Below are 115,343 nucleotides of genomic sequence, written 5' to 3' on the forward strand. Positions count from 1 at the left end.
GGCCTGGTTGACCTTGTTTTCCAGCATCCAGTCGCGGGCGAACTTGCCGGACTGAATGTCGGTGAGCACGCGCTTCATCTCGGCCTTGGTCTCCGAGGTGACGATGCGCGGGCCGGTGACGTATTCGCCGTATTCCGCGGTGTTGGAGATCGAGTAGTTCATGTTGGCGATGCCGCCTTCATAGATCAGGTCGACGATCAGCTTCAGTTCGTGCAGGCACTCGAAGTAAGCCATTTCCGGTGCGTAACCGGCTTCCACCAGCGTCTCGAAGCCCGCGCGGATCAGCTCGACGGTGCCGCCGCAGAGCACGGCCTGCTCGCCGAACAGATCGGTTTCGCACTCTTCCTTGAACGAGGTCTCGATGATGCCGGCGCGGCCGCCGCCCACTGCCGAAGCGTAGCTGAGGCCGAGGTCATGGGCATTGCCCGAGACGTCCTTGTGAACCGCGATCAGGCAGGGCACGCCGCCGCCGCGCTGATATTCCGAACGCACGGTGTGGCCGGGGCCCTTCGGCGCGATCATCAGCACGTCGAGATCTTCGCGCGGGTCGAGCAGGTTGAAGTGCACGTTGAGGCCGTGTGCGAAGACGAGCGCTGCGCCCTTCTTCATGTTGTCGTGCATGTGGTCGCGATAGATGTCGCCCTGCAATTCGTCGGGGGTGAGCATCATCATCAGGTCGGCCCACTTGGCAGCCTCGGCGACTTCCATCACCTTGAAGCCGGCGGCTTCCGCCTTCTTCGCGGTGGCCGAGCCCTTGCGGAGCGCGATCACGACGTCCTTGACGCCGCTGTCCTTGAGGTTCAGCGCATGGGCATGGCCCTGGCTGCCGTAGCCGACGATGCAGACCTTCTTGCCCTTGATCAGGTTCAGGTCGGCGTCGCGATCGTAATAAACTCGCATGGGGTCGTTCCTCTCTTCGGCAACTTTATTTCAAGCGCCCGGTCGAATGGTCACTGCCGGCTGGCAAATGACCGTGAATTGCCGCCGGTTTCTAGGGCGACGGATGCCGCGAGACAAGCCCGCGACGGTGATTTTGCTGGCGAATTTGTGCTCATATCTCGGCCAGCACGGGATACAGCGAAGCGAGCAATAAAATTGCCATCGTGACATTGAAGATGCGGACGGCACGCGGCGATTTGACCAGCGATTGCAGCGCGGTGCCGGACAGCGCCCAAGCGATGGTGGAGAGCGAACCCATCACGAAGGACAGCATGACCTGCACGACCACGTTCCAGGGATAGATAGCGACAGCCGCATAGGCCGTGATGGTGCCGATGGCCATGACCCAGCCCTTGACGTTGACCCACTGAAACAACGCCGCGCCAAGGAAGGTCATGGGCTTGCGCCGCTCAACCTCGCCCGGGTCGGGCGGGCCCGACAGGCCAATGGCGACGGCGAGATAGACCAGATAGGCCGCGCCGGCATATTTCAGGATCGTCTGCAGCATCGGGATTGACGTGAAGACCGCCCCGAGCCCGAGGCCGGTGACGGCGATCATGAAGGCAAAGCCGAAGGTCACGCCGGCCATATGCGGGATCGTGCGGCGGAAGCCGAAATTCAGACCGGAGGCGAGCAACATGATGTTGTTCGGCCCCGGCGTGAAGAACATCACCACGGCAAAGACGAGGAAAGCCCAGAGCAGATGCGGCGACAGTTCCATCACGCCACCTCGACCATCGCGGGTGGGCGCTTCGACAGCAGCATCACCGCGATCCCCAGCACGACGACGATCATCCCCGCGAACCGCAGTGATCCAAACTGTTCGCCGAACGTGACGCTCGACGCCGCCGCACCAATGAACGGCACCAGCAGCGCGAACGGCACAACCTGCGCCGCGGAATAGTCGCGCAGCAGCCGGCCCCAGATCCAGTAACCCAGTGTGGTGCCCACCACCGCGAGGAACAGCACGCAGGCGAAAGCCTTCAGCGAGGCATGCGTCAGCGATTGCCACGTCGTGCTCGCGCCATCGACACTGAACAGCACCACCAGCAACGGCAGCAGCGCGACAAGACTGATCCAGGCGAACAGGTCGAGCATCGGCACGCCCTGCGCGCGCCGCAGCAGCAGATTGGAGAATGCAAAGCTCACCGGCGCGATCATCAGCACCATGAAGGGGAACACGCTGAAGTCATAGCCGACCGTGAAGCAGATCATCAGCAGCCCGCCCATGGCGATGGCGATACCCGCGACTTGCTGCCGGGTCGGTAACTCCCGCAGGAACAGCGCGGCGGCCCCTACCGTGAACAGCGCCTGACTCTGCACGATCACCGAGGTCAACCCCGCCGGCACGCCATGCGCCATGCCATAGGTCTGCGCCAGGAATTGCGCCACCAGCAGCCAGCTTGTGGCGACGATCAGCAGCCATGACAGCTTCGGCTTCGGCAGGAACAGGCACGGCAGCGCCGTGATGCCGAAGCGCAGCGTGGTGAGCAGCGTCGACGACATTTCGTCGACCGCCATCCGGGTCAGCACGAAGCCGACGCCCCAGATCACGGCCACTGCGACGGCCAACGCGATGTCGAGAGGTTTCATGACTGCGATGCGCGGAGGCTACATCCCCTCCGGTCCGCGGCTGATGGCGGCGACGCCGGTGCGCGAGATCTCGACGAGGCCAAGCGGCCGCATCAGGTCGATGAACTGGTTGATCTTGCCGGTATTGCCGGTGATCTCGAACACAAAGCTCTCGATGGTGGCGTCGATGACGCGCGCGCGGAACGCTTCGGCGAGCCGCAGCGCCTCGACGCGATGCTCGCCGGTGCCGCGCAGCTTGACCATCGCGAGTTCGCGCTCGATGGAGCGGCCGGTCAGCGTCATGTCGACGACGCGATGCACCGGGATCATGCGATCGAGCTGATGCTTGATCTGCGTGATCACCATCGGCGTGCCCGTGGTAACGATGGTGATGCGCGAGACGTGCTTGTGGCTCTCGGTCTCGGACACCGTGAGACTTTCGATGTTGTAGCCGCGGCCCGAAAAAAGCCCGATGACGCGCGCGAGCACGCCGGGCTCATTGGCGACGAGCACCGTCAGCGTATGCGTCTCGTTGGGATCGTGACGCTCTTCCATGAAATAGGCGGAGGCAGGCTGTTCCATTGTCGTTTCCTGTCGAAGTCCCGTTTGGCTTTCGCCACGATGTTACATCCCTCATGGTGAGGAGCGCGGCTTCGCGCGTCTCGAACCATGAGCTTGGACACTCATCCTTCGAGACGCCGCACAAGAGTGCGGCTCCTCAGGATGAGGGCCTGTGTTATCTGCATCACACCAACGCCTTGCCGCCGGCGAAGGCCGCGGCGGTGGCTTCGTCATTCGCTTCGAGCGGCAACAGCATTTCGTTATGCGCCTTGCCGGACGGGATCATCGGGAAGCAATTCTCCAGCGCCGCGACGCGGCAGTCGAACAGCACCGGCTTCTTCACCTTGATCATTTCCTGCAGTGCGCCGTCGAGATCGCCGGGCTTGCTGCACTGGAAGCCGACGCCGCCATAGGCCTCAGCAAGCTTGACGAAATCGGGCAGCGCTTCCGAGTAGGAATGGGACAGCCGGTTGCCATGCAGCAGCTGCTGCCACTGGCGCACCATGCCCATATACTGGTTGTTGAGGATGAAGATCTTGATCGGCAATTCGTGCTGAACCGCCGCCGACATTTCCTGCATCGTCATCTGCACCGACGCGTCGCCGCCGATATCGATGACCAGCGAATCCGGATGCGCAACCTGCACGCCCAGCGCCGCCGGCAGGCCGTAGCCCATGGTGCCCAGACCACCCGACGTCATCCAGCGATGCGGCTCCTCGAAGCCGAAGAACTGCGCCGCCCACATCTGATGCTGGCCGACTTCGGTGGTGATGTAGGTGTCGTGGCCGCGCGTCGCCTCGAACAGCCGCTGGATCGCGAACTGCGGCAGGATCACATCGTCGTTCTTCTTGTAGGCCAGCGAATTGCGCGCGCGCCAGGTGGCGATGGTCTTCCACCAATCCTTGGTGTCCGGCTTCTTCGCCTCGGATTTGAACACCTGCAGGATGTCGCCCAGCACGTTGCCGCAATCGCCGATGATTGGGATATCGACGCGGATGTTCTTGTTGATCGACGACGGATCGATGTCGATGTGGATCTTCTTCGAGTTCGGCGAGAACGCGTCCGTACGTCCGGTGATGCGGTCGTCGAAGCGCGCGCCGACGCACAGCATGACGTCACAGTCATGCATCGCCATGTTCGCTTCGTAAGTGCCGTGCATGCCCAGCATGCCCAGCCAGTTCGGGCCGGATGCCGGATAGGCGCCGAGGCCCATCAGCGTCGAGGTGATCGGGAAACCAGTGACCTCGACCAGCTCGCGCAGCAGCTTCGAGGCAGCGAGACCCGAATTGATGACGCCGCCGCCGGAATAGATGATCGGCTTCTTGGCACCCGCCAGCAACGACACCGCCTTGCGGATCGCATTGGCATCACCCTTCACGCGCGGCGAATAGGAGATGTGAACGTCCGACTTGCGCGGCGGATGATAGGTGCCGGTGGCGAACTGCACATCCTTCGGCACGTCGACGACGACCGGACCCGGACGGCCGGTGGTCGCAACGTAGAAGGCTTCATGCAGCACCTTGGCGAGATCGTTGACGTCGCGGACCAGCCAGTTGTGCTTGGTGCAGGGCCGCGTGATGCCGACGGTGTCGCATTCCTGGAACGCGTCGTTACCAATGAGATGCGTCGGGACCTGTCCGGTGATGCAGACCAGCGGGATCGAATCCATCAGCGCGTCGGCCAGCGGCGTCACCATATTGGTGGCGCCCGGGCCGGACGTCACCAACACGACGCCCGGCAGGCCGGTCGAGCGCGCATAGCCTTCGGCGGCATGGCCGGCGCCCTGCTCGTGGCGGACCAGAATGTGCTCGACCTCGGACTGCTGGTAGATCTCGTCATAGATCGGCAGCACTGCACCGCCGGGATAGCCGAAGATGTGCTTGACGCCATGATCCGCAAGCGCGCGCACGATCATCGCTGCGCCGGTCATCTGATTGGGATCGTGAGGCTTGCTGTCACTCATGGTTCGCTCCGGATGCGCTCTGCGGCGCGGCTTGGTCTGGATGGTCGCTGGGTTCGGAAAGCTTGAAGTTCAGACAATAAAAAAGGGCCCGTTCAGGACCCTGTGCACACCGCTCGGTTCGTGGGTAGCCGTCAGCTACCCCCGGCGGTGCGCCAGGGTACCACGATAATAAGGAGATTTGTAACTTTGTTGCGCACAGGATCAATCCAACTTTTCAAAACTTGCGCGGAACATAGCCAGCAAACAGGGGATGTCAAGGGAAGTTGCTGTGATCGCGCTGATTTTGGAGCCTAGCCGGGTCTTTGGCGTTCGGCGAGCGGAAAATCGGGCGGGCAGATATGCGGCGGCAGAAAAACGGCACGCCCCGCATTTCCCGGCGAAGGGGCAAACACGTTGACGGCAGCCACGACTCGCCCTGAAGATGCACCATGATCATTGCGCATCCTCGACTTCAATGGATCAAGTCCAAGAAGCCCAATAAAGCTGCTCTTGTCCTTTGCGGCCTCTATTCGGCGCTTGCTGTACCGCTGCTGGCGCTGGCTGTATTCGAGCGCGACATCAAAAGCGCCGTCGTCTTGCAGCAGGTTGCGCTGATCCCGTTCACGATGATCGCAACCATTCCACGCATCTACCAATTCATCGTCGATAGGACATGGCTCAACAATATGTATGTCGGGTTCGCCATCAGCCTGTCGATCGTGTACGTGGCCGCATACATCGTGTGCTGGTCTCTAATCTTCGTCGTTAGCTTCGTCGCTGTCCGTCGGCGTGCGTAGGTTAGTTATGCGACGCCGCGCGAGACCCAGGCTCGGCCGGGGGCGGATTACGCCTTCAAGCTAGTCGGCCCTACACGCTATGCCCGCCTCCTCCACCGTCATCCACGCGAACTCCGGCAGTTGATGCCGAAACCACGTGAACTGCCGCTTGGCGTAGTGCCGCGTATCCGCCTGCCCGATCTCCGCGGCCTCCTCGCGCGAGATCTCGCCGCGGATATGCCGGATCAGGGCCGGCACGCCATGAGCCTTCATCGCCGGCAGCAGCGGATCGAGACCGCGCGCAGCCAGTGCCGCGACTTCGTCCAGCGCGCCCTCGTCCAGCATTCGCCCGAACCGCGCATCGATCCGCGCATAGAGCTCGTCGCGCTCCGGCGCCAGAAACAGCGCGGTGACGCCCTCCGGTGGCAGCAGCGGCGGCAGGCCCTCGCTGTGCCAGTCGGTCAGCGAACGTCCCGTCGCCTCCACGACTTCCAGCGCGCGGGCGATGCGCGTGCGGTCGCGCAGATTGAGCCGCGCGGCGGAGACCGGATCAACCAAAGCGAGCTGCGCATGCAGCGCCTCCGGCCCATCCCTTTCCAGCCGCGCGCGGACATCGTCGCGCACCTCGGCGGCGACGGGCGGTACGGCCGAGAGCCCGCGCGTCAGCGCCTTGAAGTATAGTCCGGAGCCGCCGATGAAGATCGGCAGTTTGCCTTGCGTCCGCACCTCGGCAAGCACCCGCGCCGCCTCCTCGACCCAGGCGCCGGCGGAGAAATTCACCGCGGCATCGACCGTGCCATAGAGCCGGTGCGGCGCCTGCACTTCTTCCTCGACCGTCGGCCGCGCCGTCAGCACGCGCAGGTCGCGATAGACCTGCATGCTGTCGGTATTGATGACCACGCCGTCCCGCGCGCGCGCCACGGCCAGCGCCAGCGCCGACTTGCCGCTGGCGGTCGGCCCTGCGATAAGCAGCGCTCTGTTGTCCGGACTGGAACTCACGTCATGTCTCTCGTTGCGACCCTGATCTGCAACCCCGCCAATCCCGCTCTCGATAGCACGGTGGTCGACGGTCTGCGCGCACTTCTGCCGGGCGACACCGAGGCGCACTGGCTGAGCGACGGCGTCGCCGCAGATATCCTGTTTGCCAGCGACCACAACATCCTCGCGCTCGGCGACCGCCTCCGCGCAGCCCGCGGCGACATGCCGATCGACGTTGTCGTGCAGCCTGTCAGCGACCGGCGCAAGAAGCTTTTTCTCGCCGACATGGATTCCACCATGATCGGCCAGGAATGTATCGACGAGCTCGCTGACTTCGCCGGCCTCAAGGCTCATGTGGCTGCGATTACCGAACGGGCCATGCGCGGCGAGATCGAATTCGAGCCGGCACTGCGCGAACGCGTGGCGCTGCTGAAAGACCTGAAAGTCGGCGTGGTCGATGAGGTGCTGGCCTCGCGCATCACGCTGACGCCGGGCGGCCGCGAGCTGGTGCAGACCATGCGCGCCAATGGCGCCTATACCTGCCTCGTCTCCGGCGGCTTCACGCTGTTCACAGCCAAGGTCGCCGAACTCGTCGGCTTCCAGGAAAACCGCGCCAACGTGTTGCATGTCGCTGATGGCAAGCTGACAGGCACCGTCGCCGAGCCCATCCTCGGCAAGGCCGCGAAACTCGCAACGCTGGTCGAGCTGCGCGAGTCCTTCGATCTCGACAATCTCGACACCATGGCCGTCGGCGACGGCGCCAACGATCTGGCGATGATCCAGGATGCAGGCCTCGGCGTCGCCTATCACGCCAAGCCGGCCGTGGCTGCATCGGCAGCAGCCCGGATCGACCACGGCGATCTCACCGCGCTACTGTATGCGCAGGGCTACAAGCGCAGCACGTTTGTGACCGCGTAGGCACGGCCAAAGTCTAAACGTAAATTGAACCACTGCGGCAGCCGCAGCGTCAAACGACCGGTCTTCAGTTACGAAAGCACCGGTCATCATGCCGCCGTTGGATTTATCGGGTCTCGTTCCGCTCTTCGCTTTGATTTGGATTCTCGTGCCCCTAATGGAATGCGTGCGGACGTTCCTGGCCGACAGGCCCCTTTCCGCACGCCAACTTCTCCATACCGGCTGGCGAAGCATCTATGCGGGCGCATGGCTGACGATGTTTCTCGTTCTCCAGCAAGCTTACAGGCAGCAGGCAATATCGCTTCGCACGCTGGTTCTGCTGCTACTTGCGACATTCGCGGTGCTGCTGACCGCCGACTGGTTGATCAAACAGCGCTATCCCGAGAAGGAACCGGTCACTGAGCCGCCCGCCTAAAAATAAGATTCCCGGAGTGTTCATCCCATGACGAGATTCCCCGCCACTCCAGTTGGAATGGCGGGGAATCTCGACGTGTTCTGGTGGCTTCAGCCGCAAACTCTAATTGTCGTCGCCCGACTTGATCGGGCGCCCCAGTAAACGCAGGCCATCGTGACGAAGCGCAACGCCGGCGTTTACTGGGCTCCCCGCTTTCGTGAGGGCAACAGGCCGACGCCAAACATTTTTTCCTATCTTCCGTTGACACCATCCCCATAAGGTTTATATTCCCCCTCGTCCTGCCCCACCGAGAGGGGCGATCGCGATCGTCACGTTCGCGGGGTGGGATGCGGTGGACGCCGGAGATGCGGCGTCACGCGGTTCAGGGGGGACGTCTGTCTTCGGGCAGGACGGATCTGCGCCAGCACTGCCACTGGCAAGGACACGGCCGACCTTGAGATGGAAAGACGCCCTGGACAGTGTGACGGACGACCAACTCGAAACGCGTTCGGCTTACTCGCTTGAGGCTACCCTGTCCCTCCGCCCTGGGACATTAATTTTGGTGATGGGACCGTTCGCCATGGCAGATGTGCAAGCAACCGAAAAAACACCGCAGGCGGAACGTCGGGCAATCGCTCGGCGCCTCCGAAAGTCCTGATGCACACAAAATTGCGGAAGACCGCATCGCATCAGGCCCAAGGGTGCAACGGGCACCCGGCGTTCCGCACGCCCTCTCACAAGAGGGTGGGAATGCAAGAGACGACGGCGCCCCCGCGCCGCAAACAATGGGGGCGATGACGCATGTCTGAAGGGTCGTGGCTGTTTGACAGTTGAATCTGTGAATGACGCGCAGGCGTTTGTGGCATCCCTCCCCCGCGCGAAGCGAAGCTTCGCTAGGCGGGGAGGGTCGGCCGAACGAGGCGATGCGCAGCATCGACGAAGTGGAGGCCGGGGTGGGGGTGCCACGAGCGACGCCCTCACGTGGGGCGCCCCACCCGTCACGTTTGTTCGCTTCGCTCTCAAACGCGCCACCCTCCCCGCTGCGCGCGGCTTCGCCGCGCTTGAGGGAGGGAGAAGAAAGCGCCCCTACTGCACGCTCAGCGCAACGAAGCGCAGCTCGCCTTCGGCATTCGACACCAGCAGCAGCACCGACTTCTTGCCGTCCTTCTTCAAGGCATCGACGCGCTTCTTGACGTCGGCAGCATTGGTAACCGCTTCCTGCGCGACCTCGACGATGACGTCGCCGGCGGCCAGGCGCTTCTCGGCGGCGTCGGAGCCGGCATCGACGCCGGTCACGATGACGCCCTTCACGCTGTCCTTGATCTTGTACTTGGTGCGCAGATCCTTGCTGAGACCGGTGAGGTCGAGGCCCAGCGCCTTCTGCGTCGCCGGCTTCTCGGCTTCCGGCGTGGCCTTGATCGAGGCCTGCACCGGCTTGTCATCCTCGAGACGTCCGAGGGTGACCTGCTTGGTCTCTTCCTTGCCCTTGCGAATGATCAGCACATTGACCGCCTTGCCGACGGCGGTGCCGGCAACGATGCGCGACAGGTCCTTCGGCTCCTTGACGTCACGGCCGTCGAACTTGATCACCACATCGCCGGGCTCGAGGCCGGCAGGCTTGGCCGGGCCCTTGTCGTCGACGCCGGCGATCAGCGCGCCGCGGGCGGGCTTGATGTTCAGGCTCTCGGCAATCTCGTCCGTCACCGGCTGGATGCGCACGCCGAGCCAGCCGCGGCGGACTTCCTTGTATTCGCGCAGCTGCTCGATGACGCCGACCACGGTCTTCGACGGCACGGCGAAGCCGAGGCCGATGGAGCCGCCGGTGGGCGAGATGATCAGCGTGTTCACGCCAACCACTTCGCCCTCGAGGTTGAACAGCGGGCCGCCCGAATTGCCGCGATTGATCGAAGCGTCGGTCTGGATATAGCTGTCATAGGGGCTGTTGTTGCTGATCTCGCGGTTACGCGCCGAGACAATGCCCGCAGTGACGCTGCCGCCAAGCGAGAACGGATTGCCGATCGCGATCACCCATTCGCCGAGCCGCAGCTTTTCACTGTCGCCGAATTTGACGGCGACCACCGGCTTTACCGGGGTGAACTTGAGCACCGCCAGATCGGTCTTCTTGTCGACGCCGACCAGCTCCGCCTTGATCTTGGTGCCGTCATTCATGATGACGGTGATCTCGTCGGCACCATCGATGACATGGTTGTTCGTGACCACGACACCCGAGGTATCGATGATGAAACCGGAGCCCAGCGAATTGGTCTTGCGCGGCTGAAGGCCGCCATTCTTGTCGCCGCCAGGGCGCCCGCCCCTGTTCTTGAAGAAGTCGTCGAAGAACTCCTCGAACGGCGAGCCTGGCGGCAGTTGCGGCATTGCCCCGCGGCCACCGCCCTCCCCCTTGTCGCTGTTCTTCGCCTCGACAGTCGAGGTGGTCGAGATATTGACCACGGAATCGATCACCTTCTCGGCAACGTCGGCGATCCCATCCGGCCCGCGGGCCGAGGCCGGCGCGGAAAACGCGGCGACCGCGGCGCCAAAACAAAGCGCCGTCAGCAGCGGACGCAGGCCGCTATACGGTGCACGGCGCGAAACGGAGCTCAGAGAGGGATGAGCGATGGACATGTCGGAAACGTCTCCAAAAAGAGAGTCGGCAAATTTGACTGAGAGTGCGCCCGAACGGCGACATCGCGCAAGCCTTCGCGCGGGCCATCCGGCTGGCCCATCTGGGACGTGGATTGCGGCGGAATGCGGACGTAAACGTGCACGATCGCGTTGATCGGGAAGAGCTTTTTCGGACGCCCGGAGAGATTATGAGCCGCCGCTAGCGCCGGATCGCCCAGATCAGGATCAGGCCGCCGACGGCCGAGACCAGACCGGCAATGCGCAGGATGTTGTCAGGGCTTTGCAGCGCGCTCTTCATCGCGCGGCGCATCCATCCGGGAAATGCCAGGAACAGGATGCCTTCGAATACGAACAGGATTCCGATGCCGATGAGGAAGTCGGCAAACGCTATGGACCTCATCCGACTTCAACTCCCGAACGTTCGCACCCTGGCCGCAGTTTCTTGGCAGTTTTCTTGGCGCTTTTCTGAAAACAAATGAGGCGCGCCACGATGGCGCGCCTCATCCTTTAGATCAGAGTGGCAGCGAACGCAAAACAGGTATCCGCGTAAGCTTAACCAGTGACGCCGCTACTGCGGCTTTGCCGCGGGGGGCTTTCCCGACGGATTGGCGAAGAAGCGGAAGAACTCCGAATCCGGCCGCAGCAGGAAGCGGGTGTCGTTGCTCTTCAATCCGTTCTCGTAGGCTGTCATCGAGCGGTAGAACGCGAAGAACTCCGGATCCTGGCCGTAGGATTCGGCGAACAGACGGTTGCGCTCGCCGTCGCCGGCACCACGCGTCTGTTCAGCCGTCGAATTCGCATCGGCGATGATCACCGTTGCTTCACGATCGGCCTTGGAGCGAATCTCCTGCGCCTTCTGGCCACCGCCCGCGCGGAATTCAGCAGCTTCCCGCTGACGCTCGGTCTGCATCCGCTGATACACAGCCTGGCTGTTCGCCTCCGGCAGATCGGCGCGGCGGATACGAACGTCCACGACGGAGATGCCGTAACCATCGGCTTCCTTGTCGAGCTGCTCGCGGATCTTGTTCATCAGGTTCTCGCGCTCGTCGCGCACGATCTGGATGAAGGTGACCTCGCCGAGCACACGGCGCATGGCCGCGTTGAGCAGCGTGGTGAGCTGGATGTTGGCCGCCTGGATCGAGCCGATGCTCTGGTAGAAGCGCAGGGCATTCTTGATCTTGTAGCGAGCGAAGGCATCGACCACCAGACGACGCTGGTCGTTGGCAATGATTTCCTGAGCCGGGTTTTCCAGATCGAGGATACGCTTGTCGATCGAGATCACGCTGTCGATGAACGGGATCTTGAAGTTCAGACCGGGTTCGGTGACCACGCGAACGGGCTCGCCGAGTCGCACCACAAGGGCCTGTTCAGTCTGGCGCACCGTATAGATCGAGCCGAAGCCCACGATGACCAGCACCAGCACTACAATCAGTGCAACGATACCTGAGATGCCGGTTTTCATCGGGTGCTCCCGCTCTGCTGAGGCTGACCAGATGGCGCCGGAGGCTGACGCCGCGGCGTCAGTTCATTCAAGGGAAGGTAAGGCACGACGCCTTGCGAAGCACCGGCGCCCTGGCCGCCGTCATAGACCAGCTTCTCGGCACCGCCGAAGATCCGCTCCATGGTTTCGAGATAGATACGCTGACGGGTTACGTCAGGCGCCTTCTTGTACTCGTCATAGACCTTCAGGAAGCGCGCGCTCTGGCCCTTGGCTTCGGCGATCGCCTGTTCGCGATAGCCTTCGGCGACCTGCAGGATCTGCGCAGCGCGACCGCGCGCATCGGGAACGACGCGGTTGGTGTAGGTCTGGGCTTCGTTCTGCAGACGCTGCGCGTCGGCCTGTGCCGCCTGCACGTCACGGAATGCATCGATCACCTGGGCAGGCGGATCGACCTTCTGCAGCTGGACCTGCTGGATCAGGACGCCGGCGCTATAGCCGTCGAGCGTCTTCTGCATCAGTTCCTGCACCTGGGTTTCGGTGGTGGTGCGTGCGCCGGTGAGGATCGGCTGAATGTTGGCGCGGCCAACAACTTCACGCATCACGCTTTCGGCGACCGCTTTGACGGTGCCTTCGGGGTTCTGGATGTTGAACAGGAAGTTGCCGACACCGTCGGGCTTGATGCGCCACAACACGGTGAAGTCGACATCGACGATGTTCTCGTCGCCGGTCAGCATCAGGCTTTCTTCCGGCACATCGCGGATGGTGCGGCCACGGCGACCGGTATCTTCCAGGATCGACATGCCGACCGACAAGGTCGATACGCGCAGCGCCTTCGGCAACAGCACGGTCTCGATCGGATAAGGCAGATGATAGTTCAGGCCGGGCTGCACGGTGCGGACATGCTTGCCGAAGCGCAGCACGACACCGAGCTCTTCGGACTGCACGCGGAAGAAACCGGACAGCCCCCAGATCACGAGCGCCACGGCGAGCACGAGCGCGATGCCCATGCCGCTGACGAAGCCGCCGGGCAGCATCGACTGCAGGCGGTCCTGCCCCTTGCGCAGCAGATCCTCAAGATCAGGCGGCCTCGGTCCGGATGATTGCGGACCAGAACCCCAGGGTCCCTTCGGACCAGAGCCCCATGGGCCTCCGCCTTGATTCTTCCACGGCATTCAACACTCTCCTCTGCGCGGCCGGACATACCGGTCTCGCCACGTCTGCATGGCTTTATAGGGGACGACCCCAGCTCTTACAACGCGGGGTTCTTGATCGCTGGAGCTATGCCCGAGGCCGCGAAAGTCAATGTTAACGGGCGGAAAACGCGGTTAACGAGGCGCTCTCCGGCAATATGTCACATAGGAGAAATCGACGCTGTCCTCGCCCGCCGCGGCGTTCCTGACGCGCGCAACTTCTTCCCACACAGTGAGATCGACCGGCGGCATAAAGGTATCGCCCGGCGGCTTCGCGTGAACTTCGGTCACTTCGAGACGGTCGGCGATCCCCATCCACTGGGCATAGATCTCGGCGCCGCCGATCACGGCAATCTCAGTGACCAAACGCCGCAGCGCATCGCCAGTCGCCACCGCGCGCGCATCGGCAAGCGACGTGGTGACTACAGCCCCCGCGGCCTGATAGTCGGCATTGCGCGTGATGACGATATTGGTGCGGCCCGGCAGCGGCTTCGGAAACGACTCGAACGTCTTCCGGCCCATCACGATCGGCTTGCCCATCGTCAGCGCCTTGAAGCGCTGCATGTCGGACTTGAGCCGCCATGGAATGGCATTGCCCTGCCCGATCACGCCGTTCTCGGCGACGGCATAGACGAAGACAATCTGAGGGACAGCCGTCGTTGCGGTCACACCGCAACCTCGGCCTTGATATGCGGATGCGGATCGTAGCCTTCGAGGGTGAAGTCCTCATAGCGGAACGCGAAGATGTCCTTCACGTCCGGATTGATCTTCATCACCGGCAGCGTACGCGTCGGCCGCGTCAACTGCAGCCGCGCTTGCTCCAGATGGTTGGAATAGAGATGCGTATCGCCAAGGGTGTGGACGAAGTCGCCGGGCTTGAGACCCGTGACCTGCGCGATCATCATCGTCAGCAGTGCATAGGAGGCGATATTGAACGGTTTTCCGGCTATGGCCAATTTCACTACTTTCGCTACGGAATAGAGGTAATATAATACGCCTGCGCATATAGAAGGTAGACGATTCCCTTGCTAAGTACCTCACTGAAACTGGTATGCCGCGCGTCTTAAGAACAAAGCAAAACCCGCGATCAGCGGGTTTTTCACTTTGAGCCCGGAACAGGCATGGAGGACGGCCCTGCGCAGCGGCTCCCACAGTTGCAAGCAAGCAGGGCCGTTCAGATCTCCAAGGAGCTGCTTGAGCTGAACTCTGGTTACCAAGGTAACTCCATGCCCCCGTAAGGGGGGGGACGGACCACAATGGAACACAGCTCCAATGATCTCACGGCTACGGCCCGATTTGACGCAGGGATGTTGGCCCACCTTCAGAATTCAAGCGCGCGGTGCTCAGTCCCCGGGCTATCGAGGATTTCGCAGTGTCGACCGGAGGTCTGAATGGAGGCTACGTCGAGAAGATCACTCATGGACAACCGCAACTCGTTGCCCAGCGCCAGCATTGTTCGGCTCAAGTTATTCGCTTTTTGGTTACGGTTTTCGCTTTCAGTTTGCGCGGTGTGCGCCGTCTATTCTGCGGGTTTGAAAAATGACCTAGTGGGAAACGGATTCCAAACCCGTTGCTTTGGTCTTCCGGAATGAATTGCAGTCCATAATGCGACATGAGCGCCGTTTGCACGGCCTCGACCGTCTTTAGCGTCGTCCCTGGCATTTCCATCTCGAAATTGGCGAGCGTGCGGAAGCTAATTTTCGCCGCTTCAGCAAGGTCTTCCCGGCTAATTCCGAGGAGTTGCCGGGCTGCCATTAAAACCTTGGGAGGGTAGTACATCGAGCCAATTTCGATGGGAGCAACGACGTGTCAACAATTGTCATCGAATTCCGTATTTTTTGTCTTCGAAAGCACGAATCCTTGTATTTGATGTATCGTTCTGGCTACATTGCCGGGAGCCACTCCTCGGGTTGCAAAGGATTCGCTAATGGCCTTATTCGTTCTGCTAGGATCAAAGGGCGGCGCTGGGCGCACCGCATCCAGCATCGTTCTATCTGCGGGACTTGCCGCGATAGGGCTTCGACCGCTGCACCTTCAGATCACGATGTCGGGCGTCCAGCCGGTCATAGCTTCTGCCAACGGCGTCCCCTTCGCGACCGCGGCCATCGCCGAACACGATGCTACGCCGGACGCCATACGTCACATGATTGCGGCTCATCCGGAGTGCTCGACGGTCGTCATTGATATGGTCAAACGGACCGTTTGGGATACCGTCCTAAACTATCCGGCGCCGGTAGTTCTTTTCCCAATGAGGCGCAAGGCTCACGAGATTGAACTTGCTGTTCGGGACTACAGAGATCTTCAGCCGTATCAATCCTCCGGCACCGATCCCTTTTTTCGCTCGCGATCGATTTCTAAATCGGGAGCGAGAAGGCCGACTCATGGGGTGTGTGCTAGGCTTTTGCCAGTTGCTTGGCCGGAGACCGCGGACGAACCGGCCGTCGAAACGGCAGTGGCGCGCTTTGATGGCCCCCGGCGAGTTGGTTTGTCCCGCCCGCACATACTTTGGCCCGGTATCCCGGAGTTCTCCCGAGATCATCTGGACGACCTCATTAACAGGTCAGAGTACGTTTGTAGTTCAGCGATCGCGGAAGCGGCCGTGACGCTCGCTCGGTCGGTCTCGCAGCTTCGTGCATGATCGAAGGGGGCCTGATGCGGCTTCGGTTCGATTAGATTTGGAAGCACAATGTTTGAATTCGGAAATGGACGTCCTGCAGACCTTCTCGCGTTGGCGTCAGAGGTGGATCGCCTTCAGCGGCTGGCGACAGACTTGATGCTTTTCACTGATGGGTACCTAAACATCGGCGACGAAGCTCCCGTTCTCGACAACTGGATGCGGACCTCTCGGAGCGCCGCCTGTTTAGCGGGAATGGTTTGGGATCACCCGACTCTGCCCGGCGGCGGGCGTTCGATCGTCACAAGCGATCTTTGCCTGCTCGTGGAAGAGATGGGGGTGGCTCGCACGAATTCGCGTTGGTATCGATTAGGACGCCCTTATGGCAGCACGCGTTCCTCCTGACCTTCAGCGTGCGGAGAGGCTTCGCCTCGCTAACGCAGACTGCTGGTCGCACTCCGAACGCGATGCTTCGCCGATCTCCATCTGAAATCCCGCGTCTTCATCTTGGTGCTGTCGACGTGCAGATCCGGAATGTAGAAGTTGCGGATGCGGAGCCCTTTCGGCGGCAGAAGGCCGTCCATTCCGATGACTCTGTCGATGAACCGTCGGCCCCGCGTCCAATGTAACAGACTGCCGACCGGACTAGATGGTCTTCTGGATAAGAGGCGCCATCCGGCCGCTGACCGCTTCGAACTCTGACGATCTCAACATGGATAGCTTCAAGGTAATCTTCCGCTCAACGTGAGACCTTGTTTTGGACGAGCGCTACTATCTCACAACTATCTTGGACCCGCCACCCGACGTGCGCATCGCCTTCAAAGTGCCATTCTTAGAACCGGGACCGCGGCCGTAGGTTTGCCTGAACCACCGGACCTCTTGCTCAAAAAATGTGACGTTAGACTCAACTGTTCGCTTTCTCTGAGAGCTATGCGGTCCACTACGATCGCGGTAAGTGCTCCATGTCTCGTACCCTCTTTGCAATTCTTGCAAGATGTAACGCGGGACATCATCAATCTTCGTGCGGATCTTCTGCGGATAGACCCCGGCGACGACGTAGGGTCGACGAGGATTGTCGCCATATGCTTCACGTTGAGCGGACCAGAATGCATGAGGAAGCATCTTCCCGTGGTGCTTCTTCAACGCACGCAACAAGACGTCCTCTGCTTCGGTCGTCGAGATGGGAAATAGTGTCCCTACATACCCGCGAGCCCCACCAAACATGAAATTGCTCGCCAAGCGATGCCAAGATACGCAGGCATTGTTAATTATGATCGGAGTGCCCTCGTTTGCTAACGACCTTGGTAGAGCAATAAAGTTTCCATCGCTCATCTTGAGCGCGGCGGATCCAACAACGCGCGACACGGTGTCTTTTAACGTAGGTTCGAGAACATCGTCTGCATCGCTTCGAACCTTTTCCATAAAGTCGTTTATTGCCTCACCAACGTATAATTTCTCTTTCTTCTCGCTATCGTTCCATGGGACGCCATCCAAGGAGACAAACCGCATGAACTGGGTCACATGCAGGAGATCCTCATCGTCTGTTCGTCCAACGCCAAGAGCTATGTCGACGACGAGCCGGCGCTCCAATCCCTCGGCATCTGTAAACTCGTAGGTCCATCGGTGACCCGACACGTCGCCGCAATGGGTTGCAATGATAAGCAAATCGTACGGGAATAGCTCAATCATATCAGATATCGACGTTACATCGGCTCCTGCGCCTTGATACCCGCGAACGAACAAGCGCTGTTCCGAAAGAATGCTCGCGGCGATATCGATTTCCGGCGCAGGCGTCGTCTCTGGATTTACTAGCGCAGCGACTTGAACCCCGCGCGAACCCGACTGTTCCGCGGCAAAGCCGTGCAGAACCGCCAAGCCAAGCGCCGGATAACCGAACAAGTGAGTGCACGGCACTTCGGGAAACGCAAATCCAAACGGCAGCCCGTCAGATATAAACGTAATAGATCCGCCGTCCGGGACCGCAATATCACCTGCAATGCTACGCAACTCATCGCGCAATTCTCTCAGAGAGTCCGACGGAGATTGATCTTGAGAATCGTACAAGGAATAGAAACGCTCCAAGATACGATCAATCTCGTCTCTCTTCGTCTCTCGAATAAGTATCAATCCTGCCCGAAGTGAGTAAGCGTAATTTGCGGCGATGACCTGCGATATATCATCGCCGACCTCGCATACGACAAGATGACCTGACCGCGCCTCGACCTCCCCCGGAGGGGACATTTTATCTTCAAAGATGATCGATCGCTTTTCGCGCAAAGCGCGGAGCAGCCCAATTCCTATCCGATCACGCCCCCAGGCGAGCGGATTATCCAATTGAGCACCGTTCGACACGTAGCCAGCGATGTTGATACCTTTTTCAACACGGGTAACGCGAGACTTTGGAAGTCTCTCCAGCATGGCGTTTGCAGTGTTGTCGTCAACTCCTGCCAGCAACACCCGTTTAGCCTTTGCGCGCACCACTGCGTTTGTTCGGTGTATCACTTCTGCTGCACTGTCGGGACGCTGCATTCGTGGCCCATCGATGACCGGGAGATAATGATCGGACTTGGCCATAACGGCAGATAGTTGCGCAGCAAGTTGCGCATCATTGGAGAAGATGACTACATCAGACATTACAGGGCATCTGGGAATCATATGCGGTTCACCGCCGGATTAATCAATGAATTTGTATCTAAAGCATTGGTATTGGAATGTCACAAACAGCCACACCATCAAGCATATCCCCTGGTCCACCATTCGCAGAATTGGGCAGTCGCGCCTCATAGCTTTGACTATAATAGTTCCCTTTTTAGGGTCACTGCTATTGTTCAATCAGAGCATTGTGGATGTTCTCACCTTATCCCCCGACTTAGTGCGCCGCTGGCTTCACTTGTCGGTGGATGAGTCAACGGCTGAAGCTCGCAAGCTCACGCTGGCTCGACTTTATTATATATACTTCGGCTTGACTTTCCTCGGGATAGGGTCGGCGTTGTTCGTGCTTTTCTGCCCTCTGGAGATCAAAAATTACTCATCGATAATCGAATACCAAACGACAGAAGCCCCACTGATCAGCCAACCACGGATGACGCTCATCCTGCCTTTCATCGCTTATCAGTATAGCCGATGGATGGGCGATGAGGTGAACGATGATACTCTCGGTTTTTGGCGAGGCCTTGGGCAACCAGACGACTTCCACGTTTTATTCTCTGCCGTGATCTCAGAAATGTACCAAGACCTACCAAACTATGACGATGATCAAGAGCGTGGTGAACTCGCTGACGGAAATGAAAACCATCTATACGAGGATTTCCGGGGGCGCCCAGATCCCAGCAAGATAGCGCACGCGATCCATTCGGGCCCGCAAATTTCGTTGGGATTTACAGCCGATCTAGAAGCTGTGGCCTTCAAAGCGAAATTCAGGAATGACATTTTTGCGATGCAGTACATGGCTTACGATCATACGAAGCCGTTTCTCCGGACGTTTATTGCTTCTGTATACGGACTTGGATTTTTGTTGCTGTTAATCCCAACTGCCCAGACCTTTTTTCGACTTCTTTTGCATTTGATACATCCTCACTCTTGATTGCTGCACAGTGCGAAGGTTGGGTCAGGTCCGGCAGGTCAGGTAATCCGTTTCTTTTCAATGCTGCCACGGGGTCTGCACCTTCGTAGCGAGGCGGATTGGCCGCGGCGGTCAATCCAACTTCGTGCGGGATGAGCTTCTCCAACAAGCGGAGGTAGGCCACCGGCGGCAGCGTAAACCGCTGTGATGGCCGGATAGATTTCGTGCTGTTTTTTTTGCCACCTTATCCGGAACATCGCGCTTGCGGAAGTTGTGGATGACATGATGACCTACCGACGATTTCGCAATGGACTCGCCCAAGCGACTTCCGGGAGGCCATCTGTTGCTCAGGCGGTCATGTCGTCGATGCCCTCTGGCGAGTTCAGAAGAACGATTGGGCAGCCCTCCTCGACCCGCATGACTGGGCGCCAACGCGATCTTTGGCGCTCAGGATGAGGAGATCGGCTGAGGGACCGTTGCCTTGGCTGTTGCAGCTCCCTTTTTCTGCCGTGACGGGAACACAAGGGCGAGAAGCGCGGCGATGCTGAGCGCGGATGAAACGATCAAAACGCCCCCACCCATGATGCCGATCAATATGCCGAAGCCAAGTGACGCCCTCGCCTGACAAATTCGGAACGGTGCGCCCAGAAGACCGAGACGATATCCGTAGTTCTCAGACCCGAAGACCGATAGGGGAAGAGTGCCGCGCGCGATTGGCCGCGCGCTGCCTCGCCATCGCGACCACAATGTCGCGATTCCGTTCTCAAAGTCGCATACGCCGTCCTGAGCTTTGGAGGCTTCCTCGGAATGGGCGACGACCACTACCCCTCCTGTGGCAGACGCTGAAGTACCACACCAATATTGAGGGGTATGTCACCAACGTGACGAAGACCCAGCTCGACGGCGCTCCGAAATACGCCAACGAGAACGATTGGGATTGGTCGGACACCAAGCGCTCGCACGCAGTGAACGACTATTACGGCACACCTTGCAGCCTGAAGGAGCGGCCCTTTGACCGAATATCCAGCAGGTGTCTGCCCAGCACCTTGTGACGTCACTGCGGTAACGGCGGGCTTACCTACGTCCGCTTTGCGCCGGTTTTTTCGAGAAACTCCGCCGTTGAAGCGGAGCGCTATCTACTCATCAGTGAGAGAACATTATCGGGAGCGGTGGATCGGACAACAGGCTCTTGGTTGCGCCCCCAAGAATGAACTCCCGGAATCTCGAATGACCATATGCGCCCATTACCAGCAAATCCGCATCGCATGAGGCGGCGGATGCCTTAAGCACTTCTCCAATTGACCGTCCCGCAGCGTCAATGTTTTCCAAGGTCACGCTAATTCCGTGCCGTGAAAGGTTCTTAGCGACCTCTTCGCTCGAACGCTTCGTATCGATCTCCTTTTCATTTTGAACGGTCACGATTCGAACGTCCTTGGCTTTTTCGAGAAGGTCGATCGCATCGGCGATCGCGCGCGCCGCCGTGCGGCTGAAATCCCAAGCGATCATCACGGTATTGAGCTCGAACGTCTCCGCGAGCACCCTTTCTGGAAGAATCAGAGTTGGCTTTCCTGTTCCAAAGATTACAGACTCGGCGTGCCACTGATCGTAAGAGGGTGCGGCCGGAATAATCATCAGGTCGCGCATCCGTCCGTACTCGACGAACACATCCGATACTTCATGCACGAAGCATTTCTCAAAAATTCTCTCATGGGACAGACCGGCTTTGCCCGCGACCGTTTCAAACGCGGTCAGCAACGTCGCCACATTCTGTCTGCTTTTTTCGGCCTCACGCGCGGCCAACGCTGGAATGTCGATGAGAGCGTTCGAAAGAAAGCTCCCCGGCACCTCGTGGTGAATCTCACAAGCGACGGCAGCGAGATGACATCCCAACACTGACGCAAATGACACCGCGGACTGTATCGCAGGAGAAGGGGTCGGCTCGGGATAGCTGGTCAACCCAAGGATCAGATCTTTGAATGCCATCGGTATCTCCACTGGAGCTGTTCAAGCTCACGCTCACGTTGCCGACCGGCGGGCATGTCAGTCTCTCCCGCCGCCTTCGTTGACGATGAATACTTAGCGCCGCTCCACATAGGCACTTTTGATCTGGGTCAACTGCGCCAACAAACTTCGTGCGACTCTTGTTACAACCGGATTGGAATGCGGGATTGATCTTCCTAGCTCCCGTTCGGCGAACAAAGTCACCAGCGGTGCCTTATTGCGCTGCCTCAAAATGGGGGCGACGGTCGTCGCCTAACATGGAGGAATATTTGGTCGACAGCGTGTGGAGTTGATAAACAATGGATCGCTTCCACCTCGAAGCTCCCCAGAGCGAAGACGCGGCCGATGTCCTGTTCGCCTTGGAAGTCGAGCCGAAAGCAGGCTTGTCTAATTCAGAGGCCAAGCAACGACTCTCCGTTTGCGGGGCCAATGAAATGCAGTCCAGACCGAGAGCCGGAATACTTTCGATACTACTGCATCAGTTTCAGAGCCCCGCAGTCATCCTACTGACGATCGCTGTTGTCGTGGCGCTTGCCCTCCGAGAGTGGGAGGAAGGCGTCTCAATTATCGTCGTTCTGATAATCAATGCGGTGATCGGCTTCGCGACTGAGTTCAAGGCCATCCGCTCCATTGAGGCCATAAGAGCCTTGGCAAATCGCTCATCCAGAGTGCTCCGAGACGGTGAAGTTTGCGTGATTCAGGCAAAGGAGCTCGTTCCAGGGGACATCGCGTTACTCGACGCCGGCGATGTCATTCCTGCAGACTTGCGGTTGATCGAAACAGCGAACCTGGAAGCCGACGAATCTACATTGACTGGAGAATCGGTGCAGATCGGCAAAACGACAACACCCGTTCACGCGGACGCGCGCCTCGCGGATCGCACCTCCATCGCTTTTCAGGGCACAAACATCGTACATGGAACTGGCGTCGGCGTAGTCGTCGCCACCGGTACGAATACAGAACTGGGTCAGATCTCGAAACTGGTTGCTGATGCCAAAACGGAGATGTCGCCGCTCGAGAAGAAGCTTGCGCGTCTATCGGGGCAGCTGATTTGGCTGACCTTGGTTCTGGCGACTCTCACTGCCGGGCTCGGCCTGCTTCAAGGCAAAGACCCGTTCCTTATGATCGAGGCTGCCATCGCGCTGGCGGTCGCCGCCATTCCCGAAGGGCTACCGATCGTCGCGACGCTCGCGTTGGCCCGCGGCATGTGGCGGATGGCACAAAAAAATGCCCTCGTCGAACGACTTGCAGCCGTTGAAACACTCGGTGCCACCACCGTGATTCTGACCGACAAGACAGGAACGCTGACCGAAAACCGCATGACTGTGCAACGTATCTGGCTCCCGTCTGGAGAGGTTCGCCTCGCCACAAATAGCTTTGGGTCAAGCGACGGCAGCAACGTCATCCCACCCGGTGCCGCAGCGGAGATGCAAGAAGCTCTCGAGGTTGCAGTGCTTTGCAACAACGCGACGCTATCGGACGTCGTAGGCGGAGACAGCGGCGACCCGATGGAATTGGCTCTCCTACGCGCCGGTCGGATGGCCGGGCTGGACCGACGCCGCCTGCTCCATGACAATCCTGAAGTGTCCGAGCTCGCATTCAACATCGAACGCAAGATGATGGCTACAATCCATCGTCATGGAGAGGACTACATCGTTGCCGTCAAAGGCGCGCCAGAAGCGGTGCTCGCTTCCGTCATCTTGGACGAACCAATGCGCAGAGAGTGGCTGGCGCGCGCTGCGGCGCTCGGCACCCAGGGCCTCCGCGTCCTCGGCATTGCCAAGAAGACTGCAAGATGCGGCGCCGACTTCTCCTTCGATGCATCCAAATTTCTCGGCCTGGTGGGCCTCGATGATCCACCGAGACCAGACGTGCCTGCGGCAATCGGCGCGTGCCGCGATGCCGGCATTAGAGTGATCATGGTCACTGGCGACCATGCGGCGACGGCACGCAGCATTGCTGGACAAGTCGGCCTAGGTGGCGAGACACCGCGTATAACCGCAGGCACGCAACTCACCAGGCACAATGGATCTATCGACACTGAGCTGCTGAAGTCTGACATCTTCGCGCGGGTAAGCCCGACAGAGAAACTGGAGCTTGTGCGTTTGTTTCAGGCTTCCGGTCAGATCGTTGCAATGACGGGCGATGGCGTCAACGACGCACCGGCCCTCCGCCAGGCGGATATCGGCGTCGCCATGGGCTTGAGAGGCACGGATGTGGCTCGGGAAGCGGCTGCCATGATCCTCTTGGATGACGCATTTCCTACCATCGTGGAGGCAATCCGTAACGGGCGCGTCATCTTCGATAATATCCGCCGCTTCGCGATCTATCTCTTGTCATGCAATCTCGCCGAGGTTCTGACCGTTGGCATTGCCATGATTTCCGGACTTCCGCTTCCGCTTCTTCCGATCCAGATACTGTTTCTGAACCTGGTCACAGACGTCTTCCCGGCCTTCGCTCTCGCCATGGGCGAAGGCGATAGAGACGTCCTAAAGCGACCGCCTCGGAGCCCAAAGGAACCGCTTCTCGGACGTGCTCAATGGATCGAGATATCCTTGCACGGCGCATTTTTGACCATGGCGACATTCGGCGCCCTAGCGGCCGCGCGCTACGGACTGCTCTTGAGTGAGACTGAGACCGTGACGGTCGCGTTCTTAACGCTGGCCTTCAGTCAGCTCTGGCACGTCTTCAACATGCGCGACCGACGTTCGAGCGCCGTCGACAATGACGTCAGTCGAAACCCCTGGTTGTGGGCCGCGCTTGCACTTTGTGCCGGCATCATCCTTGTTTCGGTATATTCACCCTATTTTGCGCGGATGTTGCACGTATCGCCGCCCGGAGCTGATGCGTGGGTCGTCATCTCCACCATGAGCGTGCTCCCGTTGATCGGGGGCCCGCTCATTGCTCGACTATCGGTGTGGCTGAAGCGTTATGGTAGGCAGCCGCGCTCACAGATGTCGCCGGACGCGGCTCCCCTTTAAACATTGACGGAACGCAACGTTTCGAACAAGGCCGGTAGTACAATCGGCCGCAGCAACGAGGCCATTGGGCTATAGTGCAAATGACATCGCTCGCTCAGCTACGTCGACGCGCTTTTTCCGCATTGGAGCGCCATGAAGAGTCCGATTGGCTCGGCCTCATCGTGCATGGGCTGATCATTTCCGTCATCTCGCTTTCGCTTATCGCAACCGTGGCTGAATCCGTTCCGAGCCTGTTGAGCGAATATCATTCCCTTTTGAGGGCCATCGAGTGGACCGCGGCAGCGGTACTAACGTGCGAATTGGCTGCCCGGGTTTGGACCGCGGTCGAACATCCGCAGTTTAGAGCGCACAACCATGCCGTTGCGCGAACGCGGTTTCTCCTAAGCATCCACGGCCTGATCGACCTTGTGGCGATTGCGCCGTTCTGGCTCAGCTCGTTTGTCGCTGGCGATCTGAAGATCCTGCTCGTCCTACGGTTTCTGCGGTTCTTGAAGCTTTCACGATATTCCCCCGCGACACGTGCTCTCCTCGACTCGCTCTATAGCGAACGACGTGCGTTGAGCGGGTGTCTTATTCTCATTGTCGGAGCAGCACTGATCTCAGCGGCGCTCATGCACTTTGCAGAACATCAGGCGCAGCCGGACAAGTTCGGCACCATACCCGAGGCGCTGTGGTGGGCGATTGTGACGTTGGGTACCGTTGGATACGGAGATGCGGTGCCCATCACCGCGCTGGGACGGTTGATCGCTGCGCTTACGATCTTTTGCGGCCTCTTGATGGTCGCATTGCCTATCGGAATCGTGGCTTCATCGTTTGCCAACGAGGTTCATCGACGTGACTTTCTCATAACATGGGGTTTGGTTGCGCGCATCCCCTTGTTCAGCACCCTCAGCGCGGCCGAAGTAGCGGAAGTCATGTCCATGCTGCGCGCAATCAGGGTAGGTCCAGGCACGGTTATAACGAGGCGCGGAGAGGCCGCCCACTCTATGTATATTATCGTCGATGGCGAAGTCGCGCTCAAACTCAAGCATCAGCATATTCGTCTGGTGGGTGGTCAGTTCTTCGGCGAGGTCGCGGTATTGCGGAGGGTGAAGCGGTCTGCGACGGCGACGGCAGTGGTGGCGACGCGTCTCCTTGTCCTGGACGCATCCGACCTTCACGGATTAATGGAACGCCAGCCCGCCCTGGCGGACCGCATCAAACAGGCAGCCAGCACCAAACTCGGCCACGAGATTTACGCCGATGACACAGACCTGAGTGCGAATGAGTATTCCGGTGCGCCATCCCAATAATTCTACATCGTGTGCGCTATTTATCTTGCTAAACTCTTCTTCCATGGAAGCCATCGATGATCAGGGGTGGTGAGCTACAGCGATTCGTTCGCACCCACCTTCTTCGATGCGGCGATTGCGAATGTCTCGGTGAGATCTACATCCGACTGCAGGAGAGCTGGTGGCCAAATTGGTGCCCCGGAGCGATAGGTATTGCGGCAGCCACCCCCACGCTCTAAGCGAGACGGCAGCCCAGGCTGCATCGCACGTTGGGTAATATCTACGATCTCAAATGGCCAGATAGCACCTAGCGGCCCGAAGATGATCGAACTCACTCTTTTTGCACACGTTCGATTGCGAAGCCGCCGCGCGCGCAGCGGTCGGTTCGACCAGCGATTTCATGAAGTTTTTGACCCACGTCAAAGTCTCAGGAGCCGCGTGGATCAACATGCGGACAAGTGCATGATCGAACCAGATCGCCCATGGAGGCATCAATGTCAGAAAACAACAGCGTACCACATAGCGTCCCCGCAATCGCAACCGCGCTGCGCCAACGTGCTGCGCAGGCGGCTGCTGTCCAATCCGAGCTCGCCAAGAAGGTGATGGAGATCAACCAGCATTGGCTGGAGCGGATTCAGAAGGATTCGACCGAAGCTTGGCAGTTGCTGTTCAAGTTCGGTGGAACGCCCGCAGTCGGCGAAAAAATCAAGCTTTGCGAACAATGGATCGAGGGCGCAATGCAGAACGCCGCCGACGATGCCAGCTACGCGCTGGACAGTGCGAGGGCTCTCGGCGAGCTCGAAATGCGTTTCTTCGCGCCGGCCGATACCGCAGAAACGAAACCATCGGAAGATGCTGCGGAGTCCCGGAGCGCATGACCCAAGACGGCCCCCCGCGGCCCGCGCGGGATAAGGCGCAACCGGGAGGCGCTCATGCCGATTGAACAGGAATGGCAAAGCATCCAATCAGCTCCCGATGATTGCGATCTTGAGCTCGCGGTCATCGAGAGCGAGGTCCCGCATGCGCTCGTCTTCCCCTGCCGTCGCAGACCGGGCGGCTGGATACACTCGGAAACCAGGGCAATCATCAGGGTAGAGCCGACCCATTGGAGGCTCTGGCAGAGATCTGACTAGCAGCCGGACCGCTTCCCAGGTTGCGGTCGATTCTTCAGCATTGATGCGAGCTTTGCCTCTTCCTCGGCCAGCAGCCGCATGAGCAACTTCCGCTTGTCATCGTCTGTTTCGGTTTCGAGTAAGCGTTTAAAATGCGCGATGTTGAGGTCTGCTACGCTTTTGTCCATGGCCGAAATCCCCGATCTGCCGCCAAGGTATGCCAGGGTATCTTGACTATCGCACGCGAAGAGTACGATGGGAAGAACTCGAACGCACCCATGTAGCGGTTGCGGCTGAGCTATGCTGCACATCGACGTTGACGTAGGCGTAGGTGTGGGTTGAGGTGGTCGGGGAGACAATACCTTGAACAGTCGGGCGCGCGCTTTTATTCCATACGGCATGGCTGCAGCCGCGGTCGCCGTGGCGGTATCGTTGCGTATGCTGCTCGAATATTCTTTCGAGGGCCGTACCTTCACGGTCATTTACGTGCCGGTCGTGGTTTTCGCTGCTTTCGTGGGAGGTCGCGGGCCCGCAATCTTAGCCACGTTGCTATGCATCGTCGGCAGCTTGGCCATCAGCGGTAGGGAATTGCTGCTGCATCCCGCCAATCTAATTGACCTTTCGTTCTTCGCGGTGGTGGGGCCCGTGCTTGGCTTCATGGGTGACCGGCTGTTCAGGGAGTCCGATCACGCACGAAAACGGCAGGCGCATCTGCAATCGATCCTGGAGGCCATGCCGGAAGCCATGATCGTCATCGACGACAGAGGCATCATAAGCTCCTTCAGCGCCGCGGCGGTCCGCCTATTCGGATGGAGCGCAGCCGAAGCGATAGGCAGGAACGTTTCCATGCTGATGCCGTCGCCATACCGGGCGGAGCACGACGGCTATCTCGGCCGCTACCGACAAACCAGTGAGCGCCGCATCATCGGCATCGGCCGCATCGTCGTTGGGGAACGCAAGGACGGGTCCACATTCCCTATGGAGCTCGCAGTCGGCGAGGCTAAGGTCGGCGAAGACCGGTTCTTCACCGGCTTCGTTCGCGACCTCACCGAGAGGCGCACGCAAGAACGCCGCGTTCAGGAACTCCAGTCAGAGCTCGTTCACGTCTCCCGTCTGACCGCGATGGGCGAGATGGCATCCTCTCTGGCGCACGAACTCAATCAGCCCCTTTCGGCGATCACGAACTACGTACGCGGCGCGAAGACGCTGCTCACGCAGCCGAATTCCGATACTTCGCGGATAGCGGCAGCGCTCGACCGAACGGCCGAACAGGCGTTGCGTGCAGGGGAGATCATCGCCAGGCTGCGGGAGTTCGTCGCTAAAGGCGAGACGCAGTCCGCACTGGAGAATCCCGGTACTTTGCTGGAGGAGGCAGCGGCGCTTGCATTGTTTGGAGCCCGGGATCTCGGCATCCACGTGACACTGCGTGCCGAACCGGACATGCCGCCGATTCTCGTCGACAGGATCCAGATCCAGCAGGTGGCCCTGAATCTCATCCGCAACGCCATCGAGGCAATGGCGACGGAAGATCGGCTCGAACTCAGCATCACCGTCCGCCGTGACGGTGATTCCGCTCTGTTCGAAATCTCGGACACCGGGCATGGTCTCGGTACAGAGATCCAAAGCCGCCTCTTCCAGCCCTTTGTAAGCACCAAACCGGATGGCATGGGCGTCGGCCTTTCGATCTGCCGCACGATCGTCGAGTCCCATGGCGGTCGCATCTGGGCCGAGCCGGTGATCGAGGGCGGCACGCGCTTTCAATTCACTTTGCCCTTTGCAGAGCAGGTCCCACAACATGAACGATAGACCCACCATTGATATCATCGACGACGACCCCGCCATGCGCGATTCTTTGGCCTTCCTGCTCGATGTCAATGGATTCAACGCCCGCTCGCACGGGACCGCCGCTGCGTTCCTCGACCATATTCGAAAGACTGTCCCCGACTGCGTCGTCTCCGACATCCGCATGCCCGGCATGAGCGGGCTGGATTTGGTCCGCAGACTCAAGGCGGACGGCGTGCCCTGCCCCGTCATAGCTATCACCGGCCACGGCGACGTCGCGCTGGCTGTCGAGGCCATGAAGGCCGGCGCCGCCGATTTTATTGAGAAGCCCTTCGACGACGAAGCGCTGCTCTCGGCCATACGGTCGGCCATGGCAGCCAAGCCGGTTGATGGGGCGGACGCCGGACGTGAGGGCGCGATGGCCCGTCTTGCTGACCTGTCGCCGCGCGAGCGCGACGTGCTGCAAGGTCTGGTATCCGGGAAGATTAACAAGGTGATCGCGCACGATCTTGGGATCAGTCCGCGCACCGTCGAGGTTTATCGCGCCAATCTGATGGCGAAGACCGGCGCGCGAAGCATGTCGGAGCTCATGCGGCTGGCGCTTGCTGCGGGATTATAGAATCCTGGTCCGCCTCAACGCTCCTGCTACGACTTCCGCGCCGTCCACCGGACCAGATCGCGCGCAAGCGACTGGAAGGCATTGTTGAAGGCGACCGCCGCGCCGGCCGGATCCATCGCACCGATCGGTTGCGACGCGCTGAATATCCGGGCCGCTGTCACTTTGCCAGCCTCGTCGAGAATCCTCGCCGACATTATGATAACGGCCTTGGCGTCGACCGACGGTTCGATCTCGAACTTGCGCAGGTCCAGCACGACCCGTCCGCCACCCTGCCCTGCATTGTCGGGACGCAGCGGGGGATGATCGACGTCGTAGTTCTCGAAGCTCTGGAGCAGCTTCGCCTGCAGGAGGGCTGGTAGGCTGTCGCTCCATTGCGCAGCCCCAAAGCCGGGCTGGTCCTCACCCGATGGAAACAGAAAGCGTTGCGTCTGCAGCCGCGCGATGGCCGTGGGTTCGCCAATGGTGATCTGCGCCTTCATTGGCGGCTGCCCCGGCTCGAACTGCGGAGCTTCGAGGTCGTAGGTAATCTTGGCCTGCGGCGCCTGACCGCCGCCCATCGTCCGGTCGAGCCCGGCCAGTATGCTGTCCACGCGCGGCGTATTGCGCGCCAGACCCTCCGCGAAGATCTTCAGGTTCGCGACCGTATCGCGGAGCGGATCTGCGTTCTCCGAAAGGACGGCGTCCACGCGCCGCAGCGCGTCCCGCGCCGCCTGCGTCATGCTCTGGCCCGCGCCCGGCCCGGCCTGCAGGACATCGCCGGGATCCAGACCCGCAGTACCGCCGCCACCTTCGAGCGCAACGACCGGCACGCCGGTGAGCCCCTGGAAGTCCAGCCCGATCTTGGTGTCCTTGCGGACTGGTGTTTCAATAGCCACCGCGACGGTGGCAGCCACGGCCCGCGGACGCGCTGGGTCAAGACGTAGAGACGTCACCTCTCCGACTCTAATGCCGTTGAAAAGGACAGCGGCTCCGGTCAACAGTCCGGGAACGGGGCCGTCGAACGCGATCTGATAGGTCGCACGGCGCCCGACGGCACCAGCATTGTTCAGCCAGTAAACGAAGCCGAACACGCCGACGATCACGGCGAGTACGAACGCTCCGACGATGACGAATGGTGCGCGCGTTTCCATGTTCTTCTCCTAGGCGGCGGGGCTATGGATCATCTTGGCGCGTACGCCGTGGAAGTAGCTCCTGACCCACGGATGATCCGAGGCCCGGACGTCGTCGAGGGAGCCCAGCGCAACGATCTTTCCTTTTGCGAGTGCGGCGACGCGGTCGCAGATCGATGCAAGACTGCTGAGGTCGTGGGTGACCATGAACACCGTTAGACCGAGCGTCTTCTGAAGCACGGTGATGAGGGCATCGAACTCACCCGCGGCGATGGGGTCGAGCCCCGACGTAGGCTCGTCGAGAAACAGGATTGCCGGGTCTAGCGCAAGCGCGCGCGCAAGGGCTACGCGCTTGGTCATTCCTCCCGATAGTTCGGAGGGAAACTTCTCACCGTCCGCCGCAGTCAGGCCCACCATTTCCAGCTTGGCGTTAGCGATTTCGTCCATTAATTCGTCCGAGATATTGACGTTCTCGCGCAACGGAAACTGCACGTTCTGACGGGCGTTCAACGACGAAAAAAGGGCTCCCTGCTGAAAGAGCACACCGAGGCGGCTGACCGCGCGGCGTTCGATTTGCGGATCGATGCGTATCTCGCCGCTTCGCTTTGGCAGCAACCCGATCATCGCGCGCATGAGGACGGACTTGCCGCCTCCAGAGGCGCCGACCAGCCCCATCGTCTCGCCCCGGCGGACGGTAAGTGACAGCTGATCGATGACCACGTGGCGGCCAAAGCCGACCACCAAGTCGTCGATTTGGATGGCTGCGCCGGGCTCGGACATGGCCTACATTCCGATCGATGCGAAGAAGACGGCGAACATGCCGTCTATGACGATGACGAGAAAGATCGATTTCACGACCGACGCAGTGGTCTGACGGCCAAGCGACTCGGCGCTTCCCTTCACGCGCAAGCCTTCCACCGCTGCGACAATGCCGATGACCAGGGCCATGAACGGTGCCTTGATCAGGCCGACCTCGAAATGGGTCACAGACACGGCCTCGCGGAGTCGCGCGATGAAGATCGCAGGGCTCATTCCGCCGTAGAGCCATGCGACAAGACCGCCACCGTAGAGCGCTGCCAGCGAGCCGAGGAAGGCGAGGATCGGCAATGCTATGATCAGCGCCAGTACGCGTGGAACGATTAGCACTTCGATAGGATCCCGCTCCATGGTGATCAGGGCGTCGATCTCCTCGCGCATCTTCATGGAACCAATCTCGGCAGTGTAGGCGCTGCCGGAGCGGCCAGCGACCATGATGGCCACGATCAGAACTCCGATCTCGCGCAGCACCAGGATGCCGACCATGTCGACCACATAGGATTCCGCGCCGAAGCGCCTGAAGTGGAAGATACCCTGCTGGGCAATGATCGCGCCGATCAGGAAGGTGATCAGCAGCATGATCGGAATCGCCTGCCAGCCGACCCGAAACAACTGATAGACGGTCGAGGTCACGCGCAGCCGCGCAGGTCGCAGCATGATGCGTCCGAGGCTGATACTGACCGCCCCAAGCAGATGCAAGAACGCCACGGCATCACGGTACACGCTCGCCATGTAGTCTGCTGCGCGCTCGATCTGAACCTGCAGCCAAGCCTTTCGCGGTTCTATATCCGGCGGCCCCCTGTTGAGTTCATGTGCCTGCGCGAGCAGTCCTGACAGGGATGCCGTAAGGCCATGGGCTTCCACGGCGCAGCCGCTGGCGGGCGCACGGGTCAACTTCTCGAGAACCCAAGCACCGGACGTATCGAGGGCTGTCACGGCCGTCAGATCGAGTTCGCCGCCAGGAGCCGGGCGGAGACGCAGTTCCGCCTCGCGCAGCAGCCGCTCCATCAATTCGGCATGCTCCACTGTCCAAGAGCCACAGGCGACGAAAGCGAGCGGTCGCCCAGGCTGTGCTGTCAGCGTCGGAAGTAGATCAGGCGGGCTTATGGCGTCTTGCATAAGCGCAGTTAGAAGGATCGCCCCCTGCCGCGCCTTGATCAATCGCAAGGCGGCCGCCCTATCGATGTGGGTGAGTTTGACGTGGGTCAATCGGCAGAAGCCAAATCGGCATACTCTGCGGATGGTGAGGGACCAGGATGCCAAAACATACCGCACAGCAGGATCGCTACACGGCTCCGCGATGTGGGCTTGCTTCGAGCGTCGTCCGAGTTTGGTCGGCCATACAGAAGATTTTGACCGATCGGCAGCGCCCTCTCGAGAGAAGGGTGATCGAGCAGTCCGCCTCCGCTGTCGTCTCCGCCCTCATGATAGGCATTCTGGTCGGCGCGGCACTGCGTGCGACCTACCGAACGGGAGGTCCGGATCGGCCTCGCCGGCCGGCATGACCAATACCGATCCTGACCGAAGGGACATTCCATGCAGCAGCACTCCTTCCAACCCATCCGTAACAGCAGCCTCCCCGCGACCTTCCGCAGAATCCGCCTCGAACTTGCGCGCAGTGCGCAGCATCCCGAGGGAAACTCCGAGATCGGCTACGTGATCGCCGCGCCGCTCGACGGGAACGATCGCATCGATGCTGCGTCGTGGAAGTCGCACCGCGAGGCTTGCCGCGTCACGCGCCTGCGTCCGGGCGGAGATGACATTCGCGGCCATCTCGTCCGCCGGCCCGGCGGAAGCTGGGCATTCCACTACGATGTGGCCGGAGACATGTCGGACGAGGCGGGATTCCATTTCGAGGAGGAAGCGTTCCGGCAGGGCGAATACGTTTCGCTGCGCGAGGCCGACGCAATCCACACCTATCGGGTGGCGTCTGTCACCCCGCTTTAACTGACCGCGCTTCAGGCTGCTCTGACGTTTTCAGAATGACAAGTGGCTCAGTGGCAAAGGATCGGTCCCTCGGTATTTTTGTCCGATATAAGCAAGGCAGGTAACGGCCAAATTTGCCCTCATGAAATCCGGTTGCCAGGTCGTGTAACGCCGAAGCGTGCAGAGTTGTCCGTGTGTGCGGCCAGCTCAGCTCGCCTATCGACGATCGCGCCATGCAGCCGGTCAAGGACCAGACTCAAGGCCATCAGAGCACCTTCATCGACGGCGCCATCGTCGTAACAATCGAGCGTCTCGCGCAAGACGGCATCGATCTCGGTTTGCAGTGCCGTCAGCGCGCTTTCGGAGCTTGCCTCGCGAACCCTTGTCATGGCGCCCAGCAACTTGTCGCGGTGGACCGTGGCCAGGTCCTTCTCATCACGCTTCAAATAATGACCGATCCACGCGCCAGCTGAGCCGATGACCGACAGCAACAGAATTCCTGCCCAAAAGTAATCGCTGTACCTTTCGAGGAATGTGCGCTCCGTGCCGTCGATATACGCAGCCGCGCCCGGGTGAGCTGGTAATGAGGAATCCTTGTCCGTGTCAGGCTTCTCAATCTTCGCTGCGTCCGGATTGTCGCGTGAGAGACCTTGACGCGCGGCCAGCAGTTGTCGCGTGAACGCACCCGCGGCAGCATCCGGCAGAGAACTCCGCGCAACGAACAGATCATTGACGCTAACCGTCTCGATTTCGTCATCCGGTCGGGCGGGGTTGGCCGCGAAGACATGTCCTGGAATCTTGGCCGACTGATATAGCGGATGCTTCTGAGCGATCGCGTCAGACGCATCAATACGCAAGAACATCGGTTCACCTCGGCGGGCGGCTGTGAGCACGATCGCCTCCGATGTGATCCTGCTGTCGAGTGGGCCAATGGTCATGAAGGCGTCAAGGCCGGGATCATGCGCCATCTGACCGATCTGGTCTGCTCCGAATTGCGACACTTTCACTTTTTCCGGGGCAACTCCGGACTCCGTGAGGATCACCTTCAGCAATTTCAAATTCTCGTCGCCACGACCGATGAGACCGATCCGACGACCGGTCAGATCACCGATCTCCCCGATCTTTGCTTTCACGGCTCGTTTGCGGCGGCCGGCCGGAGCCCAGAGCACGACAACATTCTTGCGCAAGATCGCCAGCGATTGAGCGTCGCGAGGCAGGTCGAGATCGCTGCGAACGACAACGATGTCCGCTTTCGATGCAGCTAGAAAGGCGAGATTTTCTGCACCGCCACTCGTTTCAATGACCGACAGGCGGACCGGATTATGGTCGTTGGCGAACCGTGCGGCTATCGCTTGAATCAGCTTCTTGTCGTTGTTGTCTGAAGCGCCTACGGCAATCCGCAGCATGACCGGTCTCGTAGCCACATAGGTCGCGCCCGCGACGACGCTGACTAGCAGCAGGACGATGCCGAAAAACGAGAACAAAGTGTTTTTGCGTTTCCGGCGCCGCGGATCATGGTCGGACATTCGATTGCCGTTCTTTCGCCCCGCAGAGCCGATACGATCCAAAATTAATGGCATCGGGCGGCTCTCCCTTACCACTGCCTCCGGAGCCAGCGTTTCAAGTCATTGCGTCCGCAGATCCAGCGAAACAAGCGCGACGGCCGGATCCTCCGGGTCGCTCGCAACCTGGAAACCCAAAGCCCGGCACATCTGCTGCATGCCGTCGTTCGATTGCAGCACGTCGCCATGCAGTTCGAGAAGACCTTCGCTCTTCGCGTAGCGGATCAGTTCGGTCATCAGGGCCCAGCCGAGGCCATGGCCCTTCCTGTCGGAGCGGACCAGAACGGCATATTCCGCCGTCCTGTACTGGGAATCCGAATGCAGACGCGAGACTCCGAGTATTTCGCCGCCGCCGGGAGCCACCGCGGCGAAAGCCATGGCGCGCGCGTAATCGAGTTGCGTGAGCCGGGCGACGAACGGATGCGGAAATTCCTTGATCGCCCCGAGAAACCTCGAATGCAAATCGACGGCATCAGTGTGGTCAAGCAGATGCTTGATAGCGGCCTCGTCCTCCGGCACGACCGGACGCAGGTGGACGGTTTCACCGTCCTGCAGAACGACGTCGCGCTGCCACGCTGCGGGAAACGGCCGGATAGCCAACCGCGTCTGTCCTGCGAAGAGTCGTTCTGGTACGGCCACCGCGATCCGCACATCCAGCGCCAGAACGCCGGCTTCGTCCGCAAGCAACGGATTGATGTCGAGTTCGCGGATCAGCGGAAGGTCGATCGCCATCTGCGATAATTTCAGCAGCGTCATCTGGACGGCGTCTTCCTTGACGGCGGGGACATCGCGGTAGCCAGCCAGTTGCCGCGCGACCGCGGTGCGCTTCACCAGATCGTCCGCCAGCTTCATGTCGAGCGGCGGCAATGCGAGCGCCTTGTCGTTGATGATTTCGACGGCAGTTCCGCCACGACCGAAAGCGACCACCGGTCCGAACGTCGGATCGTCGGCAAGGCCAGCGATCAATTCCCGCGCGCGCGGCCGCATGATCATCGGCTGGACGATAACGCCGGCAATGCGGGCGTCCGGACACTTGGCTGTCACGGCCTCCATCATCGCACCGTGGGCAAGGCGGACAGCGTCGGTGTCCCGCAGGCCAAGCACCACGCCTCCGACATCGGACTTGTGCACGATGTCGCGCGACAGAATCTTCATAACTACCGCATGGCCCTTCCGGAAGAAGCCTTCCGATAGTGATACGGCTTCGTCCACATTCGCCGCCATCCGCGTCGGGACGATCGGGATGTCGTAGGCGTCGAACACCGCCGCGATTTCCAACGGGTCGAGCCAACCACGCCCCTCCCCGATGGCTTGGTCCAGGACGCGTTGCGCAGCGGCACGATCGACCTTGGCGTCCGCCATGACTCCAGGAGGCGTCGCCATCAATGCTTGCATCGACTCATAATGGTGCACGCCGTAAATGAATGCGCGTATGGCATCATCCTCCGTCGGGAAATTCGGGATGGCAGCGGAGTCGAGGGGCGCCGACACTGCCGCGTCGGCACCGACGAAGGCGGCCAACACCGGTTTCGGCAGTGATCCGGACCCGTTGCCCCTGTGCTCCGATACGGTATCGGCTACCGCATGGGCGATGGCGACGGGATCCGCCACGGCGGTCTGGACATTCATTACCAGGACGGCATCGTTGTCGGCGTCATCAAGCAGGGCATCCAGCGCCGCCCGGTAGACGTCAGCCCCCGCATCGCCGCCGACATCCACCGGGTTAGATCCTGACCATCCGCCAAGTGCATCGTCCAGCCGCGATCTGACGGCCCTCCCGAGGTCCGCCGGAACGCCACCGAGTTCGACCAATCGATCGACTGCCAGGATGCCCAGACCCCCGCCGTTGGTGAGGATGGAGAGACGCCGCCCGCGAGGCTCGACGCCCCCTGCCAGCACCTCGGCGCAGTCGAACAACTCCCTGAGGTCGAACACGCGCAGTAGGCCTGCGCGGCGAAAGGCGGCATCGTAGACAGCATCTGCGCCCGCCAGCGCTCCGGTATGCGTCGCCGCCGCCTTGGCGCCCTGCGCCATGCGGCCCGCCTTGACCACGACCACGGGCTTCACGCGCGCCGCTGCGCGCGCCGCCGACATGAATTTCCGCGCGTCCGGGATCGCCTCAAGATAAAGCAGGATGGCGCGGGTGCCCGGATCCGACGCGAAGTAGTCAAGACAATCCGCAAGATCGACGTCAAGCTGATCGCCGATCGAGACGATACCCGAGAAGCCGACGGGCCGACGCGCCGCCCAGTCGACCATGGCGGCTACAATCGCACCCGACTGTGAAATCAGAGCCAATGATCCTTCGCTCGGCATGTGCGCCGCGAAGCTCGCGTTCAGGCGATGCTGCGGCACAAGTAGACCTAGGCAGTTCGGCCCGATCAACCGCAGTCCGCCGTTCTTCGCCGCATCGAGTGCAGCTGCGGCGAAGGAATTCGCGCCGTGGCCCAGACCAGAACTGAGGATGACAGCTCCCGCCGCGCCCTTGATGGCGGCTGCGGAAATGATCCCCGGTACCGCCGCCGCCGGCGCCGTGACGACGACGAGATCCGGCGAGAAAGGCAGAGCGTCGAGGGACGGGAACGTCTTGTGGCCCTCGATGTCCGGATGCACGGGATTGACGACCCCGAATTTGCCAGCGTATCCCGCCGCGCGGATGTTGCGCAGAACGGCGGCTCCCAATGATCCTGGACGGGGACTCGCGCCGACGAGGGCGAGTGCCTGGGGAGCCAGCAGCTTCTCTAACCTGTACGTTGACATGCTGCAGCATCCGGGCCGAGGGTGGGCACGCTGGCGGGGAGCGTGCATTTTCGCAAGGCTCGGAATATGTCTCCGCGGCCCACGATACCGATGAGCTTGTTCTCGCAATCGAGTACCGGCACGCTCTTGATCCGGTGCTGCACCATGGTCTGCAGGACGCGGGTCAGGCGGGTATCGCTATTCGCAGAGATCACGTCGCGTGACATGATTTCCTCGACCATGGTTCCCATGATCTCGTCATAATGCGGCAGAATCTGATCCGTACCGAGAGCGAAGGGCCGCAGAGAATCGAACTTCGAAACGATTCCGATGACTTCGCCGTTCCGGACCACGGGATAGGACTCGACGTCATCCATAGCGAACAACCGGTGCAGGTCGCCGACGGTTGTCTCTGGAGAGACCCGCCTGCAAGGCCTTGTCATTACATCGCCAGCAGTCTCTTCAAGAAATTCATACATAGTTCGCTCCCGGGCGGCCGGAGAGACGTGCTGCGGATCAGCGCGGCGCGTCTCGTGTTGGATCAGGCTGCGCTCTTGATCTCGATCTGCTTCGAGACCTTGGGTGCCGGCTTCTGAACCGTCACTTTCAGGATTCCCTTGGCGATCTCGGCGGATATGTCTTCCGACTTCACACCCGCAGGCAGTTCGATGGAACGGGAGAACGACCCGTAGCTTCGTTCAACGAGATGGTAGTCCTTCTCCTTTTCCTCGCGCTCGTTCTTCTTTTCGCCGCGAATAGTAAGGACATTGTCGGCGACGTTGAGCGTGACGTCCTTCTTTTCAAGACCGGGAAGTTCGGCCGTGATTTCGATCACCTTGTCGGTCTCGCTCACATCCATGTTCGGGACGACGCCCGCATGGGTGACGAAGCCGGGGAAACCGCGCGCGAAACCGTCGAACAGTCGGTCGATCTCCTGCTGGAGAAAGGACAGCGGATTAGACTCACGGCGCGAAACCTGACGCTCGGCGCCGACGGGAACAACAGATTGCTTGGACATATACTTGCCTCCTGTTTGAGCCTTGATGGCAACGGAAGCATACTCGGCTGGGGACTGCCGGCTTTGCGCAAAATCAAAAGGCCGCCCTGGATCGGCGCAATGAATATGACCGGCTGTCCGATGAAATCATGTTGCTTGTTCAGGACGCTGGATCACATTGACCGCACCGTCGACAGGCATTCCGAAAAGACGGCGACGGAAGAAACGACGTCAGGAACTGTCCGGCGTCCGCGGGATCACGAACAAGATTGAAATCAAGCCGCGAGCAGAACTGTCCAACGTGAAGCTGAAGATCGAGTCTGCACTCACGCGTGATGCTGGTCGCGTCACCGTCAAGGATGGCCATAACGTCATTCTCGAAGGCAACGTGGACTGCTGGGGCGAAAAACGCGCTGTCGAGAACGCGGCTTGGTCTACCCCGGGAGCATCCGCGGTCGATGACCGGCTGACGATCAATTGAGAAGTGGCTCATCCTGCAGGCGGTCGTCTCTGCAGGCGGCTGCCAGACCGAACGAACTTCGAGCCGAAGGCGATATTTGGGCGCTCGCGAACGTTAGAGCGGAGCGAAGAGCATTCTCTCCCTTAGGGCCTGTATCGTATCGTAGATCTGTTCTTGGACCCCCGCCACGTCCTTTATCGTCTTTTGCTTGTCAGTGTCAGTCGACGTAGGAACTTCGAGCGCGCCCATGCAGTGTCGGCTGGCCTGCTGGACCGCCTCCAGGACTTCTTCCGCCGTAAAGTTCAGCCGATGTCCCATGGCCGTGGCCCGGCGGATCCTGTCGGCATATCCGCGCAGACGCTCGCCGGCGAATACGACGGGACTTACTTCGGGCGCTTTGCGCCGAGTGGCACGATGCATAGTGCCCTCCTATAGGCGAGCGAGATAATCAACGACCTGTCCGGTGAGTTTGCCCAGAGCCGAGACATCAACCGGTCTCGAGGACGACTTCGCAGCCACCGGTCCTGTATGGATGCGGTCGCGGCCGGGAGGCGGCAAACCTCTTTCGAGGGCCGCGATCCGGCGCTCCAACACCACGGCTTCCATGCAATCCATGGTCATTGCCCTGTTGCCATTCGACAGATCACGGATCCGCTGCAGGCGAGCAAGTTCGAATGGCGTTCTTTCAACTGTCCTCACGGCATCCCCTCTAGAATTTTGTCGAATGCGTTTCGTGTGATGTATCGATCAATTACCGCAAAGCTAATCCGCGCAAAGCTCTTCGCCTTTGAGGAAGATCAAAGCAAGCATGTCATGTCATGCGATGTTTCATCGCCGCTGGATGTGGCGGTGCCATCCTACTTCATCGTATCGCTGGACATCGGGCGATCGTCGGAAGCACGCTCAGGAGGACATTCCATGAAGGCACGCGATCTAATGACTTCACCGGTCATCTGCGTCGGTCTCAGCGCGACGGTTCGAGATATCGCAAAACTAATCGTTGAAAAGCGCATCAGTGCAGTGCCCGTCTTGGACGGCGCGGGCAAGCTGGCCGGAATCGTGACCGAAGGCGATCTGCTGCGCCGGGTCGAGTCCGGGACAGAGAATCGTTATTCATGGTGGGTGCACATGCTTGCCGGAAATCACGCTGTGGCAGCAGACTACGTAAAATCGCACAGCATCAAGGTCAGTGACATTATGACCCGCGACGTCGTGACCGCATCACCTGAAACGTCCATCTACGAAATTGCGGGCCTCATCGAGGAGAAACACGTCAAACGCATTCCGATCGTGGATGCCGACGGAGCCACTGTCGGCATAATCAGCCGATCGAACATTGTGCAGCTGGTTGCCGGCGCGCGGCCAAGGATCGAAGTCACCCTTGCCGACGAAACAATCAGAAGCGATCTCATGAGCAAGATCAAGACACTGCCTTGGGCGCATCCCCAACACCTGAGCATCACTGTCAGTAACGGCATCGTCGACATCTGGGGCGGCGTAGAATCGAATGACGAGCGAAAAGCCATCCGCGTCGCCGCCGAGTCGCAACCCGGTGTTTCTTCGGTCAACGATCATCTGCTGGAGATGCCCATTTTCGGTACCTGACCGCTCGATATGCAGGCTCCGAGTGTGACCCTTCGGGAGGAGAAGCAACAGTGTATGCGATGGTGCTCGAAGCTCCGGGGACGCCGCTGGTCTGGCGGGAGCGGCCCGCCCCCGTTCCAAAAGCGGGACAGGTCCGGATCATGGTCGACGCTTGCGGCGTCTGCCGCACGGACCTCCACGTAGTTGACGGAGATCTGCCGAGCATCCGTTATCCTATCGTCCCCGGCCATGAGATCGTCGGCCGGATCGACGAGGTGGGTACCGGCGTCAAAAACCTGAAGTCGGGGGACCGCGTCGGCGTTCCGTGGCTAGGATCGACCTGCGGCACGTGTCCCTATTGCCGCCGGCATGCCGAGAACCTCTGCGATCATCCGGAGTTCACCGGCTATACGCGGGATGGCGGCTTCGCGACCCACGTTATTGCCGAAGCGCGCTATTGCTTCGAACTCGGAGAAGCCGGCGATAGCGACAAGCTCGCGCCGTTGATGTGCGCGGGTTTGATCGGTTGGCGGTCTCTAAAAATGGCAGGTGGGCCGAAAGTTCTGGGACTTTACGGCTTCGGCGCCGCCGCACATATCATCGCTCAGGTCGCGGTGAGGCAGCAATGTCGCGTATATGCGTTCACGCGCGATGGCGATGCCGCCGCACAGGACCTCGCCCTGTCTCTCGGCGTCGCCTGGGTAGGGGCTGCGGCTCTAACGCCACCGGAGGAACTCGACGCCGCTATTATCTTTGCTCCCGCAGGCGAGTTGGTACCTATCGCGCTGCGCGCCGTCCGAAAGGGCGGCCGCGTCGTCTGTGCCGGAATCCATATGTCCAACATTCCATCATTTCCCTATCGCGATCTCTGGGAGGAGAGGCAGATCGTTTCGGTCGCCAATCTGACCAGGGCGGACGGAGAAGAATTTCTTGAGCTTGTTCGGCATGCACCGGTCGAGACCCATACGACCACCTATCCGCTTGGCGAGGCGAACGCCGCGTTAAACGCCCTGCGCAGCGGGACGCTCGTCGGCGCCGCGGTATTGTTGCCATGACCAACGATCAGGATAAGAGCTCCGAGTCTTCCGCACAGGACGTGATCGTCGCATTCTTGGGTTCGATCGAACCGGGAATCAAGCGCATCGACACTCATGCATCGATCGTCTTTCTCGGCGCTGAGCGTGTCTGGAAGATCAAGCGTGCCGTCCGCCTTCCATTTCTCGACTATTCAAGCCTTGAGAAACGGCGGGCCGCCTGCGAGGCCGAACTTGATGTCAACAAGTCCTTCGCACCAGACCTCTATCGGCGCGTCGTTCCGATCACAGACGGTTCAGACGGGCTCGCCGTCGACGGACAAGGAACGCCGGTGGAATGGGCGGTCGAGATGAAGCGGTTCGACGAGACCGCGGGCTTGGATCGTATTGCTGCGACGGTCGGCATCGCACCTGCCCTGGCTGAAGAGGTCGCGGACGCGATCCTGGCTTCGCATCATCGTTCGAAAGCAGCCGATGGGGCCGCTTGGCTGGCCTCGATCGGGACGTTGATCGCGCGGAACACGGCTAGATTTCGTGAAGTCAACGGACTTGAGCGGCAGGCCGTCGAAAAACTTCACAGCTCCAGCCTGGCCGCGCTCGACGCCCAGAGACCTTGCCTCGAGCGCCGTGCCGCAGAGGGCTTCGTGCGCCGATGCCATGGCGACCTGCATCTTGGGAATATCACCATGATAGACGGGAAGCCCGTTCTGTTCGACGCCATCGAGTTCGATCCTGCAATAGCCACGACCGATGTTCTGTACGACCTGAGTTTCGCACTCATGGACATGCTTCATCACGAACAGCGGACAGCGGCAAATGTGTCATTCAATCGATACCTCGCGCGCAGCGCTCCCGTTCATCTCGACGCACTCGCCCTGTTTCCGCTTTTCCTGTCGATCCGCGCCGCGATCAGGGCGCATGTCCTCTTCATGAAAGCGGAGCAGAACGACAGCAATCGACAGGTCGGTGACGAAGCCGGAAAGTATTTCGAACTCGCAGTCCAGCTCATTAATCCGCCGCCAGGTGGTTTAGTTGCGGTTGGCGGAATGTCCGGTACGGGCAAGAGTGTCCTCGCACGCGCCGTAGCCCCCTTTCTCGGGCCGGCTCCGGGCGCCGTCGTCCTCCGGTCGGACGTCGTCCGCAAGGCGATGTTCGACTTCCCTGAGCATCACCGCCTTCCGGAGTTCGCCTATGCCCCGCGTGTGACGCAGCGAGTCTACGATGCGCTCATGATGCAGGCACACGGCGTCGCGTCGCAAGGCCATGGCGTTGTCATTGATGCCGCTTTCCTGCGCCCGGAGGAGCGATGCGCGTTCGCCGGGATAGAGCCGGCTTCGTCGGTCCACCTCGGTCTGTTCTTGCGGGCGGATCTCAATGTGCGGCTCGCGCGGATCGCGGGGCGGCACAACGACGCCTCGGATGCGACAGCAACCGTCGCGCACATGCAAGAAAGTCTCGATTCCGGCAATATGGATTGGCCTGTCATCGATGCCGGCGGCACACCGGAGGCCACGCGCGCGAAGGTCATGCCGTATCTGGCGCCGCTTATCGCGCAATGTGCGTATGATCCATGACGAAGGTTCTCGCCAAGAAACGCCCCCTGACTTGTGTACGTGCCTTCCAGCAGATCGCGCACGCATGCCTGGGGGACATCGAGCGGGGACATCGATCGGCACGAAGAGGCGATGCCGAAGGTATCCACCGCATGCGGATCGGATTCACCAAGCTTGCCGCCGCCCGAAAATTCTTCTCAGCGATGGTCACTGACGACGGGTGGTTAGCCATCAAGAGGGAGATCGCCTGGTTGAATGGCATCCTGGGAGAGGCACGTGACAACGACGTGGCTCTCGCCTACGTCCGCGAGATGCCCAAGTATTCGTTGCTCGGCGTCGGCCGGCGCGAAATCGACCGAAGGGTCTCCTCCGGTCACGCCCGAGTGACGCGGGCGTTGGCGTCGCAGCGATACCAGGCCCTGCTCACGAAGATTCGAAGTTGGATCGACCATGGGCTCTGGACAACTACGTCGGACAGGGCGAACGGAAAGTTGCGCGAGACCCCGTTCGAACGGTTCGCCCCGCATCGGCTCAGGCGATGGTCGTATCGGCTCGCCCGGCACAAAGACCGTCCGATCGAAAGCCGCCGGCAACATCGCGTCCGGATCATGGCAAAGCGCTACCGTTACATGGTCGAGGCGTTACCCGAACTTGGCATCGAAGTCTCCCACAGTCGACTGCGGGAAGCCAAGGCGGCGCGGGAGCTGCAGCGCGCCTTGGGCGACCTGCGGGATCTACATCGTATCCGACGCAGGATCGATGCTGCTCGCAAGGGTCCGTTCAAAGCGCGCGAGAGCAAGCTGTCGCGGCAGACCCAAAAGGCGATCGCCCAATTTTCCTGACGCCGACCTACGTGTTTTCCCCGAATGGACCCGGCGTCGGAAAATACACATGATGGGCCATGAAGCCGACTTCGATCATATCTCGCCTAACCCTGCTGACGGTGACGGCCACCGCTCTGGCATTGCTGCTGTTATGGGTGTTTCAGACTTATTTCTCCGACATCCTGCCGCTTGCCGCCACTGAAACATTGCCGCCAAGCTGGCGTTTCCAGGGCGCTTACCTGCTCACCATTCTCATCTACTTGTTGACTGCCGTCGCATTCATGTCGATCCTCGGACTGATCGCGCTAATCGGCAGGCGCTACCTACCCGAACGACGGCAGAACTCCCGATAGCGAGATCGCCATTTACTCTTGATGAACGTAGCTCCCCGGTGCTTCCGGAAGCGATTCAGCGGTCGCCGGATACGCTGGAGGCGCGACCGGGCCGCCCGAGTGCGTCGCCAGAAACGCCGTCAACGCTTCCCACCAAGAACCTTCGGTGATCGGAGCAAGCCGTTGCCATTCTTCTGGCCCGAGATAGGTGTCGTCGGCCGCTCTGCTCATGATTTGATAGCGATGCCCGACTTGGTCCGGGGGCGCGAGAATGCCCGCATTGTGGCCACCGCTGGTCAAGACGAAGGTGACCGCTGCGTCCGTCAGGTTATGTACTTTGTAGACCGAACGCCATGGCGCGACGTGATCCTCGCGCGTTCCGACGGCGAACATCGGGGTCCGCAGGTCGGACAGAGCGATCGGGCGACCACCCGCGATGTGGCGCCCCTCCGCCAGATCGTTCCGCAGAAACAGAGACCGCAGATATTCCGAATGCATGCGGGCCGGCATCCTGGTCGCATCGGCATTCCACGCCATCAAGTCGCTAGGAGACGTGCGTTCGCCGAGCAGATAGTGGCGGACGATGCGCGACCAGATTAGATCGTTCGACCGCAACATCGAAAAGGCCCCGGCCATTTGCTGGGAACCGAGAACGCCCTTTTCGCGCATCATATCTTCGAGAAATGCGACCTGGCTTTCGTTAATGAACAATGTCAGTTCGCCCGCCTCGGTGAAGTCTGTCTGTGCTGCCAGCATTGTCAGCGTTCGCCACGCCGCGCGCCGCTCTGGCGATGCCGCCGCCAAGGCGATCGCCAGCAACGTGCCGCCAAGACAGTATCCCATGCCGTGCACGGCTCGCCCGGGCATGATCGACTGGATTTCGGATAGCGCTGCCTCTACGCCTAGCAGGCGGTAGTCTTCAAGGGATAGATCCCGGTCCTCGCTGGTTGGATTGCGCCAGGAGATCATGAAGACCGTGAAACCCTGACCTGTCAGGTACCTGACGAGCGAATTTCCGGGTGATAGATCCAGAATGTAGTACTTCATGATCCAAGCCGGCACGATCAGCAGCGGCTCAGGCTTCACCGTGGCGGTCGTCGGCTCATATTGGATGAGTTCGATCAGGTGATTGCGAAAAACCACCCGTCCCTTCGCCGTCGCGACATCCTTCCCGATGACAAATCCATCGCGGCTCGCCCCAGCGCCGCCGGCCAGACGCCATGCATCGGCTAGCCAGTTCTCAAAGCCATTCACAAAGCTCATGCCGCCGGTCTCAAGCGCGTGTCGGATTACCTTCGGATTGGTGGTGGGAAAATTCGTAGGGGCAACGGCATCCAGCATCTGGCGCAGCGCGAAGGCTGCAATCGCGGCGTCGCCCGTCGCCAATCCGTGCAAGTCGGTGGTCGACCGCCACCATCGTTCGCAGAGAAGAAACGCCTGTGCGTTCAGATTGAAGGGAGGCAACAGCCAGTCGTCGCCGACGAAGCGACGATCGTTCGCTGCCGGTGAAAGTAGTTGCCAGGGGCGGAATTGCGAGAAGGGCCGTGACGTCATCGCGCAAAAACGTGCGGCGTCCTGGACCGCATTGGCACAGAGTTCGATCTGCCGTCCAGGTGAGGCCGCAAGGTGAAGCGCCAGATCCGTGAACGATAGCGCCAACGCGGCAGGTGAAAGGCCACCGGTCGCCGCGGCCACAGCGGCATGGAACGATTGATCCAGAGCCGCACCACCTGTGGCATCGTGGGACCGAGGTTCAGCAGCAGAAGGCGAGATCTCCGACGTGTTGGCTTTGGCAATGGAGTGCGGGCGTTCTGGCATTGGGAAACCTCGGTGCGAATGTCTGGATCGACCCAGAGTTCGTGACCGTCCGCCAAATTTCCGGTTACCGCTTTGCGTCTGGTCAATTCCCGCCGGCACTCTTTGGCCCATGGCTTTACAGATCGGGTTCTCGATTCAGAAAGCAGGCCGCAATGACCGACGGAGTTGTCAGGGACATATCCCCGCAGAACGTCGCGTTCTGGCGGTCCGGCGCAAGCGAGTTGCTGACGCAACTTCAGAGCCGATCCGGAGGCCTCACCGAGAGCGAGGCGGCCGCCAGGCTACGCACAGTGGGACCCAATCGCTTCATCGCATCCGGGCGCCATAGCCTGTTCCACAAACTTGCACACCGCCTGCTCAATCCACTCGTCCTGATCCTCATCGTCGCTGCAGCCGTATCCGGGCTCGGCGGAGACATGGGCAGTTTCGTCGTCATCCTCGCGGTGATCTCGTTGTCGCTGACGCTCGACATCGTTCAGGAGCATCGTGCCGAGCTGGCAGCGGAAGCACTGCGCCAATCCGTCGCCATACAAGCAGACGTGATGCGCGGCGGCACGTGCGTGACCGTCCCGGTCGCAACGATCGTACCCGGCGACGTCGTCATGCTGCGGATGGGTGACCTCATTCCTGCGGACGGCGTGGTGCTCGACCAAAAGGGGCTTCAACTCGACGAATCCCTGCTGACCGGCGAGGCCTTCCCCGCATCTAAATCAACCCTCCCCTGCACCGCCACCAGTCCGTCGGAGGCGCACAACGCGCTCTTCGCAGGAACGTCCGTCGTCGCAGGCCAAGGATCGATGCTGGTGGCGGAGACCGGCAACCGCACCCGCTTCGGCGCCATCGCCTCCTCCGTCGAAACGGATGCCGCTCCAACGGCTCTCGAAGAGGGTGTGCGACGACTCGGGCTGCTGATCGTGAGGCTGACGATCTTCTTGACGCTATTCGTGCTGCTGGCTCACCTCGCCTCGGGACGGCCGGCGCTTCCATCCTTCCTGTTCGCCGTTGCCCTAGCGGTCGGGCTCACGCCAGAGTTGCTGCCCATGATCATGACCGTGACCCTCGCCAAGGGCGCGCAACGCATGGCGACCAGACAGGTCATCGTCAAACGTCTTTCGGCGATCCACGATCTAGGTGCCCTGGATGTCCTCTGCGTCGACAAGACCGGTACACTCACCGAGGCGAAGATAACGCTGACCGAACCAATCGACTGTGAAGGCGGGCAGTCTGAGCGCGTGCTTCAACTGGCGGCCGTGAACAGCAGGTTTCAATCCGGGATGCGGAGCCCGTTGGACGTCGCCATCCTTCAGTCAGCGCCCACCACGGGGTCGGATCAGTGGGCGCTGAACGGCGAAATCCCATTCGATTTCAGCCGGCGCTGCCTGTCCGTCGCCGCGACCCTCGACGACAGGACGTTTCTGCTGACCAAAGGAGCGCCGGAGGCCATTATTACCAAATCAATCGCCGTCGAAATCGACGGGCTCGCACGCCCGCTCGACGAGGCATGGCGCGAGAAGCTGGATGCGATCCAACAGCGCTACCAAGACGGCGGCTTTCGCCTGCTTGGCGTCGCTATCCGGGAGCTGGCGCCACTCATCCCGCCCAGATTGGAGGACGAGACCGATCTTACCTTCGTCGGGTTCTGCGTCTTCGCCGACCCCGTCAAACCCGACGCGGCATCAGCCGTAGCGGAACTCGCAGCACTTGGCGTGAAACTGAAAATCATCTCCGGCGACCAACCGGGCGTCGTGCAGCACGTGGCTGCACAGGTCGGCATTCCGGCAGACCGCGTCATCGTCGGCACTGAGATCGACGGACTCGCGGATGCCGCTCTTGCCGAGCGGGTAAGGACCGTCGACCTGTTCGCCCGCGTCGATCCGAGCCAGAAACGGCGCATCATTGAGGCTCTGCGCCGCGACAAACATATCGTCGGCTTCCTGGGCGATGGGGTGAACGATGCACCCGCAATCCATGCGGCCCATGTGGGGCTTTCGGTCCAGGGGGCAACCGAAACCGCGCGGGCGGCGGCCGACATCATTCTCCTCGCCACGAGCTTGAACGTGCTCTCGGCGGGCGTTCGCGAAGGCCGCAGAACGCTCGCGAACATCCTGAAATACGTGCGGATGGGCACCAGTTCGAATTTCGGCAATATGCTCTCGATGGCGCTGGCTTCCGTGGTGCTGCCTTTCCTACCACTGCTCCCGCTGCAGATCCTCTTGAACAATCTCCTTTACGACCTTTCGGAGATCGGCATTCCTTTCGACGACGTCGAGCCTGACGACATCGCTCGGCCGCGCGCCTGGGACATGAAGTCGATCCTCCACTTCACCACGGTGATGGGAGCGATCTCCTCATTGTTCGACGTCGCGACCTTCGTAATTCTACTAAAAGGCTTCGGAGCCGACGAAGCGGTCTTCCGCACCGGATGGTTCCTAGAATCAATCGTGACGCAGATCCTGGTTATATTCATCATCAGGTCGTCACGCCCGCCTTGGCGGGCGATCCGGCCGCCCCCCGCGCTAGTTCTCACCTCCATCGGCGCGCTCTTTGGCGCCTTATCGCTCGTTTTCGGGCCATTCCGCGCGTGGTTCGGCTTCGTACCGGTGCCCTGGCAAGCCACTGCAGCCATCGTCTGCTTGACGGTCGGTTATCTCGTCACAGCTCAGGCCGTCAAACGTTGGGCGATCCGAGGGAAGCCAAGTATTTAGATCGCTTTGGTGATAGTCGCCTCCGAATTGCGGAAGATCAAAGCATCGTCCTGATCGGCAAGGTCATAATACTCTTCTCTAACCTGGAGAACGATCATGAAGCGAAATGTCGGACGTCTCGATCAGTTCATCCGCATCTTCATCGGCATGGCGCTCGTCGCGTACATTTCAAGGGATGGAACGCTCATGCCGAACTGGCCACTCGTTGGGCTGGTGGGGGGCGCCCTCCTGGTCACCGCGGCCTTCTCCTATTGCCCTCTATACGACGCATTCAACGTCAGTTCGCGGGACCAATCAGATCGCACTGTCTGATATGAGAATGCAGGAATGTGGCTTCGCGACCAAACAAGCCTACGAATCCCGCACGTCGGCCGCATTGGCCGCATGAATGAATGCGGCCAATAGTTCGGTGCGGCCAATGAGACCGACGACGCTCGAGCCGCACATGACTGGCACCTGCGCGATGTGGTGACGGTCCATGAGCGCAACAACGTCAACCACGGTCGCATTCGCGTCGATGCACACAGGCACCTTGCTCATGATCTCGCCGACCGTGCGGGCAGTCATGCGACGCGTGGCCGGCGTGTCCTCTTCGAACCCATGCACCCGCTCTACCCAGTTACCGGGCGGTGGTAGGACGTCCAGTTCCGCCCGATGAAGAAAGTCTCCCTCGGACACTACACCGATAACGGCGCGATCGGAATCGACCACCGGGATGATCCTCTGGTTGGTCTCCAGCAAAATATTGGCGGCCTCCAGAACCGGCTTCGTCGGAGCGATGACCGCGAAGGAGCTGCGCATAATATCCGCGACGTTCATGACGGCCCTTCCATTTCGAGAGGCGATCGTTCGAACGCTAACCCATCCACTGTCCGCCATTGATGGAAAGCGTCGAGCCCGTGATGAAGCTTGCGTCGTCAGAACCAAGGAAAAGGACGCCGCGTGCGATATCCGCCGCCGTCCCGAGCCGGCCGACCGGGATCTTGGGGAGGATGTCCTTCGTCAAAACGTCGTCTGACACATTCTCGAGCATGTCCGTGTCAATATATCCTGGGCATATCGCGTTGACGGTGATCCCCATGTGGGCGGACTCGAGGGCTAATGCGCGCGTGAATCCCAGCAATCCGGCCTTCGCAGCAGAATAGTTGGTTTGCCCATACTGCCCTTTCTGACCATTGATCGATGAGACATTGACGATACGCCCGAACTTGCGGGCACGCATTCCTTCGATAACGACGCGGCACATATTGAAGGCGCCGCCGAGGTCCGCGTCGATTACTTCCTGCCACTTCTCGCGATCCATCTTATGCAGCGCTGCGTCCCGCACGATACCCGCATTGTTCACAAGAACATCGACAGGACCGACCGCCGCTTCAACCTCCTTGATGCCTTCCGAACAGGCTTCGAAATCACCGACGTCCCATCGATACGGCGTCAGACCGGTCTTGTTGCGGAAGGCCTCCGCCGCCACTCGGTCGGCGACATAGGTCGGCACGACTTTGTAGCCCGCTTGCAGGAACGCCAAGGACACGGCAGCTCCGATGCCCCGCGTACCACCAGAGATCAACGCAACTCTTGCCATCGTCACCTCCTATCGAGAAAGACAATCGGTAGCCCGCTCGCTCGTGTTGCTTCTTGCGTTAGATCAAAACGGCCCGCTGCGAACTGCTGTTTGCTGAGACATCGTACAAGCACATCTGTCAAAGGGGTCAGGAGCACGGTCATGAACAGTATTCTTACGAGTATTCCAACCGAACGCGGCTTCCGGGGGCTCATCGACGCAGCGGCCTCGCTGGCCACGACGTTCGATACGCGGCTCGACGCCGTTGCCATCGGCTATGAAACGACGAGCATAGGTCTGGCGGTCGAAGGCGGTACCGCCGTGGCTGCTATCTACGAAATTGAGCGCGAACGCGCCCAAGCGAGGGCCGAGGGCGCGCTGTCGATTGTCGTGGCGGAGGCACAACGGAGGTCTTTTCAGTGCAAGTGCATTCCGATGACGGCGACACCGTTCGAAGCCGCCTCTACAATCGGCGCGCTTGCGCGGCTCTACGATCTGACGATCGTGCTTCAGCCTGAGGTGGAGGTCGAGTCGTACGACAACACGCTACCGCAGGAGATCCTCTTCGAGGCGGGCGGCCCGGTCCTTTTCGTACCCTACACTTTCAGGGGCCCGCTCAAGATGTCCAACATCGGAATCGCCTGGGACGGCAGCCGCCTGGCGGCGCGCGCCGTACGAGACGCAATGCCGTTCCTGAAGAATGCCGAAAATATCACCCTGATCACCGTGAACGATACGACGCATCCCGAAACATCGGCCCAGGCGCTCCAGGCGCGCCTGATGCACCAGGGATTGCGAGTGACCGTCAGCCGCAGCTTCGCCGCGCCGGCTGACATCCAGCCGATGCTGCTATCGATCGCTGCGGACACCGGTCTCGATCTTATTGTGATGGGCGGTTATGGCCATTCGCGGCTGAAGGAACGCATCCTCGGAGGCGTGACCCGCGGAATGCTGGAGTCGATGACGATCCCAACTTTGATGTCGCACTGACACCGAGGCCGTCGGAAACACCCGGAACATCGCATCGTCGCGAGGGAAAGAGAATCATGCGTCCATCTATCTTCGCGCGCTCAACAATCGTCGTGCTCGCTCTCATCATCATGGAATCGCCCCCAGCTTCCGCGGCCAGCGTCGAACAAGGCAAACGCCTCGCGATCGTGTATTGCATGAAGTGCCACGCGATCGACAAGGTCAGCCCAAGCCCACTGCGGATCGCGCCCCCCTTCCGGACGCTCCATGAACGATACCCGATCGAGACGCTCCAGGAAGCATTGGCCGAGGGGATCGTGACGGGTCATCCGAGCATGCCGGAATTCAGGTTCGACCCGGATCAAATCAACGATTTCCTCACATTCCTAAAATCACTCGAGTGAATTCAGAGCGAAATTTGCGCAAAGTCAAAGGCAAGAGGCGACACAACGCCGTATCCTGCAATCAACAGACAAGGAGAACTCAGATGCGCGCGCATCAGATCATGACACGCAACGTCCTTACCGTCTCACCCGTCACGTCGGTCGAGACCGCAGCCAACACGATGCTCGAACACCACATCAGTGGGCTTCCGGTGCTGAACATGTCCGGAGAACTCGTCGGCATCGTATCCGAGCGCGACTTCCTTCGCCGCGCCGAGATCGGCACGCAGCGCAAGCGACCTCGCTGGCTTCAGTTCTTCATGAGCCCCGGCGCCCTCGCGGATGATTTTGTCCGCGAGCGGGGGCGCTCGGTGTCCGATGTTATGACGCCGGATCCGGTGACAGTCAGCGAAGACGAAACGCTGGATGACATTGTGGCCTTGATGGAAAAGAAAAACGTCAAGCGTCTTCCCGTCACGCGCGGGCGCCAATTGGTTGGAATTATCACCCGCGCCAACTTAATGCGGGCTGTCGCGAGCATGGCCCGCGACGTCCCGGATCCCACGGCCGACGACGATCACATGCGGGAACGGATCATCCGAACGATCGAAGCTCAGGACTGGCGCCCGATCGGTCTACAGGTCACCGTCCGCCGTGGCATCGCTCATCTGCACGGATTGATCGTGGACGATCGCGCGCGGGAGGCTTCACTCGTCGCAGCCCGGAATGTCGCCGGCGTCAAGGAAGTCCACGATCACCTCTGTTTCGTGGACACTTGGTCCGGTTTCTATCTGGAATCCGCCGAGGACAGGAAGGCGACGGGCTGACGCCGTCGGGAGAGCGCAGATGGCTTGGATTCTACGTATTCTCTCGATAGCGGCGGCAGCGATCACTTCGCTTTTCGTAGCCAGAGACGCCCTGAATTTCAGCGTCGTTCAGACGCTGGTGACCATTACACTGATCGTGGGTTTCGCCATCGCTGCCGTCGGCTGGAGCATGAGGCGCGACATATAGGCCGTGATGTCGCATTCGTTGGTTCGAGATCGTTTTCACTGTCGCGGCATCAATTGCGATGATCGGCAACCTGCATCGGAGGGCACCATGACTCACTTTCACATCCGTTTTCTGAAGAAGATCTGCAACGACACAGGACACGAATGCGTGACCTGCCAGGGCGAGTTTCTCGTCGAGAACACATCGGCTGGCCTGGCGCTTGAAGAAGCCGAAGCCGCCTTCTGCGAATTACGTAAGACGGATCGCTGGGATATGTTTGCGGACACCGCGGAAATACGGATCACAGGTGGGCGCGAGGGCTTCGCACCCCGCCTGGCCGGAGTAGGTCATCCGAAGTCGCAGGCAATCTGACGGCGCCCTCGTTAGCCCCGCCGAAAGCGAGGTGTCCTCTGCTCGCCCCCCGGTGACAGGCGTCGCGACTACGTAACAATACCTAGGGGAAACATCCAAATATCCGAGCGACGCGAGCCGGCGCACAGTCTGACCGACAAAATCAGACACAGAGGAGCCGTCCATGTTGAGCCAGACGACACACGCAGCCGCACTCCCCTTGCTGCCTTACGAGGTCTTGTCCCAACCGCAGCAGGTACGTCCACCGCATCTCGGCGCGACCAGATGCTACGCGCGCAACGCCGAGATCTTCGGGGAAGACGAGCCCGCGACGCACATCTATCGCGTCGTCTCCGGCGCGATCCGGACCTATCGGATCCTGCACGACGGACGCCGGCAGATCACCGCTTTCTACCTGCCGGGAGATTTGTTCGGCTTCGAGGCCGGCAGCAATCACCTCAATTCCGCGGAAGCGATTTGCGAAAGCCAGATATCCGCCATCAGATTGAATGCCGCCTCGCGTCCGATGGCAGGGTCGGCCGATCCGACCAGCGATCTTTGGTCGATGGTCAAGGAAGAGCTCCGCCGCATGCAGGATCACATGGTCCTGCTGGTCCGTAGCGCCGAAGAAAGAGTTGCCCACTTCCTGCTTGAGATGTCGCGCCGGAGCGGCAATCTAGCCACAGTGAACCTGCAAATGTCGCGTCAGGACATCGCCGACTACCTGGGCATCACTATAGAGACCGTGTCGCGAACCCTAACCCACTTCGAGCAGGCCGGCCTCATCTCGTTGCGCACGTCGAGGCAGATCGATCTTTGCAAGCGTGCAGCCCTCGCACGCCTCAATGCGTAACGGGGTCAGCGGATACCTAGGGGGCCAGCGGCGCGTTCGATATTGGCCCGCGAAGCGCTCGCAGAGCATTTGCAATGGCGGCGACGTCGATAACTTCTTGCAAAAGGGCACCTTGGACTGGGGCCAAGTACCCTAAGGCGGCGGCGATCATCCCGACAATGGACAGGCCCGTCCCCAGCAACACGCTCTGATAGGCGATCGCCCTGGATCGCTTCGCAATGTCGATCGACACCAAAACGCGATCGAGACGATCAACGAGAAGCACGACGTCCGCGGCCTCCGACGAGGCGGCGGCGCCTCTCGCCCCCATAGCGACACCTATGTCCGCAGCCGCCAGGGCTGGCGCGTCGTTAATCCCGTCGCCGACCATCATGACGCGCCCGCCCTTACGTTCAGCCCGCACGATCTCCGTCTTCTGGTCCGGGCTCAGCTCGGCGTGGACCGCATCGAAACCCAATCCGGTCACTGTCGCCTCGGCGATATCCCTGCGATCTCCCGTTGCGAGGACGATGCGTTGGATTCCCCTGCGTCTAAGATCGTCCAGCAGGCCCGACATGCCGCGGCGGATCCGGTCTCCAAGAACGATCTCGCCGACCGCCCGCCCGTCCAGCCCGACCATCACCACCAGCGATCCGGCATCCGGATGGGCGCTCATCGGAGAGACGCCGCAGATCGTATTCCGCGAGACGAAGCCCGATCCCCCAACTACGACGCGCCTGCCATCCACCCGCCCGATGATGCCATCACCCGGTGTCTCGACCACCTCTGTGGGCAAGGATAACTCCAATCCGCGCCGGCGCGCCTCTTCAACGATGGTGCCGGCGACGACATGCTTCGACACCTGGTCGAGCGACGCCGCGAGACGGAATACTTCGAGGTCTGAAACCCCATTGGCATGGATCGCAAGGACGTTCGGACGCCCGTCGGTGAGAGTTCCAGTCTTGTCCAAAACCAATCGCTGGATTCTAGCTAGACCTTCAATGGCGCTTCCCCCCTTGATCAGGATGCCATGCCGGGCCGCGCGCGACAGCCCCGCGATGAATGCGATTGGGACGGCGAGAATCAACGGGCACGGTGTCGCCACGACAAGAACCGCGACGACGCGAATAACGTCACCGCTGAAGTACCAGGCAAGACCCGCGATGCCGGCTGTCAGCAACAGGAATGCCATCGCGAAGCGGTCGGCGAGCCTCGACATCGGCGCTTTCGATTGCTGCGCCGCCTCGACCAAGCGGACGATCCCGGCGAACGTGCTTTCGGCGGCCGGACGCGAAGCCAACATGGTGAATGCGTCACCTGCATTGTAGACGCCGCTCGACACGCTTTCCCCTGCGCTTCGCCGCACCGGCATCGCTTCGCCGGTCAACGCGGATTCGTCCAGGATGGCAACTCCGTCCGTTACGGTCCCGTCGGTCGGAACCGGATCGCCCTGACGGATCAGCAGGTGATCGCCGGACGCAAGCGCGTCGACGGGAACCTCCTCCAGGCGACCGTCATGCAGCCGCATCGCGACCAGCGGTACGCGGGACAGCAGCGCTGTCATTTCGCGCCGTGCGCTGCGGTCGGCGTAGGCTTCGAGGAATTGCCCGCCGGCATACATGAGCGCCACGACCACCGCAGCAAGCTGCTCGCCGGTGCTCAGGGCGGCAATCATCGAAAATGCTGCCACGATGTCGAGCCCGAACTCGCCGCGTCGCAGGCCTGTCGCGATCTGCGCCAAGAGCGCAACCAGAACCGGAAACGCACTTACTGTCCAGATGGTTGCGCGCCATGCAGATAGCCCCATCCAAGGCGAGGCGAGCCCTGCACAAAGCCCCAAAGCTGCGGCTCCAATGAGAGCGCCGCGCATCCAGAAGATTGGGTTTTTCAAAAGACGCCTCCGGCAGGGTCCGCCCCGCTCGATGCGCGGCATCTTCCGCTCAAATCGGCCTCAGTCGGTTGATACGGATCAATACACCGGCCAAGGAGCCGACCCATGATGGACGTCGCCGCTCGACGGGGGTCCGAGATTGCGAGCGGCGATCAGCAAGGCCAACTCAGCGAGGGCCGGTCCTGAGAGGACGTTATGAAATTGATGAAGCGTCATCGGATCAAACGTATCCTCATCGCCCGGGATCTTAGGCTCATCGGGATCGTGTCACGTCGCGACCTGCTCCGTGGCGTCGTCGATGCGTCTTCTGTTTGAAGACACGCACATAGGGAAGATATCTGATGTTGAACGCACACGATATCGAGCTTATCGACCGCTACTGGCGGGCCGCAAATTATCTTTCGGTGGGGCAAATCTATCTGCTTGACAATGTGCTTCTTCGAGAACCGCTGCGCGCCGATCATATCAAGCCGAGGCTGCTCGGACATTGGGGGACTACGCCGGGTCTCAATTTCATCTACGCACACCTGAACAGGGCCATCCGCGAGCGCGATCTCGACATGATCTATATCTGCGGTCCCGGTCACGGCGGCCCCGGCATGGTTGCCAACACCTATCTCGAAGGCAGCTACAGCGAGATCTATCCGGAGATCACGCGGGATGCCGACGGGCTGCAAAAGCTGTTCCGGCAATTTTCTTTTCCCGGCGGCATTCCAAGCCACGCTGCCCCAGAGACGCCCGGGTCCATCCACGAAGGTGGCGAACTCGGCTACGCGCTGGTGCACGCATTCGGCGCCGCGTTCGACAATCCCGATCTAGTCGTCGCATGCGTCGTCGGAGACGGCGAAGCGGAGACGGGGCCGCTGGCAGCGTCCTGGCATTCGAACAAGTTTCTCGATCCCGTCCATGACGGCGCCGTGCTGCCTATTCTGCACCTCAATGGCTACAAGATCGCCAACCCGACGATACTTGGTCGTATCGAGGCTGGTGAGCTTCGCAGCCTGTTCGAGGGCTACGGCTATGACCCGATCTTCGTCGAAGGCAGTATTCCGAACGAGATGCATCGGGAAATGGCCGCGGCGATGGACGACGCCTTCGATCGTATCCGCGGCATTCAGGAACGTGCCCGCGGCGGCGCCGGCGGGCGTCCGAAATGGCCGATGATTGTCCTGCGCAGCCCGAAGGGCTGGACCGGCCCGAAGGAAGTCGACGGCAAGAAAGTGGAGGGCTTCTGGCGCTCACATCAAGTTCCGATCGCAGACCCGCGAAGTAACGCCGGGCACCGCGCTTTGCTTGAACAATGGATGCGCAGTTATCGGCTCGACACGCTGTTCGATGAGACCGGCCGATTGCTCCCTGACTTGCAGGCATTGGCGCCTGAGGGCAAGCGTCGGATGGGAGCCAACCCTCACGCCAATGGCGGCCTCCTGAAGCGCGAACTGAAATTGCCGGACTTCCGGTCACATGCGGTCGATGTTCCCGAGCCAGGTGCGGTAGACGGCGAAGCAACTCGCGTCATGGGAGCATATCTGCGCGACGTCATCACGCTGAACTGCGAGGCCAGGAACTTCCGCATCATGGGCCCCGACGAAACCGCGTCGAACCGGCTGGACGCTGTCTTCGACGTCACGCAGCGGGTCTGGATGGAGGACATTGAACCCTACGACGTTCACCTCGCGCATGACGGCCGTGTGATGGAAATTTTAAGCGAGCACATCTGCCAAGGCTGGCTCGAAGGCTATCTGCTGACTGGCCGGCACGGGCTGATGTCCTGCTATGAAGCCTTCATCCACATCGTTGACTCGATGTTCAATCAACATGCGAAATGGCTCAAGGTGTCGCGGTCGTTGCCTTGGCGTCAGCCGATCGCGTCGTTGACCTATCTGCTGACATCTCACGTCTGGCGGCAGGATCACAACGGCTTCAGCCATCAGGATCCCGGCTTCATCGACATGGTCACCAACAAGAAGGCGGACATCGTCAGAGTCTACTACCCGCCGGACGCCAATACGCTACTATGGGTTACGGACCATTGCCTTCGCACCTACGACCGGATCAATGTCATCGTAGCGGGCAAGCAGCCCGCGCCACAATGGCTGACGATGCGCGAAGCCATCACGCATTGTGAGGCCGGCGTCGGCATCTGGCCGTGGGCAGGAACGGAAGAGTCCGGCTGTGAACCCGATATCGTGATGGCCTGCTGTGGAGATGTTCCCACCCTGGAGACCCTCGCCGCGGTCGAACTGTTGCGACGGGACTTCCCGAACCTGCGGGTACGCGTCGTCAACGTCGTCGATCTGATGACACTGCAGGACAAGACCGAGCATCCGCATGGCCTCGACGATCGCGATTTCGAGAGCATCTTCACCCGCGACCGCCCAGTGGTCTTTGCCTATCACGGCTATCCAAGCCTGATCCACCGCCTGACCTATCGGCGCACCAATCATGACGGCCTGCACGTGCATGGCTTCCAGGAAGAAGGCACAACCACGACTCCGTTCGATATGGTGGTGTTGAACCGCCTCGATCGCTTTCATCTCGCTATCAAAGCGATCGAGCTACTCCCGGCACTGGCGACTGCGGGCGCTCTCGCCAGGCAGCGGCATCGCGATCGCCTGATCGAACATGGTCGCTATATCCGTGAACACGGCGAGGACATGGCTGAAATCCTCGACTGGCGATGGACCGCTGGATCGCGCTCCGAAGCGCACTAGGGAGATCGACAATACCAACTTCCGGGCTGTGGCCGATGCAAGGATCGCATTACGTCATGCCGGCGAAATGGAGCTCAAACTGCCGAGCTGCGCGGGGATAATTGACTATGCTGAGATTCATGGACGTGCTGACGCGCAGACCGCGCAGTAAATTGATCTCCGTCATTCTCTGTACGCTGAGCGCGTCCTGTTCGTTGACGCTTCCCATCGCTCATGCGGACGGCATCGGGATGGCTGAACTCTGCAACCGACCACATAGAGACTTGATCTCAATATATGTTCAAGGCGCTCTGGAGAGTGCCGAACGTGACGCAACGACCATCATGTCCGAGCTAGAAAAGGCCCTTGAAAGTGGATCATTGGAAGTCACCGGCTTAAAGAGCTCGTGGAAGCTGGTCATGCCTTACTGCCTGCCCCAGCGCTTCAAAGCAGATCAGGCAGCCGATATTCTCTGCGATTTTCTTACGCTGAACCCACAGAAGCGCAGACGCGAGAGCATAGCATTGCTGAATGAAGCGTTGCAGCGCGCATGGCCATGCCCCGATCGGCACAAGGAATAGCGTATGGACGCAACTTTTTTGGCCTTTCTCACGACTGAGTGTGTCGCGTGTTCACGCTATTATGGGGGCCACACCGATCAGAATACCAACAGCCAGAACGATCTGGACCATCCGGCACTGCTTACTAACTACCTGCATGATTACTCATCCGGCGATGTAAATTTCGCACTCCAATGCTCAGAAAACCATTTTGACCTTTAAGCTGACAGGTGACTTATTTCAGAATGACCACCGGTGAACACGCTCATCGTTTGCATCGCCAATTTCGTGGTATTCGCCCCACGCTCTCGACGGAACCTCATCGAGGCCCCATGGAGGAGACACCTCGGGCATGAGAACGCTGACAATGGCAGACACGCTGCTATTATTGCGGCGACACGGTTGAAGGCGCGCGCGATCCGACTTTTCGCTTCGTCGTGAATAATGCCGTAACTTTATAACATCATCACCCGGCTGACCTCCGAAGTACCATCGTAATTTATCCGACGACGCCCTCTTCTTTTGACTGATGTCAAAGGTTTTCGTCAGCGCTTCGCCTTGAATAATTCTGGTCACTCAAACAAAAGGAGCGGATGATGACCGACGCACAGCTTCGTCAAGACATCGTCGAAGAGTTCGACTTCGATCCTACATTCAGTGGCGAACATATCGGAGTGTCTGTCGACAAGAATGTCGTATCCCTAACGGGGCACGTAGAAAGTTATGCGCAGAAGGTGGCAGCCATCGCTGCGGCTCGCCGCGTCAAAGGAGTGCATGCGATCACCGAGAATATTGAGGTCCGCTACCCATTTCAGAGCCAGACTGCGGACGACCAGATCGGTCGCCGCGCGCTCGACATCCTGAAATGGGACGTCCTCGTCCCTTCGGACGCCGTTGACGTCCTTGTTCAGGACGGCTGGGTTACGCTGAGTGGAACCGTCACATGGCATTATGAGCGGACGGCAGCGGAAGACGACGTCAGAAAACTTTCAGGCGTCCGCGGCGTGACAAATAAGATTACGGTCAAACCACGCATCGAGGCGTCCGATCTCAAGAGCAAGATCGATGCCGCGCTGAAGCGTCACGCGGAAATCGAAGCCAATGCGATCCGTGTGACCGTCAAAAACCGCAACGAAGTGCTAATCGAGGGTAAAGTTGACAATTGGGACGAGCGCCGCGCTGTCGAGAATGCGGTGTGGTCGGCCGCGGGCGTTGCATCGGTAGACGACCGCCTCACAATCTCCTGATCGGCAGACGGGTTGCGACTACGACGTCGCAGCCCGTCTACGGATGATACAGACCGACCGTGGTGCGACCGCACACGCTCTCGAACTTGAGCCGATGCACGCTGAGCGAGCCGAAGCGACATTCCCGAACTGCGATGCCAACTCTCTAATGCCGGATTTGCATCTCCGCGGATTCCAGCGACTGGGAAGAACATGGCCGATTTCTCTTCCCTGTCCCTCAACCTCGCGGTGGCTCTTGGTATTGGGCTTTTGATCGGTGCCGAGCGTGAGCGCCATAAACGGGATGGACTTGGCCGCGCGCCCGCGGGGATACGCACATTCTCAGTGGTCTCACTCGTCGGGGCGATCGCCGTGACGGTTGGGGGGACGCTTATATTGGCGGTCTCGGTCGCAGGCGTGGCCGCGCTGACTGCCGTCGCTTATTTCAGATCCCGCGACGAGGATCCTGGGCTTACCACCGAGATAGCCCTGATCCTCACGGCATTGCTCGGCGGTCTCTCGGTGCAACAGCCAGCGTTGGCAGCCGGTATCGCAGTGACCCTCGCCGGCCTCCTCGCGGCGCGGGCTCAGTTGCATCACTTTGTCCGGTCGGTGCTTACCGAGGGAGAGGTGAGAGACGCTCTAATCTTCGCCGGCGCGACGTTGGTGGTTCTGCCATTGCTGCCCGATGAAGCGCTAGGGCCTTACAGCGCCCTGAATCCGCGTTCGATCTGGATCGTCGTCATCCTGATGATGGGGATCAACGCCGCCGGATATGTTGCCGTTCGCCTGTTCGGAGCGCGCTTTGGACTTCCGATCTCGGGTTTCGCATCGGGTTTTATCTCCAGTACAGCAACAATCGGCGCCCTGGGAGCGCAAGTCTCGAAGACTCCCGGCATCGTTACCGCGGCGGTCGCAGGCGCGGCACTTTCAACTGTGGCAACCATCATTCAGTTGTCACTAGTGCTCGCCGCAATCAGCATGATCGCCTTGCACACGCTAGCTATCCCGCTGATCTGCGCAGGCATTGCAGCCGCAACCTACGGCATCGGTTTCATGGTCCGTACCCTGCGCGAAAGCGAGCCAGCCGGTCCTCAGACGGGACAGGCTTTCAGCCTGCCGGTAACGCTGGTATTCGCTCTGACCCTTACCACGATCCTGATTGCCTCCGCGGCGCTGCGCGAAAGGTTCGGCGAAGCCGGAGTCACTTTGGCAGCCGCAGCCGCCGGCTTCGTCGACACACACTCCGCCGCCATTGCAGTTGCTTCGATGGTTGCATCCGGAAAGATAACGGCCACCGATGCTCTGTTCCCTATTCTCGTCGGCCTCTCAACCAACACCATCAGTAAGGTCATTTTTGCCTGGAGCAGCGGGAACCGCTCCTTCGCGATACGAGTGATTCCCGGCCTCGTCCTTGTTGCGATGACGGCGTGGGCCGGCGCACTGGTGTTCCGTTGACGGTCTTCGCTTGCCAGGTTGAAACGCAAAATTGCTCGCAAACAATTTCCCACACCGACTACATGTTACCCAGCGCGGCGTGATGCGCGTCAAGCCAAGACACTACGCTAATCAAAGAGAGTTCTCAGCAAGCGCCATAACTCACGATGGCCCGCAGTTTGCCCGCCTTGCGTCAGGTAATCGGCGATATCCATTGTGGCTGTCTGATAGTCGATCGTTCCGCCAATGTTTGCTTCTAGGTGCGCTATTTCGCGCTCGACATACAGCTTCTTACTGTCGGTATCGAAGACCAGGAAACAGCAATCGGTATGCGTGATTTCCGGTCCATTTACCTGACGATACAATTCTCGCTTTAGGAGAGCCATACTCCACTCCCGATACTGTTGCGATAAATTGGGCGCCCTAGCTCAACAGAGCTCGACTCTTTTTGGCAGCGCCGTAGATTTCGATCTGGAGCATCGGATAGGCCGCCCTCAGCTTCCGGCCCGACAACTCAGCGGCGGCTATTGTGTCGAATTCCGACTTAAAGTGGCCGTCGACAATCACCACAAACCCTTCGGTAGGAGGTCTATCGGCACAATATGCCTTCTTCGGCTCGGACTCATCAACTGAGAGGATTGGCTTCTTCATCGGGACCACCGTCGAATTACGGCCTATCGTTGAGGCCTCAAGGACAATCGCACCGTCGTTGCTTCATTTCGCTTACGGTTACAGATGCCAGCAACTTATGAGGCTACCTTGCTCAAGATCAATGCAAAGGTAGTTGTCGCATTAGCCTGCATTCCCCGATCGAATTGGATCGAACCCACTTGGAACGCCCGCGCCATCATCAGAGACGGAGAGTTCGTATGCGGCGGTGCCTTCAGCGAGTTCATCGGCCAGAGCGTAGAGCTTGCTCGCGGCAGCCAGTCTTCTTTCCCTACTTTCTTGGCTCCCTCCACGGATCACTGCGCCTGCGGAGGCCAATTCTTGGGAAAACACTAACTTAAGAGTAACCTTCTCCAACTCCACGGTCATACGTTGAATTTTCGCACGCAAACGCTCGCTAGTATTCGCGTCGGACGCCTGCAATCGGCGATTCAGAACATACGTGAGATACGGGCGGAGCGACGCTGGATGACCGTGCCCCATAAGTTCAGCGGCTTTGATCAGAATCGTCTCTATCCAACTAGAATGCGTTCCGAGCGGAATATTTTCGAATAGTCCATCAACAAGGTTTTCGATCGTCCGGATCGCGAACCGCGCTCGAAGACGATGGATATTCGCGAATTTTATGCCCGCTCGACGGAATGCACGCCGACCGATGCTGGTCACGCTATCAGGATGCAGGACGACGCCCGTCGAACTTGAGATAAACACATGGTCGGGCTCAATATATCCCTTGATCACGTTTGCACACCTCAACACCACTTCAGCGCGGTCATATGCGATGTAATTCAAGGTTTGCTCAATCAAGTCCGTTGGCACCACCAGTCTCTTGAAGCGTCCACCTTTTCGCCTGACGACGATCAGCCAGTCTTCACCACGCCTCTGCAGCTCGGCGAGTTTATCAGGCGATGGAAGATCCGACCTGCATATTTGCAAGAACTCGAACCTGCGAGCTCCCGTTAGTTCTGCCCACGACATCATTAGCGAGTTTCGCTCCGCCTGGTCCATCACCATCACAACTCTATGGAGGTCCAAGATTTGCTCGGTGGTTGGCGTATGTCTCACGGCGCTGCGCTGCTCGCCTTGACGTGCCCTGACCACGGATTGCCAGGAGAGTTTTCTTCCACGCCCCCTACCTGAGTGTTTCAGTTCGCCGGTAAGCGGAAACGTCCTCCTGCCCCACTCTGAATCGCGTTCATCTTCCGTGTAAATGCCAACGTGATAATTCAGGATTTGCCGACGCTCCGCCCAGCAGTAGAACGAAAACACGCGCTGAATGATTTCGTTGACACGCTTCGGCTTCGCGATTTTCTCCGACAGTAACTTGTCGCGGTATTGCACAAGGAATTCGTCGTCAACAGTTCGCCAATCGCGCTTCTCTCTTCGGCAAAATCTCAAGAAAGGCCGCAGGATCTTGGCATATTCCACAACCGTGGAGGGAGCGAGATCTTTGTAAAGAATGCAATGCCGCAACCAGTCAGAGACGGTTTCGTCGATCCCCTCCGGCCAAAAGAGTACAGGGATTCCAGGGCGCGCGCGGCCATAGATGACGCAACTCGCATCTGTTCGAACGATTATTCCGTCTCCCGCGTTAGGTAACGTCATCTACTACGCTCCGCCGTTTCGCTTTGTATCCCGCATAATTTTCGCTTCCGAAGGTGGCCGCCCCGCTCCGCGCCAATTTTGCAACTGATATCGGAGACGCTCGATTTCTTCCCCATGTGCTGACACAGCGGATAGAAGCTCGCAGATAGTTCTCTCCAGGCACTCGATGCGGGTTCTTAGTCTCGGCCTGTTTACCTGGCCCTTTTCCGATTGCCCGGCGATCTGCCTGTCCGCCCATAGTACTAACTCTCTAAGACTAGGATTCTCCGCAAGAGCCCCTGGTCGACAGCCAATCGCGCTTGCGAGATATGACCGCCGCAAACGCGTTCCTTGGATCGCTTTCCCTTTTGAGGTATCCGCGAGAACCGAGGCAACAACCACCTTCGCACGCTCAAGAAATAACTTGCCGCGATCGATGTTCGAGAGCGTCTTGGGATCAACGCTCCAGATATTGTGAATCTCTTCAAACCTCAATCGACCAACCTCACCCCGCGACGAGACTTTAACTGACGCTGCAGTTCAGCAATCTCTTCATTCTTCTCCGATATGATCTCATCTTTGCGCGTCACCATCTGCGCAAAAGATTGCGCGCGCCTCTTCTCGCTCTCCAATGCTTGCTTGGTCATTGTCCACTGCGATGCCACATGAACAAGCCGCTCTTCGCCTTCCGCTATCCTTCTTTCGAGCCCCGCGAGATGCGTCGTTGCAGCCGCTTCCTTAGCAAAGCCTCCAAGCGCAACCCCGCCAAGAAGTAAGTATTTAGCCTTCAACCGCTCCAGTGACGCCCAGATTGCCTTAATCGAATTTCCATGCTGAGGATGCGTTGTCGTAAAATCGCTGGGCGAGCCAATTGCTTGAACACCGAGTGACGGCTGGCTCCATGTCCGCACTTCTGCCAAGCTCGCAGGAAGCATTTGCCCGATGGGAATGCCGGATCGCTCCCATTCCTGAAGGACCTCCAGCTTGCGATTTATCCGCTTGCCAATGGAGGATCTTTTCGGATTGAAATCAGTAATCATAAAGACATCTCCTACTCGCGATCCTCGATCACAGCACTTGATCCTTCGCCGAGACTGCACGATAGAAACTTGATTCATGGACGGCTTCGAGTTGGACCAATCTGGCCGCTTCAAGCTCTCCAAATATCGTCTGTAGGCATCCGGCTCTCTCCTTTACCGCCGTCAGATGCTCGATCTCCTCCGACAGCACTTTGCGCTTGCCTTGCTCAAATACCGCGTGAGGGCAGCCTCCACAGACGGTTGGTTCGGCGTGCGCGAAATCCGGCCCTTCTCCACCGGTCGCGGAGTTCCCACGTAGCCGACACGCGGCAGTCGAAGCGGCTTGAGCGGTCTTGGGGCAAGTACATGTCACCCAAGGCTTCGGGGTTAAGACCATACCCTCCTGTTGAATAAATGACTTCAGGCGCGCGCCCACGCGTTCGGGGGACACCACGGACAAGGTTGCAGTCAGCCGCTCCTTAATGCGTTTTGCATGTAACTTCAGTCGATCTCCGGCGGCGCCTGACACAACGCGTTCGCCCGATGCAATCGTATTGGAGAAATGGCGTTCAAATCGCCAACGAGCGTCTTTGAAAAACGATGCAGCATCAGGATCCTGCTCAACGTACTTTCTCGTCATCTCGATATCAAAATGCCGCAGAAAATGACTGAGAACCTCGATTGACGCTCCCTCCCATCGGTAAAAATAGAGTACGCAGAAGAAGCGGCGAAACTGATGAGGCGTCCAGTGCCAGGGCGCAGTCGTCGCAATGCTGCCCTCATCGAGAGCTCCTGCTTGGTTCGCGAACGAGTCGAGAAAAGACTGTGGCCTGAATCGCTCCGCGCGCCCTCCCAAGGTCGATCTCATGAAGAGATACTTTTTTCCCTTGCCTGACGTCTCCCTCGCATCGGCGCTGATCACACGCAGGATTTGAACGGCCCGTACGACCATCAGGGGCACAGGAAGCCAGGCCTTTTCTTTCAGGGTCTTGACGATATGGATGTGCAAATACCAACCTGACGCATCGCTTCCATGGAGACACCCGCCTGATGGCGTTTCTCCACCCACGAAATCATCCTCAAGCGCGTAAATCTCCTTGAACCGTCGCGCCGTGAAAGTAGCGACGGCAATCCAGCATGCTGTAAGGACCTCCCTCGTCTCGCTTGCCGTCGCGCTTTTGATTCGATCGAGATCGGAGTAGTCCCTAATCTTGCAGGCGGCGTATTCCATCAGCTTCAGAGCCATCTCGGGCGGCGGCGTTTTGGTCCTCGACGATGCCTTCCCTCTGACTTTGGCCATTTCATTTGCACCAACGTCCGGAAAAGGTGGAAACGTTATTGTTTCTGCATCCATCTTTCTCCGCATGGCGTACATCAACTCGAGCGGCACCAAGTATCGGCCTATACTCGTCTGCGTGAGTGGCTCGAGCGCTGGTAGATCTGAAGCGGTCGTGCCATCTATTGGGGGCGGAACGCCGATATCAAATGCTAGATTCGTGAGAATCTGAGCCACCCTCGGGAGTCCGCCAACCGTTGGAGGAAGATTGCATTCCTTGAATATCAAATGCGGGAGCAACCTCATGGTGACTGGATCGACCATTCTTCTCACCGCATCATCACCATGATCGCGGCGATTCTCCTGGACCCAGTTTTCCAGACGCTCGCTAGCATGAAGTAACGCATCAGCCCCGAAGCACGCCTCTTCGACGAAATCCTCAAGTGTAAAAGCGTCAAGATCCAGAAACGAAAACTTGCCTCGCCAGCTTAGCGCGTGCGCGATATTTAGAAGACCGCTGATGTAGTTCTTCTGAGTCGTTGCTGTATCGATCCGGCTGAATCTCTTGTCGCGCATCCACCACGCGCACTCTTTGGTACTGGCGCATAATTCAGGGACGTCGGTTAGATATCGACCGTCTGAGAGCAACTTTCGGAAATTAATTCTTTTCAGATTCTGGTGATCGTGAGTGTCGCTTACGATCCAGACGTCATCCGAATACTTACTGTGCAACCAAGCGGCCTTCCGACTCTCATCGGAGGCGCGACGAGCGCGGTGGACGACCGGAGCTGTTGCTTTAGACTGCGCCATTTTCCTACCAAGGTTTTGGCGGCACGTATGTCGGTGACGCCTTAATTGCATCGGCACGTTTCCGCGCGCCATCCCATATTAAAATGAAGCTTCGGCTCATTTTTTCCTGAACGACGTCCGCGAGGCATAGCCACGGTAACCACATTGCCTCCCATCTCTCTGGACGATCGCGCTCCCATTCGCCTTGGACGGCTCGAAGGGATTCTTGCCAGAGCTGCAATGTCGCTATCGATTCCGTTTCGGCGACAATCAGGATCTGCGTGCACTTCCAGCAATCCATTTCGATGCAGGGCCGGCCTTCCGAGCCAGGCCGTCCCAATCGATTCTTGCAGAAAACCCCCAACCCCGTGTCCTGAAGCGCGCCAACGCGGCGATCGAATTCGTCCTTCGAGATCCCCAGCAACCGAGCGGCATCCTCCACACTTGAGGTCACCAACGTCTCAAATGCCTCCTGGAATCGGCGAATATACTCGTCGTACATGAGGCGCACCGGATATTTGAGTTGATATCCCTGTGACACCGCCAAGCCGTGTTGACCAATTGCCATCCCTAGATGAAGACGCCCGTCATTCTCGAGAGCAGCCTGCAGCAGGACACTTGGACGAATCATATTCGGAGCTATTGGCAAGCCCAAGGAAGATTGACAGAAAGCCTTGAACCAGTTCCGAAACCAGTGATCGGACATCATCTTCGTTCGACCATCATCTCGCGTCAGGAAAAGGCGACTGCCGTCCTCTCCAGCGACTAGTGCCAGCTTACCGGTTTCTTCCTCAAGCCACTTGATCGAAGACAAAACAACATCATCCGCATCAAAATGCATGATGATCGGCTTGCCCTGAGCAGCCGCTTTGACCCCGGTGATTTCCTTGAGACCATCGTATTCGCTGTCAGCAATGCAATTGCGCTTTAGCTCGCGTCCAACGGCAACATTTGCGCCGCTTTCGATTAAGTACAGTGCGAGTACGGCCGCGGCCGTTTCCGCAGTAGGATAAAGCATATGCTCGATTGCGCGCATGCCCCCATGCTCGAGAAATCTACGAGCAAAAAATTTCATGAGGCCCGACTCTGATTGCGGAGGAATCATCCCTGGAAAGCATGCTTTCGCGAAGGCCAACAAATTTGCGAGACTACGTCGGCGATCGGTCTCGTTGCCACCCTTCACAATTGGAAAGGCCGCGCGACCGATCTTATGCTTGCCCCGCCAATCCACGCCATCGGCAAAGTATCTCGTTATAAACCCGGCCGGATCTATATCCGCCTCATTCAAGAGTCGCCTTCCAAGCTCTAGATTTTCCTTCGCCTCGGAAATCAGGGCGATGAGCCGGACACGGAGGGCGTTCAACCGACGATTTAAGACAACCTTGATAGCTTCAATCAGATTTGACGGAAGCTCCCTGCCCTGGCGGACTTCCAACACCATGTTTGTGACGAACCGCTCGGCTTCCTCGAACGAAAATTCGATACGGCGAGATGCCGCTGCCTCGAGAAGGCGGTTGCCGATAACAGCTCGGATTTCTTCATCATCGACGGAAATCTCATGATTTACATTGACGACCGTTGCGAGGTGGCGCGCCAGCCTCTTTGCATTCTTCGGTCCAACTACCATGAGCGAGTGCGCTGGGATTGTCTTCTTTTGCTCTAACCCCCTACACGCTTGCAGCGCTCCCGTGAGCTTTCTTGAGGCAAATCGCTTACTCAAGTCGCCGGAGCTGATCAGTCCGTCTATTGCGTCATCGTACGCCAGGAATGCATCCTCCCACGCATCGCCCGTAATGATACGATTGTAGCGCTCGGCTTCCTGTACCACCGAGAGGCACTCGACACGATTGCTTCGTCCAATCCAGTCAAGCATGTTGACAAGATGACGGTGTGGGTTAACGGTCGACTTGCCAGACCAATTGGACAAGGCGTAGTTTTTGAACCCGTCGGCGACATTTAGCAGGAAGCCGCGCGACCAAAATTCTTCGAGATGTCCAAATCCGAAGACGCGTCCATAAATATACGGATCGATCCGACTAAGCTTCGCTTGCTCCAGATACTGCACGTCGTGTTTCTGAATTATGTCCGAAAACCGACCGTAGCGAAGCCGCTTCTCCGGAATACCGCACTCCTTGGCCAAAAGAGTTTGATTGACGGTCAGTCTATCGCGATTGAGTTTCGGAGCGTGGGCAAGGTAGTGTGCCAAAGCTTCAAACTGGCTTTGATCTTGCCTGAGAAGATAACCGTCCTGCGCTACCCTGCGATCGAGCTCCTTGACCACATCTGCGATCTGCTTGACTTGAAAAAATGGATAACTCGAACTGAAGCCAAAGTGCTTGGCGCAAAACGTCCGATCGATCTTCCCGTGAATTAAAGGCAGCAATCCGGCCTTATACTGAGCTTCGAGCCACTCCCGGATCTCGTCGAGACGTTTCGCGGGACCGGAAACCAACGGTACGCGCTGCTCGTACTCGCGTAGAACGGTCTTTGTGAACTTCGTAAGCCCACTTTTTTCACAGCCAAGTAACTCACAGTAGTAACCGCGATCAATCTTACCGCCACGAGAGGTTTTAAGACGCCCCGCGGCAAAATCGCGATCGAGTAGAGCTCGCACCCGTTCTTCGGTTATGGTTCCATACGCGCCGCGCGATCGTCGTGACCGGACCCGATAGTTCACCAAGATTGAGTGATGGTACTTGGAAATTAGAAGAGGATCACTATCCAGGACGTCCGCATACCATTCAATATCGACAGTCCCGTCCGGTCCGAGGACGAGTGCTCCTTTCGAGCGGTCGTCGTCAAGGCGCTCTCGGAGGATTTCAGCAAACGGTCGGACATCTTCATCGATGACTCCGAATGCGTTGAAAAGGTCGCGAAATTCATGCAGCGCAATCGCGTCGCAACCTAGAATTCCCGCGTAGTGCTCTAAATCCACGTCATCCTGATCGTCGAAGAAGATCCCGTCACCAGCAACATCGACAAAGCAAACTTCAAAAATGTTCTCCCAAATCGGCACGCCGCGTCCTGGTCGACCTTCCTCCACATCTCCCGATAAAAACATCGGAATGTATTTATCAAGCCCCGACGGATAGGGTTTCCGGACGGGATCTCCAAAGCGCTCTTCGTACCGCTCATAGAGCGCCTGCATGCGCGTTGAAGTAGGAAGCACGAGGCTGACGGAGCGATATCCCGAAGGAACCCGAACGTTCATCGCGTTCATTCGACCTCCTAGACCGCCACGTCCGCCTTTATTGCGGCGTGGGGGGCGTAGCCATCGACCTGAAAATCGTCGATCGTATACTCGTCGATGCTGTTGGCCCGCCGGCTCAGCTGCATTCGAGGCAGGTCACGCGGGTCCCGCTGAAGCTGTTCACGAGCCTGCTCGAGATGGTTAAGATAAAGATGCGCGTCGCCGGCAACCCAGATGAATTCTCCGGGTCTTAGGTCGGCTTGCTGCGCCAGCATCAGTTGTAGTGCTGCCGCTCCGACATAGTTGAACGGAGCCCCCAACAGCAGATCGACTGACCTTTGGAAAAGAAGGCAATTCAACCGACCATCGGAAGTCACATGATACTGATAGACCATGTGGCACGGCGGTAAGGCCATCTCCCCGATCTCGCTCACATTCCATCCGTGAAAGAGCATGCGGCGGCTTGCGGGGTTGCTACGCAGCGTTCCGACGAGCTGCGCGATCTGATCGTGCTCGCGGCCATCCGCGCCCAGCCAGCGGCGCCATTGCTTGCCATACACGGGACCCAACTCGCCCCACCGCGAAGCGAAAGCATCGTCCTCCAGAATCCTGCGTTCGAATTCCTCCTGCGAGACATCCTCTCCGGTGTCCGCCCGATACCGGGCTAAGGGCCAATCGGTCCAAATCCGAACATTGTCGCGGAGGAGCGCCCGAATATTGGTGCCCCCCGTAAGGAACCAAAGCATCTCCTTCACCGCCGTCTTCCAGTAGACGCGCTTCGTGGTGAGAATTGGCGCCACCCCCGAAGACAGGTCGAACCGGACCATCGCTCCAAACACCGAGCGCGTCCCCACGCCGGTTCTGTCAAGCCGCTCGTCACCCTGCTCCAGCGCAAGGCGAAGGAGGTCGAGGTACTGGTGCTCTGGATGCCTAAACGTCACGAAAACCTCCAAGTCCGCCAGCCGCTGCGGTCTACCGACGCGCGACTCGGCAGAGCACGACAACAAAGCAAGTCGTCCAGAAATAGTAGCGGTGTTTTTCTATTCGGCATATTGTCCCATAAATATGTAAGTGATATCAATGAATTTATAGTTAACCCGTCCCGCAATTATATCGCTACGCCTGAAAGCGGAGGCACGCCGAGGAAGACGTCGGCCGAGCGCTGATAGAGCTGGCACGACAGCTTGCCGTTCACGACATAGAATTGGAAAAGACAATGACATGGCGGCAGCGCCATCTTGTCGATCTCGGCGGGATTCCACGCCGTCACGATCAGCCGGCGCGAGTCCGGATTGCGCTTGATCATATCGACCACATTGGCGATCTGGTCGATGCTCCGTCCGTCGGGCGCCGGCCATGAGCGCCACTGCGATCCATAGACCGGGCCGAGATCACCATTGGCGTCCGCCCATTCATCCCAGATCGAGACGCCGTGGTCCTTGAGATATTTGATATTGGTATCGCCTGCCAAAAACCACAGCAGCTCGTGGATGATCGCCTTCAGCGAAAGCTTCTTGGTGGTCAGCACGGGGAAACCATCACTGAGCTTGAAGCGCATCTGATGGCCGAACACCGACAGCGTGCCTGTGCCGGTGCGGTCGTGCTTCTCGGCACCGTCGCTCAGGATTCGCTCTAGCAGGTCGTGATACTGGTTCATGGTCGATCTTGCGGGCTTGTGAGCGGGCGAACTTATCGCCTCGTCCGGTGGTCGGACACGCCGATTCCCGGATTATACCCGAAAAAGTGTGTCCCTGCCCCGCAAACGGCAAGGGCTGGATCCGTGAGGACCCAGCCCTTGAAATCAATTGGTTAGCCGGTTCCCGATCACATTGCGGGCTTGAGCACCGCCGACCACTTCTCGACTTCGCTCTTCACCAGCGAACCGAGCGCAGCCTGGGTGCGGGCTTCCGGCTTCGGAATGTCCGAACCGAGATCGAGCAGACGCTTCTTGACGTTTTCGTCGTCGAGCGCCTTGGCGGCCGCGGCGTTCAGCTTGGCAGTGATCGCGGCAGGCGTGCCCTTGGGCGCGAAGATCGCGTTCCAGGCCGAGGCCTGATACTTCGGCAGCCCGGCTTCGATGGTGGTCGGGACATCTGGCAGCGATGGGTTACGATCGGGCGTCGCGATGGCATAGGCCTTGATGGTGCCGCCCTTGATCTGCGGAACCGCGTTGACGATCTGGTCGCACATATAATCGACCTGACCACCGACCAGCGCGTTCATCGCCGGACCGGTGCCATTGAACGGCACGCCGGTCGGCTTGATATCCAGAACCGAGCTCAGCAATTCGCAGGACGAATACGACACAGAACCGACGCCGGCATGGGCCATGTTCAACTTGTCGCTGTTGGCCTTCACATAGGTGACGAATTCCTTGAGATCCTTTGGCGCAAAATCCTTCTTCGCCAGGATCAGAATCGGCGTGCCGGCGAGCAGCGCGACGGGTTCGAAATCCTTCTCGGGGTGATAAGCGAGCTTCGGATACAGCGGCACCGCCGCAGCATGGGTGCCCATGTGGCCGGTGATGATCGTGTAGCCGTCATTGGCCGCGCGCGCTGCACGCGTCGCGCCAGTCGTGCCGCCAGCGCCGACGACGTTCTCGATGATGATCTGCTGGCCCAGCGTCTTCGACATGTCCGCAGCGACGATGCGCGCGATCACATCGGTGGGGCCGCCGGCCGCGAACGGCACGATCATGGTGATGTTGCGCGTCGGGTATTCCTGCGCCTGAACAGTGGTTGCCAGTGCGCCGAAGCCGGCGACGGCCGCCAGGCCACTGATCGCAACTCTGCGATTGAACAGCTTCATTTGGTTTCCTCCGAAAATGTTTTTGCCGCGAAAATAACGACAGTCGCGGGACTGAATACAAGCAAAGGCCCGAAGTCTATTCGACTTCGGGCCGTGGCGTAACGACGCAGATGTGTGGAGAGATTCGTCAGCTCTCGGATTCGACGAAGACTTCGTCGCGTTTCTTTCGCAGTGCGGGAAGCACAGCGAGGATCAGCAGGAACGCCGAGATTGCCATCAGGGTGGCCGACAACGGACGGGTGAAAAACACCGTCGCATCGCCGCGCGAGATCAGCAGTGCACGACGCAGGTTCTCTTCCATCAGCGGACCAAGCACCATGCCGAGCAGCAGCGGCGCCGGTTCGAAGTCATGCTTGATCAACCAGTAGCCGAGCAAACCGAACACGCCTGCGAGCACCACGTCCATCGGTGCGTTGTTCACCGAATAGATGCCGATGCTGCAGAACACCACGATCGACGGGAACATCAGGCGATACGGCACACGAAGCAGCCGAACCCAGATGCCGACCATCGGCAGGTTGATGACGAGCAGCATCAGGTTTCCGATCCACATCGAGGCGATCATGCCCCAGACGAGTTCCGGCTGCTTCTGCATCACCTGCGGGCCCGGCACGATGCCATGGATGGTCATCGCGCCGACCATCAGCGCCATCACCGCGTTCGGCGGAATGCCGAGGGTGAGCAGCGGGATGAACGAGGTTTGCGCTGCAGCGTTGTTGGCGCTTTCCGGCGCCGCAACGCCTTCGATCGCTCCGCGACCGAAACGCTTCGGATCCTTCGACAGCTTCTTCTCAAGCGTATAGGCCGCGAAGGATGCGATGACCGCGCCGCCGCCCGGCAGAATGCCGAGAATGGAGCCGAGCACCGTGCCGCGCAGAATTGCCGGCGCAGAGTCCTTCAAATCCTTCTTGGTCGGCATCAGGCCTGTGACCTTCTGCTGCACGAGCTGGCGATCTTCCTCGCCGCCCGCATCCAGGTTGCGGATGATTTCCGCAAAGCCGAACAGACCCATGGCGACCGTAGCGAAGCCTAGGCCGTCAGCGAGTTCAGGGATGTTGAACGACATGCGCGACGCACCGGTCTCGATGTCCGAGCCAACCATGGACAGCAGCAGACCGAATACGATCATCGCGATCGCCTTCAGCACTGAGCCCTTGGCAAGCACCACGGCGAAGATCAGGCCGAGCACCATCAGCGAGAAGTATTCTGCCGGACCGAACGCAAGCGCGAGCTTGGTCAGCGGCGCGCCGAGCACAGCGATAAGGACCGTCGCAACGCACCCCGCAAAGAACGAGCCGATTGCTGCAATCGCGAGCGCCGGACCGGCACGGCCCTGCTTCGCCATCTGGAAGCCGTCGAGCGCAGTTACGACCGAACCTGCTTCACCCGGAATATTGACCAGGATCGACGTGGTCGAACCGCCATATTGCGCGCCGTAATAGATGCCGGCGAGCATGATCAGCGCGCCGACCGGCGGCAGACCGAACGTGATCGGCAGCAACATCGCCACGGTGGCAATGGTACCGATGCCCGGCAGAACGCCGACCAACGTACCGACCAGCGCACCGATCAGACAGAGCAGAATATTGATCGGAAGCGGGATCGACATTCCGCCGAGGAACGCCGGCGTCCACTGCACGAACTGGAAGACGGTGCTGAAGCCAAGACCGAGATTCGAAAAAAGATCACCCATGACGCCCTCGTTCTTAGCGGATCAGAAATGTCGGCCACATCTGCAACGGCAGACCAAGCGCATACGGGAACAGCAAGGCGCAGAAGCCCGTGAGGCAGGCGCCAACGATGATCGTTTCTTTCCAGCGCGTCTCGGGCGTGCCGAGCGCAGCAATCAGAAAACTCGACATCGCCGCGAAGATCATGCCCATCGGACGAATGCCGACCGCGAAAACCAGAATGGCCAGCGCCACAAAAAACGGACCGCGCCAGTGGAACTTGGAGAGCCCGGGGCCTTCTGTGAAAATGCCGACAACGGTTACGGCTGCACCAAGACCCAGCAGCAGAATGCCGAACATCCGCGGCGCGGTACCTGCTCCGAACGAGAAGCCATGCATGCCCTGCAGATCGCTGGATGCCCACAGAGCAAATGCAGCAATCGCCACCAAAGCAAGGCCGCCGATAAAGTCTTGAGGGCCTTTGACCCAGCTCGGTAAGATGGATTTCTCCGGCGCATGGCTCGGCGCATCACTCATTGGTACGTTCCCCTGTCACGAGCATTTAGCCCAAACAACATCGTTCGGAGACCGCCCAACGGCTCCGTGGTCAAGCTAGCTAGCGATTTTCGTCAGAGAACGCCAGCGAAACCAAGAAGGCCCCCGGCAACTAACAACCATAGCGGGTTAAGGCGCGTGGCAAACGCCAAAACGGCGGCACTCCCCGTTACCAGAAACGCCGTCCAGGTGGTGTCAGAAGCGAACAGCAGAACCAGCCCGCTCGCGCTCATGAGACCTATCGATAAGGGGACCAGCGCTGCCTGTACGATTCCCGGCCATTGGGCGTGGCCCGACCGCGCAAGCAATTGGCTGACATAATAAGCAAACACGGCTGTCGGTCCGCACATGGCCAGTGTTGCAACCATCGCGCCGAGGATGCCGGCGACCTGATAGCCGATCAGCGTCACAATGAGAACATTCGGCCCCGGCGACAGCTGCGAGATCGCAAACACATCCGCGAACTGCTTGTCGGACATCCAGTGGTTGACATCGACCGCGAGCCGATGAATTTCGGGAATGGCCGAATTGGCGCCGCCCACGGCAAAAAGCGACATCAGCCCGAACGACCAGGCCAGCGTGACAAGCGATCCGGGAGTGGCATCGTTCATGCTGCCGCCCGCCGTCGCATCAACATGGTCAGGCCGATACTGACGGGAATCGATACCAGAAGAACCGTCGGCAATGGCCATCGCATCACGCCAACGGCGACGAAAACGGCGATCAGGAGCGCCAGGCTGACCGGCTCACGCTTCTTCAGAAGAGGCAGCATCATTCGGAAAATTACCGCGAACAGCAGTCCAACGGCAGCGCATGAGACGCCGGCCAGTGTGCGCCGCAGCGCTTCGATATCCCCAAAGCGTGCATACAGGATCGCCAGAATGGTCACGATGACCACGGGCGGACCCAGCAATCCCGCAAAGGCTGCAATGGCACCAGGCACACCGCGAAACCGCGCCCCGAACACCACCGACAGATTGACGATATTCGGCCCCGGCAAGAAATGGCAAAGTGCGAAAGTCTCATTGAATTCCTCGGGCGTCATCCAGCCGTGCTGCTCGACGATCGCCCGGCGCGCCCAAACCAGAACGCCGCCGAAACCGGCCAGGGACATCTTTGCAAAGGCAAGGAATAGCGTCAGCAGTCCCGGCGGCGATGCCGACGCGAGTTCCGCAATGGGGGCATCAGCCTGTGGTGAACTTGGACGCATGGTCCAGAACTAGGGCCATCCGCCCATCGGGCCAATCGATTTTTGCCTGTTTCCACGCCAATCGGCGGTTGAAATGACCGCCCGGCTGTATCGCGTCCAATTTGCGTCATATATAGAGGGCGCCAGCTTTTCCGGCTGCTGACCTCGGGTCAAGACCGGGATAGAATAGATAGAGCAGTATGTGACGCGAGTCGGCCTCCGGCCTCGCCCTCACTCCATATATGGCCATGACCAAGACAAGCGACGGGACCGACCGATGGCAACCGATCATATTCGATACGATGTGCTGGCGCGCGACGCCCTTCGTGGCGTTCTGCGGCGCGTGCTGATCGACGCTGCCGAGCATGGCCTGCCGGGCGAGCACCACTTCTTCATCACCTTCGTTTCAACGGCCGACGGCGTCAAACTGTCGCCGCGCCTGCTGGCCCAGTATCCAGAGGAAATGACGGTGATCCTGCAGCATCAGTTCTGGGATCTCGTGGTCACCGAAGATCGCTTCGAGGTCGGCCTGTCCTTTAACGGCATCCCCGAGCGCCTCGTCGTGCCGTTCAACGCCATCAAGAGTTTCTACGATCCCTCGGTGCAGTTCGGCCTGCAGTTCGAAACCGAAACCGCTGTAGAGACCCCGGCTGCCGGTGCGTCGTCCGCAGCCACTGCGGCATCTGCTCTCGCCGCCCCTCCGGCTCCGCCCGCGCCTGCTTCAGAGGAAGAACCGCCAAAATCGGGCGAAGGTGCAGAAGTCGTCCGTTTAGACCGCTTCCGGAAAAAATAATCGCAAGACGTTGTAAGGTGCCGGGGCCGCGTTCGCGCGGCCCCATTCTTATGCGCCGCACCCGCCAGAAGTCTCTGCAGGGAGCGCGGCATCGCAAGGACCGTACCCATGGCCAAATCCTCGAAGACCTCCGCCACCACCCGCACCGAAACCGACAGCTTCGGTCCGATCGAGGTCGCAGCGGATCGTTATTGGGGAGCCCAAACGGAACGGTCGCGACAGAATTTCAAGATCGGTCACGATCGCATGCCGATGCCGATCATTCGCGCGCTCGGCATCGTCAAGCTGGCGGCGGCCGAAACCAATCGCGAACTCAAACTTCTCGAGCCCAAGCTTGCAAAGGCCATTGTGAGCGCAGCACGCGAAGTCATCGACGGGAAGCTGGATGATCACTTCCCACTGGTCGTCTGGCAAACCGGCTCCGGCACGCAGACCAACATGAATCTCAACGAGGTCATTGCCAATCGTGCGAACGAGCTTCTTGGCGGTGAACGCGGCGCCAAGAAGCCCGTGCATCCCAATGACCATGTCAACATGAGTCAATCGTCCAACGATTCGTTTCCGACTGCGATGCACATTGCGGCAACGCAGGGTATTGTTGAGTACCTCATCCCCGCACTAAGCGAACTACATGCTGCGTTGCGCAAGAAGGAAAAAGCCTTCGCAAAGATCGTGAAGATCGGACGTACACATACACAAGACGCGACGCCGCTCACGCTCGGGCAGGAGTTTTCAGGTTATGCCGCACAGATCGAAAGCGGCATCAAACGCCTACGAAGCGTCGTGAAGGATCTCTACCCGCTCGCCCAAGGTGGAACTGCAGTCGGGACCGGCCTCAACTCCAAGCCTCGTTTTGCGAAGTTATTCGCGAAGCACGCAGCAACAATTACCAAGCTGCCTTTCATCACTGCACCGAACAAATTCGAAGCACTCGCATCAAACGACGCCTATGTGTTTGCACACGGTGCGATCAACTCGGTTGCAACTAGTCTATTTAAGATTGCAAACGACATCCGGCTGCTCGGATCCGGGCCACGTTCCGGACTCGGCGAATTGATACTTCCGGAGAACGAGCCTGGCTCATCGATCATGCCTGGAAAGGTAAATCCGACACAATGTGAAGCAATGACAATGGTATGCTGTCAGGTATTCGGTAACCACACGGCAATTACGGTGGCCGGCAGTCAGGGGCACTTCGAGCTCAATGTCTACAAGCCGGTGATGGCCCATTGCATGATGCAGTCCATCCAATTGATGGCGGATGTTGCGCGATCCTTCACAGAGCACTGCATCGACGGCATTCGCGCCGATGAAAAACGAATTCATGAGCTGATGGAACGATCACTGATGCTCGTGACTGCACTCGCACCGAAAATCGGTTACGATAACGCGGCGAAAGTAGCTAAGGTTGCTCATGCAAACGGAACGACATTGAAGGAGGAAGCGCTGCGGCTCGGTTTTGTTAGTGCAGCAGAGTTCGATCTTCTTGTTCAGCCGGCCAAAATGATACATCCTGGGTAAGCAAGAATATTTGCTCACAGCTTGTTGAGAATAACTCCAGAAGGAAATAGTTATAATTCATATCTGCTAAATGGTTAGAATGGTCGCATATCAGACGCGTTTTTCCTTGTGATACAGCAGAAGGTGATCTGGTTACGCTTCGTAGATGACTTCATTTTTCTGCGGAGCTTGTTTGGAACTACGGAGAATATTTTAGGATGGATACCGAAACCGAATTCACCCTCGTCTCGTACAACTACTGGATGGTGAAGACGACGTTTCCCACCCCATCATTTTTTAAAGACAGGAGCGATCATGGGTGACCTGATCAATCTCAATCGCTTCAAGAAGCGCACTGCACGAGAGGAATCGGCAAAACAAGCCGATATAAACCGTGCGCGCTTCGGACGAACTAAGTCAGAACGAACATTGCAGGAGCAGCGCACAGTCCGTGCGAACAACGTGCTGGATCAGCATCACATCGATGGCGAGGACGCATCATGAAATCGCCCGTAGTTAAGAGATCGATCGTTGTTGCGGGTCACAAGACCAGCGTGAGTCTCGAAGAGGCGTTCTGGAACGGCATGAAGGAGATTTCGAATCTTCGCGACATGACGCTTTCCGAGCTGGTTGGTGAGATCGACACAAACCGTCAGCAGGGCAATTTGTCGTCCGCGATTCGGCTGTTCGTGCTCGATTACTTCCGTACACGTGCCGTTCCGCAACAGCGGATGCCGGAGCACAATCTCTCGGCGTAAACACAGCCGACCAAAGCGAATCGCTTCGCCGTCGGTCGTGTTTGCTGAGTCATCGTCAGAACGTCGGCCGCGCTGAACTCGCGGTCGGCGGTGTCAGTACTAGCGGAGGCGCAGGCCTCGGCCTTGGTGTGCGCGCAGCACCAGGTGCCGGACGAACTTCAATGGGTGCTGGCAGCGGCGCAACCTGCTGACTTGCAACAGGCGGTGTCGCAGGACGAGGCGTAGCAGCCTTCGGTGCAAGACGGCGCGGATCGCGACCGGGAAGAAGCACATCGGAGGGCGCAGAGGCTGTCGGTGGATCGCTCGCAGGCGTCTGCGTGTCGACGGGCAGCGAGGCGGACGGCGGAGGAACGGCAACGGGCACAGCCGCCGGTGGCAACTCACCGCGTTCAAGCGAATCAAGCCGGCGCGTCTCGCGATCGATTGCGCGCACTGCGAGCCAGGATGATAACGCCGCCACATCTAGCGTGCGATCAAGCTTGTCAGGCGTTCCCACCGCGAAGATCTGAACTTCCGGTCGAACGCTCGACGTCCCCGCGCTCGTGCCGGTCAATGTCGCGCGCATATCCACCTGGTCGGCAACGATGTCGTAACCTCCTGACACGATCGCACGCCCTCCTTCGCCATCGAGCGTCGTCGCACCAACGCGCAGGCGGCTATCCTTGATACTGAACGGGACCTGCACCGAAGTTACGGACAATGCACCGGCGGCGATCGCGGTATCGACGATCTGACGCAACTTGACGTCATTCGTGGCCTGCCCAGAATCGCTGGCGCGAATGGCAATGTCGAACGCACGTGGATCGAGGCCATTGATGCGCGCCCCGTCGATCGTCAGCAATCCACTGCCGGACAATGCGCCTTCCAGAGCCGAGACACTGCGCCCCTGACTGGCCAGCGTCATCCGCAGCGATGTTTTGCCCGCGGGCATTGTCAGGGAACGATAGCGCAAATCAGCGCCATCGATTCCGGCGAATTGCACGCGGGCGCCGAGCGCATATCCGCTGATCGATGGCTTCAGATCGACATCGGCCGTGATCTCGCCGCCACCGACAGACCCTTTGATCGTATCGATCGTCAGGGCCTGGCCATCACTCTTCACAGTGCCACTGATGGGACGCAATTCAACACCGCCAGGCAATGTCCCGCGCAGCGCCTGAAAGGCCAACTGCCCGCGCCATCCCTGCAGCACACCATGCCCGAGCGGATCCGTGGCGTCGCGACCTCTCGTGCCCACAGCGAGACCAAAGGCCGGTCCAAGTTCGATCGCATCCATGCCGATCTGACCATCGATGGCTTTCTCGGCACCGAGCGTCAGCGCAATACGGCCGCGCACGCGTGAGCCAGCCAGTGTGCTGTCGATATCCTCCAACGTAACCTTGTCGCCGTTCAATGTGAGCCGCGATGACAGGCTGACATTCTGCGCGGCCGCATCCGACGGCTTGAGAGCGACCAGCGGCGCCAGATTGGCGCGACGTATCGCAAGCGCGAGCGATGCTTTCGGTGATCCCGCCCAAGGTTCTGCACTACCCTGAACATCGGCATCGACATCCGCGCCGGACAGTTTTGCCGTGACGCGCAGCGGCGCGCGCCATTGTCCTTTTGCCGATCCTTCGAAATTCACAACGGCGTCGCTTGCGGCGATCACGTTACTCAGGCCCAACAATGCGAGAAGTTGCCCGCCCTGCCCGACCAATTTAGACTCGAGTGTCACATCGCTGCGCGACAGCTCATTGAGGTCGACGCCACGCATCGCCGCTAGGGGAGCAGATGCGGTCAACGTCGTCGTCCCCTTCACCTGCGCCGCATCGATATCGAATACGGCGCGCGCATTTGTGCGATCGGCGCGTTGTTGATCCTTTGCCAGATCGAGCGACAGTTTGACTCGAACCGCGCCGGGCGTCGCGGTCATGGCGCTGAGCCTCGCCGCAACAGACGGCGCCAGCGGCGTGAGCAAGTTGCTGATCTGACTCATCGATGCGGACGTGGCGTTGATTGTCAGTCCGCCCGTGGCTTCCATGCGATCGAACGACGCGCGGCCGTCGAGCATCAGGCCGGTGGCTTCACCGACTTTGAAGCGATCGACCGAGATCGTCTTTGGGCTGTAGGCCAGTTGCGCCACGAACGGGCGCATCTCCTGCCCGGCTGACACAGCACGGCCGATATCGAGTGACACCTGCCCTGCATCTGGCCACTCGGCCTGCGGCTCGCCAAGCGATCGGATCAAAGCCACCGCTGCGTCGAGATCGAGCCGGTCGGCCTTCAGGTCGGCATCGAAGCGGGAGCCGCCAGCAGCCGAGGAATACGAATATGCAGCACGACCTTCGATCGTACCCCCGTCGATCTCCGCCTTCAGTGCCTCGATGGCCAAGCGATTGGACACCGAAGTGATGTTGCCGCGAATGCGTAGCGGCTTCTGATTGCGCAAGCCGACGTCTGTTCGGCCCTTGAGCCATGCAGCAAGCGTATCCGGATCGGACGACTCGACCGCGATGGCCCCCTTGAAGCCACCTGATGCACCTGGCTGTGCTGCTCCGCCGCTCAACGTGACGCGGGTCGCGCCTGGCGCACGAAACTCAAGACGATCGATCGTCCATGTCGCTGGATCACCGCGCAGATCCGCCCCGATATTCTGCACAGGCTTTCCGCCGAGCATGATCTGCTCTACGCCGATCTCGATCTGTGTCGCCAAAGGCGCAGACGGAATGCTCGCCAGCAGCCTGCGTAGCACCGGCAACGGTGTGACGGCATCGTTGGTCGTTTGATCCCTGGAGAGCAGGCGATCGGCATCGAGCTGCTTGGCCGACAGCACCGCATGCAGCAGTGGCGATGTGCCAAAGCGCATGTCAGCAAGACCAGCGAACCTGAAAGCGGTCTCTTCCGCGCCATAGCTGGCTTCAAGCGCTTCCATATGTGCAGCCGCCGGGTCGGCCTTGACCTTGGCGAAGACGCGCCACGGCGTTGACAGTTGATCGCCCGCGCCATTCGCCTTCAGGCCGGCCGGGCTTGCGAGAGTCAGTGCGCCGTCGAAGCGTGGCGTGCGATTGTCGAAGTTGAGCACGCCATCGAGATCGACGGACAAGGGCTTCTCGCCGGGGTCGACAGTAAAACGAACGCGCGTGCCATTGCCGTCACCGGTCGGCCCGGAGGACAAACGGAACGGATAGCGCGCGCCCGACAACAGGAAATTGCCATCACCGCGCATGGCGCCGGCCGCCAATGAGCGGACATCGCCGCTGAAGGCGACGTCGTAGAGTTCGAGCGTGCTCTTGCTCGCAGCATCATGGAGCGCGACGCGACCGGTGACGTTCAACCGGTCTATCGCCAGCGCGCCAAGATTGAATGGCCCGGTGGAAGCCGGAAGTTCGATACGCCCCTGCGCATTGAGGCCGAGATCGACCGCGGCGCCGCCGATGGTGAGTTCTGTTGCGCGCCATTCGCCGCGCATCAACGAACTCAGGCTGAATTCCACATCGAGATTGTCTGCACGGATCCTGCCGAGATCGTTGGGACTGCCCACCGTGATCGACTGCAGCCGTAGCGACGGCGCCGGCAGCAGCCGCGCCTCCAGCCCGCCGCTGACGCGAACGGGCGCACCGACCACGCGCGTGGCTTCAGCCTCGAATTGCGGGCGGAACTGATTCCAGTCGACGAAATAGGGCCCGACCAGAGCAGCAACCAGCGCCAGGATAAATGCAATTGCCAGGCCGAGCAGTGTCGTCTGCACCGAATCTCCCCTCAAGCGCTCCGGCAGAATGTCCGCCTGCCTGCCAGGCAAAGTGCATTGCAGCACGTCACTGGGCAATACGCCTTACAGACGTTGCAGGGCCACGCAGAAATACGCGGGAACGCATCTATTTATAGAACCAACTGTGGCGAAGTCACAGCACGCAATATATGGCCAGATCAGCCATCCCTCGCCATCCGCTTGCGGCAAATCGCCCGGCTTCGATCAAGTCGAAGCACCCTGCTCCAGCGGTTTTGCGGCGCCATGGGCGCGGTGCAAACGTCCGGCCACCGCCCTTACCTTGCCTGGCGACGCCATCCAGACCGCAAAGGTCGCGAGGAAGCTGACTGCGATTCCAAGGGCAAATGCGGGCGTATAGGTACCAAAGTGGTCGTGCAGGACACCCGTCACCAAGGGGCCCGCGGCGCCGCCGGCCAGCGCAGCCAGCATGAGTGTGCCGAAAATGCTGCCGAAATGCTCGCCCTGGAAAATCTCGGAAACCACGGCGCCCATGATGGATGTCACGCCGTAGCCCAGCAGGCCCTGCGAGATCACCATAACATAGACGAGCGCCAGACTCGGCACGGACTCCAGTGCAATCAGGGACGCAAAGCAGATTGCGAAACCAATACCGCTGACGGTCCAGATCCATTCGCGGCCGATGCGATCGGACAAATGGCCCAGAAATATCTGGCCGGGCACACCGAACAGACTGACCATACCGAGCGCCCAGGCGGCGACACCCGGCGTGAAGCCGATGTCGAGCAGATACTTGGTTTGATGGACCTGAACCGCGTACCAGGCATACAGCCCGCCGAACAGGCCGAGTGCGAGCCACCAGAACCGCGTCGTGCGCACGGCGCGCGCCAGCGTCCAGTCGATACTGGCCCAGACCGGGTCGACCACATTGGATATATGCTTCGTCGACGACGTCGGTGCCGGATCGCCATCCGGCAGCAGCCCCATATCCTGCGGGCGCTTGCGCAGCAGCAGGTTGATCGGCACCAGTACAACCAGCACCAGGAGCCCCACGGCGGTGCAGGCGGTGCGCCAGCCGGTCTGCTCGATCATCACCTGCACCCAGGGCAGCACCGTTACGGAACCGATGCCGACGCCGGCGAATGCGAGGCCGACCGCGAGGCCGCGCTTGCGGCTGAACCAGTTCGGCAGAAACAGCGATTGTCCGGAATAGCCGAGGCAGACGCTGCCTGCGCCGACCAGAACGCCGATGGTCAGGTAGAGATGCCACGGCTGCGTCGTCAGCGGCGCCAGCAACAACCCGGCTGCCATCAGCACGGTGCCAAACTCCATCACCGCGCGAGGGCCGCCACGATCCATCAGCCTGCCCATCAGCGGGCTCATGATCGCAGAAATCAGGAAGCCGAATGAAAAGGCACCGGCGGTGACGCCACGGTCCCAGCCGAATTCCTGGAGAATTGGCGGGAAGAACAGCGAGAACGATGTCCGCGCATTGACCCCGATGGCCATGGAAACGAACGTGACGGCGACGATGACCCAACCATAGAAAAACGGTAGCCGCATCGGATGATGCCTTTTTTATTGGACGCATTCTGCGTCAAAGCTTTTTGATTGCACCTTCCGTAACCGAAAAGCGCAATCCATGCTGGTATATAATTATATCTACAACTTTAAACTTTTTAAGAATAGTTAAGCATTGCCGCTGCTGCCGAATTTTCCCGTCCGCATTCGGCCTGACCGGATGCGGCAATCTGGCGTCACGCCTGCGGCAGGATTTTCCCGGGATTGAAGATATTGTCGGGATCGAGTGCCTTCTTGAGCGCCCGCATGGCGTCGAGCGCCTCACTGCCCAGTTCGGCCTGCATATACTTTTGCTTGCCTTGCCCGATGCCATGTTCACCCGTGCAAGTGCCCCCCATCGCCTGCGCGCGCTGGGCGAGGCGGTGCATGAAGTCCTCCGCGCGGGCGACCTCATTGGCGTCATTGCGATCGCAGACCATCGAGCAATGAAAGTTGCCATCGCCGACGTGGCCGACGATGGGCGCCAACAGGCCGAGGCGTGCGAGATCCTCTTCGGTCGCAGCGACACATTCCGCGAGTTTGGAAATCGGCACGCAAACGTCGGTGGCCGCGACATCGGAGCCCGGTCGCATGCTCTTCACCGACCAATAGGCATCGTGACGGGCCTGCCAGAGCTTGGTGCGATCCTCCGGCTTCGTCGTCCATGAGAAATCGCCACCGCCACATTCCAGTGCGATCTCGTGAAAATTTCGCGACTGCTCGGCCACTTCGGCCTCGCTGCCATGGAATTCCAGCAGCAGCAGCGGCGTTTCCGGCAGCGTCAGCTTGGAATAGGAATTACAGGCACGAACCTGCGCCTCGTTCAGCAGTTCGATCCGAGCAACGGGAATGCCGGTCTGAATCGCGAGAATCGTCGCCTGACAGGCACCTGCCACCGTGGCGAACGAACATGACGCGGCAGCCATGGTTTCAGGAATGCCACGCAGCTTGATGGTCAGCTCGCTGATGATACCCAGTGTGCCCTCAGCACCGACAAACAGATGCGTCAGGTCGTAGCCCGCCGAGGATTTCTTCGCGCGGGTGCCGGTCTTGATGATCTCACCATCGGCGCGCACGACCTTGAGCGCGAGCACGTTGTCGCGCATCGTCCCGTAACGCACTGCGTTGGTGCCGGAGGCGCGCGTCGACGCCATGCCGCCAAGCGACGCATCGGCGCCGGGATCAATCGGGAAGAACAGGCCCTGATCGCGCAGATTTTCGTTGAGCGCCTTGCGGGTGACGCCGGGCTGAATCACGCAGTCGAGGTCTTCGCTGTGCACTTCGAGGATATTGTTCATGTCGCGCATGTCGATGCAGATGCCGCCTGCCGGCGCATTGACCTGACCTTCCAGCGACGTGCCGGTGCCGAATGCGATCACCGGAACTTTGTTCGCTGCACAAATCCGGACCACGTCCTGGATATCCGCGGTTTCCTGCGCGAACACGACGCCATCCGGCGGCTGGTTGGCAAGCCATGTCGTGGTATGGCCATGCTGCTCGCGAACCGCCTGCGACGTCACCAGCCGATTGCCAAAACGCGCCGTCAGCGCTTCAAGCGCCGTGGCCAAGGCCTTCGGCTCCGGTCGTTTCAAATTGTTCGCAATGCTAGCCACAGCAGTCCCTCCGACGCGGCGGGACCGTGGCAAAGGTTGTATAACGGGTCAAGAGACGTGAGAGCGAGACAGGAATTACCGATGATTGAGCCAACCGACGATCTGCTGCAACCCATCCCTTTCCGGGCGCATGTCATGCAGATCGAACCGCAATGGATCGATTATAATGGCCATCTCAACATGGCCTATTACAACGTGCTGTTCGACCGGGCGATCGACGATCTATGGCTCAAGATCGGGATCGGTCCCGAATATATGAAGGCGCGCAACAACTCGACCTTCACGGCCGAATGCCATGTTCGCTATGTCAGGGAAATCCATCTCGGTGATCCCGCGCAGGTGTCGATCCTGGTTGTCGCTGCGGACGACAAGCGCATTCACACCTTCAAGGAGTTGCGCCACGCCACCGATGGATGGCTGTCGGCGACGTCGGAAAACATGACGCTCCACATGGACATGGCCGCCCGGAAGGTTGCGCCGTTTCCGCCTGATATCAGCGCCCGCGTGCAGGCGCTGGCCAAAGCACATCACTCCGCAGAGCGGCCGGAGGGCATCGGCCGATCGATCGGGATGCCCTCGAAGAAATAGCCGTCAGACGCGCGTGCGGCCGCGGACGAGGCCCACAACGGCCGAGATCAGGAACAGGACGATGGCGATGAAGAAGATCGCCTTGGCGATTTCGATGGAGGCGCCGGCGACACCACCGAAGCCGAGAACGCCGGCAATGAGAGCAATGACGAGGAAAGTAACGACCCAGCTGAACATGGCACAAACCTCAGTTTTTGGTGTTTGACGCGGCATTCGCCGTCGCGCTTGATGCTGAAACAAGCCGGAGCAAGAACGAAAGTTCCCGACCCACGTACCAGCCAGCATCACTGAAACGAGAGCGCTCCTGTGTGCCAACGGGCGTCAGATGAGCCCCATGCGGGGATAAGTCTGTCGCCAGAAGCCTCTCGCTCCTATATGCCCTCCTATCCTGCTAAGAAGGCTCCCCTTTAAGGCCCCACGGTGCCAACGTGGGCGGAATACGATTCGCATGAGTGACGCACGCAAAATGCCCGCCAACGATCTCCCTGCCTACCAACCGGCGGCGGGCGGCATTGGCGCGCGTGCGCGCGCTGCTGCGGCGCCAGCGGCACAGTATCTGAGCGGGCTCAATCCGGAGCAGCGCGACGCCGTCGAGACGCTCGACGGCCCTGTCCTGGTGCTCGCGGGTGCCGGCACCGGCAAGACCAAGGTTCTGACCTCGCGGATCGCCCACATCCTCAGCATGGGCCGTGCGCGGCCCGGTGAAATCCTGTCGGTGACCTTCACCAACAAGGCCGCGCGCGAGATGAAGCACCGGCTCGGCATCATGCTCGGCCAGGCGGTTGAAGGCATGCCGTGGCTCGGCACCTTCCACTCGATCGGTGGCCGCATCCTGCGCACCCATGCCGAACTGGTGCAGCTGAAATCCAACTTCACGGTGCTCGACACCGATGACCAGATCAGACTGCTCAAGCAGCTCCTGCAGGCTGACAATATTGACGACAAGCGCTGGCCGGCGCGAATGCTGGCCAACCTGATCGACGGCTGGAAGAACCGCGGACTGACGCCATCGCAGGTGCCGTCAGGCGAAGCCGCCGTGTTCGGCAATGGCAAGGGCGGCAAGCTCTATGCCGCCTATCAGGATCGGTTGAAGACCCTCAACGCCGCGGATTTCGGCGACCTCCTGCTGGAATGTATCCGGCTGTTCCGCGAGCATCCGGACGTGCTGAAACAGTATCAGCAGCGCTTCAAATATATCCTCGTCGACGAATATCAGGACACCAACGTCGCGCAGTATCTGTGGCTGCGGCTGCTGTCGCAGGCGCCGGGGCAGCGTGTGCTGCCGGAAGCGGACGCGCCATCAGCAGACAACAAACCGACCGCACCGCTCAAGAACATCTGCTGCGTCGGCGACGACGATCAGTCGATCTATGGCTGGCGCGGTGCCGAGGTCGACAACATCCTTCGCTTCGAACATGATTTTCCCGGCGCCAAGGTCGTCCGGCTGGAGCGCAACTACCGCTCGACAGGCCACATCCTCGCCGCCGCCTCGCATCTGATTGCGCATAACGAAGGCCGCCTCGGCAAGACGCTACGCACCGAGGACGTCGATGGCGAGAAGGTCACCGTCACCGGTTCGTGGGATTCCGAAGAAGAAGCGCGCGCCATCGGCGAAGAGATCGAACAGCTGCAGCGCGAGGGCAACAAGCTCAACGACATCGCCATTTTGGTGCGCGCCTCGTTCCAGATGCGCGAGTTTGAAGACCGCTTCGTCACGCTCGGCCTGCCCTATCGGGTCATCGGCGGCCCGCGCTTCTATGAGCGCGCCGAAATCCGCGACGCACTGGCCTATCTGCGCGTGATCAATTCGCCGGCCGACGATCTCGCCTTCGAGCGCATCGTCAATGTGCCCAAGCGCGGCCTCGGCGATGCCACCGTGCAGATGCTGCACGATCACGCACGTCGTCGCCGCATTCCGCTCTCTGAGGCTGCCCGTCAGGTCGTCGAGACCGACGAGATGAAGCCGAAGGCGCGTGGCAGCCTGCGCGACCTGATGATGAGCTTCGAGCGCTGGCGCAAGCAAAGCGAAGTGATGCCGCATACCGAACTCGCCGAGATCGTGCTCGACGAAAGCGGTTACACCGACATGTGGCAGAAGGACCGCTCCGCCGACGCTGCCGGCCGACTTGAAAACCTCAAGGAACTCGTGCGCTCGATGGAAGAGTTCGAGAACCTGCAGGGCTTCCTCGAACACATCTCGCTGGTGATGGACCGCGAAGGCGGCGCCGACGAGGATGCCGTGTCGGTGATGACACTGCATTCGGCCAAGGGGCTCGAATTCGACAACGTCTTTCTACCGGGCTGGGAAGAAGGCCTGTTCCCGCATCAGCGCGCGCTCGACGATCAGGGCCGCGCCGGGCTCGAGGAAGAACGCCGCCTCGCCCATGTCGGCATCACCCGCGCGCGCCGCCGCGCCAAACTCTATTTCGCCACCAACCGGCGCATTCACGGCACCTGGAACACGACGATGCCGTCGCGTTTCCTCGATGAATTGCCGGCGGCCAATGTCGAGATCACGGAATCAAAGGGCGGTTCGGGCTGGGGCGGCGCAGGCGGCTACGGCGCATCACGCTTCGACAACGTGGAATCGTTCGGATCGAGCTATTCGACACCGGGCTGGCAGCGCGCGCAGGCCAACCGCTCGCGCGGCGGACAGGGCGGCAGCGGCTTCAGCGAAGGCCAGTCGCCTTTCGGCGGCTCTTCTTCATCGCGAAACAAGCGGCCGATGACTATCGAGGGCGAGTTGATCGCGAAGTCCACCGGCACGGAGTCCGACTTCACGCTGCAGGATCGCGTCTTCCACCAGAAGTTCGGCTACGGCAATGTGACCAAGATCGACGGCAACAAGCTCACCATCGTCTTCGAGAAGGCCGGTGAGAAGAAGGTCGTCGACAGTTTCGTCGAGCGCGCGTGACGAATAGCTAGCGCACGACAAATTGTGCAGTCTAAATTTGGTGGCGACGACGGGACTTGAACCCGCATCTCTCTGCCCTTACTTTTCAACGGCCAGGCTGAATTTCAGTAGAAAGCAGAGGCTCTCTCCATTGAGCTACGTCGCATCTGAGGAGGCGATTGATCGATTCGCCTAATAGATGATTCTGGATCTGATCCGCATTTCATCTATAGTATCGTTACCAGTCAACGTAACTTATCGGTAACGCATGGAATCGTTGAAGCAATTCGAGTGGTTCAAAGATCCTAATGGATATCGGGTTGCCTTCGTGTCACCAAGTAGCCGGCGGGTATCCTTCATCAAACCCAATAGAAATTGGGGTGACGAGAAATTTGAAAAAGCTCCAGATAAGGTGAGCCAGCTTAGTATACGAACGACGGAATATCGTGGAGAGAAAAGACCTCCAAAATCCGGACTGTATATCGTTGGGCACCAGGCCTATCTGAATGCGCGAAACAGCGAGCCCTCGCATGTCGCCGTTCGGCCATTCCAAAGCGACGATCTCATTTCTTTGAATCTTCTGAAAAATGCTACTTCGCCAAACTCATGGATCGACTTTTCAAACAAGTTTGGCTTGCTGGGCACAGCAAAAGAAAGATGGTTTCTCACCGGGCGAGACCCTAAAGTATTTATGTGCACCGTTGAGGCGGAGGGTGAATTTCATCATCTGCTGAATGTACTTCGCCGAATTTACGGCTACTTCCCAGCGATCAAGGCAGCAAATACTGACTATCTGAGTCGTTTCATCGAATGGGAATCAGACGACGTCGTACGGGAAACGTGGGGCCCGCGACTTGGAAATGTTCAAACGAAGCCCGCTATAGCGATCAGAGGATTCTCCTCCGAAGACGATGACGCGCTTAGAGCAATGAAGAGTCCAGACCTTATTGCGCCAGCGGCAATTTCAATTCGAGACCACGTCAATCGATATCTCAAGGACTCTTTATCACTTGAGATCGATTTCGATCAGAAACAACAGAAGTTTACCTCTTCACTCCGCTATGGCTCGTTGGGGGCCGCGCTGGTGGCAGAAGCCGTAGAGTTTATGGCTGGTCGATTTGAAGCGCAGCAATGCAAAGTGTGTAGTTCATGGTTCCGAATCGGTCACGAGCAGAAGCGGCGCGATCGGATATTCTGCTCTTCTGCTTGTAAGATGCGAGATTATCGAAGCCGAAAATCGATTCCGGCTTAAAGTAACACAAGAGAATTAGATGTCATGCCTACCTATATCGCGCTGATCCGGGAAAACGCCAGCGGCACCTTCAACGTCTCGTTTCCGGATTTTCCCGGCGTCGTCACCGCGGGCGACAGCCTGGATGAGGCCATCGCGGAAGCGGAAGAGACGCTGGAATATGCCGCGGAGGACTGGCGCAATCCGGACGGCTCGGCAGGTCTGCCGACTCCGCGCACCATCGAGCAATTGAGCAGCGACCCCACATTCGCCGATGCAGCCGACGGTGGCACGATCGTCGAGATCGACTATGAGGCGACGGGATAGCTAGCCGTCCGCGCGTTTCCGCACTACGCTTTCTTCGGGGGAAGCGGGCATGCTGACAAACAGCCGCGATATCATTCGACGTCTTGAGCGCGAAGGTTGGATTGAGACCCGCGTCGCCGGCTCGCATCATGTTTTCAAACATCCGGACACCGGGGACACACTCGTTGTTCCGCATCCCAAGAAAGACTTGGGAAAGGGCCTGGTTCGTGCCATTTATAAAGGCGCAGGATGGAAGCCTGATTGAGGGTCATCATGGCTCATTACATCGCCATCATCGAAGAAGCGGGACCGGATCTCGCAGTGGGCGTCTGGTTTCCTGACCTGCCCGGCTGCACGTCTGCGGGCGACGACATTGACGAGGCGCTGCGCAACGCACCGGAAGCCCTCCAGCTATATGCTGAAAGTATAGAGGAAGACGGGCGAACATTGCCCTCCCCGCGAACCCTGACCGAATTAAAAAATGACCCGACGCTCGCTGACGAAATCGGCGCCCATATGGTGGCGCTTGTCGAGTTTCATGCACGAGCGCACGCCGCAGAATAGCCCTAAAATTGCCTGTTCCGCGATTGCGCCGGCGCATCTTCATTCCTATGTACGCACCCCGCGCCCGACAAAGCCGTTTCGGCTGCGCCGTTCGTGCGTCCCGGTATGACCGTCCGGTCCTCTGCCTTCCCCTTTTCAAACGATCATATCGCCGATGTCCCCCATCATTTCCGTTTCCAATCTGACCAAGAGCTATGCCTCGGGCTTTACGGCCCTGAAGGGTATCGACCTCGACATCAACCGCGGCGAGATCTTCGCGCTGCTGGGGCCGAACGGCGCTGGCAAGACGACGATGATCAGCATCATCTGTGGCATCGCCAATGCCACCTCCGGCAAGGTCATGGTCGATGGTCACGACATCGCCCGGGACTATCGCGCGGCGCGGTCGCTGATCGGGCTGGTGCCGCAGGAACTGCACACCGACGCCTTCGAATCGGTTTGGGCCACGGTCAGTTTCAGCCGCGGCCTGTTCGGCAAACCGAAGAACCCGGCGCTGATCGAAAAAATCCTGAAAGACCTCTCGCTGTGGGACAAGAAGGACAACAAGATCATCACGCTGTCCGGCGGCATGAAGCGCCGCGTGATGATCGCCAAGGCGCTGTCGCACGAGCCGCAAATCCTGTTCCTCGACGAGCCCACCGCCGGCGTCGACGTCGAATTGCGCAAGGGCATGTGGGAAGTCGTGCGCACGCTGCGCGCTGCCGGCGTCACGGTCATCCTCACCACGCATTACATTGAAGAAGCCGAGGAGATGGCCGACCGCATCGGCGTCATCAACAAAGGCGAGATCATCCTGATCGAGGAAAAGACCAAGCTGATGGAGCAGCTCGGCAAGAAGCAGCTCAAGCTGTATCTGCAAGGCAAGGTCACGGAGATTCCAACCAGCCTGGCTCACTACAACCTCGAACTGGCAGCGGACGGCCATCAGCTGATCTACAGCTACGACACCAAGAGCGAGCGCACCGGGATCACCAGCCTGCTTGGCGATCTCCGCGAATCCGGCATCCGCTTCTCCGATCTCGACACCACACAGAGCTCGCTCGAAGACATCTTCGTCAGCCTGGTGAGGAAGTAACATGAACTTCAGAGCTGTCCGCGCCATCTATCTGTTCGAAATGGCGCGCACCTGGCGCACCGTGCTGCAGAGCATCGTTTCGCCGGTGATTTCCACCTCGCTGTATTTCGTGGTGTTTGGCGCCGCGATCGGCTCGCGCATCACCTCCATCGAGGGCGTCAGCTACGGCACCTTCATCGTGCCTGGTCTCGTGATGCTGTCGGTACTCACGCAGAGCATTTCCAACGCCTCGTTCGGCATCTACTTCCCCAAATTCACCGGTACGATCTATGAATTGCTGTCGGCGCCGGTGTCTTACGTCGAAGTCGTGCTCGGCTATGTCGGTGCTGCTGCGACCAAGTCGATCCTGCTGGGCCTGATCATTCTGGCCACCGCCGGACTGTTCGTGCCGCTGCACATCCTGCATCCGTGGTGGATGCTGACCTTCCTGGTGCTGACGGCAGTGACGTTCAGCCTGTTCGGCTTCATCATCGGCATCTGGGCCGACGGCTTCGAGAAACTGCAGGCGATCCCGCTGCTAGTGGTGACGCCGCTAACCTTCCTGGGCGGTAGCTTCTACTCCGTCAGCATGCTGCCGTCGGGTTGGCGGACCGTCACGCTGCTCAATCCGGTCGTGTATCTGATCAGCGGCTTCCGCTGGAGCTTCTACGAGATCTCCGACGTCAGCGTCGGCTGGAGCATCGGCGTAACCTGCATGTTCCTGGTGATCTGCATGTTGGTCGTCTGGTGGATTTTCAAGACCGGCTACAAGCTGAAAAACTGAAATCGCTGATAACAAAAATGGCCCGGTTTGAACCGGGCCATTTTTATTTCAAATCAATATCCGCTTAGCGATAGCAGCGGAATTTGCCATGGCGGTTGTAATAGCCGCGGCACTGTGTCCGCCGGCCTTCGGGAATTCCCAGCACGCCCTTGACGCCGCCCACGGCCGCGCCGACGCCAAGGCCAACTGCGCCACCGACCACACCGCCGACTGGTCCGGCGGCGCGATTGCCGTCACGGTAACCTTGGTTGGCCCCCTGCTCACCACCCCGGAATACGCCCTGCGCCTGCGCAAAATGCGGCATGGCGACCAGAGCCAGCACGCCCGCGGCGAACGCCAGGCGGGTCTTCATCGACGAACTGATCGGCAACACAGCGGTCTTAACGGTCATCTGGAGCTTCCCTCTGAGCGACGAGAATTCGCCGCTTGCGATTGTGGGAGGGCAACGCGCGACCTAGGAACCGGTTCCATCTGCCTCCATGAGAAGCTTCCTATCGCGCACCGGCACCGACGTCCCGAGCCGTCTTTCGGCCCGTTCGCCGCCTTGGTGCCGCCTAGCCCGAACATTAAGGATGCACGAAACTGTCACTGGCACGCGGGCCGCCCGATATGCATATTGGGTGCGGGACGGTAGGCGGTACAACAGGTTACGGCCCGGAGGCCAAGGTAAGATGCGTTCGTTTTATATGACCCTTGCGGGTCTCGCCGTTTTCGCCGCCACCAGCACTGCGCAGGCCAAGATTGCCATCACCGTCGACAAGGATGCCCAGCAGCTGACCGTCGTTCAGGACGGCGTCGAGAAATATCGCTGGCCGGTCTCGTCAGGCATTCCCTCCTACGAGACCCCGAATGGCAGCTTCCAGACATTCCGCATGGAGGAGGATCACTTCTCCAAGGAATTCGACGACGCGCCAATGCCCCATGCCATCTTCTTCACCAAGAAGGGCCATGCCATCCACGGCACCGATTCCGTGAGCCGCCTGGGCTCGCCGGCCTCCCATGGCTGCGTGCGGCTGTCGCGTGAGAATGCTGCGACCCTGTTCGCCATGGTGAAGGCCGACGGGGTGCTCAACGCCACCGTCACGCTGACGGGCTCCTCGCAGGTCGCCCTCGCCCGCAATCCGCGCCCGGCGAAGCCATCTGCCGTCGCCCGCCGCGACATCGCACCCGCCACACCGTCCTATGACGCCGCCGGCAATCCCATGGATCTCACTCCGCAGGCCGTGGCGCCGGGCCGCCGCGTCGCGCGTCAGGTGCAGCCGGCGGATGACGATCGTTACATCTATCCGGCCGATGGCAATGACGGTCAGCGTTATCCGGCCCCTCCCGGCTATCGCCGCATGACGGAAGCCGAGACCCAGCAGTATTACGCCAATCGCGGCTATTACAGCCGGCAATACCCGCCGCAGGCCTATGCCCCGCGACCGTATCAGCCACGCGGCTTCTTCGGCGATTACTGAGCGAAGATGTGTGACGCGTTTTCCTGACGCGGGCCGGCGTCCACTTCGCTTGAAAACGCTTCAGTTATCCCCGTCCCGTAGCCGGCGCCACACGGCGCCGAGCACGTTGGAATAGTCGTCGGTCCAGACTCGCTGATCGTCGTTCGCCTCGGTCAGGGCCCATTGCGATGACGTCGCGATGGAGCCGACATCGGCGGCGTCATGGGCCGAGATGACCACGTTGGTCGAGAAGATGTATTCGTTGTCGCGGCCGGAATCCTCCGAATAGACCCAGCTCTTCATGTCATTGGCATCGGCGATGCCGACCACGACGCTGGCGAGTTCAAGATGCCGATTCGACACATGCATGACGACGGCGCCCTGCGGGGCGAGCTTTTCTTTGTAGATCTCCATCGCCTCCTCGGTCGCCAGATGGATCGGGATCGCGTCCGACGAATAGGCATCAACGATGATGAGGTCGTAGACGCCGTCAGGCTCTTTCGCAAAAGTCAGCCTTGCATCGCCGATCACCGGTTTAACGTCCGGCTCACACTTCTGGATGTAGCTGAAATATTTCGGATCCCTTGCGGTATCGACCATCGACTGATCGATCTCGAAGAATTTCCAGTCCTCGCCCGGCGCCGACGCGCAGGTCAGCGACCCCGAACCTAGCCCGATCACCGCAACGCGCAGTGGCGCACCCTTGCGCGCACGCACCGCAGTGATCGCCTGCCCGATGCCGCCGTCCTTGTAATAATAGGAGATCGGCTCCGGCCGGCCAGTCACCGGCGTGCCATCGTCATTGAGATATTTCTCGGCGCCATGGATCGTCGTGCCATGCATCAGCACGTGATACTGGTTGTTCGGCGTCACCACGATCTTGTGCACGCCGAAGAAACTACGCACGGTTTCGACCCGGCCATCGTCGGCCGGGTAGAAACGGATCAGCGCCAGAGCGAGGACAGTGATCGCCAGGAGCTTGAACCGGTCAGCCCGCAGGATCGCCGCGATTATGCCGACAACGGCAACGGTGCTGACGACATAGACACGTTGGGTATCGATCCACGTGAACAGCTTGCTGGTTGTGTAGCTCGGCACGATCAATGCGATTGCGGCAACCACGAGCGCGATCCAGTACCAGCGCGCCCAGCCGGAATACCGCTCCGGCAATGACGGCCGGCACAGCACGGCAAATGCGATCAGGATCGGATATTCCGCGATCCATGAGAATGTGAACGGCGCGATCAACCCGGCGAACAGGCCACCGACCATGCCACCGAACGACAACGCTACATAGTAGCCCGTGAGATAGCGGGCTGCAGGACGCTGCCGAGCCAATTCACCATGGCACGCCATGGCGATGACGAAGAAGGCCAGCAGATGACCGCCGAGCGTGAGCAGAAGATTCTGTTCCCCACCCACCGCGAGCAACACAATGACGCCGGCAATCGCCGGTGGCTGCAGCACGAGAATCCACGCATGCGGCAGCAGCGGCCGCGACTGGAACACCAGCACCCAGGTCAGCAGATAAAGCGACAGCGGCAGCACCCAGAGCAGCGGCGCCGCAGCGACGTCCGTCGAGATATGCGCGGTGACCGCGATCAACAGGCCGGATGGGACAGCCGCGAGAAAGATCCAGCGGGCACGCAGCGCCCAGCTCGGCGCCGGCGCGTCGATGGCATCAGCCCCCGGTGCAGCGACGGCAACCGGCGGCGACTTCAGCAGCAACACGCCGCAGCCGGCGATCAGCAGGATCAGTAGGCCATAGCCGGACGTCCAGATCAGGTTCTGCGTGCGCAGCGAAAACATCGGCTCCAGCAGCACCGGATAGGTCAGCAGCGCGAGAAAGCTTCCGATATTCGACGACGCATAGAGGAAATACGGATCGTAACCGTTGGGATGGCCGGTGCGCACGAACCATGCCTGCAGCAGCGGATTATTCGCGGCGAGCGCGAAGAACGGCAGACCGATGGACACCGCGAACAGGCCGAGTAGCCAGAACGCATAGCCACTCTCCGGCGGCGTGCCCCAGCCCGACGCGATGGACAGCGGCAGCGTCAGCAGCGCAACAACCAGCAACAGGAGATGAACGACGATCGGCACCAGCCGGCTTCGCAATTGCATCAGGTAATGGGCATAGGCATAGCCGCCGAGCAGCAGCGACTGGAAGAACACCATCGCCACCGACCACACCGCCGGCGACCCACCGAGCCGCGGCAGCACCATCTTGGTGAACAGGGGCTGCACCGAGAATAACAGCAGCGCGCTGGTGAAGATCGCCGCGGTGTAAACCACCAGAAGAAGCCGATTGCGGGAGGCCGAGTTTGGGGCGGCGACGGGCTGCGACGAACTCATGAAGGCTCCAGCATATTGCACGGCAGAAAAGCGAGAATCCGGCCGGTAACCGGCGGGCGGGAATGGAGCATATGGCACCGTTTCGGGCAATGCGCGCTAACTATGGAACCACAATCGTGACGGGCGGCCTTGTGCCGCGCGCGCGCCTCTTCGATAAAGAGGGCCCTATTTTCGTTTGACGCGTTTTCTTAATGCGAACCGGTCGCCACTTCGCAAGAAAACGCTCTAGCAGGCTTTGTTGAAGCGGACATGTCAGACACCGACGTTTTGATCATCGGCGCCGGCCATAACGGCCTCACTTGCGCGGCCTATCTCGCCATGAGCGGGTTGCGCGTGAAGGTGGTCGAAAGACGTTCCGTGGTTGGCGGCGCCGCGGTGACGCAGGAGTTTCATCCCGGCTTCCGCAATTCGGTCGCGGCCTACACTGTCAGCCTGCTCAACCCGCAGATCGCCTCTGATCTGAAGCTCGCCGAACACGGCCTGCGGATCGTCGAGCGCAAGGCGCAGAATTTCATTCCCGCACCGGACGGCAGCTATCTCCTGACAGGCGAAGGCCGCACGCAACAGTCGGTTGCCAAGCTCAACGCGCGCGATGCCGAGCGGATTGGTGCGTTCTCGCATGAGCTCGAAGTCATCGCCGATGTGCTCAGGGATTTCGTGCTGCGTTCACCGCCGAACGTCGTGCAAGGTTTCGGTCTCGGCGCGATCAGCGAAGCCATCAATGCGCTCGGCACCGCGAAGATTCTCAACGCACTGACCATCGAACAGCAGCGCGTATTGCTCGATCTGTTCACCTGCTCCGCCGGCGAGATGCTGGACGACGTGTTCGAGCATGATCTGGTGAAGGCATTGTTCGGCTTCGATGCCGTGGTCGGCAACTATGCGAGCCCCTATGCCGCCGGTTCGGCCTATGTGATGCTGCACCATGCCTTCGGCGAGGTGAACGGCAAGAAGGGCGTCTGGGGTCACGCCATCGGCGGCATGGGCGCGATCACGCAGGCCATGGCCGCCGCGGCACGCTCGCACGGCGTGCAGATCGAACTCGACAACGGCGTGCGCGAAGTGCTCGTGGAGAACGACAAGGTCGTCGGCGTCATCCTCGACAATGGCGAGAGTATCCGCGCGAAATATGTCGCCTCCAACGTCAATCCGAAGCTGCTCTATACACGGCTGATGCCGGTGGATGCGCTGCCTAAGCCGTTCCTCGATCGCATCCGCAACTGGCACAACGGCTCCGGCACGTTCCGCATGAATGTTGCGCTGAGCACGCTGCCCTCATTCACCGCACTGCCTGGCAACGGCGACCATCTCTCGGCCGGCATTATCATCGCGCCAAGTCTCGCCTACATGGATCGCGCCTGGCTCGATGCGAAGCAGCACGGCTGGAGCCGCCAGCCGATTGTGGAAGTACTGATCCCCTCCACTCTTGATGACAGCCTCAGCCCACCGGGCCAGCACGTCGCCAGTCTCTTTTGCCAGCATGTTGCACCGACACTCCCCAACGGCGCATCGTGGGATGACCATCGTAACGAGGTCGCGGACCTGATGATCAAGACGGTGGACGACTACGCACCCGGCTTTGCCGCCAGCGTCATCGGCCGGCAGGCGCTGTCACCGCTCGATCTGGAGCGCGACTTCGGCCTGCTCGGCGGCGACATCTTCCACGGCGCGCTTAGCCTGAACCAGTTATTCTCGGCGCGGCCGATGCTCGGCCATGCGGATTATCGCGGGCCGCTGAAGGGGCTCTATCACTGCGGCTCCGGCGCGCATCCCGGCGGCGGCGTGACGGGCGCGCCTGGCCACAATGCGGCCAAGGCGATCCTCAGGGACCACCGGGCGCTGTTCGGCTGAGGACATCCTGTGGATAAGCCTGTGCATAGGCAGTGGATGGGTCCTGAACAAGCCTGTGCGGAAGCTCGGGAGTACAGCGGTATAATCGGCTCATAACCCTGTGTATCGCCACTGTATCGCCCCTGTATCCCCGCCGGTATAAACCCTGTACCAAGCGCGCCTAAGCTGTGCAGCCCCTGTTCACGACGCCACCCGGACCCGCGATGACCACGCCCCAAGGAACCAGCCGCGCCACCTTCGCCGTCGGCGACGAATTCAGCGCCAAGCGCATCGTCGATCTCCTCACCGAGAGTTTCGAGGAAGGCCAGGCCGCGATTGCTGCATTTGAGAGCCCCGAGGGCCGCTGGGACGTCACCGTGCATTTCGCCGACCCGCCGGACGAGACCTCGATCCGCGAGCTCGTCAGCCTTGCCTCGGATGACACCGTGGCGGCGAGCATCGTGTTCGACAGCATCGAGGCCAAGGACTGGGTCAAGGAGAGCCTCAAGGGTCTGGTGCCAGTGCGCGCCGGCCGCTTCATCGTCCATGGCCAGCATGACCGGGACCAAGTACGGCCCAATCAACTCGGGATCGAGATCGAAGCCGCACTCGCTTTCGGCACCGGCCATCACGGCACCACGCGCGGCTGCCTGATCTATCTCGATTATGTGCTGCGCGCGAAGGCACCGAAGCGCATGCTTGATCTGGGGACCGGCACAGGCGTGCTGGCCATCGCTGCTGCGAAGGCCACGAAACGCCGCGTGCTCGCGACCGATATCGACCCGATGTCTGTGAAGGTGGCGCGCGAGAACATGCGGCTCAACGGCGTCGGCAATCTCGTCGATACCGTCTGCGCAACCGGCTTTTCCTCGCCGGCTTTCGGCGATCGCGCGCCGTTCGATCTGATCCTCGCGAACATCCTCGCCAACCCGCTGCGGGCGATGTCGACCGACATGAGCCGACATCTTACGCGCAATGGAATGGTGATCCTGTCCGGCCTGTTGCCGCATCAGGCGATGAGCGTGATCGCCGCGTATCGCGCCCGCGGGCTGCTGCTCCGCAAGCATCAGATCATCGAAGGCTGGAGCAGCCTGTTGATGCAACGCGCAGGCTGACACGCCTTTCGCCATTTTCCGAACTCCGGAATAACGACGGGCGATCTGGCCAAAGCTGACGGTTGGGTTGCTACTTCGGAGGCGGTACGTCGCGGCGACGAAGCGTTGCATTTTCCAGCCGCTCGACGCGCGTCACGCGGGCTTCGACGAAACGGCCCAGAATCTGGATGATACCGCTACGTTGATTTGGCTGACTGGGCGGAGTTTGGGTGGACTGCACCTGGGTAGGCTGGGAATGGCCAAGCGTGGGGGGTGGCGAAATTTTCTCGAACGTAAAAGCAGGCATTGTGTATCCCCTCTTCGTTGAGTTGAGACACTCTGAATGGCCAAGCATCGCACCGACAACACAAGCCGGGGGACGTTGTTCCATCCGGTTGAACACAACCATCAGATTTCAAGCATAACTTGTGCCAAATCTGCGCAACCCTGCCCCTCGATTGCAGGCCTGACAGCGCACCCATAGGATGATCCCCGCGATGTTCGAAGCCCATTTCCAGACGTTCGAAGAGCCCGAAAGCGGCGTGGCGCTGACTGCGCGGCTGGCCGCATTTCGCGAGGAATTGCTGCGGCGGAAACTGACAGGCTTCGTGATTCCCCGCGCAGATCAGCAGCAGAACGAATATGTGCCGCCCTCCGACGAGCGGCTGGCCTGGCTCACAGGCTTCACCGGATCGGCCGGCATGGCGATCGTGCTGCTGCAGGAAGCCGCCGTCTTCGTCGACGGCCGCTATACGCTGCAGGCGGCCAAACAAGTTGATGTGAATGCGTGGAGCATCCAGTCGCTGGTCGAGCCGCCGCCGGAGACCTGGCTCGCCGATCACCTGAAGCCCGAAGATCGCCTCGGATTTGATCCGTGGCTGCACACTTCTGCGGCAGCCGAACGGCTGGCGGCCGCCTGCGCCAAGGCCGGCGCCGAACTCGTCGCGGTCGACAGCAATCCGCTCGATTCGGTGTGGGCCGAGCGCCCGGCGCCGCCGCTCGGCGCGGTATCGATTCACCCGCTCAACTATGCCGGCGTTTCCGAGGCCGACAAGCTCGCCCAGATCCGCGGCGAGATGGAGCGCCTGCGCGTCGATGCGCTGGTGCTGTCGGATTCCCATGCCGTCGCCTGGGCCTTCAACATCCGCGGCGCGGATGTCTCGCATACGCCGCTGCCGCTGTCCTATGCGCTGGTGCCGAAACACGGCCGCCCGCAGATTTTCATCGACCACCGCAAGCTCTCCAACAGCACGCGCAACCATCTGGAAGTCTCGGCCGATGTGCAGGAGCCGGATGCGCTGACATCGGCGCTCACAGAGCTCGCTGCCTCCGGCGCGTCCATTGCGCTCGACAATGCGACCGCCGCCGATGCACTGAGCCGCTTGATCACAGCCGCGGGCGGCAAGCCCATGCGCGGCGCCGATCCCGTCGCGCTGCTGAAGGCGGTGAAGAACCCGGTCGAGATCAAGGGCACGCAGACCGCGCATCGCCGCGATGCTGTGGCACTCGCGCGCCTTCTCGCCTGGATCGACCGCGAGGCGCCGAAGGGCAAGCTCACCGAGATTGACACCGTCGAGGCGCTGGAGACCTTCCGCCGCCAGACCGGCGCGCTGAAGGATGTCTCGTTTCCGACCATTGCCGGCACCGGGCCGAACGGCGCCATCGTGCATTACCGCGTCACCCGCAAGACCAACCGCCGTATCGCGCTGGGCGATCTGCTGCTGATCGATTCCGGCGCGCAATACGAAGACGGCACCACCGACGTCACCCGCACCATCGCCATCGGCGAGCCGACCGACGAAATGCGCGACCGCTTCACCCGCGTGCTGCGCGGCCATATCGCCATTGCGCGCGCGGCGTTTCCCGATGGCACCACCGGCGCTCAGCTCGATACGCTGGCGCGGCAGTTTCTCTGGCATGCCGGCCTTGATTTCGCCCACGGCACCGGCCACGGCGTCGGCAGCTATCTGTCGGTCCATGAAGGCCCGGCGCGGATCTCCAAGCTCGGCACCACGCCGCTCAAGCGTGGCATGATCCTCTCCAACGAGCCCGGCTACTACAAGACCGACGCCTTCGGCATTCGCATCGAGAATCTCGAACTGGTGGTCGAAGCCCATATCGAGGGCGCCGAACAGCCGATGAATGAATTCGAGACGCTGACGCTGGCGCCGATCGACCGCCGGCTGATCAATACGCATCGCATCAGCAAGCGCGAACTGAAATGGATCAACGACTATCACGCCCGCGTCCGCCGCGAGGTGATGCCGCTGCTCGACGATGAAGCGACGCGCGTCTGGCTCGAAGCGGCGACCGAGCCGCTGACGCAGCCGCAATAGCGAGAGAACAACCACCACGTGAATTACAGCCCGCCTTTTCCAAAAGTCGACGCCGTCGACCTCTCCAAATCGCGGGTGATGCTGCTGTTGCTGGTGGTGATGACCGGCATCGCGCCGATCTCGCTCTATATGCTGGTGCCGGCGCTGCCCGAACTCGCCCGCACTTTCGACGCCGACATCTCGATCGCGCAGATGACCGTGTCGCTCTACATGGTCGGCCTCGCTTTCTCGCAGCTCATCATGGGACCGCTGTCCGACAAGTTCGGCCGAAGGCCTGTGCTGCTTGCCGGTCTCGGCCTGATGGTGATCGCCGGCATCGGCAGTAGCTTTGCGCTCACATTGCCGCAGCTGATCGCCGCACGGTTCTTTCAGGCGCTCGGCGGCGCAACAGGCATGGTGATGAGCCGCGCCATCATCAGGGATCTCTATCCGCGCGAACGCGTCGGCGCGATGATCAGTCTCGTCATCGCCGTGATGATGATCGCGCAGATGCTGAGCCCGCTGGCCGGCGGTCTCCTGGAAACCGGCTTCGGATGGCGCGCGATCTTCTATGTGGTTACGGCATCGTCTGTTGTCGTGACGCTGGCGATTGCATTTTTTCTGCCGGAGACAAGACGGCGCGCTACCAGCGACGCGGCCGGCGGCGGCTTCATCGCCGACTCCCGGGTGCTGCTGCGCAGCCGGACCTTCATCGGCTATCTGCTCTGTTATGTTGTGGCCTCCTGGATCATCTTCACCTTTGCCGGCGGCGGTCCCTATGTGGTGGTCACGCAGATGAGCCGTACCTCGGCCGAATATGGCGCATGGTTCGCGACATCGGGTCTTGCTTATCTCGTCGGCAATCTGTGTTGCGTGCGCTTCGCGCCGCGCCGGACCATCGAACAACTGATCTGGTTCGGCCTCGCGCTGCAATTCGGCGGCGCCATGCTCAACGTGGTCTGGGGCCTCACCGGGCTGAACCAGAATCCGGCCTGGCTGTTCCTCACCCATATGATCGTGATGTTCGGCAATGCCTTCGTGATGTCGAACGGCGCTGCCGGCGCGCTCAGCATTCGTCCGCAGGCCGCGGGCACGGCATCCGGCATGATGGGCTTCCTGCAGATGGGCCTGGGCTCGCTGTGCTCGCAATTCGGCGCCTGGCTCGGCGGCCATTTCGCAACGCCGGTGCCGCTCAACATCGCGCTCGTCGTGCTGTCCTGCGGCTGCGCCGCCGCGATGATCTTTCTGGTCCCCCGCCGCAAGGTGGTGGTGACGGAAGAGATGATCGAGAAGGCCGAGGGCGAAGAGACGGGATTGTTGTGATCGCGTAGGATGGGTAGAGCGTCTTCGCGAAACCCGTTGCTTTCCTGGCTTGCATTTGATGGGTTTCGCTTCGGCGCAAACGCGCCTGTGCTCTACCCATCCTACGCATCACTCTCTCGTTCGTCATGGCCGGACTTGTTCCGGCCATCCACGTCTTCTTTTGTGGCCAAGGCGTGGATACCCGGCATGCGCCGGGCATGACGGCGTCTGGTTTGGACGTTCGCGCGTCACGTTATTTCAGATTCAACTGTCAAACAGCCGCTACTCTTCAGACATGCGTCATCGCCCCCATTGTTTGCGGCGCGGGGGCGCCGTCGTCGCTTGCATTCCCACCCTCTGGTGAGAGGGCGTGCGGAACGCCGGGTGCCCGTTGCACCCTTGGGCCTGATGCGAATGCGGTCTTCCGCAGGTTAGTGTGCATCAGGACTTTCGGAGGCGCCGAGCGCGTGCCCGACGTTCCGCATGCGGTGTTTTTTCGGTTGCTTGCACATCTGCCATGGCGAACGGTCCCATCACCAAAATTAATGTCCCAGGGCGGAGGGACAGGGTAGCCGCAAAGCACTTGGCCGAACGCGTTTCGAATTGGTCGTCCGTCACACTGTCCAGGAGTCTTTCCATCCGAAGGTCGGCCGTCTCCTTGCCAGTGGCAGTGCTGGCGCAGATCCGTCCTGCCCGAAGACAGACGCCCCCCATGAACCGCGTGACGCCGCATCTCCGGCGTCCACCGCATCCTGCCCCGCGAACGTGACGATCGCGATCGCCCCTCTCGGTGGGGCAGGACGAAAGGGAATATAAACCTGACGGAGATACTGTCAACAGAATGTAGGAAAAAATGTTTAGGAGCTTTGCGCCCGCCCACCACTCGTCATTCCGGGGCGGCTGCGCGCCTTCGCGCAGGCGAACCCGGAATCTCGACATGTTCAGCAAAACACTTCGGGATTCCGGGTTCGCATTGCAGCGGCTCCGCCGCTTTCATGCGCCCCGGAATGACGAGTGTGGATCGAGGTTCGTGCTCTGCCGGCTTTGCCGGCGGCGCACGCCCCGGAATGACCGTGCGGGTCTTTACCCCCCGATCAGCGCCAGCCATTCGTCTTCCGTGAGCACCGCGACGCCGAGATCGCGTGCCTTGGTGAGTTTCGAACCGGCGTCCTCACCCGCGACGACATAGTCCGTCTTCTTCGACACCGAGCCTGCGACCTTGGCACCGAGACGCTCGGCACCCGCCTTCGCCTCATCACGCGTGAACTTGGTCAGTGAGCCCGTGAACACCACCGTCTTGCCGGCCACCGGCGTATCGGTCTTGGCCTGCGCGACATCGAGCACCTCGATCTCGCTCAGCAATTCATCGAGCGCCTTCACATTACGTTTCTCGGCAAAGAACTCGACGACCGCGTCCGCGACGATTTCACCGACGCCGTCGATGGCGTTGAGATCGGCATAGGCTTCAGACGTATTCTCCTCGCCGCCCTGCCCCGCAGCGGCCGGCAGCATCGCATCGCGGAACGCGGTGAATGAGCCGTAATGTCGCGCCAGCAGCTTGGCATTGCCTTCGCCGATATGGCGGATGCCGAGCGCGAAGATCAGGCGATTGAGTTCAATCTTGCGGCGGTCATCAATGGCGGCAAACAGGTTGCGCACCGAGGTCTCGCCATAGCCTTCGCGGTCACGCAGTTTCTTGGTGTTGCGCTCGTCGCGTTTGGCCAGCGTGAAGATATCGACGGGGTGCATGATGATCCCCTCATCGTAGAATTCCTGGATCTGCTTGTCGCCGAGCCCATCGATGTCGAAGGCGAGGCGCGAGACGAAATGCTTGAGCTTCTCGACTGCCTGCGCCGGGCAGACCAGCGCGCCGGTGCAGCGCGTGACGACTTCGTCGTTCTCGCGGATCGCGTGGCTGCCGCAGACCGGGCACTTGGTGGGAAATTCATACGGCTTTGCGCTCTTCGGGCGCTTGTCGAGGACAACATTGACGACCTGCGGGATGACATCGCCGGCGCGCTGCACGATGACAGTGTCGCCTTCGCGGATATCGACGCCGTCGCGTAGCGGCTGGCCGTCATTGCCGATGCCTTTGATGTAATCGGCATTGTGCAGCGTGGCGTTCGACACCACGACGCCGCCGACCGTAATCGGCATCAGCCGCGCCACCGGCGTCAGCGCGCCGGTGCGGCCGACCTGGATGTCGATCTTCTCCAGCACCGTGGTCGCCTGCTCGGCCGCAAATTTGTGCGCGATCGCCCAGCGCGGCGCGCGGCCGGCAAAACCCAATCGCGCCTGCCAGTCGATGCGGTCGACCTTGTAGACGACGCCGTCGATGTCATAGCCGAGCTTCGCTCTGATCTCGCCGATGCGGCGATAGAAGGCCAGCGCGTCATCAACGCTCTTGCACAAAGTGATCTCGGGATTGACCGTGAAGCCGGCCTTGTCCAGCCACGCGATCATGGCGTGCTGGGTGGGCTCCGCCATCGGATAGTCCGACATCTCGCCCCAGGCATAGGCGAAGAACTTCAGCGGACGTGACGCAGTGATCGCCACGTCCTTCTGGCGCAGCGAGCCGGCAGCGGAATTTCTGGGATTGGCAAAGACGGTGTCGCCAGCCTCTTCCTGCTTCTTGTTGAGCGCAAGGAAGTCGCTCTTGAGCATATAGACCTCGCCGCGCAGCTCGCAGGCGGCAGGGATGTGCTTGCCTTTCAGCTTCTCGGGAATGTCCTTGATGGTGCGGACATTCGCAGTGACGTCCTCGCCGGTGAATCCGTCACCCCGCGTGGCGGCGCGGATCAACTCACCGTTCTCGTAGCGCAGCGACAGCGACAGACCGTCGATCTTCGGCTCGGCGACGATGGCCGGGATCTCATCAAGTTTGAGAAAGCGCTGGATGCGCGCCACGAATTCGGTCACTTCCTCATCGCTGAACGCATTGCCCAGCGACAGCATCGGCACCACATGCTGCACCTTGGCAAAGCCGCGCGCGGGCGCTGCGCCGACCGTCTGTGTCGGCGACGCGCCGGTGACGAGATCGGGGAATTTGGCTTCGATCGCCTCGACCCGGCGACGCAGCACGTCATACTCCGCATCCGACACCGTCGGTGCGTCGTCCTGATAGTAGCGCTTGTTATGCGCCTCCATCTCCAGCGACAGCCGCATCAGCTCGATCTTCGCTTTGGGCTTCGTGAGCGTGGAGATGTCGGGGGGAGTTTTTGCGGGTTTTGCCATACGCGGTCACCGATGTTCGTCATGGCCGGGCTTGTCCCGGCCATCCACGTCTTGAAGCGCTGTTGTAAAGACGTGGATGCCCGGCACAAGGCCGGGCATGACGGAGTACAATGGTGAAACAAGGCGCACGTCGCGATTCCGGGTTCGCTCGCCAAGAGGCGAGCGCCCCGGAATGACAGTGTGAGGCCCAACTGCGCGCGTCTTACGCCGCACCCTTGAGCAACCGCTCCGCTGCGGCCCGCGCCTCGGCGGTAATCTCCGCACCGGCCAGCATCCGCGCGATTTCCTCGCGGCGGTGATCCTCCGCCAGCGTGTTGACGCGCGTCGCCACGCGCTTGCCCTTGTCGAGGGCATCCTTGGAGATCAGCAGATGCTGGTCGGCTCGAGCCGCCACCTGCGGGGCGTGGGTGACGGCCATGACCTGGACCTTGCCGGCGAGCCGCGCCAGGCGCGCGCCGATGGCGTCGGCGACGGCACCGCCGACCCCCGTGTCGATTTCGTCGAACACCAAAGTCGGTGCGGAGCCCTTGTCGGACAGCACCACCTTCAGCGCCAACAGGAAGCGCGAGAGTTCGCCGCCGGAGGCGACCTTCATCATCGGGCCCGGGCGGGTGCCGGGATTGGTCTGAACCCAGAATTCGACGCGGTCGATGCCGTGCGGACCCGGCGTCGCGGCATCGCTGTCGACCTGGGTGATGAACTTCGCACGTTCGAGCTTGAGCGGGCCGAGCTCGGCGATGACGGCTTTGTTGAGCTTCTCGGCGGACTTGATGCGCGCGGCCGAAAGCTTGGTCGCCGCAGCGCTGTACTTCTTGTCGGCCTCGGAGGCCGCGGTCTCCAGACCCTTGAGCTGGCCGGCGCCGGCATCGATGGTGGCGACATCGGCAAAGTATTTCGCGGCCAGCGCGGCGAGCCCGTCGACCGGTGTCGAATATTTTCGCGCGGCGCCGCGCAACGCGAACAGCCGTTCCTCGATGCGCTCGAGTTCCGCAGGATCGAAATCGGCGGCGATGAGCGCGGCGGCAAGATGCTGGTCGGCCTCCTCCAGCGCGTTGATGGCGACATCGATCGCTTTCACCGCGGGCTCGACCAGCGACGGCGATGAACCGGCGCGGCGCTCCAGCCGGCGCACGGTGGCAGCCAGCGACGAAATCGGCGAATGATGGCCGGACACAGCCTCCTGGGCCTCGCGTAAATCGGCCGCGATCTTCTCGCCCTGCATCATGCCGGTGCGGCGCTCCGCAAGCTTGCTCTCCTCGCCGTCCTTCGGATTGAGCTTCTTCAGCTCGTCCGCAGCGTGGCGCAGATAATCGGCATCGCGGGCAGCGCGCTCCATATTGGCGCGATGGGTCTCCAGCGCCGCATAAGCGGTCTTGCGGGCGTCCCAGAGTGTCTCCAGCGCAGTGACGTCCTTCTCCAGCCCGGCGAAGGCGTCGAGCAGCCGGCGATGGGTGGCGGCGTCCACCAGGGCGCGCTCGTCGTGCTGGCCGTGGATCTCGACCAAAGCGGCGCCGACCGCCTTCATGGTCTGCACAGAGATCGCCTGATCGTTGATGAAGGCACGGGTGCGACCATCGGCGAGCTGCACGCGGCGCAGAATCATCTCGCCGGAATCGTCGTCGAAGCCATTGTCTCTGAGAATCGCCAGCGCCGGATGGCCCTTGGCCAGGTCGAACACGGCCGTCACCTGGCCCTGCTCGACGCCGTGGCGCACGAGCCCGGCATCGCCGCGGCCGCCGAGCGCCAGCGCAAACGCATCGAGAAGAATGGATTTGCCGGCGCCGGTTTCACCGGTCAGCACTGCAAGACCGCGGGAAAACTCGATATCGAGCCGTTCGATCAGGACGATGTCACGGATCGACAGACGGGCCAGCATGGGAGGTCAGTTCCTAACCGAGGCCAAATCTCTTGAAGGCCTTGCTCAGGTAAGACCCCTTGTTCTCGCTCGGCTCGAGACCGCCGGACTTTACAAGATTGTAGGCGTCTTTGTACCACTTGCTGTCAGGAAAGTTGTGGCCAAGCACGGCGGCAGCGGTCTGCGCCTCGCCGACCACGCCGATCGCCATATAGGCCTCGGTCAGGCGCATCAGCGCTTCCTCGACGTGACGCGTGGTCTGATACTGCGTCACCACCGTCTTGAAGCGGTTGATGGCGCCGGTGTAATTGCGCTTGTCGAGATTGTAGCGGCCGATTTCCATTTCCTTGCCGGCAATCTGGTCGCGTGCGCCTTCCAGCTTCTTCTTGGCCGAGGTCGCATATTCCGAGGTCGGATATTTGCGGACCACTTCCTCGAGCGCAGCCATCGCCTTTTCGGTGCGGCCCTGATCGCGCGAGATGTCCGGGATCTGGTCGTAATGCGAGGCGGCGATCAGATACTGCGCATAGGCCGCATCCGGGCTACCGGGATGCAGGGTGACATAGCGCGTCGCCGAACCGATGCAGGTGTCGTAATCGGCGGATTCATAGGCAGCATAGGCCGACATCAGCAGCGACTTGCGCGCCCATTCCGAATACGGATGCTGACGATCGACTTCCTCGAATTTCTTCGCGGCGGCCTTCGGATCCTTGTTCTGGTTCATGAGGTACAAGCCCTCATTGTAGAGCTTGTCGGCGGGCTCCTCGACGAAGGTGTCGTCCTTGGTGCCAAACTTGTCCCAGATCGCGCCGGTGCCGCAGCCGCTCAGCGGCACGGCCAGCACGATGAGGCCCGCGGCGAACCGCGCCTGGCGGCCGAAACGGGTGAACAGTGAACCGCTGGATTCGAGCGTAATGCGCTGTGCCGACATATATCTGAGACCTGACGCCTTCATGCGGTGTCTGCGCGGTACGCGCACAATCACGGACCAACCGGATACGCGCCCGCAGCTTCGCTTGACCGCGTGCTCTATCTACCCGAATGACATCCGTTAACCAACCGGATACGGAGCCATTTCGCCCGGATTAAGGCGAAGGATGTGGAGATACAGACGGTTATGGTTACCGGGGATGTCTTCGGGGGCGGTCAACGCAGCCTGCTCCCATGAAATGAATTGCTTCCCCTGGTGGCTAACATGCCCCTAGATGCAATATACACATCACTTTACCTTAGGTAGATTAACGTCCAAGGCGCCAGTTCCCATGAGCGTGGTCAAAAACGACCCCCTCAAGCTCATCGCAATTGGTGCAACTCAGCGTCCGTGACTTTGGGCGGAGCGGGTGTGGGAGTGCCCATATTGTCGAAATACTATCGTTTCGGGCCGCAACTTCAGCACGACAAGTCGATTTGGAGACCGATGGCAAATCGTGCAAGTTTCTGATTTATTTTGACTAAACTGCTCTGAAAATATTTATGTGCTAGCGCTTGTGCTAATTTTCTTAGCCTATACTACCTTCGGGAATAGCCGTCTGACCATGACGTTGCCTGCCCCAAGAGCATTACGGTCGCACTGATCATCGAGGGTTTGGGAAGAGCTCGCCTTCGTTTGTACGGCGGCGGGCAAACGATAATTACCTGACGATCCTTCGGGAATGGGGAATGCCAGACAAGTCAGCAAGCATTCGCGGGAGTGCGCCTCATCTGGAATTTGACGCCGACTTCGCCGATCACCACAAATCCAAAGCGCTCGTAGAGCCTGCGAGCCGGATTATTTTTGAGCACAGTCAAGAAGACCGGCATACCCGTCTTCGACCATCGTTCCAGAAGATGCTCAAGCACCTGCGTACCGATACCTTTTCCCTGGCACTCAGGCGCAATGAAGAACTGTTGAAGCAACGTTCCTGTCTCTATGGTGTGCGCCTCAAACCAACCGATAGCTTGGCCTTCGAAAACGATGACCTCTGAAGCTTCAGGCTTCCACTGTACGGTGAAGCTTTCACGCTGCTTTACATCGTCCCACGTCATGAGCTCAGCCGTATAGGGCTGCATCGTTGTGAGATAGAGATCAAGAGCCATGGCAAAGTCATCTTGCTGTGCTGGCCTAAGTTCGATTCGAGTGTTCATGAAGACGATCTCGCAGCCCCTTCATCGTGCCATCGAAATCCAACGAGCACCTGCAATCTGCATAAGGCGCTACTCGTCGTCCGCCAGCGACTCCTGCAGAGCCAGCAGCGCCTCCTTTAGCGGGGGCAGCTCGTTCTTCACCGCATTCCAGATGATGCGCTCATCGACGTGCTGATACTCATGACGCAGGACATTACCGATCCCGGCGATATCCTTCCAGCGCACCTCTTTGTGTTGGGCTTTGAGCTTAGGCCCAAGATGGCGACTTGCCTCGGAGATGACTTCTATTCCGCGCTCCAGCGCTGACCGCAAAACCCATGACCGCTGGTAGTCGCGATAGGTTTTTCCACGGATGGCTTTTTCGATCCCCTTGATGCTTTCCAGCATGTCGTGAATGCGGAGCAGAGGGGTACGCGGCATCAGAAGACCCGAGTGGCCTCGGCTTCAACCTTCTTGCGGATCAAGGGATGCAGACCGCTCCGCGTAGTGAGGTCCACATCAACGCCCAACCCTTCCTGCAGCAGCCGCTTGGCGGCCACTAGGTCGAAGGCACTGAACTTGCTGCGGGGGTTGTAATCCAGGAAGAGATCAAGATCGCTCTGAGAGTTCGCCTCATTGCGTGACGTGGACCCGAACAGATAAAGCGAGGTCGCCCCGCGCTCCTTCAGAGCGCCGGTGAACGCACGCAATCTCTTCAGGGCTTCAGTTCGATTCATGGTCAAATCCTACCATAAATATATGGAGTGCGGCAAAAGCGAATTCCAGTGAGGGGTGCAGCCCTCTCCTGCGGCGAGCCACTCGGATCACATTTGTGCTAGCGGAACAGATGTACAGATACTTGTTTTCGCTGAGGTATTTTTTGTTGTGCTAGCCAAAAACCTGAAGAGCGCCAATGGCGCTCAGTTATGAATTATAAGTCATTAAAATCATTGGTTGCGGGGATAGGATTTGAACCTATGACCTTCGAGGCCTCGATGAACAGCCTTGATATTCTGCCGTTCGCTGCGCCCATCCTCTTTGCCGCCATGGTCTCGATCACGTCCTGGCTGAGCTACCGACGGATCATGAAGAAATACCCGAACGTCGTGGCTCATAAGCCCACAGAACAGGTGCGTGCTTAGCTAAACAGCCAAGCTGATTAAGCGCTCTGTGAATAAAAAGCGATGGCGCCCGAGCTATGCGGCTCAGGAAACGTCCGGGCCGAAAGCCGGGGCGATCATGCCGCCAAGCATGCCCGAGGTGACATCGGCGCTGGCGCGGCCGCGGCGGACGGGGACGGCATCGGCTTCGACGATCTTCCAGGCCGAACGATCGGCCATCAGGGCGCAGAGCACGGCATTGTTGAGCTTATGGCCGCCGCGCACCGAGCGGTAGGCGCCGAGGATCGGCAGACCGGCCAGCGCGAGGTCGCCGACGGCGTCGAGCACCTTGTGGCGGGCGCATTCATCGCTGTAACGCAGGCCTTCGGTGTTGAGCAGCTTGTCATCGTCGAACACGACGGAATTCTCGAAGGACGCGCCGAGCGCGAAACCGGCGCTCCAGAGGCGGGCCACGTCGTTCATGCAACCGAAGGTGCGTGCACGGGCGATATCGCGGCGGAAGGATTCGGGATTGAGATCGAGCACGTAGCTCTGGCGGCCAATCACCGGATTGGCGAAGCTGATTTCGACTTCAGCGCGGAAGCCCGCAGCGTGAGGGCGGATTTCGCCGAACGAGTCACCGATGGCAACCTGCACCGGTTTGAGAACCTGAATGAAGCGGCGACGGGCGCCCTGCTCCACAACGCCGGCCTGATCGATGGCGGCGACGAAGGCGGCTGCGGAGCCGTCCATGATCGGCACTTCCGGTCCATCGACTTCGATGGTGGCGTTGTCGATGCCCATGCCGCGCAGCGCAGCAAGAACATGTTCGGCGGTGGAAACGATTGGGCCTTCACGATCGCCGAGCACGGTGGCAAACTCGGTGGCGATAACGGATTTGGCGTCGGCCTGGATTTCGCGATCGGCACCTTCAAGACCGGTGCGAACAAAAATATAACCTGCATCGACGGGCGCAGGTCCAAGCGTGAGACTGACAGGCTTTCCGGAATGGACGCCGACACCGGTAACGGTGGCTTGCGATCCAAGCGTTGTCTGTCGGCTGAAAGTCATAAGGTACCCACCCAAGTAGCCTCTCGTCATGAGAGGGACTCTCTCAGTCGAACCTTGCGGCCTCCTGAGTCCCCGAGTCGCAGTCACATTAACCCCTGCCACAAAGTGCGCCAACTCACGCTTTTTTACCGATTGTTACCCCACCTTTGCCGCAATCAGGCCAGGGGTTAACCAAAATTTCTGCCGGTTCCACGTCCGTTTCGAGCCTTGGCAGAGCGCGTCGGTAAAGATTAATGACTTACTATCAATAGGTTAAGAAATCCTGCTGCCTTTTGGCGGCTGTCACAAACGAAAGCCCCGGCTGAGCCAGCCGGGGCTTCTGTCGTCGACACGATTGTAACAAATGTCAGCTGGTCTGGCGGCGCAGGAAGGCCGGGATATCCAGATGATCGTCGCCCTGTGGCGCCGGCGCAACAGGTGCCGGGCGGCCATGAGAATCAAGGCCCTGCGGTGCCGGACGGCGGGCGTATTCAGACACCGGCGGCTCGTTGCCCATCTGCTGGGCGACGCTGCGCTGTGGCTTACGCTCGGGCAGCGGCGGCATCGGAGCCATCGGCGGAGCCGACGGACGACCGGAGACCGGCGCTTCCGTTTCCTCGTCGCGGCGACCGAGACCGACATTGGCCAGACGCTGCAGCAGCGACAGACGAGCCTTCTGCGGTTCCTCTTCCGATTCGCCGCGTGCCTGACGGATCTCGTTCTGGGCCGGCATCGGCAGTTCTTCGAATTTCGGCATCCGCGGAGCGCGCAGCGGAGCACGTTCGGCCGATGGCGGAATGAACTGTTCGGGGATCGGCGCTTCGACAGGGGCTTCGTGACGCGGCGCTTCCGGGAACAGCGAGGGCTTCTGCGCGATCGGGCGTACCATTACGTCGCCATACTGCTGCGGCGCAGCGGCTTCCGGAGCCACGGCAGCGGCGATGGCAGCGAGCGCGGCACGCTCATGGCTGGTCGCCGGGGCGCGGGGCGCGGCAGCGGGCGCCGGAGCGCCGGCAGACTTGGCAGCCGCTGCGGCAGCGAGACGCTGGTTGTCCGCGCGAAGACGCGCGGTCAGATCGGCCAGGCGGGCATCCGGAGCGCCGTTGCCAGCAGGAGCCGCAACGGCCGAGGTCACGGTGGTGACCGGAGCCGAGGAATTACGGGCCAGCATGGCCTGCTCGATTCCGGTGGCGACGACCGACACGCGGATCACGCCGTCGAGGCTCTCGTCGAAGGTGGCGCCGACAATGATGTTGGCGTCGGCATCGACTTCTTCGCGAATACGGGTCGCGGCTTCGTCGACTTCGAACAGGGTCAGGTCCTTGCCGCCGGTGATCGAGATCAGCAGGCCGCGGGCCCCCTTCATCGAGCTATCGTCGATCAGCGGGTTGGCGATAGCAGCTTCCGCTGCGGTCAGCGCGCGCTTCTCACCGGTGGCTTCGCCGGTACCCATCATCGCCTTGCCCATCTCCTTCATGACTGCGCGCACGTCGGCGAAGTCGAGGTTGATGAGGCCTTCCTTGACCATCAGGTCGGTGATGCAGGCAACGCCCGAGTAGAGCACCTGGTCGGCCATCGCGAAGGCGTCGGCGAAGGTGGTCTTTTCGTTGGCGACCCGGAACAGGTTCTGGTTCGGGATGATCAGCAGCGTGTCGACCACCTTGTGCAGCTCGGCAATGCCGGCTTCGGCCGTGCGCATGCGGCGCTGGCCTTCGAAGTGGAACGGCTTGGTGATCACGCCGACGGTGAGAATGCCCATGTCGCGCGCGGTCTTGGCGATAACGGGCGCTGCACCGGTGCCGGTGCCGCCGCCCATGCCGGCGGTGACGAACACCATGTTGGCGCCGGTCAGGTGATCACGGATTTCGTCGATGACTTCCTGCGCGGCGGCAGCGCCAACGTCGGGCTGCGAACCAGCGCCGAGACCCTGGGTGACC

Annotated in this window: 102 protein-coding genes and 3 pseudogenes (2 of these 105 running past the window's edge); 49 read left to right on the forward strand and 56 right to left on the reverse strand. The window is 60.1% G+C overall.

The features are described 5' to 3' along the window. The 5 genes from ilvC to BLW80_RS23935 form a co-directional block, all read right to left on the reverse strand. On the reverse strand, positions 1 to 900 hold the 5' portion of the coding sequence (gene ilvC, locus BLW80_RS23915; protein ID WP_089267877.1) for a ketol-acid reductoisomerase. The gene continues 120 nt to the left of window position 1, outside the view; the window shows 900 of its 1,020 coding nt (coding positions 1–900); its start codon is at positions 898 to 900; its stop codon lies off the left edge, out of view. 151 nt (positions 901 to 1,051) lie between these two features. Next, positions 1,052 to 1,660 (reverse strand): LysE family translocator, encoded by a 609-nt coding sequence (locus tag BLW80_RS23920; protein WP_092147295.1) that lies wholly within the window; start codon positions 1,658 to 1,660, stop codon positions 1,052 to 1,054. After that, entirely contained in the window at positions 1,660 to 2,532 is an 873-nt protein-coding gene (locus BLW80_RS23925) for an EamA family transporter (protein WP_093760356.1), read from the reverse strand. Before BLW80_RS23925 ends, BLW80_RS23920 begins: the two co-directional genes overlap by 1 nt. Positions 2,533 to 2,550: 18 nt before the next feature. Continuing rightward, positions 2,551 to 3,093 carry an acetolactate synthase small subunit gene (ilvN, locus tag BLW80_RS23930; RefSeq protein ID WP_068738461.1) on the reverse strand — a complete coding sequence of 181 codons (543 nt, stop codon included), beginning with the start codon at positions 3,091 to 3,093 and terminating at the stop codon, positions 2,551 to 2,553. A gap of 163 nt (positions 3,094 to 3,256) precedes the next feature. Then, the gene (locus BLW80_RS23935; RefSeq protein ID WP_093760358.1) at positions 3,257 to 5,035 is read right to left on the reverse strand and encodes an acetolactate synthase 3 large subunit; all 1,779 of its coding nucleotides are present in this window, start codon (positions 5,033 to 5,035) and stop codon (positions 3,257 to 3,259) included. A 428-nt stretch (positions 5,036 to 5,463) separates the two neighbouring features. On the opposite strand from BLW80_RS23935, the gene BLW80_RS23940 reads away from it, so the two are divergent. Beyond that, positions 5,464 to 5,811 (forward strand): hypothetical protein, encoded by a 348-nt coding sequence (locus BLW80_RS23940; RefSeq protein ID WP_093760360.1) that lies wholly within the window; start codon positions 5,464 to 5,466, stop codon positions 5,809 to 5,811. Positions 5,812 to 5,871: 60 nt separating this feature from the next. On the opposite strand, the gene miaA is transcribed toward BLW80_RS23940, so the two are convergent. Beyond that, entirely contained in the window at positions 5,872 to 6,789 is a 918-nt protein-coding gene (miaA, locus tag BLW80_RS23945) for a tRNA (adenosine(37)-N6)-dimethylallyltransferase MiaA (RefSeq protein ID WP_093760362.1), read from the reverse strand. A gap of 3 nt (positions 6,790 to 6,792) precedes the next feature. On the opposite strand from miaA, the gene serB reads away from it, so the two are divergent. Both serB and BLW80_RS23955 read left to right on the forward strand, forming a co-directional pair. Further along, entirely contained in the window at positions 6,793 to 7,686 is an 894-nt protein-coding gene (gene serB / locus BLW80_RS23950) for a phosphoserine phosphatase SerB (RefSeq protein WP_093760364.1), read from the forward strand. 88 nt (positions 7,687 to 7,774) lie between these two features. Continuing rightward, complete coding sequence (locus tag BLW80_RS23955; RefSeq protein ID WP_139285909.1) at positions 7,775 to 8,098, forward strand: hypothetical protein; 324 nt, start codon at positions 7,775 to 7,777, stop codon at positions 8,096 to 8,098. A gap of 1,065 nt (positions 8,099 to 9,163) precedes the next feature. Here the strand turns inward: BLW80_RS23955 and BLW80_RS23960 are convergent. The 7 genes and pseudogenes from BLW80_RS23960 to BLW80_RS23990 all read right to left on the reverse strand — a co-directional run bounded on the left by BLW80_RS23960 (position 9,164) and on the right by BLW80_RS23990 (position 15,112). Further along, positions 9,164 to 10,702, reverse strand: a complete 1,539-nt coding sequence (locus BLW80_RS23960) for a Do family serine endopeptidase (RefSeq protein ID WP_093760368.1) — start codon at positions 10,700 to 10,702, stop codon at positions 9,164 to 9,166. Between the two features lie 199 nt (positions 10,703 to 10,901). Beyond that, the gene (locus BLW80_RS23965) at positions 10,902 to 11,102 is read right to left on the reverse strand and encodes a DUF2065 domain-containing protein (protein ID WP_068734021.1); all 201 of its coding nucleotides are present in this window, start codon (positions 11,100 to 11,102) and stop codon (positions 10,902 to 10,904) included. Positions 11,103 to 11,270: 168 nt separating this feature from the next. After that, the gene (gene hflC, locus BLW80_RS23970) at positions 11,271 to 12,164 is read right to left on the reverse strand and encodes a protease modulator HflC (RefSeq protein ID WP_089268264.1); all 894 of its coding nucleotides are present in this window, start codon (positions 12,162 to 12,164) and stop codon (positions 11,271 to 11,273) included. After that, positions 12,161 to 13,315, reverse strand: coding sequence for an FtsH protease activity modulator HflK (gene hflK / locus BLW80_RS23975; RefSeq protein ID WP_089268263.1), 1,155 nt, complete (start codon positions 13,313 to 13,315; stop codon positions 12,161 to 12,163). The genes hflC and hflK overlap by 4 nt, the downstream gene beginning before the upstream one ends. 153 nt (positions 13,316 to 13,468) lie before the next feature. Continuing rightward, entirely contained in the window at positions 13,469 to 14,002 is a 534-nt protein-coding gene (locus BLW80_RS23980; protein WP_093760370.1) for a dihydrofolate reductase, read from the reverse strand. After that, positions 13,999 to 14,277: pseudogene (gene thyA, locus BLW80_RS23985) on the reverse strand (thymidylate synthase); the annotation flags it as partial. The pseudogene thyA (BLW80_RS23985) and the gene BLW80_RS23980, both read right to left, overlap by 4 nt. Positions 14,278 to 14,794: 517 nt before the next feature. Beyond that, complete coding sequence (locus BLW80_RS23990; RefSeq protein WP_093760373.1) at positions 14,795 to 15,112, reverse strand: helix-turn-helix domain-containing protein; 318 nt, start codon at positions 15,110 to 15,112, stop codon at positions 14,795 to 14,797. A 994-nt stretch (positions 15,113 to 16,106) separates the two neighbouring features. Between BLW80_RS23990 and BLW80_RS31005 the strand changes: the two genes are divergently transcribed. Next, positions 16,107 to 16,352: a DUF6634 family protein gene (locus BLW80_RS31005; protein WP_502688634.1), complete on the forward strand. Its 246-nt coding sequence runs from the start codon at positions 16,107 to 16,109 to the stop codon at positions 16,350 to 16,352. A gap of 366 nt (positions 16,353 to 16,718) precedes the next feature. On the opposite strand, the gene BLW80_RS24000 is transcribed toward BLW80_RS31005, so the two are convergent. Next, the gene (locus tag BLW80_RS24000; protein WP_093760377.1) at positions 16,719 to 18,581 is read right to left on the reverse strand and encodes a hypothetical protein; all 1,863 of its coding nucleotides are present in this window, start codon (positions 18,579 to 18,581) and stop codon (positions 16,719 to 16,721) included. Positions 18,582 to 18,627: 46 nt separating this feature from the next. Here BLW80_RS24000 and BLW80_RS24005 point away from each other — a divergent pair, with 46 nt between their 5' ends. Further along, entirely contained in the window at positions 18,628 to 19,530 is a 903-nt protein-coding gene (locus tag BLW80_RS24005) for a hypothetical protein (RefSeq protein WP_093760379.1), read from the forward strand. Between the two features lie 426 nt (positions 19,531 to 19,956). Here BLW80_RS24005 and BLW80_RS30620 read toward each other — a convergent pair whose 3' ends face one another. Then, positions 19,957 to 20,331 (reverse strand): hypothetical protein, encoded by a 375-nt coding sequence (locus tag BLW80_RS30620; protein WP_210185349.1) that lies wholly within the window; start codon positions 20,329 to 20,331, stop codon positions 19,957 to 19,959. Here BLW80_RS30620 and BLW80_RS31010 point away from each other — a divergent pair. Then, a pseudogene (locus BLW80_RS31010) lies at positions 20,275 to 20,561 on the forward strand (hypothetical protein); the annotation flags it as partial. The gene BLW80_RS30620 and the pseudogene BLW80_RS31010 sit on opposite strands and share 57 nt — an antisense overlap. A gap of 91 nt (positions 20,562 to 20,652) precedes the next feature. Here BLW80_RS31010 and BLW80_RS24015 read toward each other — a convergent pair. Further along, the gene (locus BLW80_RS24015; RefSeq protein ID WP_093760381.1) at positions 20,653 to 21,492 is read right to left on the reverse strand and encodes a universal stress protein; all 840 of its coding nucleotides are present in this window, start codon (positions 21,490 to 21,492) and stop codon (positions 20,653 to 20,655) included. 317 nt (positions 21,493 to 21,809) lie between these two features. Here BLW80_RS24015 and BLW80_RS24020 point away from each other — a divergent pair, with 317 nt between their 5' ends. From BLW80_RS24020 to BLW80_RS24035, 3 genes are all read left to right on the forward strand, one after another. Continuing rightward, positions 21,810 to 24,491, forward strand: a complete 2,682-nt coding sequence (locus tag BLW80_RS24020) for a cation-translocating P-type ATPase (RefSeq protein ID WP_093760383.1) — start codon at positions 21,810 to 21,812, stop codon at positions 24,489 to 24,491. Positions 24,492 to 24,571: 80 nt separating this feature from the next. Beyond that, a complete protein-coding gene (locus BLW80_RS24025; RefSeq protein WP_093760385.1) occupies positions 24,572 to 25,783 on the forward strand; it encodes a cyclic nucleotide-gated ion channel in 1,212 nt (403 codons plus the stop codon). 461 nt (positions 25,784 to 26,244) lie between these two features. Continuing rightward, on the forward strand, positions 26,245 to 26,640 hold the full coding sequence (locus BLW80_RS24035; RefSeq protein ID WP_139285911.1) for a hypothetical protein: 396 nt from the start codon (positions 26,245 to 26,247) through the stop codon (positions 26,638 to 26,640). 251 nt (positions 26,641 to 26,891) lie between these two features. Here BLW80_RS24035 and BLW80_RS30480 read toward each other — a convergent pair whose 3' ends face one another. Then, positions 26,892 to 27,062, reverse strand: a complete 171-nt coding sequence (locus BLW80_RS30480) for a hypothetical protein (protein WP_170849784.1) — start codon at positions 27,060 to 27,062, stop codon at positions 26,892 to 26,894. A gap of 175 nt (positions 27,063 to 27,237) precedes the next feature. On the opposite strand from BLW80_RS30480, the gene BLW80_RS24045 reads away from it, so the two are divergent. After that, complete coding sequence (locus BLW80_RS24045) at positions 27,238 to 28,680, forward strand: sensor histidine kinase (protein ID WP_502688630.1); 1,443 nt, start codon at positions 27,238 to 27,240, stop codon at positions 28,678 to 28,680. Further along, entirely contained in the window at positions 28,670 to 29,275 is a 606-nt protein-coding gene (gene fixJ, locus BLW80_RS24050) for a response regulator FixJ (protein WP_093760395.1), read from the forward strand. The genes BLW80_RS24045 and fixJ overlap by 11 nt, the downstream gene beginning before the upstream one ends. A gap of 26 nt (positions 29,276 to 29,301) precedes the next feature. Here the strand turns inward: fixJ and BLW80_RS24055 are convergent, their stop codons facing one another. From BLW80_RS24055 to BLW80_RS24065, 3 genes are read right to left on the reverse strand one after another with little or no spacing between them, the layout of a single operon-like run. Continuing rightward, the gene (locus BLW80_RS24055) at positions 29,302 to 30,405 is read right to left on the reverse strand and encodes an ABC-type transport auxiliary lipoprotein family protein (RefSeq protein WP_093760397.1); all 1,104 of its coding nucleotides are present in this window, start codon (positions 30,403 to 30,405) and stop codon (positions 29,302 to 29,304) included. Positions 30,406 to 30,414: 9 nt separating this feature from the next. Next, on the reverse strand, positions 30,415 to 31,164 hold the full coding sequence (locus tag BLW80_RS24060; RefSeq protein WP_093760399.1) for an ABC transporter ATP-binding protein: 750 nt from the start codon (positions 31,162 to 31,164) through the stop codon (positions 30,415 to 30,417). Positions 31,165 to 31,167: 3 nt separating this feature from the next. Continuing rightward, positions 31,168 to 32,319: an ABC transporter permease gene (locus BLW80_RS24065; protein ID WP_502688631.1), complete on the reverse strand. Its 1,152-nt coding sequence runs from the start codon at positions 32,317 to 32,319 to the stop codon at positions 31,168 to 31,170. Between the two features lie 417 nt (positions 32,320 to 32,736). Between BLW80_RS24065 and BLW80_RS24070 the strand changes: the two genes are divergently transcribed. Continuing rightward, positions 32,737 to 33,147 (forward strand): hypothetical protein, encoded by a 411-nt coding sequence (locus BLW80_RS24070; protein WP_093760403.1) that lies wholly within the window; start codon positions 32,737 to 32,739, stop codon positions 33,145 to 33,147. 119 nt (positions 33,148 to 33,266) lie between these two features. Here BLW80_RS24070 and BLW80_RS24075 read toward each other — a convergent pair whose 3' ends face one another. The 4 genes from BLW80_RS24075 to BLW80_RS24090 all read right to left on the reverse strand — a co-directional run bounded on the left by BLW80_RS24075 (position 33,267) and on the right by BLW80_RS24090 (position 38,445). After that, complete coding sequence (locus tag BLW80_RS24075) at positions 33,267 to 34,706, reverse strand: TAXI family TRAP transporter solute-binding subunit (protein WP_093760405.1); 1,440 nt, start codon at positions 34,704 to 34,706, stop codon at positions 33,267 to 33,269. Between the two features lie 45 nt (positions 34,707 to 34,751). Beyond that, positions 34,752 to 37,448 carry a bifunctional acetate--CoA ligase family protein/GNAT family N-acetyltransferase gene (locus BLW80_RS24080; RefSeq protein WP_093760407.1) on the reverse strand — a complete coding sequence of 899 codons (2,697 nt, stop codon included), beginning with the start codon at positions 37,446 to 37,448 and terminating at the stop codon, positions 34,752 to 34,754. Next, entirely contained in the window at positions 37,430 to 37,906 is a 477-nt protein-coding gene (locus BLW80_RS24085; RefSeq protein ID WP_093760409.1) for a CBS domain-containing protein, read from the reverse strand. The genes BLW80_RS24080 and BLW80_RS24085 overlap by 19 nt, the downstream gene beginning before the upstream one ends. Before the next feature lie 62 nt (positions 37,907 to 37,968). Further along, positions 37,969 to 38,445, reverse strand: coding sequence for an Hsp20/alpha crystallin family protein (locus tag BLW80_RS24090; protein WP_093760411.1), 477 nt, complete (start codon positions 38,443 to 38,445; stop codon positions 37,969 to 37,971). Positions 38,446 to 38,725: 280 nt separating this feature from the next. Here BLW80_RS24090 and BLW80_RS30860 point away from each other — a divergent pair, with 280 nt between their 5' ends. Beyond that, positions 38,726 to 38,905: a BON domain-containing protein gene (locus BLW80_RS30860; protein WP_244528433.1), complete on the forward strand. Its 180-nt coding sequence runs from the start codon at positions 38,726 to 38,728 to the stop codon at positions 38,903 to 38,905. 93 nt (positions 38,906 to 38,998) lie between these two features. Here BLW80_RS30860 and BLW80_RS24100 read toward each other — a convergent pair whose 3' ends face one another. Continuing rightward, a complete protein-coding gene (locus tag BLW80_RS24100; RefSeq protein WP_139285913.1) occupies positions 38,999 to 39,304 on the reverse strand; it encodes a hypothetical protein in 306 nt (101 codons plus the stop codon). A 108-nt stretch (positions 39,305 to 39,412) separates the two neighbouring features. Here BLW80_RS24100 and BLW80_RS30865 point away from each other — a divergent pair, with 108 nt between their 5' ends. Genes BLW80_RS30865 through BLW80_RS24125 form a run of 5 tightly spaced genes read left to right on the forward strand, consistent with a single transcriptional unit; the run spans position 39,413 to position 44,232 of the window. Next, positions 39,413 to 40,489: a CBS domain-containing protein gene (locus tag BLW80_RS30865; RefSeq protein WP_244528434.1), complete on the forward strand. Its 1,077-nt coding sequence runs from the start codon at positions 39,413 to 39,415 to the stop codon at positions 40,487 to 40,489. Between the two features lie 50 nt (positions 40,490 to 40,539). Beyond that, the gene (locus BLW80_RS24110; RefSeq protein WP_093760417.1) at positions 40,540 to 41,523 is read left to right on the forward strand and encodes a zinc-dependent alcohol dehydrogenase family protein; all 984 of its coding nucleotides are present in this window, start codon (positions 40,540 to 40,542) and stop codon (positions 41,521 to 41,523) included. After that, complete coding sequence (locus tag BLW80_RS24115; protein ID WP_093760419.1) at positions 41,520 to 43,076, forward strand: bifunctional aminoglycoside phosphotransferase/ATP-binding protein; 1,557 nt, start codon at positions 41,520 to 41,522, stop codon at positions 43,074 to 43,076. Before BLW80_RS24110 ends, BLW80_RS24115 begins: the two co-directional genes overlap by 4 nt. Further along, complete coding sequence (locus BLW80_RS24120) at positions 43,073 to 43,897, forward strand: CHAD domain-containing protein (RefSeq protein ID WP_093760421.1); 825 nt, start codon at positions 43,073 to 43,075, stop codon at positions 43,895 to 43,897. The genes BLW80_RS24115 and BLW80_RS24120 overlap by 4 nt, the downstream gene beginning before the upstream one ends. A gap of 59 nt (positions 43,898 to 43,956) precedes the next feature. Beyond that, positions 43,957 to 44,232, forward strand: coding sequence for a hypothetical protein (locus BLW80_RS24125; protein ID WP_093760423.1), 276 nt, complete (start codon positions 43,957 to 43,959; stop codon positions 44,230 to 44,232). 12 nt (positions 44,233 to 44,244) lie between these two features. On the opposite strand, the gene BLW80_RS24130 is transcribed toward BLW80_RS24125, so the two are convergent. Then, the gene (locus BLW80_RS24130) at positions 44,245 to 46,029 is read right to left on the reverse strand and encodes a PHA/PHB synthase family protein (RefSeq protein WP_093760425.1); all 1,785 of its coding nucleotides are present in this window, start codon (positions 46,027 to 46,029) and stop codon (positions 44,245 to 44,247) included. A gap of 152 nt (positions 46,030 to 46,181) precedes the next feature. Between BLW80_RS24130 and mgtA the strand changes: the two genes are divergently transcribed. Together mgtA and BLW80_RS24140 are read left to right on the forward strand one after the other, a co-directional pair. Then, positions 46,182 to 48,734, forward strand: a complete 2,553-nt coding sequence (mgtA, locus tag BLW80_RS24135) for a magnesium-translocating P-type ATPase (protein ID WP_093760427.1) — start codon at positions 46,182 to 46,184, stop codon at positions 48,732 to 48,734. Between the two features lie 96 nt (positions 48,735 to 48,830). Beyond that, entirely contained in the window at positions 48,831 to 49,046 is a 216-nt protein-coding gene (locus BLW80_RS24140; RefSeq protein WP_093760429.1) for a YgaP family membrane protein, read from the forward strand. 39 nt (positions 49,047 to 49,085) lie between these two features. On the opposite strand, the gene BLW80_RS24145 is transcribed toward BLW80_RS24140, so the two are convergent. Both BLW80_RS24145 and phbB read right to left on the reverse strand, forming a co-directional pair. After that, positions 49,086 to 49,553, reverse strand: coding sequence for a CBS domain-containing protein (locus BLW80_RS24145; protein WP_093760431.1), 468 nt, complete (start codon positions 49,551 to 49,553; stop codon positions 49,086 to 49,088). 37 nt (positions 49,554 to 49,590) lie between these two features. Continuing rightward, positions 49,591 to 50,316: an acetoacetyl-CoA reductase gene (gene phbB / locus BLW80_RS24150; RefSeq protein WP_093760433.1), complete on the reverse strand. Its 726-nt coding sequence runs from the start codon at positions 50,314 to 50,316 to the stop codon at positions 49,591 to 49,593. 141 nt (positions 50,317 to 50,457) lie between these two features. On the opposite strand from phbB, the gene BLW80_RS24155 reads away from it, so the two are divergent. The 6 genes from BLW80_RS24155 (at position 50,458) to BLW80_RS24175 (ending at position 53,844) form a co-directional block, all read left to right on the forward strand. Further along, positions 50,458 to 51,285 carry a universal stress protein gene (locus tag BLW80_RS24155; RefSeq protein ID WP_093760435.1) on the forward strand — a complete coding sequence of 276 codons (828 nt, stop codon included), beginning with the start codon at positions 50,458 to 50,460 and terminating at the stop codon, positions 51,283 to 51,285. A gap of 110 nt (positions 51,286 to 51,395) precedes the next feature. Continuing rightward, on the forward strand, positions 51,396 to 51,668 hold the full coding sequence (locus BLW80_RS24160; protein ID WP_093761125.1) for a c-type cytochrome: 273 nt from the start codon (positions 51,396 to 51,398) through the stop codon (positions 51,666 to 51,668). 83 nt (positions 51,669 to 51,751) lie between these two features. Beyond that, positions 51,752 to 52,474 carry a CBS domain-containing protein gene (locus BLW80_RS24165; protein ID WP_093760437.1) on the forward strand — a complete coding sequence of 241 codons (723 nt, stop codon included), beginning with the start codon at positions 51,752 to 51,754 and terminating at the stop codon, positions 52,472 to 52,474. Positions 52,475 to 52,493: 19 nt separating this feature from the next. Beyond that, positions 52,494 to 52,661, forward strand: coding sequence for a hypothetical protein (locus tag BLW80_RS30485; protein WP_170849785.1), 168 nt, complete (start codon positions 52,494 to 52,496; stop codon positions 52,659 to 52,661). Between the two features lie 87 nt (positions 52,662 to 52,748). Then, positions 52,749 to 53,012: a hypothetical protein gene (locus tag BLW80_RS24170; protein ID WP_093760439.1), complete on the forward strand. Its 264-nt coding sequence runs from the start codon at positions 52,749 to 52,751 to the stop codon at positions 53,010 to 53,012. 163 nt (positions 53,013 to 53,175) lie between these two features. Next, positions 53,176 to 53,844: a helix-turn-helix domain-containing protein gene (locus BLW80_RS24175; RefSeq protein ID WP_093760441.1), complete on the forward strand. Its 669-nt coding sequence runs from the start codon at positions 53,176 to 53,178 to the stop codon at positions 53,842 to 53,844. A 16-nt stretch (positions 53,845 to 53,860) separates the two neighbouring features. On the opposite strand, the gene BLW80_RS24180 is transcribed toward BLW80_RS24175, so the two are convergent. Next, positions 53,861 to 55,693 carry a heavy metal translocating P-type ATPase gene (locus tag BLW80_RS24180; RefSeq protein ID WP_093760443.1) on the reverse strand — a complete coding sequence of 611 codons (1,833 nt, stop codon included), beginning with the start codon at positions 55,691 to 55,693 and terminating at the stop codon, positions 53,861 to 53,863. A 216-nt stretch (positions 55,694 to 55,909) separates the two neighbouring features. On the opposite strand from BLW80_RS24180, the gene BLW80_RS31015 reads away from it, so the two are divergent. From BLW80_RS31015 to BLW80_RS24205, 5 genes are all read left to right on the forward strand, one after another. Continuing rightward, positions 55,910 to 56,029: a CBS domain-containing protein gene (locus BLW80_RS31015; protein ID WP_093760445.1), complete on the forward strand. Its 120-nt coding sequence runs from the start codon at positions 55,910 to 55,912 to the stop codon at positions 56,027 to 56,029. Between the two features lie 26 nt (positions 56,030 to 56,055). Further along, positions 56,056 to 58,428, forward strand: coding sequence for a phosphoketolase family protein (locus BLW80_RS24190; RefSeq protein ID WP_093760447.1), 2,373 nt, complete (start codon positions 56,056 to 56,058; stop codon positions 58,426 to 58,428). 107 nt (positions 58,429 to 58,535) lie between these two features. Beyond that, a complete protein-coding gene (locus tag BLW80_RS24195; RefSeq protein ID WP_139285915.1) occupies positions 58,536 to 58,988 on the forward strand; it encodes a Rap1a/Tai family immunity protein in 453 nt (150 codons plus the stop codon). A 575-nt stretch (positions 58,989 to 59,563) separates the two neighbouring features. Then, entirely contained in the window at positions 59,564 to 60,214 is a 651-nt protein-coding gene (locus tag BLW80_RS24200) for a BON domain-containing protein (protein WP_093761127.1), read from the forward strand. A 192-nt stretch (positions 60,215 to 60,406) separates the two neighbouring features. Next, positions 60,407 to 61,651, forward strand: coding sequence for an MgtC/SapB family protein (locus BLW80_RS24205; RefSeq protein ID WP_093760451.1), 1,245 nt, complete (start codon positions 60,407 to 60,409; stop codon positions 61,649 to 61,651). A gap of 107 nt (positions 61,652 to 61,758) precedes the next feature. On the opposite strand, the gene BLW80_RS24210 is transcribed toward BLW80_RS24205, so the two are convergent. The 13 genes and pseudogenes from BLW80_RS24210 to BLW80_RS24270 form a co-directional block, all read right to left on the reverse strand. Next, positions 61,759 to 62,016, reverse strand: coding sequence for a hypothetical protein (locus BLW80_RS24210; RefSeq protein ID WP_093760453.1), 258 nt, complete (start codon positions 62,014 to 62,016; stop codon positions 61,759 to 61,761). Positions 62,017 to 62,053: 37 nt separating this feature from the next. Continuing rightward, positions 62,054 to 62,281 carry a hypothetical protein gene (locus BLW80_RS24215; protein WP_093760455.1) on the reverse strand — a complete coding sequence of 76 codons (228 nt, stop codon included), beginning with the start codon at positions 62,279 to 62,281 and terminating at the stop codon, positions 62,054 to 62,056. A gap of 141 nt (positions 62,282 to 62,422) precedes the next feature. After that, entirely contained in the window at positions 62,423 to 63,904 is a 1,482-nt protein-coding gene (locus tag BLW80_RS24220; protein WP_093760457.1) for a tyrosine-type recombinase/integrase, read from the reverse strand. A 470-nt stretch (positions 63,905 to 64,374) separates the two neighbouring features. Continuing rightward, positions 64,375 to 64,923 (reverse strand): hypothetical protein, encoded by a 549-nt coding sequence (locus BLW80_RS24225; RefSeq protein ID WP_093760459.1) that lies wholly within the window; start codon positions 64,921 to 64,923, stop codon positions 64,375 to 64,377. Positions 64,924 to 64,951: 28 nt separating this feature from the next. Next, positions 64,952 to 66,754, reverse strand: a complete 1,803-nt coding sequence (locus tag BLW80_RS24230; protein WP_170849786.1) for a tyrosine-type recombinase/integrase — start codon at positions 66,752 to 66,754, stop codon at positions 64,952 to 64,954. A 238-nt stretch (positions 66,755 to 66,992) separates the two neighbouring features. Continuing rightward, complete coding sequence (locus tag BLW80_RS24235; RefSeq protein ID WP_139285917.1) at positions 66,993 to 70,187, reverse strand: hypothetical protein; 3,195 nt, start codon at positions 70,185 to 70,187, stop codon at positions 66,993 to 66,995. A gap of 8 nt (positions 70,188 to 70,195) precedes the next feature. Next, positions 70,196 to 71,098, reverse strand: coding sequence for a thymidylate synthase (gene thyA / locus BLW80_RS24240; RefSeq protein WP_093761129.1), 903 nt, complete (start codon positions 71,096 to 71,098; stop codon positions 70,196 to 70,198). A gap of 191 nt (positions 71,099 to 71,289) precedes the next feature. Then, positions 71,290 to 71,814, reverse strand: a pseudogene (locus BLW80_RS24245) (thymidylate synthase); the annotation flags it as partial. A 167-nt stretch (positions 71,815 to 71,981) separates the two neighbouring features. After that, complete coding sequence (locus BLW80_RS24250) at positions 71,982 to 72,965, reverse strand: tripartite tricarboxylate transporter substrate-binding protein (RefSeq protein WP_089268260.1); 984 nt, start codon at positions 72,963 to 72,965, stop codon at positions 71,982 to 71,984. A gap of 127 nt (positions 72,966 to 73,092) precedes the next feature. Continuing rightward, positions 73,093 to 74,658: a tripartite tricarboxylate transporter permease gene (locus BLW80_RS24255; protein WP_170849787.1), complete on the reverse strand. Its 1,566-nt coding sequence runs from the start codon at positions 74,656 to 74,658 to the stop codon at positions 73,093 to 73,095. Positions 74,659 to 74,671: 13 nt separating this feature from the next. After that, a complete protein-coding gene (locus BLW80_RS24260; RefSeq protein WP_089268259.1) occupies positions 74,672 to 75,172 on the reverse strand; it encodes a tripartite tricarboxylate transporter TctB family protein in 501 nt (166 codons plus the stop codon). A 92-nt stretch (positions 75,173 to 75,264) separates the two neighbouring features. Further along, positions 75,265 to 75,801 (reverse strand): chromate transporter, encoded by a 537-nt coding sequence (locus tag BLW80_RS24265; RefSeq protein WP_093760467.1) that lies wholly within the window; start codon positions 75,799 to 75,801, stop codon positions 75,265 to 75,267. Next, on the reverse strand, positions 75,798 to 76,400 hold the full coding sequence (locus BLW80_RS24270; RefSeq protein WP_089268257.1) for a chromate transporter: 603 nt from the start codon (positions 76,398 to 76,400) through the stop codon (positions 75,798 to 75,800). Before BLW80_RS24270 ends, BLW80_RS24265 begins: the two co-directional genes overlap by 4 nt. 256 nt (positions 76,401 to 76,656) lie before the next feature. Here BLW80_RS24270 and BLW80_RS24275 point away from each other — a divergent pair, with 256 nt between their 5' ends. From BLW80_RS24275 to BLW80_RS24290, 4 genes are all read left to right on the forward strand, one after another. Then, positions 76,657 to 77,172, forward strand: a complete 516-nt coding sequence (locus BLW80_RS24275) for an SspB family protein (RefSeq protein ID WP_089268256.1) — start codon at positions 76,657 to 76,659, stop codon at positions 77,170 to 77,172. Between the two features lie 108 nt (positions 77,173 to 77,280). Then, positions 77,281 to 78,693 carry a class II fumarate hydratase gene (fumC, locus tag BLW80_RS24280; protein ID WP_093760469.1) on the forward strand — a complete coding sequence of 471 codons (1,413 nt, stop codon included), beginning with the start codon at positions 77,281 to 77,283 and terminating at the stop codon, positions 78,691 to 78,693. A gap of 294 nt (positions 78,694 to 78,987) precedes the next feature. Further along, the gene (locus BLW80_RS24285; protein WP_068734044.1) at positions 78,988 to 79,176 is read left to right on the forward strand and encodes a DUF4169 family protein; all 189 of its coding nucleotides are present in this window, start codon (positions 78,988 to 78,990) and stop codon (positions 79,174 to 79,176) included. Then, positions 79,173 to 79,430: a ribbon-helix-helix domain-containing protein gene (locus BLW80_RS24290; protein WP_068734045.1), complete on the forward strand. Its 258-nt coding sequence runs from the start codon at positions 79,173 to 79,175 to the stop codon at positions 79,428 to 79,430. The genes BLW80_RS24285 and BLW80_RS24290 overlap by 4 nt, the downstream gene beginning before the upstream one ends. A 55-nt stretch (positions 79,431 to 79,485) precedes the next feature. Here BLW80_RS24290 and BLW80_RS24295 read toward each other — a convergent pair whose 3' ends face one another. The 3 genes from BLW80_RS24295 to BLW80_RS24305 all read right to left on the reverse strand — a co-directional run bounded on the left by BLW80_RS24295 (position 79,486) and on the right by BLW80_RS24305 (position 86,309). Further along, entirely contained in the window at positions 79,486 to 83,157 is a 3,672-nt protein-coding gene (locus tag BLW80_RS24295) for an AsmA family protein (RefSeq protein WP_093760471.1), read from the reverse strand. 225 nt (positions 83,158 to 83,382) lie between these two features. Then, complete coding sequence (locus BLW80_RS24300) at positions 83,383 to 84,699, reverse strand: MFS transporter (protein ID WP_093760473.1); 1,317 nt, start codon at positions 84,697 to 84,699, stop codon at positions 83,383 to 83,385. 194 nt (positions 84,700 to 84,893) lie between these two features. Further along, entirely contained in the window at positions 84,894 to 86,309 is a 1,416-nt protein-coding gene (locus BLW80_RS24305; protein ID WP_093760474.1) for an FAD-binding oxidoreductase, read from the reverse strand. An 81-nt stretch (positions 86,310 to 86,390) separates the two neighbouring features. Here BLW80_RS24305 and BLW80_RS24310 point away from each other — a divergent pair, with 81 nt between their 5' ends. Further along, a complete protein-coding gene (locus BLW80_RS24310; RefSeq protein ID WP_093760476.1) occupies positions 86,391 to 86,897 on the forward strand; it encodes a thioesterase family protein in 507 nt (168 codons plus the stop codon). A 3-nt stretch (positions 86,898 to 86,900) separates the two neighbouring features. Here the strand turns inward: BLW80_RS24310 and BLW80_RS24315 are convergent, their stop codons facing one another. Further along, positions 86,901 to 87,074 carry a DUF1328 domain-containing protein gene (locus BLW80_RS24315; protein ID WP_089268250.1) on the reverse strand — a complete coding sequence of 58 codons (174 nt, stop codon included), beginning with the start codon at positions 87,072 to 87,074 and terminating at the stop codon, positions 86,901 to 86,903. A gap of 271 nt (positions 87,075 to 87,345) precedes the next feature. Between BLW80_RS24315 and BLW80_RS24320 the strand changes: the two genes are divergently transcribed. The 7 genes from BLW80_RS24320 (at position 87,346) to BLW80_RS24350 (ending at position 93,729) form a co-directional block, all read left to right on the forward strand. Continuing rightward, on the forward strand, positions 87,346 to 89,811 hold the full coding sequence (locus BLW80_RS24320) for an ATP-dependent helicase (RefSeq protein ID WP_093760478.1): 2,466 nt from the start codon (positions 87,346 to 87,348) through the stop codon (positions 89,809 to 89,811). A gap of 247 nt (positions 89,812 to 90,058) precedes the next feature. Then, entirely contained in the window at positions 90,059 to 91,042 is a 984-nt protein-coding gene (locus BLW80_RS30030) for a hypothetical protein (RefSeq protein ID WP_139285919.1), read from the forward strand. A gap of 24 nt (positions 91,043 to 91,066) precedes the next feature. Next, the gene (locus BLW80_RS24330) at positions 91,067 to 91,348 is read left to right on the forward strand and encodes a type II toxin-antitoxin system HicB family antitoxin (protein ID WP_093760480.1); all 282 of its coding nucleotides are present in this window, start codon (positions 91,067 to 91,069) and stop codon (positions 91,346 to 91,348) included. Positions 91,349 to 91,397: 49 nt separating this feature from the next. Next, on the forward strand, positions 91,398 to 91,592 hold the full coding sequence (locus tag BLW80_RS24335) for a type II toxin-antitoxin system HicA family toxin (RefSeq protein ID WP_093760482.1): 195 nt from the start codon (positions 91,398 to 91,400) through the stop codon (positions 91,590 to 91,592). Positions 91,593 to 91,600: 8 nt separating this feature from the next. After that, complete coding sequence (locus BLW80_RS24340) at positions 91,601 to 91,891, forward strand: type II toxin-antitoxin system HicB family antitoxin (RefSeq protein ID WP_093761131.1); 291 nt, start codon at positions 91,601 to 91,603, stop codon at positions 91,889 to 91,891. 154 nt (positions 91,892 to 92,045) lie between these two features. Beyond that, positions 92,046 to 92,966 carry an ABC transporter ATP-binding protein gene (locus BLW80_RS24345; RefSeq protein WP_093760484.1) on the forward strand — a complete coding sequence of 307 codons (921 nt, stop codon included), beginning with the start codon at positions 92,046 to 92,048 and terminating at the stop codon, positions 92,964 to 92,966. Position 92,967: 1 nt separating this feature from the next. Next, positions 92,968 to 93,729, forward strand: a complete 762-nt coding sequence (locus BLW80_RS24350; protein WP_093760486.1) for an ABC transporter permease — start codon at positions 92,968 to 92,970, stop codon at positions 93,727 to 93,729. A 64-nt stretch (positions 93,730 to 93,793) separates the two neighbouring features. On the opposite strand, the gene BLW80_RS24355 is transcribed toward BLW80_RS24350, so the two are convergent. Continuing rightward, positions 93,794 to 94,120, reverse strand: a complete 327-nt coding sequence (locus tag BLW80_RS24355; protein WP_089268246.1) for a hypothetical protein — start codon at positions 94,118 to 94,120, stop codon at positions 93,794 to 93,796. 280 nt (positions 94,121 to 94,400) lie between these two features. Between BLW80_RS24355 and BLW80_RS24360 the strand changes: the two genes are divergently transcribed. Continuing rightward, positions 94,401 to 95,189 (forward strand): L,D-transpeptidase, encoded by a 789-nt coding sequence (locus BLW80_RS24360; protein ID WP_093760488.1) that lies wholly within the window; start codon positions 94,401 to 94,403, stop codon positions 95,187 to 95,189. Between the two features lie 60 nt (positions 95,190 to 95,249). Here BLW80_RS24360 and BLW80_RS24365 read toward each other — a convergent pair whose 3' ends face one another. Beyond that, entirely contained in the window at positions 95,250 to 97,523 is a 2,274-nt protein-coding gene (locus BLW80_RS24365) for a spermidine synthase (RefSeq protein ID WP_093760490.1), read from the reverse strand. A 249-nt stretch (positions 97,524 to 97,772) separates the two neighbouring features. On the opposite strand from BLW80_RS24365, the gene BLW80_RS24370 reads away from it, so the two are divergent. The 4 genes from BLW80_RS24370 (at position 97,773) to BLW80_RS24385 (ending at position 104,085) form a co-directional block, all read left to right on the forward strand. Then, a complete protein-coding gene (locus BLW80_RS24370) occupies positions 97,773 to 99,374 on the forward strand; it encodes a phytoene desaturase family protein (protein WP_093760492.1) in 1,602 nt (533 codons plus the stop codon). A gap of 203 nt (positions 99,375 to 99,577) precedes the next feature. Next, positions 99,578 to 100,468 (forward strand): 50S ribosomal protein L11 methyltransferase, encoded by an 891-nt coding sequence (locus BLW80_RS24375; RefSeq protein WP_093760494.1) that lies wholly within the window; start codon positions 99,578 to 99,580, stop codon positions 100,466 to 100,468. A gap of 476 nt (positions 100,469 to 100,944) precedes the next feature. After that, the gene (locus tag BLW80_RS24380; RefSeq protein ID WP_093761133.1) at positions 100,945 to 102,783 is read left to right on the forward strand and encodes an aminopeptidase P family protein; all 1,839 of its coding nucleotides are present in this window, start codon (positions 100,945 to 100,947) and stop codon (positions 102,781 to 102,783) included. Positions 102,784 to 102,861: 78 nt separating this feature from the next. Further along, positions 102,862 to 104,085 (forward strand): multidrug effflux MFS transporter, encoded by a 1,224-nt coding sequence (locus BLW80_RS24385; RefSeq protein ID WP_093760496.1) that lies wholly within the window; start codon positions 102,862 to 102,864, stop codon positions 104,083 to 104,085. 1,062 nt (positions 104,086 to 105,147) lie between these two features. Here BLW80_RS24385 and ligA read toward each other — a convergent pair. The 6 genes from ligA to BLW80_RS24415 all read right to left on the reverse strand — a co-directional run bounded on the left by ligA (position 105,148) and on the right by BLW80_RS24415 (position 111,993). Next, entirely contained in the window at positions 105,148 to 107,298 is a 2,151-nt protein-coding gene (gene ligA / locus BLW80_RS24390) for an NAD-dependent DNA ligase LigA (protein WP_093760498.1), read from the reverse strand. 202 nt (positions 107,299 to 107,500) lie between these two features. Continuing rightward, positions 107,501 to 109,174: a DNA repair protein RecN gene (gene recN, locus BLW80_RS24395; RefSeq protein WP_093760500.1), complete on the reverse strand. Its 1,674-nt coding sequence runs from the start codon at positions 109,172 to 109,174 to the stop codon at positions 107,501 to 107,503. A 13-nt stretch (positions 109,175 to 109,187) separates the two neighbouring features. Continuing rightward, on the reverse strand, positions 109,188 to 110,084 hold the full coding sequence (locus tag BLW80_RS24400) for an outer membrane protein assembly factor BamD (RefSeq protein ID WP_089267568.1): 897 nt from the start codon (positions 110,082 to 110,084) through the stop codon (positions 109,188 to 109,190). A 740-nt stretch (positions 110,085 to 110,824) separates the two neighbouring features. Next, entirely contained in the window at positions 110,825 to 111,277 is a 453-nt protein-coding gene (locus BLW80_RS24405; protein WP_093760502.1) for a GNAT family N-acetyltransferase, read from the reverse strand. Positions 111,278 to 111,346: 69 nt separating this feature from the next. Beyond that, a complete protein-coding gene (locus BLW80_RS24410; RefSeq protein WP_170849788.1) occupies positions 111,347 to 111,664 on the reverse strand; it encodes a HepT-like ribonuclease domain-containing protein in 318 nt (105 codons plus the stop codon). A gap of 32 nt (positions 111,665 to 111,696) precedes the next feature. Then, positions 111,697 to 111,993 carry a nucleotidyltransferase family protein gene (locus BLW80_RS24415; protein WP_093760506.1) on the reverse strand — a complete coding sequence of 99 codons (297 nt, stop codon included), beginning with the start codon at positions 111,991 to 111,993 and terminating at the stop codon, positions 111,697 to 111,699. A 240-nt stretch (positions 111,994 to 112,233) separates the two neighbouring features. Between BLW80_RS24415 and BLW80_RS30490 the strand changes: the two genes are divergently transcribed. After that, positions 112,234 to 112,398, forward strand: a complete 165-nt coding sequence (locus BLW80_RS30490; RefSeq protein WP_170849789.1) for a hypothetical protein — start codon at positions 112,234 to 112,236, stop codon at positions 112,396 to 112,398. A 63-nt stretch (positions 112,399 to 112,461) separates the two neighbouring features. Here BLW80_RS30490 and lpxC read toward each other — a convergent pair whose 3' ends face one another. Continuing rightward, on the reverse strand, positions 112,462 to 113,427 hold the full coding sequence (gene lpxC, locus BLW80_RS24420) for a UDP-3-O-acyl-N-acetylglucosamine deacetylase (protein ID WP_089267338.1): 966 nt from the start codon (positions 113,425 to 113,427) through the stop codon (positions 112,462 to 112,464). 346 nt (positions 113,428 to 113,773) lie between these two features. Then, a protein-coding gene (gene ftsZ / locus BLW80_RS24425) for a cell division protein FtsZ (RefSeq protein WP_093760508.1) crosses the window boundary here: on the reverse strand, positions 113,774 to 115,343 show its 3' portion. 200 nt of this gene lie beyond the right edge of the window; the window shows 1,570 of its 1,770 coding nt (coding positions 201–1,770); the start codon falls outside the window, past its right edge; the stop codon is at positions 113,774 to 113,776.

It is taken from the genome of Tardiphaga sp. OK245, assembly GCF_900108575.1.
GTDB lineage: Bacteria > Pseudomonadota > Alphaproteobacteria > Rhizobiales > Xanthobacteraceae > Tardiphaga > Tardiphaga robiniae.

Excerpts from the sequence above, each read along its gene's own strand:
- BLW80_RS30490 (WP_170849789.1), top strand. The coding sequence starts at position 112,234 with ATGACCTTCGAGGCCTCGATGAACAGCCTTGATATTCTGCCGTTCGCT.
- BLW80_RS24070 (WP_093760403.1), top strand. The coding sequence starts at position 32,737 with ATGCAGCAGCACTCCTTCCAACCCATCCGTAACAGCAGCCTCCCCGCG.
- BLW80_RS24085 (WP_093760409.1), bottom strand. The coding sequence starts at position 37,906 with ATGTATGAATTTCTTGAAGAGACTGCTGGCGATGTAATGACAAGGCCT.
- BLW80_RS24400 (WP_089267568.1), bottom strand. The coding sequence starts at position 110,084 with ATGTCGGCACAGCGCATTACGCTCGAATCCAGCGGTTCACTGTTCACC.
- BLW80_RS24230 (WP_170849786.1), bottom strand. The coding sequence starts at position 66,754 with ATGCGCGACAAGAGATTCAGCCGGATCGATACAGCAACGACTCAGAAG.
- fumC (WP_093760469.1), top strand. The coding sequence starts at position 77,281 with ATGGCCAAATCCTCGAAGACCTCCGCCACCACCCGCACCGAAACCGAC.
- BLW80_RS24380 (WP_093761133.1), top strand. The coding sequence starts at position 100,945 with ATGTTCGAAGCCCATTTCCAGACGTTCGAAGAGCCCGAAAGCGGCGTG.
- BLW80_RS23960 (WP_093760368.1), bottom strand. The coding sequence starts at position 10,702 with ATGTCCATCGCTCATCCCTCTCTGAGCTCCGTTTCGCGCCGTGCACCG.
- BLW80_RS24290 (WP_068734045.1), top strand. The coding sequence starts at position 79,173 with ATGAAATCGCCCGTAGTTAAGAGATCGATCGTTGTTGCGGGTCACAAG.
- BLW80_RS23935 (WP_093760358.1), bottom strand. The coding sequence starts at position 5,035 with ATGAGTGACAGCAAGCCTCACGATCCCAATCAGATGACCGGCGCAGCG.
- BLW80_RS24155 (WP_093760435.1), top strand. The coding sequence starts at position 50,458 with ATGAACAGTATTCTTACGAGTATTCCAACCGAACGCGGCTTCCGGGGG.
- BLW80_RS24060 (WP_093760399.1), bottom strand. The coding sequence starts at position 31,164 with ATGTCCGAGCCCGGCGCAGCCATCCAAATCGACGACTTGGTGGTCGGC.
- BLW80_RS24285 (WP_068734044.1), top strand. The coding sequence starts at position 78,988 with ATGGGTGACCTGATCAATCTCAATCGCTTCAAGAAGCGCACTGCACGA.
- BLW80_RS24100 (WP_139285913.1), bottom strand. The coding sequence starts at position 39,304 with ATGCATCGTGCCACTCGGCGCAAAGCGCCCGAAGTAAGTCCCGTCGTA.
- BLW80_RS24170 (WP_093760439.1), top strand. The coding sequence starts at position 52,749 with ATGACTCACTTTCACATCCGTTTTCTGAAGAAGATCTGCAACGACACA.
- BLW80_RS31005 (WP_502688634.1), top strand. The coding sequence starts at position 16,107 with ATGCTTTTCACTGATGGGTACCTAAACATCGGCGACGAAGCTCCCGTT.
- BLW80_RS24210 (WP_093760453.1), bottom strand. The coding sequence starts at position 62,016 with ATGGCTCTCCTAAAGCGAGAATTGTATCGTCAGGTAAATGGACCGGAA.
- BLW80_RS24125 (WP_093760423.1), top strand. The coding sequence starts at position 43,957 with ATGAAGCCGACTTCGATCATATCTCGCCTAACCCTGCTGACGGTGACG.
- BLW80_RS24375 (WP_093760494.1), top strand. The coding sequence starts at position 99,578 with ATGACCACGCCCCAAGGAACCAGCCGCGCCACCTTCGCCGTCGGCGAC.
- BLW80_RS23965 (WP_068734021.1), bottom strand. The coding sequence starts at position 11,102 with ATGAGGTCCATAGCGTTTGCCGACTTCCTCATCGGCATCGGAATCCTG.
- BLW80_RS24340 (WP_093761131.1), top strand. The coding sequence starts at position 91,601 with ATGGCTCATTACATCGCCATCATCGAAGAAGCGGGACCGGATCTCGCA.
- BLW80_RS24320 (WP_093760478.1), top strand. The coding sequence starts at position 87,346 with ATGAGTGACGCACGCAAAATGCCCGCCAACGATCTCCCTGCCTACCAA.
- BLW80_RS24180 (WP_093760443.1), bottom strand. The coding sequence starts at position 55,693 with ATGCGCGGCGCTCTCATTGGAGCCGCAGCTTTGGGGCTTTGTGCAGGG.
- BLW80_RS24260 (WP_089268259.1), bottom strand. The coding sequence starts at position 75,172 with ATGAGTGATGCGCCGAGCCATGCGCCGGAGAAATCCATCTTACCGAGC.
- BLW80_RS24250 (WP_089268260.1), bottom strand. The coding sequence starts at position 72,965 with ATGAAGCTGTTCAATCGCAGAGTTGCGATCAGTGGCCTGGCGGCCGTC.
- BLW80_RS23940 (WP_093760360.1), top strand. The coding sequence starts at position 5,464 with ATGATCATTGCGCATCCTCGACTTCAATGGATCAAGTCCAAGAAGCCC.
- BLW80_RS24115 (WP_093760419.1), top strand. The coding sequence starts at position 41,520 with ATGACCAACGATCAGGATAAGAGCTCCGAGTCTTCCGCACAGGACGTG.
- BLW80_RS24235 (WP_139285917.1), bottom strand. The coding sequence starts at position 70,187 with ATGAACGCGATGAACGTTCGGGTTCCTTCGGGATATCGCTCCGTCAGC.
- BLW80_RS23920 (WP_092147295.1), bottom strand. The coding sequence starts at position 1,660 with ATGGAACTGTCGCCGCATCTGCTCTGGGCTTTCCTCGTCTTTGCCGTG.
- hflC (WP_089268264.1), bottom strand. The coding sequence starts at position 12,164 with ATGAAAACCGGCATCTCAGGTATCGTTGCACTGATTGTAGTGCTGGTG.
- BLW80_RS24270 (WP_089268257.1), bottom strand. The coding sequence starts at position 76,400 with ATGCGTCCAAGTTCACCACAGGCTGATGCCCCCATTGCGGAACTCGCG.
- BLW80_RS30480 (WP_170849784.1), bottom strand. The coding sequence starts at position 27,062 with ATGGACAAAAGCGTAGCAGACCTCAACATCGCGCATTTTAAACGCTTA.
- BLW80_RS24160 (WP_093761125.1), top strand. The coding sequence starts at position 51,396 with ATGGAATCGCCCCCAGCTTCCGCGGCCAGCGTCGAACAAGGCAAACGC.
- lpxC (WP_089267338.1), bottom strand. The coding sequence starts at position 113,427 with ATGACTTTCAGCCGACAGACAACGCTTGGATCGCAAGCCACCGTTACC.
- BLW80_RS24200 (WP_093761127.1), top strand. The coding sequence starts at position 59,564 with ATGACCGACGCACAGCTTCGTCAAGACATCGTCGAAGAGTTCGACTTC.
- BLW80_RS24265 (WP_093760467.1), bottom strand. The coding sequence starts at position 75,801 with ATGAACGATGCCACTCCCGGATCGCTTGTCACGCTGGCCTGGTCGTTC.
- BLW80_RS24345 (WP_093760484.1), top strand. The coding sequence starts at position 92,046 with ATGTCCCCCATCATTTCCGTTTCCAATCTGACCAAGAGCTATGCCTCG.
- BLW80_RS24090 (WP_093760411.1), bottom strand. The coding sequence starts at position 38,445 with ATGTCCAAGCAATCTGTTGTTCCCGTCGGCGCCGAGCGTCAGGTTTCG.
- BLW80_RS24410 (WP_170849788.1), bottom strand. The coding sequence starts at position 111,664 with ATGCTGGAAAGCATCAAGGGGATCGAAAAAGCCATCCGTGGAAAAACC.
- BLW80_RS30865 (WP_244528434.1), top strand. The coding sequence starts at position 39,413 with ATGGATGCGGTCGCGGCCGGGAGGCGGCAAACCTCTTTCGAGGGCCGC.
- BLW80_RS24215 (WP_093760455.1), bottom strand. The coding sequence starts at position 62,281 with ATGAAGAAGCCAATCCTCTCAGTTGATGAGTCCGAGCCGAAGAAGGCA.
- BLW80_RS24035 (WP_139285911.1), top strand. The coding sequence starts at position 26,245 with ATGGAGGCATCAATGTCAGAAAACAACAGCGTACCACATAGCGTCCCC.
- BLW80_RS24220 (WP_093760457.1), bottom strand. The coding sequence starts at position 63,904 with ATGACGTTACCTAACGCGGGAGACGGAATAATCGTTCGAACAGATGCG.
- BLW80_RS24080 (WP_093760407.1), bottom strand. The coding sequence starts at position 37,448 with ATGTCAACGTACAGGTTAGAGAAGCTGCTGGCTCCCCAGGCACTCGCC.
- BLW80_RS24360 (WP_093760488.1), top strand. The coding sequence starts at position 94,401 with ATGCGTTCGTTTTATATGACCCTTGCGGGTCTCGCCGTTTTCGCCGCC.
- BLW80_RS24175 (WP_093760441.1), top strand. The coding sequence starts at position 53,176 with ATGTTGAGCCAGACGACACACGCAGCCGCACTCCCCTTGCTGCCTTAC.
- BLW80_RS24275 (WP_089268256.1), top strand. The coding sequence starts at position 76,657 with ATGGCAACCGATCATATTCGATACGATGTGCTGGCGCGCGACGCCCTT.
- BLW80_RS23925 (WP_093760356.1), bottom strand. The coding sequence starts at position 2,532 with ATGAAACCTCTCGACATCGCGTTGGCCGTCGCAGTGGCCGTGATCTGG.
- BLW80_RS23955 (WP_139285909.1), top strand. The coding sequence starts at position 7,775 with ATGCCGCCGTTGGATTTATCGGGTCTCGTTCCGCTCTTCGCTTTGATT.
- BLW80_RS30485 (WP_170849785.1), top strand. The coding sequence starts at position 52,494 with ATGGCTTGGATTCTACGTATTCTCTCGATAGCGGCGGCAGCGATCACT.
- BLW80_RS31015 (WP_093760445.1), top strand. The coding sequence starts at position 55,910 with ATGAAATTGATGAAGCGTCATCGGATCAAACGTATCCTCATCGCCCGG.
- BLW80_RS24315 (WP_089268250.1), bottom strand. The coding sequence starts at position 87,074 with ATGTTCAGCTGGGTCGTTACTTTCCTCGTCATTGCTCTCATTGCCGGC.
- BLW80_RS24015 (WP_093760381.1), bottom strand. The coding sequence starts at position 21,492 with ATGGCATTCAAAGATCTGATCCTTGGGTTGACCAGCTATCCCGAGCCG.
- BLW80_RS24205 (WP_093760451.1), top strand. The coding sequence starts at position 60,407 with ATGGCCGATTTCTCTTCCCTGTCCCTCAACCTCGCGGTGGCTCTTGGT.
- mgtA (WP_093760427.1), top strand. The coding sequence starts at position 46,182 with ATGACCGACGGAGTTGTCAGGGACATATCCCCGCAGAACGTCGCGTTC.
- BLW80_RS24165 (WP_093760437.1), top strand. The coding sequence starts at position 51,752 with ATGCGCGCGCATCAGATCATGACACGCAACGTCCTTACCGTCTCACCC.
- BLW80_RS24000 (WP_093760377.1), bottom strand. The coding sequence starts at position 18,581 with ATGTCTGATGTAGTCATCTTCTCCAATGATGCGCAACTTGCTGCGCAA.
- BLW80_RS24195 (WP_139285915.1), top strand. The coding sequence starts at position 58,536 with ATGCTGAGATTCATGGACGTGCTGACGCGCAGACCGCGCAGTAAATTG.
- BLW80_RS24350 (WP_093760486.1), top strand. The coding sequence starts at position 92,968 with ATGAACTTCAGAGCTGTCCGCGCCATCTATCTGTTCGAAATGGCGCGC.
- BLW80_RS24355 (WP_089268246.1), bottom strand. The coding sequence starts at position 94,120 with ATGACCGTTAAGACCGCTGTGTTGCCGATCAGTTCGTCGATGAAGACC.
- BLW80_RS24120 (WP_093760421.1), top strand. The coding sequence starts at position 43,073 with ATGACGAAGGTTCTCGCCAAGAAACGCCCCCTGACTTGTGTACGTGCC.
- BLW80_RS24145 (WP_093760431.1), bottom strand. The coding sequence starts at position 49,553 with ATGAACGTCGCGGATATTATGCGCAGCTCCTTCGCGGTCATCGCTCCG.
- BLW80_RS24075 (WP_093760405.1), bottom strand. The coding sequence starts at position 34,706 with ATGCCATTAATTTTGGATCGTATCGGCTCTGCGGGGCGAAAGAACGGC.
- BLW80_RS24190 (WP_093760447.1), top strand. The coding sequence starts at position 56,056 with ATGTTGAACGCACACGATATCGAGCTTATCGACCGCTACTGGCGGGCC.
- BLW80_RS24065 (WP_502688631.1), bottom strand. The coding sequence starts at position 32,319 with ATGCAAGACGCCATAAGCCCGCCTGATCTACTTCCGACGCTGACAGCA.
- BLW80_RS24335 (WP_093760482.1), top strand. The coding sequence starts at position 91,398 with ATGCTGACAAACAGCCGCGATATCATTCGACGTCTTGAGCGCGAAGGT.
- BLW80_RS24225 (WP_093760459.1), bottom strand. The coding sequence starts at position 64,923 with ATGATTACTGATTTCAATCCGAAAAGATCCTCCATTGGCAAGCGGATA.
- serB (WP_093760364.1), top strand. The coding sequence starts at position 6,793 with ATGTCTCTCGTTGCGACCCTGATCTGCAACCCCGCCAATCCCGCTCTC.
- hflK (WP_089268263.1), bottom strand. The coding sequence starts at position 13,315 with ATGCCGTGGAAGAATCAAGGCGGAGGCCCATGGGGCTCTGGTCCGAAG.
- BLW80_RS24310 (WP_093760476.1), top strand. The coding sequence starts at position 86,391 with ATGATTGAGCCAACCGACGATCTGCTGCAACCCATCCCTTTCCGGGCG.
- recN (WP_093760500.1), bottom strand. The coding sequence starts at position 109,174 with ATGCTGGCCCGTCTGTCGATCCGTGACATCGTCCTGATCGAACGGCTC.
- BLW80_RS24255 (WP_170849787.1), bottom strand. The coding sequence starts at position 74,658 with ATGGGTGATCTTTTTTCGAATCTCGGTCTTGGCTTCAGCACCGTCTTC.
- BLW80_RS30030 (WP_139285919.1), top strand. The coding sequence starts at position 90,059 with ATGGAATCGTTGAAGCAATTCGAGTGGTTCAAAGATCCTAATGGATAT.
- BLW80_RS24330 (WP_093760480.1), top strand. The coding sequence starts at position 91,067 with ATGCCTACCTATATCGCGCTGATCCGGGAAAACGCCAGCGGCACCTTC.
- BLW80_RS24055 (WP_093760397.1), bottom strand. The coding sequence starts at position 30,405 with ATGGAAACGCGCGCACCATTCGTCATCGTCGGAGCGTTCGTACTCGCC.
- BLW80_RS23990 (WP_093760373.1), bottom strand. The coding sequence starts at position 15,112 with ATGTACTACCCTCCCAAGGTTTTAATGGCAGCCCGGCAACTCCTCGGA.
- ilvN (WP_068738461.1), bottom strand. The coding sequence starts at position 3,093 with ATGGAACAGCCTGCCTCCGCCTATTTCATGGAAGAGCGTCACGATCCC.
- BLW80_RS24370 (WP_093760492.1), top strand. The coding sequence starts at position 97,773 with ATGTCAGACACCGACGTTTTGATCATCGGCGCCGGCCATAACGGCCTC.
- fixJ (WP_093760395.1), top strand. The coding sequence starts at position 28,670 with ATGAACGATAGACCCACCATTGATATCATCGACGACGACCCCGCCATG.
- BLW80_RS24365 (WP_093760490.1), bottom strand. The coding sequence starts at position 97,523 with ATGAGTTCGTCGCAGCCCGTCGCCGCCCCAAACTCGGCCTCCCGCAAT.
- ligA (WP_093760498.1), bottom strand. The coding sequence starts at position 107,298 with ATGGCAAAACCCGCAAAAACTCCCCCCGACATCTCCACGCTCACGAAG.
- BLW80_RS24025 (WP_093760385.1), top strand. The coding sequence starts at position 24,572 with ATGACATCGCTCGCTCAGCTACGTCGACGCGCTTTTTCCGCATTGGAG.
- BLW80_RS24385 (WP_093760496.1), top strand. The coding sequence starts at position 102,862 with ATGCTGCTGTTGCTGGTGGTGATGACCGGCATCGCGCCGATCTCGCTC.
- BLW80_RS24005 (WP_093760379.1), top strand. The coding sequence starts at position 18,628 with ATGAATTTGTATCTAAAGCATTGGTATTGGAATGTCACAAACAGCCAC.
- BLW80_RS24405 (WP_093760502.1), bottom strand. The coding sequence starts at position 111,277 with ATGAACACTCGAATCGAACTTAGGCCAGCACAGCAAGATGACTTTGCC.
- BLW80_RS24130 (WP_093760425.1), bottom strand. The coding sequence starts at position 46,029 with ATGCCAGAACGCCCGCACTCCATTGCCAAAGCCAACACGTCGGAGATC.
- BLW80_RS24020 (WP_093760383.1), top strand. The coding sequence starts at position 21,810 with ATGGATCGCTTCCACCTCGAAGCTCCCCAGAGCGAAGACGCGGCCGAT.
- BLW80_RS24140 (WP_093760429.1), top strand. The coding sequence starts at position 48,831 with ATGAAGCGAAATGTCGGACGTCTCGATCAGTTCATCCGCATCTTCATC.
- BLW80_RS24300 (WP_093760473.1), bottom strand. The coding sequence starts at position 84,699 with ATGCGGCTACCGTTTTTCTATGGTTGGGTCATCGTCGCCGTCACGTTC.
- BLW80_RS24415 (WP_093760506.1), bottom strand. The coding sequence starts at position 111,993 with ATGAATCGAACTGAAGCCCTGAAGAGATTGCGTGCGTTCACCGGCGCT.
- phbB (WP_093760433.1), bottom strand. The coding sequence starts at position 50,316 with ATGGCAAGAGTTGCGTTGATCTCTGGTGGTACGCGGGGCATCGGAGCT.